Below are 115,343 nucleotides of genomic sequence, written 5' to 3'. Positions count from 1 at the left end.
ACGTCGACGAGCCGCCGTACGGCACCTTCGGCGAGCCGCGCGAGCCGCACTCCCAGGTCTGGTTCCGCACCAACGGCAAACTCGGCGGTGCTATTGACGAACCGCTGCTGCATGTCGTCCTCGCCACGTACGTCTCCGACATGACGCTCCTCGACTCGGTGCTCCTCGCGCACGGCCGCGGCGGCTGGGCGGTCGGTGACGTCGTCGGCGCCTCCCTGGACCACGCGATGTGGTTCCACCGCCCGTTCCGCGCCGACGAATGGCTCCTCTACGACCAGGAGTCACCCTCGGCCCACGGCGGCCGAGGCCTCGGCCAAGCCCGCATCTACACCCAGGACGGGCAGCTCGCCATCTCGGTCATCCAGGAAGGCGTGGTCCGCGCCCCCAGACGCTGAGGGCTCAGACCAGCCCCGCCTCCGCCAACAGATACGCCGTCATCGGGTCGTAGTAGCGCGGGCTGACCACATGGTCGTCGAGCGGGACCGACACCTGGACCGTGCCCTCCGCCTCCGCGAGGAACAGCGCCGGGTCGTTGCAGTCGGCGTATCCGACGGAGTCGACGCCGTGCTGGCCGGCGTAGCCCGCCCAGCCGTGGTCGGCGACGACCAGGTCGGGCAGCGGGCGGCCCGCGCGCTCCAGGGCGGTGAGGATGGCCTTCATCGGCTCGCCGGAGTGCGTGTGCCACAGGGTCGCGCCGTGCTCCAGGACCGCCACGTCCGCGAACTGCATGACGTACCCCTCGTCCGTCTGCAGCCCGTCCGGGATGACCACGATCTCGCAGCCGGCCGTGCGCAGGGCGTCGGCCGTGGCCCGGTGCACGTCGAGCAGGCCGCCCGGGTGGCCGGTGGCGAACAGGACCCGCTGCTGTCCGTCGGCCGCCTTGCGCAGCCGGCCCGCCATGCGCTCCAGGCCGGCCACCGTCAGCTGGGGGTCGATGGTGTCCTGTCCGTAGCGGTACTCCGGGTCGTCGTTCACACCCACCCGCTCCGCCATCACCGCGAGCACGTCCTGCTCGTCGGTCCAGCGGTCGCCGAGTTCCAGGCCGAGCCAGAAGTTGCGGACGCCGTTGGCGAGCTGGCGGTAGTGGGAGAGGTTGTTCTCACGCGGGGTGGCGACGTCGCCCGCGATACGGGTCTTCACAAGGTGCTCGACGAGCTCGTCGCGGCTGGGGGTCCCGGATATCGGCATGTCCCCCATTGTGAGGCAGACCTCCGTGCGAACACCCGTCGTCCCGCACGCTGGGACGTGGGTCACGTGGTGGTCCATGCGGTGATCCATGCGGTGGTCCATGTGGGGGCCCGCGTAGTGATCCGCTTGGTGGTCAGAGCCGCCGCAGCGCGAACCACAGCTCCATCCGTACGTCCGGCTCGTCCAGGTCCGCCGCCAGCAGCGCCGCGCACCGGGCGATGCGCTGCCGCACGGTGTTGCGGTGCACGCCCAGCGCCACCGCCGTACGGTCCCAACTGCCGTGCAGCGACAGCCAGGTGCGCAGCGTCTCGGCGAGCACGGGTGTGAGGGGCGCCAGCAGCGCCCGGGCGTGCGCCTCGGCCTCCTCCTCGGGGACCAGGTCGGCCAGGGCCGGGCGTGCGCCGTGCCGGACCAGCGGCGTGCGGGTGGCCCGGGCCCGGGCCAGGGCACGGCCCGCCTGGGCGTCGGCGGAGGCCCATTCGCCCGGACCGACGGCGGCGCTGACGCCCAGCGTCCAGCCGGGCTGCGGCGCCGGTTCGCGCTCGGCCGGCACCAGCACGCGTACGACGTCCCGCGCCAGGTCGACCAGCGGCGAGCCGAGCGACGCGCCCAGCGCGGAGGACGCCACGGCGTCGGGAGCGTGGCCGTCCGGCCGCGCGTGCACGACGACCCACCGCTCCCCGCCGAGGAGCGGCGCGACCGCCTCCGGCGCGGCGCCCAGCAGCACCCGTACCAGCGCGGAGGATCTGGCCGCCCCCGTACCGCTCTGGTGCTCGCCGGTGAGCAGGGCCAGCAGCACGGCGGCGACGGACGCGATGGCGTGATCCCCGGGTTGTCGCCGCGGGGCGGTGACGCCGAGCACGAAGCCCTGACCGGCACCGAGGGCGTAGGCGGCGAGGTGGGTGCCGGCGATGGTGTCAGTGGCGGAGGTGGGGGCGGAGGCGGGGAGGCTGGTGGCGGGACGGGCGCCGGTGGCACCAGAGGCTGACGAGCCGCCGGCGGCCGGAGTGATGCGGACGCGGGCGGCACCAGGGCCCGCGGAGCCGTGAGTGGCATCAGGGCCGGCGGAGCTGTGGGTGGCACCAGGGCCCGCGGAGCTGTGAGTGGCACCCGGGCCCGCGGCCCCGCCGGTGGCATCAGGGACCGCGGCTCCGCCGGTGGCACCAGAGCCCGCCGAGCCGCCGACGGCCGGGGCCGTGCGGTCCGCGGCGAGAGGCTCGCCCTGCCGCGGTGGCGTCCCGCCGGGCCGCCGGGAGGCGGTATCGGGTCGCAGGGCCTCTGCCAACCCGGCCGGGGTTTCTCGCCCCTCGCCTGCTGGCGGTGGCGTCCCGCCGGGCCGCCGGGAGGTGGTGTCGGGTCGCAGGGCCTCTGCCAACCCGGCCGGCGTTTCTCGCACCCCGCCGACCGGCGGCGGCGCGCCGCCGGGCCGCCCGGAAGCGGTACTCGGCCGCACGACCTCCGCCAACCCGGCCAGCGCCTCCGGCACCCCGCGCCCCGGCTCCGTCCGCCCCGCCGCCGCGATCTCGGTTCCCTCCGGCCCGTACAGCACCGCCCGGCCGCCCACGCGCTGGGCGAGCCGGTGCAGGACGGAGGGGATCGGGTCGGGGCGGGAGGCTGCGGCGGCCAGGCTCTGCTGGGCCTCGGTGACGCGGCGGAGTTCGGCGAGGCGGGCCTGGGCCATCAGCTGCCAGACCGCGCGGGCCACGCCAGAGAAGGTGGTCTGCGGCGGGACCTCCACCAGCGGCAGTTCGTACGCCTCGCAGGCCGCGACCAGCGCCCGCGGCACCGTGTCGTGCACCGGCGCCACCCCGAAGCCGAGGGCCGCGCCGCCCGCCGCGACGATCCGGGAGACGTAGTCGTCGAAGTACGTCCCCGAGCCCGCCGCCTCCGGGATGTGCACCCCGGCCGTCAGCAGCAGCTCGCCGCCCAGCAGGTACGGGTACGGGTCCGCCATCTCCGAGGTGTGCGCCCAGTGGATGACGATGTCCGGGTCGGACGGCCCCGCGATCTGCCGCAGGGCGAGGTCCTCGCGGGCCAGGAGGGCCGCCAGCGGGACCGGTGGGGTGGGAGGGACAGCGGGGTCCGGCATGGTGGACGTTCCCTCCACTCGGAGCGGCTCGAATGGATGAAACGTACACTTCGCAGTCGCTTTCCGGCCACCTAGTGTCGGTGTTCGTCACCCGCAGGCGACACCGAGTGAAGGAGGGCCCCGTGGCCGTCGACTACGCAGTGATCGTCGTCTATCTGGCAGGCATGCTGGCCATGGGCTGGTGGGGCATGCGCCGCGCCAGGTCGAAGAGCGACTTCCTGGTCGCCGGACGGCGGCTGGGCCCCGCCATGTACTCCGGCACCATGGCCGCCATCGTCCTCGGCGGCGCCTCCACCATCGGCGGCGTGGGCCTCGGCTACCAGTACGGCCTCTCCGGCGCCTGGATGGTCTTCACCATCGGCCTCGGGTTGCTGGCCCTGTCCGTCTTCTTCTCCGCCCGCATCGCCCGCCTCAGGGTCTACACCGTCTCCGAGATGCTGGACCTTCGCTACGGCGGCCGGGCCGGCGTCATCTCCGGCGTGGTCATGTGGGCGTACACCCTCATGCTCGCCGTCACCTCGACCATCGCGTACGCCACGATCTTCGACGTCCTCTTCGACATGAACCGGACCGTCGCGATCATCCTCGGCGGCTCGATCGTCGTCGCGTACTCCACCCTGGGCGGCATGTGGTCGATCACGCTGACGGACATGGTGCAGTTCGTGGTGAAGACCGTCGGCGTCCTGCTCCTGCTGCTCCCCATCGCCGTCGTGAAGGCGGGCGGCTTCAGCGAGATGAAGGCGCAGCTGCCCACCGAGTACTTCGACCCGCTGGGCATCGGCGGCGAGACGATCTTCACCTACGTGCTGATCTACACGTTCGGCATGCTCATCGGGCAGGACATCTGGCAGCGCGTGTTCACCGCGCGCAGCGACACGACGGCGAAGTGGGGCGGCACGGTCGCGGGTACCTACTGTCTCGTGTACGCCCTCGCCGGCGCCGTCATCGGTACGGCGGCCAAGGTGCTCTACCCGAACCTGGCCAACGCGGACGACGCCTTCGCGACCATCGTGAAGGACGAACTCCCGATGGGCGTGAGGGGGTTGGTGCTGGCCGCGGCGCTCGCGGCCGTCATGTCGACGTCCTCCGGCGCGCTCATCGCCTGCGCGACCGTCGCCAACAACGACATCTGGTCGCGGCTGCGGGGGATGGTCCGGGGGCCCGGTGAGGAGCACGACGAGGTCAGGGGCAACCGCGCCTTCATCCTCGTCATGGGCGTGGCGGTGATCTGTACCGCCATCGCGCTGAACAACGTCGTCGAGGCGCTGACCGTCGCCTACAACCTCCTCGTCGGCGGCCTCCTGGTCCCGATCCTCGGCGGGCTGCTGTGGAAGCGCGGCACCGTGCAGGGCGCCCTCGCCTCCGTGATCGTCGGCGGCCTCGCGGTCATCGGCCTGATGGCGTCCTACGGCATTCTCGCCAACGAGCCCGTCTACTACGGCCTGTTGTCCTCCCTGGCCGTGTACCTCGTCGTCTCCCTGGCGACGAAGCCCACCGACGCGGCCGTCCTCGCGGCCTGGCGCGAGCGCCTCGCCGGGCGGGCGCCCGACGTCGCGGCCACGCCGGTCCCGGCTTCCCAGTAGCCAGGCCCCGTAGAGTCGTACGAGAAGCAGTACATAACACTCCATACGCGACGAAGCGTAGAAAAGAAGGCAGTACCTCATGAGCAGCAACGAGACACCCCGCGGCCCCGTCGACTCGTCCCGCATCCCGCGGTACGCCGGTCCCGCGACCTTCGCCCGGCTGCCCCGCCTAGACGAGGTCGGCCGTGCCGACGTCGCCGTGGTCGGGGTGCCGTTCGACTCGGGCGTCTCGTACCGGCCGGGTGCCCGCTTCGGCGGCAACGCGATCCGCGAGGCGTCCCGGCTGCTGCGGCCGTACAACCCGGCGCAGGACGCGTCCCCCTTCGCGCTGGCCCAGGTGGCCGACGGCGGCGACATCGCGGTGAACCCGTTCAACATTCACGAGGCCGTGGAGACGGTCGAGGCGGCGGCCGACGAGCTGCTGGGCACGGGCGCGCGGCTCATGACCCTGGGCGGCGACCACACCATCGCGCTGCCGCTGCTGCGGTCGGTGGCGAAGCGGCACGGCCCGGTGGCGCTGCTGCACTTCGACGCACATCTCGACACCTGGGACACGTACTTCGGCGCCGAGTACACGCACGGGACGCCGTTCCGGCGGGCGGTGGAGGAGGGGATCCTGGACACGTCGGCGCTGTCGCACGTCGGCATCCGCGGCCCCCTCTACGGCAAGCAGGACCTCACCGACGACGAGAAGCTGGGCTTCGGCATCGTCACGTCCTCCGACGTCTACCGGCGGGGCGCCGACGAGGTGGCCGACCAGCTCCGCCAACGCATCGGCGACCGTCCCCTCTACATCTCCATCGACATCGACTGCCTCGACCCGGCGCACGCACCCGGCACCGGCACCCCCGAGGCGGGCGGCATGACCTCCCGCGAGCTGCTGGAGATCCTGCGGGGCCTGGCCGGCTGCAACCTGGTCTCGGCGGATGTCGTCGAGGTGGCCCCCGCGTACGATCACGCGGAGATCACGTCGGTGGCGGCATCCCACACGGCGTACGAACTGACCACGATCATGTCCCGGCAGATCGCAGCGGCCCGGAAGGACTCGGAAGCGAAGTGACTCACGACCACGACCTGGTGCTCCGCCCGACGGAGCAGCAGATCTCCGCCGCGCTGAACCCTCCTCCCGGCCGCAACGGCGGAGACCTGGTCGTGGAGACCCTGGCCGCGCTCGGTACGACGACCGTCTTCGGCCTGCCCGGCCAGCACGCGCTGGGGATGTTCGACGCGCTGCGCCGCTCCGACCTGCGGTACATCGGCCTGCGGGTGGAGAACAACGCGGGCTTCGCGGCGGACGCGTACGGCCGGATCACGGGCGAGGCGGCCCCGCTGCTGCTGTCGACGGGGCCGGGGGCGCTGACGTCCCTGGCGGCGCTCCAGGAGGCCGCCGCCGCGTCCGCCCCCGTCCTGGCGATCAGCAGCCAGATCCCGACGGCGGGGCTGGGCGGCGGCCGCCACGGTTATCTGCATGAACTGCCGGACCAGTCGGCCTCGTTCCGGGGGGTCGTGAAGTCGGTTCACACGGTCCGCTCCCAGTCCCAGATCCCGTCCGCGATCGATGCGGCCTGGAAGTCGGCGCTCTCCGCCCCGCACGGTCCGGTGTGGGTGGAGATCCCGCAGGACGTGCTGCTGGCCGAGACGACCATCCCCGTGGTGACGGGCGGCGACGCCTTCCCCGAGGAACTGCCGCCGCGCCCCGAACTGACGGCGGTGGCAGCCGACCTGCTGTCGCGTGCGGAGCGGCCCGCGATCATCGCGGGCGGGGGAGTCGTACGGGCGGACGCGTCGGGCAAGCTGAAGCAGCTGGCGGAGATGCTCCAGGCCCCGGTGGTCACCACGCCCGGCGGCAAGGGCGCGTTCCCCTGGAAGCACCCGCTGTCGTTGCAGTCCTGGCTGGAGGACCGCCACACCACGGACTTCCTGGAGGACGCGGACGTACTCCTCGTCATCGGCTCGGGCCTGGGCGAACTCTCCTCCAACTACCACACGTTCAGGCCCCGCGGCCGGGTCATCCAGATCGAGGCGGACCTCGGCAAACTGGAGGCCAACCACCCCGCCCTGGGCATCCACGCGGACGCGCGACTGGCGTTGCAGGCGCTGCTGGAGACGGTGGCCGAGCGCTCGGACACCTCCGCACCGGAGCGTGTCCGTGAGCTCCTCGCGAAGGTCGCCGCACGCATCGCCTCCCAGGAACTCACCCTGGAACAGGACCTGTTGACGTCCGTCCGTAAGGCGCTGCCCGCCGACTCCCCGTCCTTCTGGGACATGACGATCCTCGCCTACTGGGCCTGGTCGGCCTTCGACGCCAAGGGCCCGAACCACATGCACTCCGCCCAGGGCGCCGGCGGCCTCGGCTACGCGTACCCGGCCGCCCTGGGCGCGGCGGCAGCCGACCCCACCCGCCCGGTGCTCGCGGTCTCGGGCGACGGCGGCGCCCTCTACTCGATCGCCGAACTGGCCACCGCCCGCCAGTACGACCTGAACGTCACCTGGCTGATCGTCGACGACGGCGGCTACGGCATCCTCCGCGAGTACATGACGGACGCCTTCGGCGAGGCGACGGCGACGGAACTGACCCGCCCGGACTACGTGGCCCTGGCCGAGTCCTTCGGCGTTCCCGGGGTCCGTACGAGCCCGGAGACCCTGTCGGACGACCTGTCGAAGGCACTGGCGTCACCCGGGCCTGCGGTGGTCGTCCTCCCGGTGGTGCTGCGGATGTTCGCGGCGACGCATCTGGGCTGAGGTGGCCGTCAGATGGCGGTCGAGGGACGCGGTTCCGCGGTGCCGACGAAGACACGCCAGTCTTGAGAGCCCAACCACGCAGCCGGAGAGGCACCTTCATGCAGAGCGCAGCGGACTTCATCGCGGACACCTACGCGCTCGGCACCGGACCATGGACGATGACACCGGTCACCCGTGGCGCGCTGGGGCAGTGACAATGCCGGGGTCATATCGGCGGAGCGGGAACTTGCCCGTGCCGTGTACGTATGGGCGGGCGGGAACGACTTCCACGCCGATTCCGCACGGCGGCTGATGCGGGCGTATCGGGATGCCGGAGGCCCCGGGGTCCTCAAGGGCCTGGGATCGTTCTCGATGCTGTTCGCAACGGACCTGAACTTCATCTACGTACAGGCCGAGTGCGCGGTCGATTCGACCGTGACCGCCGCGCAGCGCGAGTTCGCGAGCGATCGGGTCGTCGCCTCGCTGCGGAGCCTCCCGGGCCTGGCCGCCGTAGCGCGTTTGGCGGAAGCGATCGAGGGCCCGGCCTGATCTCGGTCTCTTCGGCCGGGCCCCTTCCGCCGTGCTGCTACCAGATCGCCTCGACCCACTCAGGGTGGTCGATGAACGGGTTGCGGTTCTTCTGGTACGTGTCGTAGATGACCTGGTTGCGGCGCTCCTCGAAGGCGCTCGGCGGGTCCGCCTCGTTCCACGCCTTGAGGACGGCGAGCTTGCCCATGTAGGGGTTGGAGCCGTTGCCGACCTTCTCGTTGGGTTCCAGGTCGGCGAAGCCGTCGTCGCCCTCGTAGCGCACGGCCATGTAGAGGATCATGCGGGCCACGTCGCCCCGGTCCGCGGTGCGCGGCGCGAAGGAGTCGGAGTCGACGGTGCTGCCGCCGCCGTTGGTGACGGTGCTGCCGCCGTTGTCGAAGTCCAGGTTGCCGCGGGTGCTGTTGACCTGGACGTCACAGGGGCGCAGGTGGTGCAGGTCCGTGCCGGGACCGGTCACCTCGCCGAAGTCGCCGTGGGACTTGGCCCAGGTGTGCTCGCGGTTCCAGTCGCCGACGTCACCGCCGTTGAGGGACTTGGCGCGCGAGACACCGCTGTACAGCAGGATCACGTTGTTGCTGTTGTTCGGGTCCTGGTCGGTGGCCATGAGCGCGTTCCAGACCGCGGAGTACGAGATCTTCGTCTGGCTGCTGATGATCGTGTGCAGGGAGGACTTGAGGCTCGTCCCCGTCTTGCCGACCGCGTTCTTGTAGTACGTCGTGTCGTACGCGGTCGTCGTGGCCGCGGCCGGGGTCGCGGTCAGCGCGGGGGTGGCGAGGGTGACCAGGACGGCGGAGACGGCGAGCGCCAGGGGCTTCCAGCGGCGCGTGCGTATGGGGCTGACGGGCATCGGGGGTGTCCGTTCTACGCGGGTTGAATGAGCAGGCAATCGGGAGCGTGACATGGACATGCATTCCTGTCCATGAACCGGACGTGTCCATCAGATGACCGAGACCGACAATTTGCCCTTTGTCTACGCGAGTTGACATACCAAAACGCCCCCCGACCCGAAGGTCAGGGGCGTTGGACTGTGAGCTGAACTGTCAGCTGACGTCCGATGCGTCCAGGCGGTAGATCGTGGACTGGTTCTGCGTGGAACTCGAGTCCGTCGTGGAGCTGTACTCGCTCTCCTTCACCGCCGTCCCGTTCTCCTGCACCCACGCCGTGACCGCCGAACTGACGCCGGAATCACCCACACCGCCGCCCATTCCGCCGCCACCGAGCTGGACGTAGTGCAACTCGCCCTTCTTCACCAGCTCCTTGAGCTTGGCGAGGGTCATCGCCTTGTCGCTGCCGGACCAGCCCCACATGGAGATGACGGGCTCGCCGCTGCTGACGATGAGCTGCGCGGCACTCTGCGAACTCGACACGGCCAACAGCCACTTGGCGCCGTCCTGGTGCTTCTCCAGGTATGCGACGAGCTCGCTGCTCGCGCCGCCGCCCATGACACCGCCGCCCATGCCACCGCCGCCGGTGGCAACGCCGGTGCCCCCGGGCGGCGTACCGCCCCTTTCACCGGCACCGCCCGGAGCCTGGCCGCCGCTCTGGCCGCCGGGCAGTTCGCCGCCCCCGCCCCCGGGCGTCATTTGACCGCCGCTGTCGCCCTGTTGCTGTCCCCCGGCCTGCCCGCCCGGCAGCTCACCGGCACCGAAGCCACCCCGGCCGCCGGCACCGCCCCCACCGGGGCCACCCCCGAAGCCGCTCCCCGTCGACGGCCCGGCCGTCGGGTTCGTACCCCCGCCCATACCGCCTCCGCCGCCCGAACCGGACGGCACCGACCAGGCGTACGCGGCCGGGCCCGCCACCGCGGCGACGATCGCCGCGACCATCGAGGCCGCCAGCAGCCGTACCCGGTTGCCGGAGCGGAAGACGAGCAGACCCGCGATCGCCAGCGCCATGACCACCGCGATCGCCGGCCACAGCCAGGTGTTCCAGCCGGAGGCCCGGCGCAGCAGTACGACGGACCAGAGCGCCGTGACGGCCAGCGCCGCCGGCAGCACCCACACCCAGCGCCGGTCGGCGCGGAACGCGCGCAGCAGCAGGACGCCGCCGCCCCCGCACAGCGCCGCGATGCCCGGGGCGAGCGCGGTCGTGTAGTACGGGTGCATGGTGCCCTCGGCCATGGCGAACGTCAGGTAGTGCAGCGCGGTCCAGCCGCCCCACAGCACCAGCGCGGCTCGTGTCACATCCGTACGTGGCGCTCGGCCGCACAGCACCAGGCCGCCGACGCAGGCGATCGCCGCGAAGGGGATCAGCCAGGAGATCTGGCCGCCGAGAGTGTCGTTGAAGAGGCGCACGAGGCCCGCCGTACCGGAGAAGCCGCCGCCTCCGCCGCCCCCGCCCCCGCCGTTGCCCTCGCCGCCGAAGATCCGGCCCAGGCCGTTGTAGCCCATGATCAGGTTCCAGGCGGTGCCGTCCGTCGAGCCGCCGATGTACGGCCGCGAGGAGGCGGGCACCAGGGACACGGCCGCCGCCCACCAGAAGCTGGAGACGGCGAGTGCCACGGCCGCCAGGCACAGGTTCACGACTTTCTTCTTCCAGCCGAGCCTCGACGCGTACACGTACACGGCGAAGACGGCCGGCAGGGCGATGTAGCCCTGCAGCATCTTGGTGTTGAAGGCGAGCCCGAAGCACACCGCGGAGCCGATCAGCGGCAGCAACCGGTCCGTACGGACCGCCCGCAGGGCCAGCGCCGCACCGCCCACCATCAGCAGCACCAGCAGCGTGTCGGGGTTGTTGTCGCGGTTGATGGCGACGGTGATCGGGGTCAGGGCGAGGACCAGCGCGGCGACGGCCGCCGCCGCGTGCCCGAACACCCGCTTCACGGACGAGTGCAGGATCCAGATCGTGCCGAGCGCGGCCGCGATCACCGGCGCCATCATCTGCCAGGTGCCGTACCCGAGGATCCGGCACGACAGGCCCATGACCATCAGCGCGAAGGGCGGCTTGTCGACGGTGATGAAGTTGCCGGCGTCCAACGAGCCGAAGAACCAGGCCTTCCAGCTCTGCGTGCCGCTCAGCACGGCCGCGCTGTAGAAGCTGTTCAGGCCCGCGCCGGACAGGTTCCAGGCGTAGAGCACCGCCGCCAGGATCATGATCGCGATCAGCGCGGGGAGCGACCAGCGGGGTGCCTTGTCCGGCGCCGCCGCGGGCGGGGCCGGCGGCGGCAGGTCGGGGGTCACGGTCGGGTGGGGATGGGGATCGGTGGCTGATGTCACCCGGGCACGATGCCCGCGCCGGATGGGCGCGGACTGTGCCTTGCCTGGGGGGAGGCTGTGGATGGATGAGATACCGGTAAGAGTGTGCGGCTCGGTGCACCGGCGTCACGCGAAAGTCACCGCAAGCCGGGGGTGAGGCCCCGCAAGCCGGAGATGGGACCCCGCAACGGACAGCTCCCCCGGAGGGATCTCCGGGGGAGCTGTCGTCTCACATGTCCCGCGAGGGCCGGCAGAGCCCCGCGTCACACCCTGTCACCAGGGCGGACAGGGCAGGCCACTCGCTTTCCTCGGCTCCAGGAACTCCTCCCGGAACACGTCCAGGGAAGCCCTGAGCAGAGGAATGTCGATCTCCGGACGGATGTAGCTCAGCCGGGCCGAACTGTCGTTGAAGCGGAACTCCAGCAGGAGCTCTTCCCGCTTGTCGTCGATCATCTCGACGACTTCCATCGACTCGTAGTCGTTGTAGTCGCTCAGGATGATCAGGGCCTTGAACTGACGCCCTTGGACGGAGAACGATCTCATAGCCATCCCTCGAACTGGACTCGACCGCCGCGCAGCGGCTGTTTCCTGCTAGTCGATCTGCCCCATCACGCCATCGGGGTAGCGGTTGACCTCACCTGCCCTGGAGAACAGGGACGGTGCGTCGATGGGACAGTCGGCCATGGCCCAGGACGGGTTCCCCGACATGATGAGGCCCGGTCCGTCGGCGGACTCCAGCAGGAACATGTAGTCCAGGTCCTCGGTGATGCCGTACCGCTCGGCCACCGCCTCCACCTCGTCGGTGGAGGAGACCCTACGGATGGTCAGTCCCCTCATCGTCGAGCGGAGGAACATGACGTCGACATGGCCGGCGACCACCTCGATACGCGGCCCGGCCTCAAGGTCGAGATACGCGTCGCTGCGCAGGCGCAGGGTCCGATGCGTGACCGAGTAGTCCCACACCTTGAAAAGCCGGTCCGGCTGGCTGAATTCCATGCCCTGTCTCCTGTCCTGTCGTGCCCTGCTCTGCCGCCGATGTCACGAGAACGGGTTCACCACCCCCTCGATCCGTCTGCCTCCCGAATACCACTGGATCGAGCTCCATGAGCGGTTGCCCATTCTGACCTGCCGTTCCACCACGCTCATCTCCCACGCGGTGCCGTTGGTCGGGCCGGGAAGTTCCTGCCCGGGACCGATTCCGAACTTCCGGCCGCGGAGCACGGCCGTGTGGAACGCGTTGGCGATGTGGCGGGGGTCGTTGTTCGCCCCTGGCATCCCGTCGAGCGTGATGGAGAGGGTCACATTGGAGTCCCTCGCGCTGTTCATCACGCCGTTCATCCAGGCCGGGACCCCGGCGGAGTCCCTGCCGCCGTAGGCCGGCCCGTTGAAGGTGTGGGCCGCGGAGTCGCCGCCCGCGCGGAGTTTCGCCGCGAGCGGGTCGGAGTGCTCCTGGATTCCCAGTACGACGCTGTCGCAGTTGTGAGCGAGGACGGGTGCGGCACCGGCCAGCACGTAGTACGTGTGGACGTCGGTGACGGTCAGGTTGTGGACCGTCGCCTTCCGCGCCGTCCACGCCTCGACCGCGCCGATCTGGATCCAGGTGCCCGAGGACGTCTGGAGCCACTGGCCGGACTTCAGTTCACCGGCGTCGATCCACTCACCCAGAGACGGCACCCAGAAGGGGTGGCCGGCTGTGGCGGTGACCGTCGTGGTGGCCTGGGCTCGGCGGTCGGAGCCGTCGTGGACCGTCAGCGTGATCCGTACCAGGTCCTTACTGCCCTTGCCGATGATCGTCGCCGTGGCCGTCTGGACGGAGGTCTTCCCCGTCCTCGGGTCGGTGGCAAGGATCTTGTCGCCGACCTTGACCTTCTCGATCGGCTTCGTCGAGCCGTCGGCCATCAGGACCCTGGTGCCCGGTACGAAGCTGTTGGCCTCGCAGGCCTGGCTCTGGGCCTCGTCCTTGGCCGACTCCTTCGCCTCGTTCCGTACCTCCTTCGCGACCTTCTTGACCGCCCGTCTCACCTGCGACGGCTTGGGTCGCGCCTTCGGCTGGGAACGCGGCTTGGCGCGCGGCTTGGGACGGGCCGCCGCCTTGCGGGCCGCCGCACGCTTGGCCGCCGCCTTCCTGGCCGCCGCACGCGCCGCACGGGCACGGGCCTGGGCTGCCGCCCTACGCGCCGCCGCGCGCTTGGCCGCCGCACGGGCCGCTGCCCGCTTGGCCGCCGCACGCTTGGCCGCAGCGGCCTTGCGGGCCGCCTCCCGGCGGGCCTTCGCCGCCGCGCGCTTCGCGGCCTCGATGGCCCGCTTGCGGGCCAGGGCCGCCGCCCGACGGGCCGCCGCCTGGGCCGCCTTGCGGGCCGCGATGATCGCCGCACGGCGGGCCGCCGCGCGGATCGCCGCCTGGATGGCGATGCGGGCCGCGATCCCGATCAGGATGGGGAAGAACGCCCCGGACTGGTCGGAGAAGGTGGCCGGCGCGTTGTTGCTGTAGGCGTACGGGTTCATCGTGGCCGGACTGCCGTAGTCGACCATCGGGTCGACCGTGATGAACCGTCCCGTCACCGGGTCGTAGTCACGAACGCCCAACCGGGTCAGACCCGTGTCCTGGTCGACGGTTCCGCCGACGAAGCCGCTCTGTCCGGGCCACGTCGTGGGCTGCTGCCCCCGTGCCTCGCCGAACGGCATCGCCTTGCGGCGGGTGACGCCCATGGCCGGGTCCACCAGGTCCACGACCGTGTGGGAGGTGCCGTGGTGGTCGGCCAGCATGAGCTGCCGGACGCCTCCGGTCGCCCGGACGGTCGTGGAGCCGTCGGGGTGCGGGTAGAAGCGTTCCGCCTTCGCGCTGGTGTTGGCCGCGTTGACGGTCAGCTCCGCCTCGGCGAGGTAGAGCGTGCGGCTGCCGTCCGCGCCGGTGCGGATCAGGCGTCCGCCGTTCGCGCTGTAGAGGTACGACGTGGTTTTCGTGCCGCCGCCCTCGACCGGCTGGGTCACCTTGCGCAGCTGGCCCTCGACGTCGTATTCGAGCGTCTGGTTGGTGCCGCCGTGCTGGCGCCCGGTGGTGTTGCCGGCCTTGTCGTAGGCGAAGGTGTTCAGGCGTTCGCCCTGCGGGCCGACCGACTTGACCTCGGCCAGCGCGTTCGGGCCGCCGACGCCCGCCTTGCCGTACACGTACGAACGCGTGACGTTCTTCGAGGCGTCGCCCGTCGGGTCGTGCTCGACGAGGGTCTTGCGGTTGCCCGCCGCGTCGTACTCGAACGACTGCCAGTAGGCGTCCGGACCGCCGACGGTGTCCTTGGACGGGGCCGCCGTGCAGTCGTCCGTCTTCGCCGTCCAGGCCGAGGACATCTGCCGCAGCTGGTCGTAGACGAAGCACTGCGTGTCCGTCCCGCCCGCTCCGGGCGCCGCGCTGCCGGGCACGTCGGTGATCTTGGTGACGTTGCCGGCCTCGTCGTACCCGTACCGCGTTTCGCTGATGCGGCCCGGGGCGACCGAGCGGTCGAAGGTGGCCGTCTGGAGCCGACGCGTGAACTCGTCGTAGACGTAGCTGCCGTACACCTTCTTGCTTGCCGGACCCGCGTCCGTGCGCAGGATCTCGCCGAACGCCGAGTACTCGACGTCCGCGAGGTACGTGGACGCGCCGCCGATGGCGATCGGCAGGTCGTCCGAGTTGTAGCGGAAGACGACCCGCTCGGTCACCAGGCCGCCCACACCCGGCACCTGCACCCAGGCGAGGTGGCCGGTCGGGGTGTAGGAGTACTCGTACTCGTACGTGCCCGCCAGGCCCGTCTCCTCGGTGGGGATCACCGTCTTCGTCGACTTCACCCGGTAGGCACTGTCGTAGGCGGTGACCTCCTCCCGGTACTCACGGCCGTTCTCGTAGCGGATCTCCGCCGTGGGCAGGCCCTTGCCGAGGGTGTCGTACGTCCACTCCACGCGCTTGGGGCCGGTTTCGCTGCCCTCGCGCACGGAGGTCGGACGGCCGCCCGCGTCGTACGTGGTGTGCAGGGCCCGCTGGAACGGGTCGACGGTCGCGATCACGTTGTCCGAGTTGTCGTACCGGATCTCGGTACGGCCGCCGTCGGGATCCGTGACCGCCGTCTGGCGGCCCCGCTTGTCGAACTCGAAGGAGGTGACGGCGCCGCCGGGGGCGGTCACCTTCTTCAGGTTGTCGAGGTCGTCGTACTCGTAGACGGTGTCCCGCCACTTCGTACGCGCGCTGTCGGTGTACTCGCGCAGCCGCTCCGTGCGGCCCTCGGCGTCCTCGAAGACGGCCGTGACGGTGTCGCCCTTGGGCGGGATCGTCGTGGAGACGTCACCGTCGCGTTCGGTCGTCGTGCGGAGCTTCTCCGTGCCGCGGTAGTACGTGATCTCCGCGGTGGGCTGGCCCATCCCGTCGAAAGTGATGCGGTTCTGGGACGGGACGTCGTTGTCCCCGACCTGGAGCAGCTTCGCCTCGGGCTCGGCGACGTTGTAGTAGCCGTCGTTCTCCTTCCACTGGCGCCCGGCGCTGTCGTAGAAGGTGTCGTTGACGATCCGGCCCGCGCCGATCGCCTCGTCCTGCGTCTGCCGCTCGCGCAGCAGGCCGTCGAGGATCTCGTAGGACACGGCGTACTCGCCGTTGTCCTTCAGGGCGCGCGAGGTGACGATCGTCGGGCCGTCGCGGCGGACGGTGTAGTCGTACGTGGCCGTGGGGGTCTGGGTCGCCGGGTCGCGGTCGATCTCCCAGACCTTCAGGAGACGGCCCAGCGGGTCGTACTCCATCGTGGCCTTCTTGCCGTTGGCGTCCTCCTCGGTCAGCGGCATGCCGCGGACGTCGTCGAACACCGTGGTCTCGGTGTGCTCGAGCGGGTCGTGGGAGACCTGTTTGAGCGGACGCGCCACGGTCTTGGGCGTGTACTCGATCCACGTCTTGCGGTTGTCCGTGTCCCAGGTCGCGGTCTCCCGGCCGTGGATGTCGTACTCGGTCTTGTCGATGGTGACGTAGCCGTCACCGGTGGCGTTCATCTCCTGGATCTCGGTGGGCAGCCCCTTGGCGGGGGCGGCGCCGAAGGCCAGGTTGTCGTACAGCGTGCGGGTGTCCTCGACGACCTCGCCGCCGGTGGTGCCGCAGGCGCCGAGCGTCGTCCTCTCGCGGGACTCCAGCTCGATCAGGTACGCCGTGGTGTTGCGGGCGTAGCCGACCGTGGAGCAGCGGACCTTGCCGCCGGGTGTCTTCTCCTCCACCTCGTACGGCAGGCCGTAGCTGTCGTACTTGGTGGTCTCGGTGGAGGTGCGCCAGGTGTCGCCCTTGACGCGCTCGCGGGTGCGAACGGTCTCCGGGCGGGCCATCCACGCCTCCAGCGGCGTGTTTCCGGGACGGGCTCGGGTTGCCGTCTTCACCGCCCAGGGGGTGGTGACGGTCGCCGAGTCGATGGGGCCGCCGTCGGACTCGTAGGCGATCTGCTCCAGCAACTGGCCCTGGTACTGCGGCAGGTCGTCATGGTTCGCGCCGTCGCTGGTGGTGACGGTGGACGACCGGGTGCCGGAGGGCAGCTTGTCGCCGTGCAGGCCGCGGAAGTAGCGGTGCTCGGTGAGCTGCTTGACGTCGTCTCCGCCGCCCTGGCGGGTGCGGACCCGCTCGTAGCCGCGGTACTGCGACCAGGTGCGGTGCTTGTTCTCGGTGAACTCGCTGTCGTCGTACGCCCATCCGGCGCCGCCGAGGAACTCGTAGGAGGTCACCTTGGCGGGGCTGTCGGTGACCAGGTCCTCCTCGCGGACCTCGGTGGCGACGTACTTGTGGAACCAGTCCTTCACCGGGTTGAGAGCGCCCTTGGGCGTCCAGTACTGCGGGAAGCAGCGCATGGTGTTGGACTCGGGCGACGCCGGCATCCGCTTCGGCTCCAGGGCCCGGCAGTCGCGCGGCGAGTAGGTCACGCCGATACGGCCGCCGGTCTCGGTGTCGATGGCGTGGATCCGGTAGCGGGAGAAGGGCGGCAGGCCCTCCACCTTGTCGACGCGGTTGTCCATCTGCAGGCCGGAGAAGGTGACCTTCGGCATCGCCGCGGTGGCACCGGCGCCGTGCCCGGTGCGGGCGATGGACTCCAGCCACAGGGCCGGGGAGGTGCCGTCACCGGTGGCCGGGAAGGACTGGTCCAGCGCCCAGGAGTCGACCGGCTTCAGCGCGGTGCCGGAGAGCACACTGGTGCTGATCTTCGTCAGGCGCTTGGTCGACCAGAACGTCGGTGAGTACTTGTCGGTGCACTTGGCGCCCGACGCGCACTCCTGGTCCAGCGGGGTGTCCGGCCAGCGCTTGGCGTTGGCGGTGGTCCGCTTGGACTCCGCGCAGTCGAACGCGGCGTCGGCGATGCACCGTTCGGCCAGCGTGAACGCGACCCGGCCGGCCGGCAGGACGCCGAACAGCTTGTCGGAACGCAGGCCGTAGTCGATGCGCGAGAGCTGCGCGTTGCGGTCGTAGGACGCCTGCTGGTCGGCCTTCATGTTCTGGCCGTAGAAGTTGGCCCACTTGGTCCACCACAGGGTCATGGCGTCGCCGAGCGGGTCGACGACGTAGTCCAGGTTCCAGCGGTAGACCTGCTTGCAGTCGGAGTCCAGGAACGCGGTGGCGTGGCACGGCTCGGTCGGGTGGTTGCCGAACACGGGCACGGTGAGGGCCGAGTTGGTGACCGTGCCGTCCGGGGCGCCCGGCAGCTTGTTCAGGCCGAAGTGGTACTGGGTGCCGTCGGTGGTGGTCAGGACCCAGTACTCGCCGTCCTTCGAGCCGTTGGCGGCGCCGCTCCTGCGCTGGAGGCGGGAGCCGTCGTCGTCGGCGGGACGCCACTCGTCGGTGCCGTCCTTCTTGACGAGTTCGGTGGTGTTGCCGCCCAGCGACATCACCACGTGGTCCGAGCCCCAGCACAGGTCTCCGCTGTCGCCGGTGTTGTTCGGCTTCAGCTCCTTGCCGGCGTCGTCCTTGATGGCCGCCTTGTCGTCCGAGCAGGAGCGGTAGCGCCGCTCGATGAAGCCGGGTTCGTAGTCCCAGCCCTCGGCGATCCAGGAGGACTGCGCGCTGGTGGAGGCGGTACGGCCGTCCACGGCCTGCGAGGAGTACGAGAGTTCGACCTCGGGCTGCGGGCCGCCGGGCACCTCGGGAGCCTCGATCGGATACGCCCAGGAGAAGCCGCCGGAGGACGAACCGGCCATCCAGGAACCGGACGGCGACAGCGAGGTGGCCTCATGGCTGCCACCCGGCCCGGAGGCGGCGGCAGTCGCGGCGAGGACAGTGGGCGCGGCGTTCGCGGCGGCGAGGTCGACGGTGCCGGTGACGGTCTTCGCGACCGGGTCGTTGGCGCCGGTCAACGGTGTGCGGGTACGGCACTTCTCCAGCTCGGGCGTGGTCAGCGCGCAGGCGGGAAGCCGGTAGAGGTGGAGCCGGGAGCCCCAGTCACCGCCGTAGGTGTCCTTGAAGGTCTTGTAATCCAACTCCAGTTCGACAGAGCCGGATGCGGCGGGAGTCGTGCTCTCGGTCGCGGGTGCCGCGGTGAACAGCACTCCCTGTACGCCCGCCCTGCGGGCGGCGGCCGTGTCCTGGACCTCGACCTGAACGGCGGTGCCGACGTCTGCGGCCGCCTGTTTCGGGGTCAGGCCGCGGGCCCGGACGCCCTTCCTGGCGGTGGATGCCGCGGTGGATGTCTGACGGGCTTTCACCATGCTGGTCCGCAGGGCGGTCGAGCCCGGCGCTGCGTCGGTGGTCAGCGACGCGCGCTGCGGCAACTTGTCACGGCTGTCGGTCACCAGCGTCGTGAACGTGCCGGTCGCGACCTTGCCGGCCGCCGGTCTGAAGTCGCCCGCCACGTCGTCGCGAACCTTCGGGCGCTTCTTGCTGAACTCCCGCCCGGGAACGGACGGATCGCGCTTCACATCGGAGATCCGGGTACTCCCGGAGGCGGCGCTCGCGTCGTCGGGTATCAGTCCGACGAACAGCACGAGCCCCACGAATACGGAAACGGATCTGTGCCAGTGGCCGAGATAGCGTAACTGTCTTATGAAATGGTCCACTAAAGGACCTCCCCCTCACTCTGTGTGACCGTTGAACGGTCAGACAGTAAGCGCTTTCGAACATCCTGACAAGTAAAGCCAAGGCAATGGGACAATCCCCACTTCTCCTATGGGTCCGTAAAGAATTCCCCCGGTGACGTGTACTGTTCGGCGTCGCGGCCCGCGTGAAAGGGCGCGCAGCGACCCCCGGAAGGGGCTCGCACGGCAACGACTCCGGGGGGATTCGCCCATGCCACAACCATCCCGAAGACAGCGCCCGACCAGGCGCTTAGCGCGCGCCGCACTCGTCGCGGCGCTCGCCGGCGGGACGCTGGGACTGACACCGCTGACACCGATGACATCGCTCACGGCCGCGGCGGCCGACACCGACTCGACCACGGTGGCCGAGACCGCCACGAACGCCGAGGAGCACGCGCTCCAGGAGGCCGCCCGGACCGGGGAGCCCGTGGAGGTGGCGTCCGCCCGTACCGAGACCAGCGAGACACACGCCTTACCCAACGGGAACCTGCGCCAGACCCAGCACACCCTGCCCGTCCGCGTGAAGCGCGAGGGCGCCTGGACCCCGGTGGACACGACGCTCACCGAGGTGACCGGCCGGATCTCGCCCAAGGCGGCACCCGGTCACGTCACGTTCTCCGCCGGCGGCGACACCCGTCTGGTGACCCTCGCCGACCAGGGCGGCGAACTGGCCCTGACCTGGCCGAAAGTCCTGCCGGAGCCGGTTCTCGACGGCTCTGCCGCGACCTACCGCGAGGTGTTCCCCGGCGTCGACCTGGCGGTCCGGGCGAGCCTGGACGGTTTCAGCCAGGCGCTGATCGTGAAGACGCCCGAGGCGGCCGACCGTCCGGAGCTGGCGGAGATCGGCTTCGGTCTGCGCACCGAGGGCCTGGACGTCCAGAAGGACACCGAGACGGGCACGCTCCGGGCCGTCAACGCGGCCGGACAGACGGTGTTCGCGTCGTCCACGGCCCGGATGTGGGACTCCTCGGGCACGGCGGAGGAGGAGACGGCGCCGCAGACGGCCTCGTCCGGCACAAAGGCCCGGACCGCCTCCTCGTCCGGCAGCGCCAAGTCGCTGCGTACGGCGGGTGCCGCCACGGTTCAGGCCGCGGCCGCCGACGCCGAGCCCTCCCCGCTCACCCCCGGCACCAAGAGCAGCGAGGTCGGCGTCGAAGTCACCGACGACCGGATCTCGCTGACGCCGGACCAGAAGCTGTTGGACGCCGCGGACACCGAGTTCCCGGTCTACATCGACCCGCGGATGACCGGCACCCGCGAGGCCTGGACGATCGCCTACAAGCCGCATCCGACCAGCAGTTACTGGAACGGCACCGGCTGGGACGGCGGTACGACGAGCGAGGCGCGCGTCGGCTACGAGTCGTCCACGGGCGGCACCGCCCGCTCCTTCTTCCGCGTCGGCTCGAAGTTCCTGGCGGGCGTGAAGGTGATCGACGCCCAGTTCCAGATCACCGAGACGCACTCGTGGTCCTGCACGCCCAAGCCGGTCGAGCTGTACCTGACCGGTTCCATCAGCTCGGCGACCACGTGGAACAAGCAGCCGTCCTGGTCCACCCGCCAGGACAGCCGCAGCGTCGCCCACGGCAACGAGACGTACGGCTGCGCGAACGCGGCGGTCGACTTCGCGGCCAAGGACGCGGCGGTCAAGGCGGCGGCCGCCAAGTGGCCCAACATCACCTTCGGACTGCGGGCCCCGCAGAGCGCGGAGGACAACAAGGACGAGTACAGCTGGAAGAAGTTCAAGCCGGACGCCAAGCTGATCGTCGAGTTCAACCGTCTGCCGAAGGCGCCCTGGTCGCTCGACACCATCCCCAGCACCAAGGTCAGCAGCACCGACTGCGGGAACGGTTCGTCGTACGCCACCCTCGGCAACACGGACGTGAAGCTCACCGCGCAGGTCTGGGACCAGGACGGCGGTGACGTCAACGTCCAGTTCAACCTGTGGGCCACCGGCAAGCGCGACGTCTCACCGGGCCTCATCTTCGACAAACGGGTGAAGGTCACCGTCAAGGCGAGTGACTCCAAGGGCGCGAGAGCCCAGGTCACCGTGGGCAAGGACCTGCTCGCCAAGTACATCACCGCCAGCAACGGGCAGTTCTCCTGGAAAGCGCAGGCGGAGGACACCGCCGACGCCGCCTTCGCCTCCGACTGGACGCCGACGCTGGGCGCGGCCGGCTGCCGCTTCGGCTTCGACCCGAACGCGCCGACCGTGATGCCGGTCGTCGACTCCAAGGACGACCTGTACCCGGAGACGACGCCCGACATCGAGCCGGTCGAGGGCGCGCTGGCCCGCACGGAGGGCGTCTTCGAGTTCGGCGCCAACGGCGTGTCGGACACCACCGAGTACCTGTACGGCCTGGACCGCACGCCGCCGAGCACCTCGGCGAAGCCCGCGGCCAAGGGCGGCGCGGCCCAGGCGAAGATCACTCCGCTCACACCGGGACCGCACACGCTGTACGTGCGCATGGTGGACGCGGGCGGCAACGTCGGCCCGGTCTATCCGTACCGCTTCTATGTGAAGAGTCCGGGCGTCATGGACAAGCCCGGTGACGTCAACGGCGACGGCATGCCCGACTTCTTCGCCGTCGACGGCACCGACAACCTCCGTCTGTACGGCGGCATCGGTGGCGGCAAGATGGCGACGATGCTCCCGCTCTCCTCGGGCGGCGGCTGGAACGGCGCCCTGATGACCCACCGCGGAGACTGGACCGAGGACTTCTACGAGGACCTGGTGGCCCGCCGCTCCGACGGCAAGCTGTGGCTCTATCCCAACGACGGCCAGGGCGAGTTCACCGAGGACACCAAACAGGAGGTGTACGTCTTCCCGGACGCGGAGACGGACGTGGCGCTCAACCCCTCGACGATCAAGCAGATCGTGTCGATCGGCGACGTCACGCCGGACAGCGAGGCGTACAACCCCGACTTCGTCGCGGTCATCGGCGACCAGTTGTGGTTCCTGCCGGGCTACACGTACGGCACGCTCGACTCCGGATACCTCATCGGCGCCGTCGGCTGGGCCAAGATGCAGCTCGCCTCGCCCGGGGACGTCGACGGTGACGGTTTCACCGATCTGATCGCCCGCAACACCGAGAACGGCGAGCTGTGGCTGTACCACGGCCGCAGCCGGGGGGACGCGGACGGCGACGGGGTCCCCGACGGCGGCACCGACCCGGCGGCGCTGGGCCTCGGCTCCAGCCGCACGCCGTACGCCACCGGTTGGACCATGGCGGCCCGCCCGCTGTTCACCGCCTCCGGCGACACCGACGGTGACGGCGTCCCGGACCTGTGGACCACGACGGCGAACACCACGGCGGGCCTGGCGTTCGTGCCCGGCCGCAAGAGCGGCCTGGTGGGCCCCTCGGCGGTGGTCGGCGGCGGCGGCTGGCAGGCGATCAAGTCGATCTCCTGACCCGGACTGCCGGACTGCCGGACTGCCGGACTGCCGGACTGCCGGACTGCGGAACGAGGCGGCCGGTCGCACCACGCGACCGGCCGCTTTTCCCTTTGTCCAGCGGACGAATGACCCGCCTCCGGGCGGGGGTTGCACCCGCAGACGCGAGGTACGCCCTGGTCGGCGCGTGAGGTCGAGAACAGGCACCCCGCGTCCCTCGTAGGCTTTCGGGGTGACCGTGGCGACCAGTGCGTCCGCACCCCATTCGGGTAGATGACGCACGGCGTGGACGGCGGCCGCGATCCCGGGCGGAGCGCCGTCTCTGCGCAACTGGGCGACGGTGAGCATCGCCGGATGGTCGAGGTCAACGGTGTGGATGACATCGAGCTGCCCGATGTGCTCGGCGATCCCGAGATGTTCCGCGTCGGCATCGAGGATCGACAGGACCGGTGCCCACAGCCGGGTTTGCGGCCCATCGCTGCGCTCTCCTCGTCCGTGACCTCGGCTCCGAATTGCTCGGCCAGATAGGCGCGGGTCCGCTCCGCCCGCTCGCGCCGCTCCTCGTCGGTGAGCGTGCACCCTGACACCGCGTACAGCCTTTGTTCAAACGTTCCCGGATGCGTACAACCTTTCAGTCGAACTTGTGAGTCAACATGGGCATGACTCACGGGATATCAAGGCGCGCGAGAGTGCTCGCGGCAGGCGTGGGCGCGGGCGTGCTCCTCCCTGTCGTGGCCGCCGCCGCGCCCGCCGCCGCGGCCACGCCGACCGTCAGCTGTACGTCGGCCAAGGCGGGCCTCGCCGCCAAGCTGAAGAAGGACATCACCACGGCCCTCGCCACCCGCAAGGGCACGGTCGCCGTCGGCGTCTACGACCGCACCACCAAGACGACCTGCACCCTGCGCCCCGCGACGGCCTTCGACTCGGCCAGCGTCGTCAAGGTCACCGTCCTCGCCGCGCTGTTGTGGGACGCGAAGAAGCACAACCGCTACCTCACCGACCGCGAGGCCACCCTCGCCAAGGCCATGATCACCAAGTCGGACAACGCAGCGACCAGCACGCTCTGGAAGCAGCTGGGCCTGACGAAGATCAGGGGCTTCCTCACCGCGGCCGGCATGACCCAGACCAAGCCCGGCGCGAACGGCTACTGGGGCCTGACCCAGATCACCGTCACCGACGAACAGAAGCTGCTCAAGCTGGTCACCGCGAGCAACACGGTCCTGAGCGACAACTCCCGTGCCTACATCCGCAAGTTGATGGGCCAGGTCATCTCCTCGCAGCGCTGGGGAACGCCGTACGGAGTGCCGTCCGGAGTCTCGGTCGCCGTCAAGAACGGCTGGCTGCAGCGGGCCACCCACGGCTGGCGGGTGCACAGCGTCGGAGCCTTCAAGGGTAACGGCCACGACTACGTGATCACGGTGCTCACCCACGGCAACAGCACCATGAACTACGGGATCACGACCATCCAGGGTGTCGCCAAGGTCGTCCACAGGGACCTGGCCGCGAGCTGACGCTTCACCGCCCCGTCGCCCGTCCGTCACCGGCTCGTCCTACGGTGACCTGTATGCGCCTGAGAACCGTACTCGCCACCACCACCGCGGCCCTGGCGGCGGCCACCTGCCTGACCGCCGCCTCGCCCGCCGCCGCCGGGGAGAGCCACGCCTGTTCGCCGTCCGTCTCGATCGACCGCTTCTCGGACGCGCTCGACAAGACGACGTACGACGGCACCTTCGTCGGCAACTTCTCCGCCCTCGCGGTGGACCGGGACGGCTCTCTCGCCGCCCTCTCCGACCGGTCCTCCCTCTTCGCCCTGAACCCGAAGACACTCGCGCCGGAGTCCGTCGTCCCGCTCGCCGACGAGAACGGCACCGCCCTGGACTCCGAGGGCCTGGTGATCGACCGGGACGGCACCCGGCTGATCACCTCCGAGACCGAGCCGTCGGTACGTCGATACAGCCCCCAGGGCAAGATCCTCGACCGCCTCCCGGTCCCGCCCTCCCTCCAGGTCGCCCCGGCCGGCCGTGCGGTGTCGAACGGCACCTTCGAGGGGCTGACGATGCTCCCCGGCGGCCGCACGCTGCTCGCGTCGATGGAGTACGCCCTGTCCGGCGACAGCGCGGGCCTCGTCCGCCTCCAGACCTGGGAGCGGCACGGGACGACCTTCGAGCTCGGCGCCCAGTACGCCTACCGCACCGACACCGGCCTCGGCGTCCCCGAGATCCAGGCCCTGCCCGACGGCCGCCTCCTCGTCCTGGAGCGCGGCTTCACCTCCGGGGTCGGCAACACCGTCCGCCTCTACCTGGCCGACCCGCGCCGCGCGACGGACACGAGCGGTGTCGACACGCTCACCGGCCAGGACGGCGTACGGCTGATCAAGAAGACGCTGCTCACAGACATCGCCGCCTGCCCGACCCTGGGCGCCACGGCCAAGCAGCCCCAGCCGAACCCGCTCCTCGACAACATCGAGGGCATGGTGGTCACGGGCCGGGGCAAGGGCGGCCTGAAGGTGCTGCTGGTGAGCGACGACAACCAGAACGCGGTACAGACGACCCGGTTCTACTACCTGCGGGTACGCGTCTGACCTCGCGCCTCCCTTTCCCTTTGCCTTCTCCCTTTCCACCTCCCGTTTGTTGCGGAGGGATGAAATCCGCTTCCTTTCGCGTTGGTGCCTTGCGGACGATCAGGTTGGACGATCAGAACGAACGGAAGGCACCGGCGTGGCAGCGCACCAGGGGGAGACACAGGGCTGGGCCCGCAGGCTGGCCGGCTACGCATGGCGCCACCGCACGGACGTCGTCCTCGCCCTCGGCTCCTCCCTCGGCGGCATGGCCGTCATGGCGCTGGTCCCCCTGGTCACCAAGGTGATCATCGACGACGTGATCGGCGACCACAGCCGGGACATGGCCCCCTGGGCCGGTGCCCTGATCGTCGCGGCCGTCGCCGTCTACGTCTTCACCTACATCCGCCGCTACTACGGCGGCCGCCTCGCCCTGGACGTCCAGCACGACCTGCGGACCGAGATGTACGGGACGATCACCCGCCTGGACGGCCGCCGCCAGGACGAGCTGTCCACCGGCCAGGTCGTCGGCCGTGCCACCAGCGACCTCCAGCTGATCCAGGGCCTGCTCTTCATGCTCCCGATGACCATCGGGAACATCCTGCTCTTCCTGATCTCCCTGGTGATCATGGCGTGGCTGTCGCTGCCGCTCACCCTGGTCGCCCTGGCCGTCGCCCCCGCCCTGTGGTGGATCGCCAGGCGCAGCCGCAGCAAGCTCCACCCCGCCACCTGGTACGCCCAGGCCCAGGCCGCCGCCGTCGCGGGCGTCGTCGACGGCGCCGTCAGCGGCGTCCGCGTGGTGAAGGGCTTCGGGCAGGAGGACCAGGAGACCGGGAAGCTCCGGGAGGTCGGCCGCCGGCTCTTCGCCGGGCGCCTGCGCACGATCCGCTTCAACTCCCGGTACACCCCGGCGCTCCAGGCCGTCCCCGCCCTCGGCCAGGTCGCGATGCTCGCGGTCGGCGGCTGGCTCGCGGTCCGCGGCCACATCACGCTCGGCACGTTCGTCGCCTTCTCCACCTACCTCGCCCAGCTCGTCGGCCCGGTCCGCATGCTCGCCATGGTCCTCACGGTGGGCCAGCAGGCCCGGGCGGGCACGGAACGCGTCCTGGAGCTGATCGACACCGAGCCCTCCATGAAGGACGGCACGAAGGAGCTTCCCGCCGACGCCCCGGCGACCGTCGAGTTCGACGACGTGTCCTTCGGCTACGACGACGAGCGTCCCGTCCTGGACGGGCTGAGCTTCGAGATCCGCCCCGGCGAGACCCTCGCCGTCGTCGGCTCCTCGGGCTCCGGCAAGTCGACCGTGTCGCTGCTGATGCCGCGCTTCTACGACGTGACGCGCGGCGCCGTCCTCATCGGCGGCCACGACGTCCGCGAGCTCACCCTCGAGTCGCTGCGGGCCGCGATCGGCCTGGTCCCCGAGGACTCCTTCCTCTTCTCGGACACGATTCGCAACAACATCGCGTACGGCCGTCCCGAGGCGACCCAGGAGGAGATCGAGGCCGCCGCCCGCGCCGCCCAGGCGGACCGTTTCATCAGGGAGCTCCCCGAGGGCTACGACACCACGGTCGGCGAGCACGGCCTCACCCTGTCCGGCGGCCAGCGCCAGCGCGTCGCGCTCGCCCGCGCGATCCTCACCGACCCGCGCCTGCTGGTCCTCGACGACGCCACCTCCGCCGTGGACGCCCGCGTCGAGCACGAGATCCACGAGGCCCTCCGGCAGGTCATGCAGGGCCGGACGACCCTGCTCATCGCCCACCGCCGCTCCACGCTCAACCTCGCCGACCGCATCGCCGTCCTCGACGGCGGCCGGCTCGCCGACCTCGGCACCCACGAGGAACTCCAGCAGCGGTCCGCCCTCTACCGCCGCCTCCTCACCGACCCGGACGAACTCGGCGGCGTCTCACCCGGCCACGCCCGCCCCGCCGAGCCGACCGAGGACACCTCCGTACGGGACGAGCTGGACGCCGAGTTCGACGCCGAGAGCGGCATCACGCCCAGGCTCTGGGCGGGCGAGCGAGAGCGCCGGGACATCGCCATGGACGGCACCCCGGCCACCCCCGAACTCCTCGCCGAGGTCGACGCGCTGCCCCCGGCGACCGACACCCCGGGCATCGACGAGGCACGGGCGGTCGCCGCCGAGGAGTCGTACGGCCTGCGCAGGCTGCTGCGGGGCTTCGGCCTGCCCCTGCTGGTGAGCCTCGGCCTCGTCGCCGTGGACGCCGGCATGGGCCTGCTGCTCCCGGTGATGATCCGGAACGGCATCGACGACGGCGTCACACAGATGGCGTTGGGCGCGGTCTGGGCCGCTTCCCTGCTCGCCCTGCTCAGCGTGTTCGTCCAGTGGGCCGCGCAGGTCGGCGAGATCCGGATGACCGGGCGGACCGGCGAACGGGTCCTGTACTCCCTGCGCCTGAAGATCTTCTCCCAGCTCCAGCGGCTCGGACTCGACTACTACGAGCGGGAGTTGACGGGCCGGATCATGACGAGGATGACGACGGACGTCGACGCCCTCTCGACCTTCCTGCAGACCGGCCTGGTCACCGCGTTCGTCTCGGTCGTCACCTTCTTCGGCATCATGGTCGCCCTGCTGGTGATCGACGTGGAGCTCGCACTCGTCGTGTTCGCGACCCTGCCCCCGCTGATCGTCGCCACGTTCTTCTTCCGCCGGGCGAGCGTGAAGGCGTACGAACTGGCCCGTGAGCGGGTGTCGTTGGTCAACGCCGACCTTCAGGAGTCGGTGTCCGGGCTCCGGATCGTGCAGGCCTTCCGGCGTGAGCGGGACGGCGCGGCACGGTTCGCGGAGCGCAGCGACAGCTACCGGCGCGCCCGCATCCGGGGCCAGTGGCTGATCTCGATCTACTTCCCGTTCGTGCAGTTCCTGTCGTCGGTGGCCGCGGCGGCCGTACTGATCGCGGGCGCGGGACGGGTCGACGCGGCGACGCTCACGACCGGCGCCCTGGTCGCGTACCTCCTCTACATCGACCTGTTCTTCGCACCCGTCCAGCAGCTCTCCCAGGTCTTCGACGGCTACCAGCAGGCGACGGTGTCGCTGGGCCGCATCCAGGAGCTGCTCCAGGAGCCGACGTCGACCGAGAACGCCGACGAGCCGCTCCAGGTCCTCTCCCTGCGGGGCGAGATCGCCTTCGAGGACGTGCACTTCAAGTACGGCGATGAGGAAGAGGCCCTCACGGGCATCGACCTGCGCATCCCGGCCGGCCAGACGGTCGCCTTCGTCGGTGAGACGGGCGCGGGCAAGTCGACCCTGGTCAAGCTGGTCGCCCGCTTCTACGACCCGACGGGCGGCCGGGTGACCGTCGACGGCACCGACCTGAAGACCCTGGACCTCACCTCCTACCGGCACCGCCTCGGAGTCGTCCCGCAGGAGGCGTACCTCTTCCAGGGCACCGTCCGCGACGCCATTGCCTACGGCCGCCCCGACGCCACCGACGCCGAGGTGGAGGCGGCGGCCCGCGCGGTCGGCGCCCACGAGATGATCGCCACGCTGGACGGCGGCTACCTCCACGAGGTCGCCGAACGCGGCCGCAACCTCTCCGCGGGCCAACGCCAGCTGATCGCGCTGGCCCGCGCGGAGCTGGTCGACCCGGACGTCCTCCTCCTCGACGAGGCGACCGCGGCCCTGGACCTGGCCACGGAAGCCCAGGTCAACCAGGCCACCGACCGCATCGCGGGCCGCCGTACGACCCTCGTGGTCGCGCACCGGCTCACCACGGCGGCGCGCGCGGACCGCGTGGTCGTCATGGACCGCGGCCAGGTCGCCGAGGACGGCACGCACGAGGAACTGCTCGCGCGGGACGGCCGCTATGCCGAGCTGTGGCGCACGTTCGTGGGCGAGGACGCACCCGCGGCCGCCTGACCGAACCGGGTCACGCGCTTCGGTGACGACCGCGCAACCATCCGACATACGTCCCGCGTCCGTACACCAGTACGCTCATCGCGCGATACGGGAGGGACGACTGTGGGCAGAGGTGCGATGCGTCGGCGGTTGGTGCTCGGCCTGGCTGTGGTGACCGCGTCCGGGGTGCTGGCTCTCGCCGCGCCGGGCAGCGCGCAGGCCGCCGAGACATCCTGCGCGGGACGCAAGGTCAAGACGTTGTCGTTCTCCACCGGTTCCGTGCGGATCTACAAGCGGAATGGCTGGATCTGCGCGATCACCCTGGCCAAGAGGCCCGGTGTCGAGCGGTACATGATGGTCAGCGTGCAGGCGCGTGGACTCCGCCCCGTGGTGGACGAGGGCCTGTACTCGCGCCTCGCCGGGCCGAGGAAGACGCACGCCGGTCAGCGGAAGGTGCGGGTGAAGGGCGCGGTGGGCGGGGGGTCGGTCAGTTCCGGCTGGATTCGGTTCTGAATCACAGCCTTCGTACAGGGTTTTCCCCATCAAAGGCCCATCTCCCCTGGTGCTGAGGCGACTTGCTCCGCTAGCTTCCGGCGCACATCTGTCAATACTGGGGAGGGTGCATGCGCAAGGCGCTCAGATGGCTGCTGGCGCTCACGGTGCTCATAGGCACGTTGAGCACGGCGAGCGCGGCCACCGCCGCCGAGCCGGAGGCCACCGGCACCACCGCGGCCGCGGACATCAAGGAACAACTCCTCTCCATACCGGGGATGAGCCTGATCGAGGAGAAGCCCTACACCGGCTACCGCTTCTTCGTCCTCAACTACACCCAGCCGGTCGACCACCGGAACCCGTCCAAGGGCACGTTCCAGCAGCGGATCACCGTGCTGCACAAGGACGTCTCCCGCCCGACGGTCTTCTACACCGGCGGCTACAACGTCTCCACGAACCCGGGCCGCCGCGAGCCCACCCAGATCGTGGACGGCAACCAGGTCTCCATGGAGTACCGCTTCTTCACCCCGTCCCGTCCCGACCCGGCCGACTGGACCAAGCTGGACATCTGGCAGGCGGCCAGCGACCAGCACCGCATCTTCAAGGCCCTGAAGCCCCTCTACACCAAGAAGTGGGTCTCGACCGGCGGCTCCAAGGGCGGCATGACCGCCACCTACTACGAGCGCTTCTACCCGAAGGACATGGACGGCGTCGTCGCGTACGTCGCCCCCAACGACGTGGTCAACAAGGAGGACTCGGCATACGACCGCTTCTTCGCCACCGTCGGCACCAAGGAGTGCCGCGACCGGCTGAACGGGGTGCAGCGCGAGGCGCTGGTGCGCCGGGAGCCGCTGGAGAAGAGGTACGCGGCGTACGCGGCCGAGAACGGCTTCACCTTCGACACCGTGGGCAGTCTGGACAAGGCGTACGAGGCGACGGTGCTGGACTACGTCTGGGGCTTCTGGCAGTACAGCCTGCTCTCCGACTGCGACTCGATCCCGGCGGACGCGAAGAACGCGACCGACGACGACATCTGGACCTCGATCGACACCATCGCCGGGTTCTCCTTCTACACCGACCAGGGCCTGGAGCCGTACACGCCGTACTACTACCAGGCGGGCACCCAGCTCGGTGCGCCGACGATCGTGTTCCCGCACATCGAGAAGAAGTACATCCGCTACGGCTACCTGCCGCCCCGGTACTTCGTCCCGCGCGACATCTCGATGAAGTTCCAGCCGTACGCGATGCGTGACGTGGACACCTGGGTGAAGCACAACGCCCGCCACATGCTCTACGTCTACGGCGAGAACGACCCGTGGGGCGCGGAGCCGTTCCGCCTCGGCAAGGGCGCGAAGGACTCGTACGTCTTCACCGCCCCCGGCCTCAACCACGGCGCGAACGTGGCCGGTCTGGTCCCCGACCAGAAGGCCTTCGCCACCGCCCGGATCCTTGAGTGGGCCGGCGTCGCGTCCGCCACCGTCCAGGCGGACCCGTCGGCGGCGAAGCCGCTGGCGAAGTTCGACGCCAAGCTGGACAAGCGGGACGTGGAGCGCGAGCCCACCCTGCGTCCGTAACCACCGTGCTGCGCCCGGCCGTCGGTCCCCTCGTGGGTCACACCGGCCGGGCGCAGCCCACCGGGTGCTCGCCGCCCAGCTGGACGTACAGGGCCGTCGACAGCGGGCACTGGCTGCGTTTGTCGACCGCCTTGGTCACCTTGTGCTCCGGCTTCTTGCCGCCCTTGCCGTCGCACGCGGTCTCGCGGACCTGGCCGTCGCCCAGGCCGTAGACGCAGTCGCCGACGATGGTGCGCGGCCCGCCCCCGCCGCCCGGGTCGCCGGGATGCGGCGGGCCCAGGTTGCGCATACAGGCGTAGCCCTGCGGGATCGCCCCGTCGCCGTCCTCGTCGGACGCCTGGCTCTGTTCGCTGATGTGCAGCACGAAGTCCGTGGTCCCCGGGCACTGGGGCCCGTCGGCGACCGTGCCGTCGTGCCGGGCCACGACCCGGGCCGCGGCCCGCTCGCCGTGGCACGCCACCTCGGTGAAGCTGGTCGTGCCGAAGGAGCTGCACTCGTCGACGGCGAGGAACACCGCGCCGTACCCCGAAGTCCGGGACGGCGAGGGCGTCACCGCCGTACCCAGCCGCCCGTCCTCCTCGCCCGCACCGGACGCCGGCCCCGAACATCCCGACAACAGGACGGCCAGCACCGCCAGCAGTGCGCACACCGCCCCCACGGAACATCTCTCGCGCATCGCCATCCCCCCGGGTCCCCCGCCCAGCGTGACCCGCCACGGCGGGCGCACGCCAGACATGCAGGGTGCTTTGAGCCTTTTGGGGGGCGTGCGCCGGTTGTGTGACGTACGGGCGCTACGTCCGGCGGCTACCTCCGGCGCCCAGGCGGCTCCCTCTGGTCTACGTCCGGTACGACAACCCGTGCCCGACCGGATACAGCACCCGCGCCGGATCGTCCGCCCGCTGCACCGGCACCGGCAGCTTCCCGCGCGGCGCCACCCGCCCCGCGATCACCCGGGCGGCGGCCCGCAGTTCGACGTCGGTCCAGGAGTACGCCGCCAGGCAGGCGGGCACGGAGGGCAGGTGGGCCACGTCGTACGGATTCCGGATCGCGACCGCCACCACCGGCTTCCCTGTGGCCACCAGTTGCTCGACGAGCGTCTTCTGCGCACTGGTCGCGCCGACGTTGTACGTCCCCACCACGACCGCGTCCGCGTCCCGGGCCGCCGCGACGGCCCGGGCGATCGTGGCGGACGAGGGGGCCGTGCCCGTCGACAACGCGGTGGCCGTGAAGCCGAGTTCGGTGAGCGCGCCGGCCAGCACCCCGGTGGGCGGTCCGGTCGTCCCGGACGGCGAGGCGGGATCGGCGCCGACGACGAGCACCTTGGGATGCGTACGCCGGGACAGCGGCAACAGCCGCCCCTCGTTCACCAGCAGTGTCGTCGTCCGCTCGGCGATCAGGTCGGCCGCCGCCAGATGCCCCTTGGCCCCGACGGTGTCGGTGACCCCGGCCTGACTGACGTAGGGCTCCTCGAACAGGTCCAGCTTCGCCTTCAGCCGCAGCACCCGCAGGACCGACTCGTCGAGCCGCGCCTCGGTGAGTTCCCCGTCCTGTACGGCCTTCAGGACGGCGTTCCACGCGACGGCCAGGGAGGGCGGGTCGAGGAGCTGGTCCGCCCCCGCCTTCAGCGCGAGCACCGGCACGCGGTCGTCGCCGTACTTCTCCCGTACGCCCTGCATGCCGAGGTCGTCCGTCACCACCACCCCGTCGTAGCCGAGTTTCTCGCGCAGGATGCCGGTGAGGATCGGGCGGGAGAGGGTGGCCGGGTCGCCGGAGCTGTCGAGGGCCGGGACCATGATGTGCGCGGTCATGATGGAGTCGATGCCGGCGCGGACGGCGGCCCGGAAGGGCGGCGCGTCGAGCTCGTCCCACTGTGCGCGCGTGTGGTTGATGACCGGGAAGCCGTAGTGGCTGTCGACGGCGGTGTCGCCGTGCCCCGGGAAGTGCTTGGCGGTCGCGGCGACCCTGGAGCGCTGGTAGCCGGCGACCTCGGCCGCGACCAGCCCGGCCACCGCGCCCGGCTCGGCACCGAAGGACCGTACGCCGATCACCGGGTTCGCCGGGTTGACGTTCACGTCGGCGACGGGGGAGTAGTTCTGCCGGATGCCCATCGCCCGCAGCTCCCGGCCCGCGACGAGGCCGAGGGTCCGGGCGTCGGTGCGGGAGCGCCCGGCGCCCATGGCCATCGCGCCCGGGAAGAGGGTGGCGGGCTTCCCGACCCGGCAGACGATGCCGTGCTCCTGGTCGGTGGAGATCAGCACGGGCAGCCCGCGCGGCTGCTCCAGGGAGGCCCGCTGGATCCCGTTCGACAGGTCCGCGATCTGATGGGGCTCGCGGGTGTTGTGCGCCCAGGCGAAGTAGATGATCCCGCCGACCCGGTACTTGGCGACCACCTCGGCGGCCGTACGCACGCCGAGCTCCGCGAGGTTGGCGTCGATGTCGGCCTGGTCGGGGGCGGTGGCGGAGTGGCCGTAGACCCGCGTCACGAAGAGCTGGCCGACCTTCTCCTCCAGCGTCATGCGGGAGACGAGGGTGCTCAGATGCCGGTCGTCGGGGGCGGCGTACGAGGTCCCGCCGACCGTCAGTGCGGCGGTGGCGCCGGCGGAGGCGGCGAGGACGGTACGTCTGGAGGGGCGTGCGGTGTTTCCCGTGCCTGCGGTGCTGGAGTCGCGCACGTGCGCTCCTTCCCTCGTGAAGGAAACTTCCGAGCTGTCAGCAATATCCGGGAAGTTTCTGCCAGTCAAGGGAGCGCACAGTAACGCGGGAAGGGGCCCGGACCGGGCAGGCGGCACTGTCGGGAGAGGGGCCGCCATCGGCGCAGTTGGAGGGGGGCGCGCCGATGGCGGCATGCTGCCGGCCGAGGTTCGGCGGAGAGGGTAAGTCAGCGTTCGCAGCCAGCAGCGAGGCCGACACCGGACCACGGTGACTCTCCGGCAGCTTGCGAGTTGGACGAGCGGGGTCGGGGCGGGGTTCCCGGTTTCCGGAAGTTGGTGCGGGCGTGCGCGGGGGGACGGGAGGGGCAGGGGGGACCGCCGACCCGCACGGCACGCCGAATTTCCCCAACCCCTCTACAATTCAAGCTGGTTGGCATCATGATCTGCCCCAGGGAGCCGAAACCGGCGACATCAGGAGGCAGCACGTGAGCACGAAGACCGGCCCTCAGAGATACCCCGGCGCCAGCCGCGCGAACTGGTACCAGGACGACTATCCCGGTACGGCGATGGAGGTCAACGTCGTCGTCCTGCACACCACCGAGGGCCGCAGCCTGCCCGGCTACGGCGGTGGTTCCTCGGCGCCGAACCTGACGGCGGTGCCGGACCTCGCCGCCAAGAAGCTGAAGTGGTACCAGCACTTCGACATCGAGAGCTCGTCCAGGGCCCTCGTCAACAAGGCCCAAGGCGTCGAGACGAACACCCTGAACGTCTGCCAGGTGGAGCTGGTCGGCACCTGCGACCCCAAGACCCACGCCAAGTGGAAGGCCGCCGGCCAGGCCCACATCTACTGGCCGGACGCCCCCGACTGGGCCCTGCGGGAGGTCGCGCGGTTCCTGTCGTGGATGCACGAGGAGCACGGCGTGGCGCTGTCCGGCCCGAAGTCGTGGCCGGCGTACCCCACGTCGTACGCGAACGGCGGCGACCAGCGGATGTCGTTCGCCGAGTGGAAGGGGTTCAAGGGCGTCTGCGGCCACATGCACGTGCCGGAGAACAGCCACGGCGACCCCGGCGCGATCGACTTCGCCCGGGTGGTCAAGTACGCCAAGGACGATCTGGACCTCGGCGACGACACCCCGCCCCAGACCACGCCGTCGAAGCCGTCCAAGCCGTCCAAGCCCACGGTGCCGGCGTTCCCCGGCCGCAAGTACTTCACGGACGGGGCCTCGAACGCGTACGTCCTCCAGCTCGGCAAGCAGCTGGTGAAGCGCGGCTTCGGCGACCACTACAAGGTGGGCCCGAGCCGGACCTGGGGCGAGGCGGACCGGCTCAACGTGCGTGACTTCCAGAAGTCCCGCAAGGAGCTGCGCGGCGACGCGGACGGCCGTCCGGGCCCGCTGACCTGGCGGCTGCTCTTCTCCTGACCGGGACGGCACCCGCACGGCCGCTCAAGGTCCACTCCGCGGACGTTCCGGCACGTGGGCCGGGGGTCGGGTCAGCATGGCCCCATGGCCGTCGTACAGATCCCCGGTTCCAAGTCCGTCACCGCCCGCGCCCTCTTCCTGGCGGCCGCGGCCGACGGCGTCACCACCCTGCTGCGCCCGCTCCGCTCGGACGACACGGAGGGCTTCGCCGAGGGCCTGGTACGGCTCGGCTATCGGGTCGGCCGGACCCCGGACGCCTGGCAGGTCGACGGCCGCCCGCAGGGCCCGGCGGTGACCGAGGCGGACGTGTACTGCCGCGACGGCGCCACCACCAGCCGCTTCCTGCCGACCCTGGCGGCGGCCGGCCACGGCACGTACCGCTTCGACGCCTCGCCCCAGATGCGCCGGCGCCCGCTGCTCCCGCTGACCCGGGCCCTGCGCGACCTGGGCGTGGACCTGCGGCACGAGGAGGCCGAGGGCCACCACCCGCTGACGGTGGTGGCGGCGGGCGTCGAGGGCGGCGAGGTCACGCTGGACGCGGGCCAGTCCTCGCAGTACCTGACGGCGTTGCTGCTGCTGGGCCCGCTGACGCGGACCGGTCTGCGGATCGCGGTGACGGACCTCGTCTCGGCGCCGTACGTGGAGATCACGCTCGCGATGATGCGGGAGTTCGGGGTCGAGGTGCGGCGGGACGGGAACGTCTTCGCCGTCCCGCCGGGCGGCTACCGGGCCACGACGTACGCGATCGAGCCCGACGCCTCCACCGCCAGCTACTTCTTCGCGGCGGCGGCCCTGACGGGCGGCGAGGTCACGGTCCCCGGCCTCGGCGCGGGGGCGCTCCAGGGCGACCTCGGCTTCGTCGACGTACTGCGGCGGATGGGCGCCGAGGTGACGATCGGTGCGGACGCCACGACGGTCAGGGGAACCGGCCGCCTGAACGGCCTCACGGTCGCCATGCGGGACATCTCCGACACCATGCCGACCCTGGCCGCGATCGCCCCCTTCGCCTCCGGCCCGGTACGGATCGAGGACGTGGCGAACACCCGGGTCAAGGAGTGCGACCGCCTGGAGGCCTGCGCGGAGAACCTGCGACGGCTGGGGGCGACGGTGGAGACGGGCCCGGACTGGATCGAGATCCGGCCGGGTGGAGCGGCCGACGGCCTGGTGGGTGCCGAGATCACCTCGTACGGCGACCACCGCATCGTGATGTCCTTCGCCGTGACGGGACTGCGCGCGCCGGGAATCTCGTTCGACGACCCGGGCTGCGTACGCAAGACTTTCCCCGGTTTCCATGAGGAGTTCGGGGCGCTGCGCGCACGGTTGTGAGGGACGGCGAGGGTGAGTTTCAAGCTGGAGGGGCCTGTCCTGGAGGGCGCGTTGGTCCGCCTGGAACCGCTGGAGCACCGGCACGCGGCCGGGCTGGCGCAGGCGGCGGAGGAGAACCGGGACACCTACGAGTTCACCTGGGTCCCCCGGGCCGACGAGGTCCCCGCGTACATCGACGCACAGCTCGCCCGCGCGGCCACGGGACGACTCGCGCCGTACGTCCAGATCTCCGCACGCACGAACCGGGTCGTCGGCGCCACGTCCTTCTGGGAGCCCCGCTCCTGGCTGACCGACGACCAACTGGACGCCGTCGAGGTCGGCTTCACCTGGCTCGCCGCCTCCGCCCAGGGCACGGGCATCAACACCGAGGCCAAACTCCTGCTCTTCCGGCACGCCTTCGAGAAGTGGGGCGTCGCCCGGGTCGACCTCAAGACGGACGCCCGCAACGACCGCTCCCGCGCGGCCATCCAGAAGGCCGGCGCCCGCTTCGAGGGCGTCCTGCGCAACTGGTCCCGCTCCTGGGCGCCGGGCGAGGACGGCCGCTTGCGCGACTCCGCGATCTTCTCGATCACGGCGGCGGAGTGGCCCCAGTGCCGGGGCCGGCTGGAGGAGCGGGTGGCGGGATTGGCGGCGCGTGGATAGCGGAGGGCCGTCCGGGGCCGGGGAGGCGCCGATACGACCCGCGCGGGGTGCGACGGGTTTCCGGGACGGGGGCGGCGAGCCCCTGCCGACGACGGACGTGAGGCTGTTCCGCGCCGCGTGCTTCGAGGCCGCCGGGAAAGGCGGCGGGCGTCGCGTCGACGTGCTGACGATCCCCGGCCTGTCGAGCTTCGAGGCCGTGACGATCGCCGGACGCGGGGAGTCGCGCACCGTCCTGTGCCACGCCCACCTGCCACTCGTCGCCTTCACGGACACCCCGCCGGAGCCGGGACGCCCGCTGTCGGGGTTCGTGGACCCGCCGGCCTGGGCCGAGGCCTTCGGGGCGGCCGGCCTCCGGGCCCTGCGGGCCGACGAGCTGAGCACACCGATGAGCAGGGTGGACCTGGCCGGGCTCGCGGAGGCCGAGTTGGCGCAGCTGCGTTACTGGCAGCCGGATACGCTGAGCGACCTGCTGTTCAACTGGTGGGACTGAGAGAGGCGTTGGCCATGACCCCGAGGAACTCCCCATGATGCCGGGCCGAGCCACCATCCGCAGGCCGGTGCTGTCCACCGAGCTGGACACCGTCGTCACGGGCGGCAGCGCACTCCTGTGGTACGCCGTCGCCGCGCTCCTGTGGATGGAGAACGAGGCCCACGAGCCCTGGGACCCGGACTACCCCAGCGCCCGCCCCTTCTTCCTGCTCGCCTATGCGACCGGGGCATCGCTGCTGCTCACGTGGGCCCTGAGCCGCCTCCCGACCGTCCGGGTCGGAGAGGCCGGACGGCTGGGCAGGATCCTCGACGGGGTGCCCCTGTTCCGAGTGGGCGCGCTGGCCGCGGTATGGGCGGCCCTGGTCGTCGTCGCGGTCGTCACCTGACGTCCCCCTGCGGCCTGCCGATGACCGGCGCTCACGCGCCTACGACGGCCGCCGCCGTACGCAGTTCCTCCCGCACCGCCGCCAGCACCGGATCCCCCTCCGCCCCCGCCCGAACGGCCACGAAGACGTTCCGCGAGGGCGGCTCGCCCTCGGCCGGGCGCACGGCCAGGTCCCGGTGGGCGTACAACGGCCGCACCAGACGCGGCACCAGCGCCACCCCCTGACCCGCCTCCACCAGCGCCGCCAGCGCCCCCCAGTCGTTCACCGCGTGCCGGACGTCCGGCGTGAAGCCGGCCGCCGCGCACACCGACCGGGCCACCGCACCACAGCAGCTCCGGGCGTCCCCGACGATCCACGCCTCGGTGGCCAGCTCCCGCAACGCCACTCGCTCGCGGCCGGCGAGGCGATGCCCGGTCGGCAGCGCCACGTCCAGGACGTCGGTGAACAGGTCCACCCGGCTGTAGCGACGGTCCGTGTGCGGCGGCGCCGCCGCGAAGTCCACCGCCACGGCCACGTCCACCTGGCCCCCGTCGAGCGCGGTGAACAGGTCCGGCGGTTCGGCCTCCACGACGTCGACACGGACGTGGGGGAGGCGTGCGCCGAGGGCGCGCAGCGCGGCCGGCAGCAGGCCCAGGATGCCGCTGGAGAAGCAGCCGACCGTCACCGCACCCCGGCCGCCCTCCCCGTACGCCGCCAAGTCGGCCCGCACCCGCTCCAGTTGGGCGGCGATCAGATCGGCGTGGGCGAGCAGGACCCGGGCCTGCCCGGTCAGCCGTACGCCCCGCCCGTCCCGTTCCGTCAGCGGTACGCCCGCCTCGCGGGCCAGCGTCGCGAGCTGCTGGGAGACCGCCGAAGGCGTCAGGTGCAGGGCCGCCGCCGTACTCGCCAGACTGCCCCGGCGCTGCAGCTCGCGCAGGATGTTCAGACGACGCAGGTCGACTGTGAAGGTCTCGCTTACCTGTTCCACCGCAGAAGATTAACTGGACCTGGGCGACGGGGATCGGAAAGCATCGCGTCCATGACCGCCGATGCCGCTATGACCGCCGACGCCTCCTACCTCATCCTCCACGGCTGGCAGAACCACCGCCCCAAGGACCACTGGCAGCACTGGCTGGCCGACCGGCTCACCGCCCTCGGCCACCACGTCACCTACCCGCAGCTGCCCGACGCCGACGACCCCGACCTGGACGTCTGGCTGGGCGAGCTGGCCCGGCACCTCGGCGCGCTCCGCGGGGCCGGCGAGCGGGTCGTCGTCGCGCACAGCGCCTCCGCCCTGCTGTGGCTGCACGCCGTCGCCCGTGCCGTGCCGGGTGTCGGGGACGTCGACCGGGTGCTCCTCGTCGGCCCGCCCTCGGCCTCCGTACTCGTACGGCACCCGGAGGTCGTCGCGTTCGCCGCGCCGCCCCTCGACTTCGCTCTCCCCACGCCCACCCTCCTCGTCGCCGGCGACGACGACCCGTACTGCCCGGAGGGCGCGCGCACGCTCTTCGGCGACCCGCTCGGCATCCCGACCGAGATCCTCCCCGGCGCCGCCCACCTCGACCTGGACGCCGGTTACGGCTCCTGGCCCGCCGTACTGGACTGGTGCCTCGCCCCGGACGCGAAGATCGCGGCGCGTCCGGCGGCCGGGTCCGGGGGGTGATTCACGCGCTGTCGTTGAGCAGCCGGGCCAGGTGGTCGTGGCCCGCGCGCAGCAGGTCGGGGAGCGGGGCGGCCGCCTCGTACCACCGCTTCTCGTACTCCCAGCACAGCCAGCCGTCCCAGCCGTGGCGGGAGAGGACGTCCACGCACTCGGTGAGGGGCAGGACGCCGGCGCCGAGGCGGAGCGGGGTGGTGTCGTCGGGGGAGGCGATGTCCTTGACCTGGACGTATCCGAGGTAGGGGGAGAGCGCCGCGTAGGTCTCCGAGGGCTGTTCGCCGCCCAGCCAGGTGTGCATGACGTCCCAGAGGGCGCCGACCTGGCGGTGGCCGACCCGGCCGAGGACGCGGATCGCGTCGGCGCCGGTGCGGTGCGAGTCGTGGGTCTCGAGGAGGATGCGGACGCCGAGGTCGGCGGCGTACTCGGCGGCCGTGCCGAGGCGACCGGCCGCTGTGGCGTCGGCCTCCTCCCGGCTCTGCTCGGCGCCGCCGCCGGGGAACACCCGGATGAAGGGGGCGCCCAGGTCGCGGGCGAGGTCGAGCAGTCGGCGCATCTCCTCGATCACGGGAGCGTCGTCGCCCGGCGCGGCCACCCGCGCGTACCCCGCGATCCCCAGGACCTCCACGCCCGCCGCCTTGAACTCGGCCGCCACGTCAGCGCGTTGGGCCAGGTCGAGGCCGGGATGGACCGGCTCCTCCGGATCCGCGCGCAGTTCGACACCGTGGTAGCCGTACGTCGTCGCGAGCCGCAGCACTTCGGGGAGGGGCAGGCCGGGGACACCGAGGGTGGAGAACGCCAGTTTCATGGTCCCTACTGTCACTCGCCGGTGCCGCTGAGGTCCAGGCGCCAGTCCTGGCCGTTCAGGTCCTTTCCGAACGAGCGGTGGGGTTTCTCGGCGACGAGGACGAAACCGTGCCGCTGGTAGATGCGGCGGGCGGAGGCGAGGACGTCGTTGGTCCACAGGACCAGGTCGCGGTAGCCGACCCCGCGCGCGAAGTCGACGACCGCCCGGACCAGCCGGTCACCGATGCCCAGCCCCCGCGTGTCCGGCTCGACCAGCAGCAGCCGCAGCCGGGCGGTGGCGGGCGCCTCGTCCCGTACGCACATCACACAGCCCACCGGCCGGCCGTCCAGCTCGGCGATCCACACCCGCTCCAGGTGCGGATCGTGGTCCTCCGCGAAGTCGGCGACGATCCTCGCGACCAGCCCCTCGTAGTCGGCGTTCCAGCCGTACTCGGCCGCGTACAGCGCGGCGTTGCGCTGCACGATCCAGCCGAGGTCGCCGGGGCCGGGCTCGCGCAGGACGACGTCCTCGGGCCGGGGCCGGTGCCCGTCGGCGAGGATCGTACGGACCGTGCGCATCGCCTCGGCGAGACGGGGCCGGTCGGCGGCGGGGACGGTGGACAGCAGGGCGCCCACGCTCTCGTTGGCGCGCTCGGCGAGCAGAGCGGCGGTCTCGCGGCCGCGTGCGGTGAGCGTGACACGGCGTCGGCGCGGGTCCTGCCGGGAGGGCGCCCGCTCGATCAGGCCGTCCTGCTCGAACTTGTTCAGGATCCGGCTCAAGTACCCGGCGTCCAGGGAGAGTTCGCCACGCAGGTCGGCCGCGTCCGTACGCGGGGAGTGCGCGAGCTCGTACAGGACACGGGACTCGGTGAGCGTGTAGGGCGCGTAGAGCTGGCGGCTGTAGTCGAGGGCACCGATGACGTTCGTGTAGAAGCGGTTGAAGGCGCGGATGTCCTGGACGGTCATGTCGACCCACCCCCGAAGCTCCGATGGTTGACTCAGTCAGAGATATCGCTGGGTCGAGCGTAGGACGCGGGGGCGCCGTCCGTCCATGGCCGTGCGGCGCCCGCTCCGTCGGTTCGTCACGCCTCCTTGGCGGCCCGGTACACGCACACCTGCGTCCCCGTCGGTGCGGCCGTCGTCGACACCAGCTCGAAGGCGGCCTTGGTCCCGTCCTCCGGGAAGATCGACTTGCCGCCGCCGAGCATCACCGGCATGACGATGAGCCGCAGCTCGTCGACGAGGCCCTCGCTCAGCAGTGTGCGGGCGAGCGAGGGGCTGCCCATGACCAGGAGGGTGCCGCCGTCGCCCTCGCGCAGCTTGCGCAGGTGCGCGACGGCCTCGTCGCCGGCGATACGGGTGGTGTTGTTCCAGGTCAGCTGCTCATCGGCGAGCGTCCGGGACACCACGTACTTCGGCATGGAGTTCATCCGGTCGGCGAAAGGATCCCCGGCCCGCTCCGGCCACGCCTGCGCCATCGACTGCCACGTACGCCGCCCGAACAGCAGCGCGTCCGCCTCCTGCAGCGCCGCGTCGAAGGCCCCGCCCACGACGTCCGGGTCGAAGAACGGGTGCGTCCAGCCACCGTGCGCGAACCCGCCCTCGGTGTCCTCCTCGGGCCCGCCGGGCGCCTGGACGACGCCGTCGAGACTGATGAAAGCGGTGATGACGATGCGCATGGGACTCACTCCAGTTTCCTCACGGACGCCGAACCGACGTGCTCGGCGATCACGGCTGTACAGACCGGGGCGCGCCGCGAAACTCATCGGTCACGGTCTTCAGCGGGGTCTGGGGGGCCAGCCCCCAGGGTCAAGGCCCACCTCTCGACCGACCGAGGCGGGCGGCAGGGTGGGCAAAGGCCCGGGGGTCCGGGGGCGGAGCCCTCGGAGAACCAACGCCGGGTCACCGAACAAGCACCGGCGCGCTCACCGCCGCGGCACCCCGGAGGACCCCCGCACCATCAACTCCCCGCGCACCGTCGCGATCCCTCCCGGCGGCGGCTCCTCCCGCCCCATCGCGATCCGCCCCGCCCGTGCCCCCGCCTCGGCCAAGGGCAGCCGAACCGTCGTCAGAGCGGGCACCGCGTCGATGCTGAAGGGAAGATCGTCGAACCCGGCCACCGACACGTCGTCCGGAATCCGCAGCCCGGAGTCCCGCAGCGCCGCGCACGCCCCCAGCGCGACGGAGTCGTTCGCCGCCACCACCGCCGTGAGCGAGGGGTCCCGACGGAGCAGCTCCAGCGTGGCCTCGTAGCCCGAGCGCCGGTCGTACCGCCCGTGGACGGTCCAGCGCGGGTCCTCGTCGATGCCGTGGGCCTTCAGGGCCTCCCGGTGGCCCTCCAGCCGGTGCCGGGTCGTCGTCCGTTCCTCGGGGCCCGCGATGTAGCCCAGCCGCCGGTGCCCGAGCCCGATGAGGTGCTCGGTGAGTTCCCGCCCGCCCCCGCGGTTGTCGAAGGTCAGCGCGATCGCCCGGGTGTCCGGCGCCGGCGGTCTCCCGCACAGCACCACCCGCGTCCCCGCGTCCGCCATCTTCCGCAGCTTCGACGTCATGGCCGCCGCGTGCGGCACGTTCTCCATCGCACCGCCGGTCAGCACGACGGCCGCCGCCCGCTGCCGCTGCAGCAGCGTGAGGTAGGTCAGCTCGCGCTCCGGTGAGCCCCCGGTGTTGCACACGACCGCCAGCCGCTCGCCGCCGGCCCGCCCGCCGGGTCCGCCCATCTCGGACTGGATCGCGCCCGCCATGATCCCGAAGAACGGGTCGGCGATGTCGTTCACCAGGATCCCGACCAGGTCGGACGTCGCCGCCGCCAGCGAGCTGGCCGGGCCGTTCAGTACGTAGTCCAGCTCGTCCACCGCCCGCAGCACCCGCTCACGGGTGGAGGCGGCGACGGGATAGTTCCCGTTGAGCACGCGCGACACCGTCGCGGGGGAGACCTGGGCGCGGGCCGCCACGTCCGCCAGGGTCACCGTCATCTCGTCGTCCTCCGGTCGCGCTTCTCGTCGTACCTCGTCGTACACGGGCCAACGGCCCCCACCGGTTCCCGCAGCCGTGGGTGAGCCGTGGGTAAGCCATGGCCGAGCCATGGGTAAGCCAATGGTGTCGACCAGACCTTAAAGCCCCCACCCCCAGTTGTTCGCCCCCTCGAACAACTCAACCCCGTCACGGTCTTGTCTGGACCGCTGCTCAGAGGCTAGCTTCTCATCAGATAGAAAGCGCTTGCTGTAACGCTCATCAGTAGAGGCGTACGCGGCGCGCACAACCGCGTACGAAACGCGTACGACGCCTACGAAGGGAATGACGTGACACGCAAGACGGTGCGTATCGCCATGAACGGCGTGACCGGGCGCATGGGCTACCGCCAGCACCTGGTCCGCTCCATCCTGGCCCTCCGCGAGCAGGGCGGCCTCGACCTCGGCGACGGCACTGTGCTGTGGCCGGAGCCGATCCTGGTCGGCCGCCGCGAGCACGCCCTGCGGACGCTGGCAGAGCGGCACGGCCTGGAGCACATCTCTACGGACGTGGACGCGGTCCTCGCCGACCCGACCGTCGACATCTACTTCGACGCCCAGGTCACCTCCGCCCGCGAGGAGGCGATCAAGAAGGCGATCGCCGCGGGCAAGCACATCTACACGGAGAAGCCGACGGCCACCGGCCTCGACGGCGCCCTGGAGCTCGCCCGCCTGGCCAACGCGAAGGGCATCAAGCACGGCGTCGTCCAGGACAAGCTCTTCCTCCCCGGCCTGCTCAAGCTCAAGCGCCTCATCGACGGCGGCTTCTTCGGCCGGATCCTCTCCGTCCGCGGCGAGTTCGGCTACTGGGTCTTCGAGGGCGACTGGCAGGCGGCCCAGCGCCCGTCGTGGAACTACCGTGCCGAGGACGGCGGTGGCATCGTTGTCGACATGTTCCCGCACTGGGAGTACGTGCTCCACGAGCTGTTCGGCCGCGTGAAGTCCGTCCAGGCCATCGCCACCACCCACATCCCGCAGCGCTGGGACGAGAACGACAAGCCCTACGACGCGACGGCCGACGACGCCGCCTACGGCATCTTCGAGCTCGACGGCGGCGCGATCGCCCAGATCAACTCCTCGTGGGCGGTCCGCGTCAACCGCGACGAGCTCGTGGAGTTCCAGGTCGACGGCACCGAGGGCTCCGCCGTCGCCGGTCTGCGCAACTGCCGTGTCCAGCACCGCAGCGCCACCCCCAAGCCGGTCTGGAACCCGGACATCCCCGCCACCGAGGCCTTCCGCGACCAGTGGCAGGAGGTCCCCGACAACGCCGAGTTCGACAACGGCTTCAAGGCCCAGTGGGAGCTCTTCCTCAAGCACGTCTACGCCGACGCCCCCTACCACTGGGACCTCCTCGCCGGCGCCCGCGGCGTCCAGCTCGCCGAGCTGGGCCTGAAGTCCTCGGCCGAGGGCCGTCGCCTCGACGTGCCGGAGGTCTCGCTGTGACCATCCGACTCCCCGACTTCAAGGGCGGGCTGCGGACCTACGAACCCCGCCCCGAACCCCTCGCCGTCACCTCCGGCGCCGCCTTCACCTCCCGTACGGTCTTCTCGGCGGCCCACGTGGTGGCCGACCCGTACGCGGACGGGTCGCCGGACTCGCCCGCCGCCGTCGACTGGGACGCCACCCTCGCCTTCCGCCACCACCTGTGGTCCCACGGGCTCGGCGTCGCCGAGGCCATGGACACCGCCCAGCGCGGCATGGGCCTGGACTGGGCGGGCGCGGCCGAGCTGATCCGCCGCAGCGCCGCCGAGGCCAAAGCGGTGGGCGGTCTGATCGCGTGCGGCGTCGGCACCGACCAGATCGCCGCCGGGACACTGGAAGAGGTCCGCGCGGCCTACGAGGAGCAGCTGGCCCTCGTCGAGGAGTCCGGCGCCCAGGCGATCCTCATGGCCTCCCGCGCCCTCGCGGCGGCCGCCAAGGGCCCCGAGGACTACCTCGACGTCTACGGCCACCTGCTCCGCCAGTCCGCCGAGCCGGTGATCCTGCACTGGCTGGGCCCGATGTTCGACCCGGCGCTGGAGGGCTACTGGGGCTCGACGGACCTCGACGCCGCCACCGACACCTTCCTCGAGGTCATCGCCGCGCACCCGGACAAGGTGGACGGCATCAAGGTCTCCCTCCTGGACGCCCAGCGCGAGGTCGACCTGCGCCGCCGGCTCCCGAAGGGCGTGCGCTGCTACACGGGCGACGACTTCAACTACCCCGAGCTCATCGCGGGCGACGAGAAGGGCTTCAGCCACGCGCTGCTCGGCATCTTCGACCCGCTGGGCCCGCTGGCGGCGGAGGCGGTCCGCATCCTCGACACCGGGAACGTGGCCGCCTTCCGCGAACTCCTCGACCCCACCGTCGAGCTGTCCCGCCACCTCTTCCAGAAGCCGACCCGCTTCTACAAGACGGGCGTGGTGTTCCTGGCGTGGCTCGCGGGCCATCAGAGCCACTTCACCATGGTCGGCGGCCTCCAGTCGGCCCGCTCCCTCCCGCACTTCGCCCGCGCCTACGAACTCGCCGACGGTCTGGGCCTGTTCCCGGACCCGAAGCTGGCCCAGGAGCGTATGAAGAACCTGCTGAGCCTGTACGGAGTGACCCAGTGAGCACCACGGACCTCTCCCGCTTCTCCATCAACCAGATGACGGTCAAGCAGCTGTCGATGCCCGAACTGGTCGACACCTGCCTCGAGTTGGGTGTCCCGGGACTCGGCCTCTGGCGCGAACCGGTCCAGTCGTACGGTGTGGAGGCGACGGCGAAGCTGGTCCGCGACGCGGGTCTGGCCGTCACCACCCTCTGCCGCGGCGGCTTCCTCACGGCGACCGACCCGGACGAGCGCGCGGCGGGCCTGGCCGACAACCGCCGGGCGGTCGACGAGGCCGCCACCCTCGGCACCGAGGTCCTGGTTCTGGTCTCCGGCGGCCTGCCGGCCGGCTCCAAGGACCTGCACGGCGCCCGGGAGCGGATCGCCGACGCGCTGGCCGAGCTGGGCCCGTACGCGGAGCAGCACGGCGTGAAGCTGGCCATCGAGCCGCTGCACCCCATGTACGCCGCCGACCGCTGCGTGGTCTCGACCCTCACCCAGGCCCTCGACCTCGCGGAACGCTTCCCGGCCCACCAGGTCGGCGTCACGGTGGACACGTACCACATCTGGTGGGACGACACGGCCCCCGCGCAGATCGCCCGCGCGGGTGCGGGCGGCCGTATCCACACCTTCCAGCTCGCCGACTGGACCACCCCGCTGCCGGAGGGCGTCCTCAACGGCCGCGGCCAGATCGGGGACGGCTCGATCGACATGCGGGAGTGGAAGGGCTACGTGGAGGCGGCCGGCTACACCGGGCCGATCGAAGTCGAGCTGTTCAACGACGCGTTGTGGGCACGGGACGGCCGAGAGGTGCTCGCGGAGACCGCGGCACGGTTCGTGGAGCACGTGATCCGATGAGTGCGTGAGCGAGCGGAGGCGAACGCGTCACCGGTCTCGCCGGAAGCGATCGACGGCCGCCGGGTGGGGGAGACTCCCGGCGGCCGGATCGCGCAAGATCCCCTGTGTATAGGCTGTTCGCGTCGTGAACAGAACAGCGGAGAGCAAACACGGGGTGCGGATGCGTACGCGCAGGGCGATGGCGGGAATTGCGGGGGCCGGTGTGCTCGCGCTGGTGGTGACGGCCTGTGGGGCGGACGGCTCCGACTCGGGCGGTTCCGGTGACCGGGCGGGCGCCGATTCCGGCAAGGGAACCAGCAAACCCGTGGCGCTGACGGTCGAGTCGACCGTACGCGAAGGGACGTGGACCAGTTCCAGTGCGACGCAGCAGGTGAAGATCGCCCCCAAGCGGCTCACGCGTGGCACGGCCGCCGACCTCGAAGACGTCACCATGGACGAGGACCTCCAGGGCATGGTCCCGTACTACCTGACCGTCGGATACACCAACACCGGCTCGGACGCGGTGACCGGCCCGGGACCCGAGGCGAACTTCACGGTCACCGTCGCCGACGGCACGCCGGGCACGCCGGTGAACCTGTGGAACGCCAACTCGCTTGCCACCGCCCCGAGTACGAGCCTGCCGGACGACTGCGACAAGGCCGGCCCCGCCTCCGTCCCCCCGGGCGGCACCGCCACGGTCTGCCAACTGGTCATGATGCCCAAGGGACCTGAGCCCGCGACCGTCGCCTACTCCGACGAGACCGGCGGCACCCTGCTGTGGAAGGTCGGCGACGGCAAGGGCGACGACGGACTGCTGGCCGCGGGCACGACCGCCGACTCGTCCTGGGAGGACGTCACGACGAAGGGCGCTGCCGTCCCGATCCGCGTCACGCCGAAGAGCGTGCGCGCCGGAAGCCTCGCCGACCTGCGCGACTACGACCTGAGCGACACGTCCAAGAACACCGTGCCCTGGTACGTGTCGGTCGAGTACCGCAACGTCGGCAAGCAGAAGCTCCTCCCGGTCATGGACGACGGCGTGGCCCTGCGCAGCGCCGGGGGCCGTGACGTGCAGCCCCTGCTCGACCTGTCCATCTCCGCCTCCAAGGAGGGCGAGGGCATCGACCAGTGCCGTGGCAGCGTCTCGAACACCCGCCTGCAGCCGAACGCCACGCTCACCCTGTGCACGATCTACCTGCTCCCGAAGGGCGACCGCCCGGCGATGGTGTCGTTCAAGGGCGAGGGCACGGGCGTGAAGCCGCTCAGGTGGCGGGCGAGCTAGCGCCGGAAAAAATCTCAGGACGCCGTACAACCCTCTCCCCACCACGCGAGTCGTACTTGGCATCAGGACTTCTCGGAGGGGGATCTGGGGGGATCGCGGGGGTTCTGATGTGGAGGGGAAAACCCGAGGGGGCGCGGTCTGCGGACCGAGCCCCCTCGAAGGTTTTCGCGGCCATGATCACCGGTGGCTCAGAAGAAGACTCCGCACCGCAGCAGCACGTTCGCGTACGGCCGTGCCTCCCCGGTCCGTACGACCAGACGCGCGCCCCCCGACAGCTCCTTGAGCTTCTCGTGCGGGACCAGGGTCAGGCCGGGGAAGTGGCCGTCCAGCAGCCCCGAAGCCGCCGCGTTCGCCTCCCGTACCTCCGTCGCAGCCGTCGCGCCCTCCACCACCAGCTCGGCCAGCAGCCCCTCCAGCACCTCGGCGAAGGACGGCACCCCGGCGCGGAAGGCGAGGTCGACGACCCGCGGCCCGTCGGGGATCGGCATGCCGGCGTCGCACACCAGCACGCCGTCCCCGTGGCCCAGTTCGGCGAGGGCGCCGGCGAGATGGCGGTTGAGGATTCCGGCCTTCTTCACAGCGAGGCCACTTCCGCCGCCGTGGGGAACGACTCCTGGGCGCCACGCTTCGTCACCGCGGCCGCCCCCACCCGGGACGCGTAGGCCGCCGCCTCCGGGAGCGAGGAGCCCGCGCCCAGCCGCCACGCCAGTGCCGCGGTGAACGCGTCGCCCGCGCCGGTCGTGTCCACGGCGGCCACCTTCACGGACGGGACCCGCACGAGACCCTCCGAGGACGCCACCAGGGAACCCTCCGCGCCCAGTGTCACCACCACCGACCGCGGGCCCTTCGAGAGCAGGATCCGCGCCCAGTCCTCCGGTACGTCGCTCACGCAGGCCTCGCCCAGGATCACCTTCGCCTCGTGCTCGTTGACGATCAGCGGGTCGCAGGCCGCCAGCAGCTCCGGGGGAAGCGGCCGCGGCGGTGACGGGTTCAGTACGAAGCGGCCGTCCGGCGCCAGGTTCCGTACGACCTCCACGACCGTCTCCAGCGGGATCTCCAGCTGCGTCGACACCACGCGGGAGGCGTGGAAGAGGCTTCCCGCCGCCCGTACGTCCCCCGGCGTCAGCCGGCCGTTCGCGCCCGGCGAGACCACGATGCTGTTGTCGCCGGACGGATCCACCGTGATCAGTGCGACGCCGGTCGGCGCGCCGCCCACCAGCACGCCCACCGTGTCGACGCCGGCCGCCCGCTGGGAGTCGAGCAGCAGCCGGCCGTGCGCGTCGTCGCCGACCCGGGCCAGCAGGGCCGTACGGGCGCCCAGGCGGGCGGCGGCGACCGCCTGGTTCGCGCCCTTGCCACCGGGATGGACGGCCAGGTCGGAGCCGAGGACCGTCTCTCCGGCCGCGGGGCGTCGTTCGACGCCGATCACCAGGTCGGCGTTGGCCGACCCTACGACCAGTAGGTCGTAGTCGTACATGGATGGCTCCCCTAGTGAGTGATTCGGGGCGGGCGGCCGTCACCCCAGGGGTACGGCCGCCCGCCCGCTCGTCGATGTCAGCCGCTGAACCCGGCCACATTCTCCTTCGTGACCACCTTCACCGGCACCTTCACCGTCTCCTCGATCTTCTTGCCCTGGAGCGCCCTGAGCGCGTTGTCCACGGCGATCCTGCCGAGCTGGGTCGGCTGTTGCGCCACGGACGCGTACAGCGTGCCCGCCTCGACCGCCTTGAGGCCGTCCGGCGTGCCGTCGAAGCCGACGACCTGGACGGACTTGCCGGCCTTGGAGCCCAGCGCCTTGATCGCGCCGAGGGCCATCTCGTCGTTGGCGGCGATGACGCCCTGGACGTCCGGGTGGGCCTGGAGCAGGTTCGACATCACGTCGAGGCCCTTGGTGCGGTCGAAGTCGGCCGGCTGCTGGGCCAGGACCTGGATGCCCGGGTAGGCCTTGAGGCCGTTGGCGAAGCCCTCGGCGCGTTCCCGGGCGGCGGAGGTGCCCGCCTGGCCCTGGAGGATGACGATCTTGCCCTCGCCGCCCAGTTTGTCGGCGATCGTCCTGGCGGCGAGCTCACCGCCGGCGACGTTGTCGGAGGCGACCAGCGCGTCCACCGTGGCCTTGTTGACGCCGCGGTCGACGGCGATGACCGGGATCTTCGCCTTGTCGGCGGACTTCACCGAGTTGCCCGCCGCGTCCGAGTCCACCGGGTTGACGATGATCGCGCCGAAGCTCGAACTCGTGAAGTTCTGCAGCTGGTTGGCCTGCTGGGAGGCGTCGTTCTGCGCGTCCGTGACGGTCAGGTCCACGCCCCGCTTCTTCGCCTCGGCCTGGGCACCCGCCCGGATCTGGACGAAGAACGGGTTGTTGAGGGTGGACAGCGACAGACCGACCTTCGGGTTCGAGGACGACGAGGAGCCGTTGTGCAGGAACGAGGTCGCGCCGACGATCGCCACGGTGACCACCGCGGCCAGCGCGTACGTCGTCGCCTGCTTGCCCTTGCCCCCGCCGGCCGCGCCCGTGGCCAGTGGCGTCGCCCCGGCCTTGCGGCGCAGCGTGTCGAGCAGCACCGCCAGCGCGATCACGACACCGATGACGACCTGCTGCCAGAAGGCGGAGACGGACAGGAGGTTGAGCCCGTTCCGCAGCACCGCCAGGATCAGCGCGCCGATCAGTGTGCCGGACGCCTTGCCGGTGCCGCCCGCGAGGGAGGCGCCGCCGATGACGACCGCGGCGATCGCGTCGAGCTCGTAGCCGTCGGCGGCCTGCGGCTGCGCGGAGGAGAGCCGGGAGGCGAGCACGATGCCCGCGGCGGCGGCGAAGACGCCGGACAGGGCGTAGATGGCGAGCTTCTGCTTCTTCACGCGCAGGCCGGACAGCCGGGCGGCCTCCTCGTTGCCGCCGATCGCGTACATGGAGCGGCCGATGTAGGTCCGGCCGAGCACGAAGGCGGCGATCAGCCCCATCACGATCATCACGAGCACCGGCACCGGCAGCCAGCCGCCGAGCGTGTCCCCGAGGTGCGAGACCGAGTCGGGGAAGGCGATCGGCGAGCCCTCGGAGATCACCAGCGACAGACCGCGGGACACCGACAGCATGGCGAGCGTCGCGATGAAGGGCGGCAGCTTGCCGTAGGCGATGAGGAAGCCGTTGACCAGGCCGGCCGCGATACCCGTGGCGATCGCGAGCACGACCGCTATGACGACCGGCACGCCGTGCGAAGTGGCGCTCCAGGCAAGGACGGTGGCCGACAGGGCCGCCACCGAGCCCACCGACAGGTCGATGCCCGCCGAGACGATCACGAAGGTCACACCGAAGGCGAGAATGGCGGTCACGGCCGCCTGGACGCCCACGTTGAGAAGGTTGTCGGTGGTCAGGAAGTCCCCGGACAGCGCCGACATGGCGACGACGAGGACGATCAGCGCGGTGAGCGCGCCGTTGTCGAGGAGCAGACGGCGGACGGCCGCGGCGCCACCGGCGCCCGCCCCGCTCTTGAGCGTGTCAGCGGCCACGGCCGGCCTCCGGTTCAGTGGTGGTGCGGTTGCTTACGGCTTCAGTGCGGTTGCTTACCGGTTCAGTGCGGTTGCTCACCGCTTCAGTGGGGTTGCTTACGGCGAGTGCCATGACGGCGTCCTGGGTGGCCTGGCCGGCGGACAGCTCGCCCGCGATCCGGCCCTGGGCCATCACCAGCACCCGGTCGCTCATGCCGAGCACCTCGGGCAGATCGCTGGAGATCATCAGGACGGCGGCACCGGCGGCCGTCAGTTCGTTGATCAGCTGGTAGATCTCCACCTTGGCGCCGACGTCGATCCCGCGGGTCGGCTCGTCGAGGATCAGCACCTTGGTGTCGGCGAGCAGCCACTTGCCGATGACGACCTTCTGCTGGTTGCCGCCGGACAGCGTCCTCACGTGCTGTCCGAGCCCCGCCATCCGCACGCCGAGCTGCCCGGCGATCCGCGCGGCCGACGCGCGCTGCCCCTTGAGGTCGACGAGCCCGGCACGGGTCGCCGACCGCATGGTCACCAGCCCGAGGTTCTCCTCGACGGACGCGTCCAGCACCAGCCCCTGGCCCTTGCGGTCCTCGGGGATCAGCCCGATCCCCGCGGTCATCGCCGCGTTGACGTCGTACTTGGGAACCGCGGCACCGGAGACCTTCACGGCCCCCTTGTCGTACGGGTCCGCCCCGAACACGGCCCGTACGACCTCGGTACGACCGGCCCCGACCAGCCCGGCGATGCCGACGACCTCGCCGGCGTGCACCTCGAAGGTGACGTCGCGGAAGGCACCGTCCCGGGTCAGCCCCTCGACCGTGAGCAACGCGCTCCCGGTGTCGGCCCGTTCGCGCGGGTACTGCTGCTCGATCGACCGCCCCACCATGAGGCGTACGAGCTCGTCCTCGGGCGTGTCGGCGGGGACCTGCCCGACACTCCTGCCGTCACGGATGACCGTCACCCGGTCTCCCAGGGCGGCGATCTCCTCCAGGTGGTGCGTGATGAAGACGATCCCGACCCCGTCCTCGCGCAGCGCGCGCACGATGGAGAAGAGCTTCTCCACCTCCTCGGAGGTGAGGACGGCGGTCGGCTCGTCCATGATCAGCACCCGGGCGTTCAGGCTCAGCGCCTTCGCGATCTCGACCATCTGAAGACGCGCGATACCGAGTTCACGCACCCGCGCGCGGGGGGACACGTTCACACCGACGCGCTCCAGGAGGACGGCGGCATCCGCCTCCATCCTCTTCCGGTCGATCATCCCCAGGCGGCGCGGCTGCCGCCCCAGGAAGATGTTCTCGGCGACCGTCAGATCGGGTACGAGGTTGAACTCCTGGTAGATGGTGGCGATCCCGAGGCGCTCGGAGTCCTGCGCACCATGGATGCGCACCTCCTCGCCGCCGGCCAGGATCCGCCCGCCATCGGGCGTGTAGGCGCCGGAGAGCATCTTGATGAGGGTGCTCTTGCCCGCGCCGTTCTCACCGAGGAGCACGTGCACCTCGCCCCGGCGCAGGTCGAAGTCGACGCCGTCGAGCGCGACCACGCCGGGGAAGGTCTTCCGTATGCCCTCGATGCGTAGCAACTCGTCCTGGTTGCTCACGGCTGGCTCCTTCTTACGGGGGACCGCACAGCGGGGGACTGCGCGGGGGGCGGCTCCGGGGAAGCCGGTGGCTCTGCCGGTTCGCCGCAGGAGCGGCGTACGACGAGACGGGCGGGGAGGGTGACGGACTCGGGGGTTCGCCCCTCGATGCGGTCGACCAGTGCGCGCACGGCGGCCCGCCCCAGCTCGCCCGTGGGCTGGGCGATCGCGGTGATCGGCGGATCGGTGTGCACGAACCAGGGGATGTCGTCGAACGCGGCCAGCGCGATGTCCTCGGGAACCCGCAGCCCGCGCGCGCGGATCGCGTCCAGCGCGCCCAGGGCCATCAGGTTGTCCGTGGCGAAGACGACCTCGGGCGGCTCCGGCAGGTCGAGGAAGCCCTCGGTGACCCGCCGCCCGCTGGCGGCCTGGAAGTCGCCCTGGCCGATGTAGACCTCGGGGAGATCGAGACCGTACGCGTGCAGCGCTTCCCTGAAGGCCGTCACACGCTCCTGACCGGTCGTGGTCGCCGCCGGTCCCGCGATGATCGCGAGGCGTCGGTGGCCGAGGCCGTGCAGATGGGCGACGAGGTCGCGCACGGCCGCCAGCCCGTCCGCCCGGACGACCGGCACCTCCACGCCCGGAATCCACCGGTCCACGAAGACCATCGGCGTCCCCGCCCGCACGGCGTCGAGCATCAGCGGCGAGCCGCCGTCGGTGGGGGAGACGAGGAGGCCGTCGATACGGCGGTCCAGCAGGTTCCGTACGTGGTGGTCCTGGAGGTCCGGCCGCTCGTCGGCGTTGCCGATGATGACGCTGTAGCCCAGCGCGCGGGCCTCCTCCTCCACGGAGCGGGCCAGCTCGGTGAAGTACGGGTTCATCACGTCGCTGATGACCAGGCCGAGGGTGTGGGTCTGGTCGGTGCGCAGCGACCGGGCGACGGCGTTGCGGCGGTAGCCCAGCGACTCGACGGCGGCCAGCACGCGTGCGCGTGCGTCCGCGCTGACCGACGGATGGTCGTTCAGGACACGCGAGACCGTGGCGACGGACACGCCGGCCTGGCCGGCGACGTCCTTGATGCTCGCCATCGCGGCTCCACCTCCTTGTGGACCTCATGAGCGCATGGAATCGATTACATCCTTGCGTGGAAAGGATTGGAATCGATTACACGAGAGGAAGCAAGACCCCGAGACCGGATCGTGATGTCGCGGGGTGCTTCGGGGCGGTTCAGGCTGGAGGTGCGGAGTCGTTTCCTCAAGGGCCCGGTGGGCCGGAACGGAGGACCCATGACATCGGCGACTCGGAACGACGTCCCCCTCGCGCTCGAAGGCGACGGAGTGGAGCTGCGCATCAAGCCGATCGGCGGCGGCATGTCGGTCGGCTACGTCAGCCTGCCGCAGGGCACGGACATGGGCCCGGCCTTCAAGGGCATGCCCGGCGACGCGTGCCAGTGCCCCCACTGGGGCTATCTGTTGAAGGGGCGGCTGAAGATGCTCACGGCCGACGGCGAAGAGGAGTACGAGGCGGGTCAGGCGTACTACTGGGGACCCGGTCATGTCCCGGTGGCCCTGGAGGACTGCGAGTTCGTGGAGTTCTCCCCGACCGAGGACTTCCAGAAGGTCATCGACCACGTGGTCGCGCAGGCCGGGTGACTTGTCGGTGCCGGACGGTCTTGTCGGTGCCGGGCGGTACCGTCGGATCATGGCTCAGGAAACGGGGAGCGGCGAGCGGCGACTCGCCGTGCTCGAAGGCGTACTGGAGCGGATCACGTACGCCAATGAGGAGAACGGCTACACGGTCGCCCGGGTGGACACCGGCAAAGGCGCCGGCGACCTCCTGACGGTCGTCGGCGCGCTGCTCGGCGCCCAGGTCGGCGAGTCCCTGCGGATGGAGGGGCGTTGGGGCGCGCATCCGCAGTACGGCAAGCAGTTCACCGTCGAGAACTACACGACCGTCCTCCCGGCCACCGTCCAGGGCATCCGCCGCTACCTCGGCTCAGGGCTGGTCAAGGGCATCGGCCCGGTCTTCGCCGACCGCATCACCCAGCACTTCGGCCTGGACACCCTCCAGGTCATCGAGGAGGAGCCGAAGCGGCTCATCGAGGTCCCGGGCCTGGGTCCCAAGCGCACCAAGAAGATCGCCGACGCCTGGGAGGAGCAGAAGGCGATCAAGGAGGTCATGCTCTTCCTCCAGACCGTCGAGGTGTCCACGTCCATCGCGGTCCGCATCTACAAGAAGTACGGCGACGCCTCCATCTCCGTGGTGAAGAACCAGCCCTACCGGCTGGCCTCCGACGTCTGGGGCATCGGTTTCCTCACCGCCGACAAGATCGCCCAGTCCGTCGGCATTCCGCACGACAGCCCGGAGCGCGTCAAGGCGGGCCTGCAGTACGCCCTTTCGCAGTCGACCGACCAGGGCCACTGCTACCTCCCCGAGGAACAGCTGATCGCCGACGCGGTCAAGCTCCTCCAGGTCGACACCGGCCTGGTCATCGAGTGCCTCGCCGAGCTCGCGGCGCCTCCGGAGGAGGGCGAGGATCCAGGGGTCGTACGGGAGAAGGTGCCCGGTCCGGACGGCGCCCCCGTCACCGCGGTCTATCTCGTCCCCTTCCACCGCGCCGAACTCTCCCTCTCCGCCCAGCTGTTGCGCCTCCTGCGTACCGACCAGGACCGCATGCCCGGCTTCCAGGACGTGGCCTGGGACAAGGCGATGGGCTGGCTCGCCTCGCGCACCGGGACCGAGCTCGCCCCCGAGCAGGAGGCCGCCGTCAGGCTGGCGCTCAGCAAGAAGGTCGCCGTCCTCACCGGCGGCCCCGGCTGCGGCAAGTCCTTCACGGTCCGCTCGATCGTGGAGCTGGCCCGCGCCAAGAAGGCCAAGGTCGTGCTCGCCGCCCCCACCGGCCGCGCCGCCAAGCGCCTCGCCGAGCTCACCGGCGCCGACGCCTCCACCGTCCACCGCCTGCTGGAGCTGAAGCCCGGCGGCGACGCTGCCTACGACAAGGACCGCCCGCTGGACGCGGACCTGGTGGTGGTCGACGAGGCCTCCATGCTCGACCTGCTGCTCGCGAACAAGCTGGTGAAGGCGGTGCCCCCGGGCGCCCATCTGCTCTTCGTCGGGGACGTCGACCAGCTGCCCAGCGTCGGCGCCGGCGAGGTGCTGCGCGACCTGCTCGCCGAGGGCGGCCCCATCCCGGCCGTGCGCCTCACGCGCGTCTTCCGGCAGGCCCAGCAGTCCGGCGTGGTGACCAACGCGCACCGGATCAACTCCGGGCAGCACCCCGTCACCGACGGCATGAAGGACTTCTTCCTCTTCGTCGAGGACGACACGGAGGAGGTCGGCCGCCTCACCGTGGACGTGGCGGCACGGCGGATTCCGGCCAAGTTCGGCCTCGACCCCCGCCGGGACGTCCAGGTGCTCGCGCCCATGCACCGGGGACCCGCCGGCGCGGGCAACCTCAACGGCCTGCTCCAGCAGGCCATCACCCCGGGCCGCCCCGAACTGCCGGAGAAGAGGTTCGGCGGCAGGGTCTTCCGGGTCGGCGACAAGGTCACCCAGATTCGCAACAATTACGAGAAGGGCACCAACGGTGTCTTCAACGGCACCGTGGGCGTGGTCACCTCGCTCGACCCGGTCGACCAGCGCCTCACCGTGCTGACCGACGAGGACGAGGAGGTGCCGTACGAATTCGACGAACTGGACGAACTGGCCCACGCGTACGCGGTGACCATCCACCGTTCCCAGGGGAGCGAGTATCCGGCCGTGGTGATCCCGGTGACCACCAGCGCCTGGATGATGCTCCAGCGGAACCTGCTGTACACGGCGGTCACCCGGGCCAAGAAGCTGGTCGTCCTCGTCGGTTCACGCAAAGCGATCGGCCAGGCGGTGCGCACGGTGTCCGCGGGACGCCGCTGCACGGCACTCGACTTCCGGCTCTCGGGACTGTGACCGCAAAAAATGATCGATCAAATGAGTCATGTGGGTCACAGAGCTCTTCCGGAAGCGGGTTGAGGAGGGGCAGGATGGGCGAGTTGGCGGCACTCAGTGCCGCCGATACGCCCAATGGTCGACCCCGAGTGCACTCTCCTGCGCCAAATGGGGGATGGTAGAGACAGTCAGGGCAACCTCGAAGAAGAGGCACAACGTCGGTGAGGGATGACGTGAGCGAGCACACCAACAACGCTGTAGTACTGCGGTACGGCGACGGCGAGTACACCTACCCGGTGATCGACAGCACCGTCGGCGACAAGGGCTTCGACATCGGGAAGCTCCGCGCCCAGACCGGTCTGGTGACTCTGGACAGCGGTTACGGCAACACCGCCGCCTATAAATCCGCCATCACCTACCTCGACGGTGAACAGGGCATCCTCCGGTACCGCGGCTACCCGATCGAGCAGCTGGCCGAGCGCTCCTCCTTCCTGGAGGTCGCCTACCTGCTGATCAACGGCGAGCTGCCCACCGTCGACGAGCTCACCGGCTTCCGGAACGACATCACGCAGCACACCCTGCTGCACGAGGACGTCAAGAACTTCTACCGCGGCTTCCCGCGCGACGCCCACCCGATGGCCATGCTGTCGTCGGTCGTCTCCGCGCTGTCGACGTTCTACCAGGACAGCCACAACCCGTTCGACGAGAAGCAGCGCAACCTCTCGACGATCCGGCTGCTCGCCAAGCTTCCGACGATCGCGGCGTACGCGTACAAGAAGTCGATCGGCCACCCGTTCGTCTACCCGCGCAACGACCTCGGCTACGTCGAGAACTTCCTGCGCATGACCTTCTCGGTCCCGGCCCAGGAGTACGAGCCCGACCCGACCGTGGTCTCCGCCCTGGACAAGCTGCTGATCCTGCACGCGGACCACGAGCAGAACTGTTCGACCTCCACGGTCCGTCTGGTCGGCTCCTCGCAGGCGAACATGTTCGCCTCGATCTCGGCCGGCATCAACGCCCTGTGGGGCCCGCTGCACGGCGGCGCCAACCAGTCCGTCCTGGAGATGCTGGAGGGCATCCAGGCCAACGGCGGCGATGTCGACTCCTTCATCCGCAAGGTGAAGAACAAGGAGGACGGCGTCCGCCTGATGGGCTTCGGCCACCGGGTGTACAAGTCCTTCGACCCGCGCGCGAAGATCATCAAGGCCGCCGCGCACGACGTGCTGTCCGCCCTCGGCAAGTCCGACGAGCTGCTGGACATCGCGCTCAAGCTGGAGGAGCACGCGCTCTCCGACGACTACTTCGTCTCGCGCAACCTCTACCCCAACGTCGACTTCTACACCGGCCTGATCTACCGCGCCATGGGCTTCCCGACCGAGATGTTCACGGTCCTGTTCGCCCTCGGCCGCCTCCCGGGCTGGATCGCCCAGTGGCACGAGATGATCAAGGAGCCGGGATCCCGCATCGGCCGCCCCCGCCAGATCTACACGGGCGTCGTCGAGCGCGACTTCATTCCCGTCGAGGGGCGCTGATCGCCGTAGGCGCCCAGCGCGGAGACTCCGCCTAGCGAAATGACGGAAGGCGCCCTGCCGCCGGTCCCCCCACGGGCCGGCGTACAGGGCGCCTTCCCATGTCCCGGTGCGGATTCCCCCCACGGGATCCGGCCGGGCGTCTGTGAGAAAACAGCGCCTGAATCGCTGTGAGCCGAAGCTCGGTTGAGCAAAACGAGCAGAACTCGTCGTACTACTGCTGTGTGCGATCTGCCGGGACAGCGCACGGACGGGAGGGCCGCTCAAAGCTCCCCGGTGTGCGTGCCCCGGCAACGCATCTCTGAGGAAGTCCCCCAAGACATCCCCAGATGCCAGGCAGCGCCCCCCAAGACGCTTTCTGACATCGTCAACTTAGACCTTCGAACCCCTTCGATGGTTACGTTCGCATCACTGTGATCTGCGTCTCTTGCATATGTCCGTTAGGTACGCAAGAGCCAGGCACTGCGAACGGGACCCAAGCGTAAGGATGATGCGCGAGCCTTGTGAAGAGCTTATGTGAGGCAGGCGTCGGACTCCAGAGGGGTCCGACATCCGAATGTCCGCGCTCGAAGGCTGTTCGTCACAGCGAACGCGGACGAGATGGCGTTCGTCGGCTCTCATGGTCGGCCTCGTCCCCGGGGCGGGCCGATTCGTACGGCAGGTCCGGAGGGTGTCCTACGGGCACCGGGCACCTCATGGCCCTCCGCATGGCTGTGCAGGCTCGCCCCTGGTGCCCCCTCGAACCGCTCGGCCTCCGGCGGGGCGCGGTGCCACGTCGCCCAGGGGGCCGGCGAGGAGCTTGTGTGCCGACGTGTCCGGATCTGCCGGAGCGCCCCGGGCCGTACGCAACCGGTATCGGACGGTCGGTCGGTGCGGTCCGGGGCGGGAGGTCGGTCTCAGGCCTTGCCGGTGAGCTCGAAGCCGGCCTCGTCGACGGCGGCGCGCACCGACTCCTCGTCGAGCGGCGTCGCGGACACGACGGTGACCTCACCGGTCGAGGCGACGGCCTTCACCGAGCTGACGCCGGGGAGCTCGGAGATCTCGCTCGAGACGGAGCCCTCGCAGTGCCCGCAGCTCATGCCGGTCACCTTGTAGACGGCGGTGACGGAACCCGGGGTGTCGGTCTGGGCGCTCATGTCGTTCTCCTCGTCGGGGCGAGTGGAATTCTGCTTTCCGCAGTCACACTATACCCCTAGGGGGTATAGTGTGCAAAGATGCGTGCCCCGTGTCTTCGCCGCGGTCAGGCGGTCAGGCGGTCGTGGTGGCGTCGGGTCGGCCGAGTCTCTCCCCGACCAGCGGGTCGAGATAGCGGACCAGGGCGTTCTTCAGTTCCTGGACGTAGGCCTCACGCTCGGCGCCCTCGTGGGCGAGGGCCAGTTCGAGGCCGGCCTTGTACATGCCCAGGCACATGTGCGCGGTACGCGTGAGGTCGGCCGGGGACGCATCCGGCAGGAACGAGGAGAGCAGGCCCTCGATGCGGGAGTGCAGGGTGGAGTGCAGCGCGTCGTGCGCCTCGGTGATCCGGCCGGGGACGTCGGGGCCGTGCATCAGCGCGAAGAACACCGGGTGCTGGCAGTTGAAGTCGATGAACCGCTCGACGGCCGCGCCGACGGCCTCCTCCAGCGGGGTCACGGGGTCGATCGGCGCGAGCGCCTCGCCGTAGGTGTCCCGCATCTCGTGCATGAGCCGGTCGCCCAGCTCGATCGCGATCGCTTCCTTGTTCGGGAAGAACTGGTACAGCGTGCCCGGCGAGACGCCCGCCTCGCGGGCGATGGCGTTGGTGCTGGCGGCCGTGTAGCCGGTGGTGCTGAAGACGGTGGCGGCGGCTTCGAGGAGTTGGATGATGCGGCGCTCGCCGCGGGCCTGGCGGCGGCGGGGCGGCTGCTCCTGCTGTTCATCCTGCCCCTGGCTTTCGGGCGCCTGCTTCTCCGGGCTGTCGGGCACGGGTTTTCCCCAACTCTCCGCACGTGGTTGACAAACACGAGCGGTCGCTCGCATTCTGGTGGAACGCGAGCGATCTCTCGTGTTTGCCAGTTTATGCGTTCCACGGTGAAGGGGACACCGCACGATGACCGAAGTCAACGGCCCGCCGCGCGTCGGAGGCTGGACCCGATTCGTGACCGCCCGCCCCCGGTTGTCGCTGCTCGCGGCCCTGGTGCTCACCGTGCTCGCCGTGCTGGCGGGCAGCGGGGTCGCCGACCGCCTGGGCGCCGGCGGCTGGGAGGACCCGGACGCCGAGTCGACGTATGCGACCAAGGCCCTGGAGCGCGAGTTCCCCGCCTCGCAGCCCAACTTCCTGCTCCTGGTGGACTCGGGCGCCTCCTCGGTCGACGACCCGGCGGTCGCCGCCGAGGCCGAGCGGCTCGCCGAGCGACTGGCCGGGGAGCAGGGCGTCATAGGCGTCAGTTCCTACTGGCAGGCCGACGCCGCACCCGCCCTGCGCGCGAAGGACGGCCGCGAGGCGCTGATCGCCGCCCGGATCACGGGCGATGAGAAGGAGATGGGCGAGACCCTGGACCGCATCGCCCCCTCGTACCGGGGAGTGCACGGCCCGGTGGAGGTGAAGGTCGGCGGCCCGGTCGCCGTGCGGCACGAGATGCAGACGATCATCCAGGAGGACCTGACCCGCGCCGAGATGATCGCCCTGCCGGTCACGCTGGTGCTGCTGGTGATGGTCTTCGGCAGCGCGGTCGCCGCCCTGCTGCCCCTCGGTATCGGCATCGTCGCGATCCTCGGCACGAACGCGGTGCTGCGCGGCCTCACCGAGGTCACCGACGTCTCCGTCTTCGCACTGAACCTCACCACGGCTCTGGGCCTCGGCCTCGCCATCGACTACGCCCTCTTCATCGTCCGCCGCTTCCGCGAGGAACTGTCCGCCGGCGCCGAGCCGTTGACAGCGGTCGGCACCACCCTGCGCACGGCCGGCCGCACCGTGCTCTTCTCCGCGCTCACGGTCGCGGTCTCACTGGCGGCGATGATGCTCTTCCCGCAGTACTTCCTGCGGTCCTTCGCGTACGCCGGTATCGCGGTCGTCCTGCTGGCCGCGGCGGCCGCGCTGATCCTGCTGCCGGCGGCCCTGGTCCTGCTGGGCCACCGGGTCAACTCGCTGGACCTGCGGCGCGTGTTCCGGCGCGGCGGGCAGCCGCGAGCGGCCGCGGAGGGGAGCGGCGCCTGGGCGCGCACCGCGAACCTCGTCATGCGCCGGGCTCCCTTCTTCGCCCTGGGCACCACGGCTGTGCTCGTCCTGCTCGGACTGCCCTTCCTGGGCGTGAAGTTCGGCACCGCCGACGACCGCCAACTGCCCTCCAGTGCCGAGTCCCACGTCGTGCAGCAGCACATCAGGGACGGCTTCCCCGGCAGCCCCGGCGGCGGCCTCGAAGTCCTCGCCGAAGGGCGGGCGACCGAGGCGCAGTACGCCGCGTACAAGGAGCGGATCGCCGACCTGTCCGAGGTGCAGCGGGTCGACGGCCCGCTCGTCAAGGGCGACTCGGCGTACTTCACGGTGCTGCCGAAGGGCGAGGCGGTCGACGACCCGGCCCAGCGCCTGGTGGACGAACTGCGGGCCACGGACGCCCCCTTCGACACCAAGGTGACCGGCACGGCCGCCGTCCTGGTCGACTCCAAGGACGCGATAGCCGAGCAACTGCCCCTCGCGGGCGCCTTCATCGTGATCGTCACCCTGCTCCTGGTGTTCCTGCTGACAGGCAGCGTGCTGATACCGATCCAGGCGGTCGTGCTCAACGCGCTCAGCCTGACGGCGATGTTCGGCGCCGTGGTCTGGGTCTTCCAGGACGGCCATCTGTCCGGCCTGCTCGGCTTCACCAGCCCCGGCTCCATAGAGACGACCCTGCCGGTCCTGATGTTCTGCGTGGCCTTCGGACTGTCGATGGACTACGGCGTCTTCCTGCTCTCCCGCATCAAGGAGGAGTACGACAAGACGGGCGACCACGACCAGGCGGTCCGGCACGGGCTGCAGCGCACGGGCGGGCTGATCACGGCGGCCGCGGTCATCCTCGCCGTGGTGATGGTCGCGATCGGCACGTCCAGGGTGACCAACACCAAGATGCTCGGCCTGGGCATCGCCCTCGCGGTCCTGATGGACGCGATGATCGTCCGCAGCCTTCTGGTCCCGGCGGTCATGCGCCTCACGGGCCGGGCGACCTGGTGGGCCCCGGGGCCGCTCAGGCGGTTCCACGAGCGGTTCGGACTGAGCGAAGGCGGCGCGGGATCCACGTCGGCCGTGGAACAGGACCGGGACAAGGTGGCGGCGCGCGGCTAGCGTTCTGCCGGCAAGGGGTGATCGGCGCAGGAGCGAGGCGGGCGTATGCGGGCTGTGGTGTTCGAGCGGTACGGGGAGCCGGCCGAGGTACGGGAGATGGTGGACCCGGAGCCCGCGGAGCACGGGGTCGTGGTGCGGGTCGAGGCGACGGGACTGTGCCGCAGCGACTGGCACGGCTGGCAGGGGCACGACCCGGACATCACGCTGCCGCATGTGCCGGGGCACGAGCTCGCCGGTGTCGTCGAGGCGGCGGGCCCCCGGGTGACCGGCTGGCGCCCCGGCGATCGCGTGACCGTGCCCTTCGTGTGCGCCTGCGGGAGCTGCCCGTCCTGTGCGGCGGGTGACCAGCAGGTGTGCGAGCGGCAGACCCAGCCGGGCTTCACCCACTGGGGCTCCTTCGCCCAGTACGTGGCGCTGGACCACGCCGACGTGAACCTCGTCGCCGTACCGGAGGAGATGTCCTTCGCGACGGCCGCCTCCCTCGGCTGCCGGTTCGCCACGGCGTTCCGGGCGGTGGTGCAGCAGGGCCGGGTGGCGGCGGGGGAGTGGGTCGCGGTGTACGGTTGCGGGGGCGTAGGCCTGTCCGCGGTGATGATCGCGGCGGCGTCGGGGGCGCGGGTCCTGGCGGTCGACGTGTCGCCCCGGGCCCTGGACCTGGCGCGGAAGTTCGGCGCCACCGAGTGCGTGGACGCGTCCCGTACCGAGGACACGGCGGCGGCGGTCCGCGAGCTGACCGGCGGCGGCGCGCATCTCTCCCTCGACGCCCTCGGCTCGCCCGCCACCTGCGCGGCCTCCGTGAACGGCCTGCGCCGCCGCGGCCGTCACGTCCAGGTCGGCCTGCTGCCATCACCGACCGGCACGACACCGGTGCCGATGGCCCGCGCGATCGCCCTGGAACTGGAACTCCTCGGCAGCCACGGCATGGCCGCGCACACCTACCCTCCGATGCTGGAACTGGTCCTGGCCGGAGTGCTGCGGCCCGACCTGCTGGTCACGTCCACGATCACGCTGGCCGAGGTACCGGCGGCGCTGGCCGCGATGGGGACGGCGCCGGGGGCGGGGGTGACGGTCATCGAGCCGTGGAGCTGAGAGCGGCCCACTCATGGTCGAGGATCCCCATGAGCGTGCAGACCGAGCCGCCCGAACCCGTACCCGACGATGAGCCGGATCACTTCGGTGCCGAGCCCGCGGTCGCGGCCGCGCGGGCCCATGAGCGTGCGGAAGTTGCAGCTTCGGGCGTCGGGATCCCATTCGTTGAGGATGACCTCGCCGACGAGTTCGCCGGTGGCCCGGTCGGTGACGGCGAGGTCGAGCCGCTCGGGGTGATCGGCGCGGGAGGCGTAGATGGGTAGATGGAACGCACCTTGTCCACGGTGAACTCGGTGGCGGGTCCGAAGGTGCACGTGGAGCACAGGATGTTTTCCGCGGCGAAGCCCTCCGTGCTCAGGCCTCTCGTCGGCCCCGGTTCCCCGGGCGGGACGCCACCCAGGCCTGGACCGTGTCCGCGTACCAGTAGGGCTTGCCGCCCTCGACGTGGTCGGGGGGCGGCAGCAGCCCGTGCTTGCGGTACGAGCGCACGGTGTCGGGCTGCACCCGGATGTGCGCCGCGATGTCCTTGTAGGACCAGAGCCTTCGGTCGGTCATGGGTTGCACCTCCCTGCGAGTACCGCGGCGACGACCGGGGGCGGCCGTCCGGGGGAGCCGGGCACTGCGCTGGCGATCACAAAGCCTGTGCCCGGTGAACGACGGCGAGTCCGGGCTGGGCAGGGCCTGTGGACCGGGTGTGACGCAAGACCCGCGTACACGCGACATGTGTGACAGGAAGGGGGTATTTGTGACAGAGGTGACGCAAAGGCGTACGCGGGCTCATGGGCGGGGCGCGTTGACATCCGGCGCAAAGAGGCCCCGAAGCTCAGAGCAGCCGCCCAGCCCTCCAGCCCCCATGCCCAGGGCGGCCGCGCAACAAGAGCCGGGCCGGACCCGCTGCGTCGGGTCCGGCCCGCCGTTTCCCCGCATCCCCCCGGCGCGGCTCCCGGTCGATCGTCCGGGACGCACAGCGTGCCGTCAGCGAGCCCCGACGGTCTTGGAAAAATCCGCAGTTCGTCCGGATGCGAGGACAAGACTCGTCGCCTCGCCCGTCATCCGGTCGATCACCGGCGCCCCGGAGGCGGCAGGCACCTGGACCGGTACCTGCCGGGCCGCGGTGAACTCCCGCTCATCACGCCGGGCCACAGCCGAGGATGGGGCGGGGCGAGGGCGAACTCCCAGGAGCCGCCGGGTCCGTGCCCGGACCGGACCAGCATCACGCCCGCCATGCGCGACCGCCCCTTCCCGTACGCCGAGGGCACCCATGGTGCTGCGGCTCGGGAAGGGGCGGAAGGCGCCGACCTCGACGTACGGCTACGCCCCGCACGACCTCAAGAACGCCCGCGTCCGCTGCGCGATCGGCAGCGGCCGGTCCGGCTCGCACGGGTACATGTCCTGCTCGACGATCGCGAACAGATCGACGTCCAGCTTCTGCGCGGCTTCCAGGACGGGCCCCAGCGCGGGCACCCCGGCGGGCGGCTCGCACATCACACCGCGTGCGACCGCCGGCCCGAACGGCACCTCGCCCGCCCGCACGTCCGCCAGGATCTCCGGGTCGACCTGCTTGAGGTGCAGGTACCCGATCCGCTCGCCGTAGGTCTCGATGAGCTTGACGCTGTCGCCGCCGCAGTACGCGTAGTGCCCGGTGTCCAGGCACAGGGACACCAGCGAGGAGTCGGTGCCGTCCAGGAAGCGGACGACGTTCTCCTCGCTGTCGATGTGGGTGTCGGCGTGCGGGTGGACGACGATCTGCAGGCCGTACTCCTCGCGCACCCGACGCCCCAGCCGCTCGGTCAGTGAGCTGAGATTGCGCCACTGCTCGGGCGTGAGCGTGTCCGGCTCCAGCACCTCGCCGGTCTTGTCGTCCCGCCAGAAGGACGGGATGACCACCAGGTGGGACGCCCCCATCGCCTGGGCCAGGACCGCGTTGTCCGCGACATGCGCCCAGGTCTTCTCCCACACGGCCTCGCCGTGGTGCAGGCCGGTGAAGACCGTGCCGGCCGACACCTTCAGGCCACGCCGCGAGGTCTCCTCGGTGAGGACGGCGGGATCGGTCGGCAGATAGCCGTAGGGGCCCAGCTCGATCCACTCGTAGCCGGACTGCGCGACCTCGTCGAGGAAGCGCTGCCAGGGCACCTGCTGGGGATCGTCCGGGAACCAGACGCCCCAGGAGTCGGGGGCCGATCCGATCCGGATGCGGGACAGTGAGGTCTGAGGGGACAACGACGTCATGGCCGCCAGCGTGCGGATCGCGAGCGGCGGTGTCAAGCCCTGGTCCGAATGTCTGGACAAAGCATTGACAGGACTCCCTGTGCGGGGCTAGAAAGCCGTGGAGAGCCGTGACACGAAGGGAACTCGATGGCGTACGACCTGATCACCATGGGGCGGATAGGAGTGGACCTCTATCCGCTGCAGACGGGCGTCCCGCTGCCGCAGGTGACGTCCTTCGGCAAGTTCCTCGGCGGCTCCGCCGCGAACGTCGCGGTCGCCGCGGCCCGCCTGGGACGGGACACGGCGGTGATCACGCGTACCGGCGACGACCCGTTCGGCACCTACCTGCACGAGGAACTGCGGGGCTTCGGCGTCGACGACCGCTGGGTCACCCCGGTCTCCGGACTGCAGACCCCGATCACCTTCTGCGAGGTCTTCCCGCCGGACGACTTCCCGCTGTACTTCTACCGCCGGCCCAAGGCGCCCGACCTCGAGATCGACGCCCACGAGCTGGACCTGGACGCCATCCGCGAGGCCCGCATCTTCTGGGTCACCGGCACAGGCCTGAGCGAGGAGCCCAGCCGTACGGCGACCCTGGCGGCCCTCGCCCACCGGGCCAAGGCCGGCACGACGGTCTTCGACCTGGACTGGCGTCCCATGTTCTGGACGGATCCCGAGTCCGCCCGCCCCTTCTACGAAGAGGCCCTGCGCCACACCACCGTCGCGGTCGGCAACCTCGACGAGGTGGAGGTGGCGACCGGAGCGCGCGAGCCGCACGCCGCCGCCCGCGCACTGCTCGACGCCGGTGTCGAACTCGCCGTCGTCAAGCAGGGCCCGAAGGGCGTCCTCGCCGTCAACAGCAAGGGCGAGTCCGCCGAGGTCCCGCCGCTCCCGGTGACCGTCCTCAACGGCCTCGGCGCCGGCGACGCCTTCGGCGGCTCCCTCTGCCACGGCCTGCTGGAAGGCTGGGACCTGGAGAAGATCATGCGGCACGCCAACGCGGCCGGTGCCATCGTCGCCTCCCGCCTGGAGTGCTCTTCCGCGATGCCCACACCGGACGAAGTGACAGCGGCCCTCGCGGCAGGAGCCGTCACGTGAGCGTCGACATCGCGGAGCTCGTCCGCCTTCGCACCCTCCACCCCGAGGCCGTGGCCGAGGCCGCCGCCCGCCGCCCCCGCCGGTCGCTCCTCAACGACCAGGGCCGGCTGATGATCGTCGCCGCCGACCACCCGGCCCGCGGCGCCCTCGGGGTCGGCGACCGCAAGTTCGCCATGGCCAACCGCGTCGACCTGCTCGAACGCCTCTGCCTGGCGCTGAGCCGCCCCGGCGTGGACGGCGTCCTCGCCACCGCCGACATCCTGGACGACCTGCTGCTGCTCGGCGCCCTCGACGGCAAGGTCGTCATGGGCTCGATGAACCGAGGCGGCCTCCAGGGCGCCAGCTTCGAACTCGACGACCGCTTCACCGGCCACCGCCCGGAGGACATCGAGCGCTTCGGCTTCGACGCGGGCAAGCTGCTGCTGCGGATCGACTACGACGACCCGGGCTCCCTCACCACCCTGGAGTCCACCGCCCGCGCCATCGACGACATGGCCGCGCGTCGGCTCCCCGTGTTCGTCGAGCCGTTCATCAGCCGCCGCTCCCCGGAGGGCAGGCTGAGCAACGACCTCTCCGCCGAGGCCGTCACCAAGTCGATCGCCATCGCCTCCGGTCTCGGCGGCAGTTCGGCCTATACCTGGCTGAAGGTGCCGGTCACCGACAACCCCGACGACATGGCCGAGGTCATGGCGACCTCCACGCTGCCCGCCGTGCTGCTGGGCGGCGAGGTCGGCGACGATCAGGACGGGGCGTACGAGAAGTGGCGGGGCGCCTTGCAACTGCCCACCGTGCGCGGCCTGGTGGTCGGCCGTTCGCTGCTGTACCCGGGGGACGGCGACGTGGCCGCCGCCGTGGACACCGCCGTAGGACTGCTGTGAGGGCCGCATGACGAGCAACGACCTCTACCTCGCGAAGGGCGCCACGACCGGCGCCGAGTACGCCGTCGACATCGACCCCAAGCGGGCCGGCTGGACCCACAGCAGTCTGCGGATCGTCGAACTGGAGGCGGGCGGTACGCACGCCTTCGACGCCGGGGACAGCGAGTGGATCGTCCTCCCGCTGGAAGGCGGATGTACCGTACAAACAGAGGGTAGCGAGTTCCAACTCCTGGGCCGGGAAAGCGTGTTCGCCGGAGTCAGCGACTTCGCGTACGTGCCCCGTGACGCCCGGGCACAGATCGCCTCCGGCGCGGGCGGCCGCTTTGCTTTGGCAGGAGCGAAGTGCGAGCGACGACTCCCCGCCCGCTACGGCCCCGCGCCGGAGGTCCCGCAGGAAGAGCGCGGCAGCGGCAACTGCCTGCGCCACGTCCGCAACTTCGCCTCGGCGGACGCCTTCGACTGCGACAAGCTGATCGCCGTCGAGGTGATCACGCCCGGCGGCAACTGGTCCTCGTACCCGCCGCACAAGCACGACGAGCACCGGCCGGGCGAGGAGGCGGAGCTGGAGGAGATCTACTACTTCGAGATCGACGGCCCGAACGGATTCGGCTATCAGCGCGTATCCCCTTCCCGTGAGGGCGGTTCGGACGTCCTCGCGGAGGTCCGCTCCGGCGACACCGTGCTCGTCCCCGACGGATGGCACGGCCCGTCGATCGCCCAGCCCGGCCACGACATGTACTACCTGAACGTCATGGCGGGCCCGGGCGAGACCCGGGAGTGGCGGATCTGCTTCCACCCGGACCACGTAGAAAGCACAGGGGGTTACCGATGACCTCAACGACGAGGCTCACGGTCGCGCAGGCGCTCGTCCGCTTCCTGTCCGCCCAGTACACCGAACGCGACGGCGAACGGCAGCGGCTGATCGGCGCGACCTGGGGCATCTTCGGCCACGGGAACGTCGCCGGGCTCGGCCAGGCGCTCGTGGAGTACGCGGGCGACATGCCGTTCCATCAGGGCCGCAACGAGCAGTCCATGGTGCACGCGGCGGTCGGTTACGCGCGGCAGTCGGGCCGCCTGTCCACCCACGCGGTGACGACCTCCATCGGCCCCGGCGCGACCAACCTGGTCACCGGTGCCGCCCTCGCCACGATCAACCACATCCCGGTCCTGCTGCTCCCCGGCGACACCTTCGCCACCCGGGCCGCCGACCCGGTCCTCCAGCAGCTGGAACTGCCGTACGCGGGCGATGTGTCGGTCAACGACTGCCTGCGCCCGGTGTCGAGGTACTTCGACCGCGTCACCCGTCCGGAGGCCCTGATCCCGGCCGCCCTGCAGGCCATGCGGGTGCTCACCGACCCCGTGGAGACGGGCGCGGTCACCCTCGCGCTCCCGCAGGACGTCCAGGCCGAGGCCTACGACTGGCCCGACGAGTTCTTCGCCGAGCGCACCTGGGTCGTACGCCGTCCGGGCGCCGACCCGACCGAACTCGCCGAGGCGGTCGAGGCGATCAGGACGGCCGAGCGCCCCCTGCTGATCGCGGGCGGCGGCGTGCACCACAGCCGCGCCGAGGAGGCCCTCGCCGAGTTCGCCGCGGCCACCGGTATCCCGGTCGCCTCCACCCAGGCCGGCAAGGGCTCCCTGCGCTACGACCACCCCCAGGACGTCGGCGGCGTCGGCCACACCGGCACCGCGACCGCCGACGAACTCGCCCGCCTGGCCGACCTGGTGATCGGCGTCGGCACCCGCTACACCGACTTCACCACCGCCTCCGGCACCCTCTTCGAACACCCCGGTGTCCGCTTCCTCAACCTCAACATCGCCCCGTACGACGGCCACAAGCTCGCCGGGATGCCGCTCGTCGCGGACGCCCGCAGCGGCCTCCAGGAGCTCACCCAGTCCCTGGGCATGCACGGGCACCGGGTCCCGGACACGTACGTCCGCGAGTACACCGTGGACAAGGAGCGCTGGGAGCAGCGCGTCGACGCCTGCTACGAGGCGGAGGAGCCGGACATACGCCCGACGCAGTCCCAGGTCCTCGGCGCGCTCGACGCCCTGGTCGACGACACGGACGTGATCATCAACGCGGCCGGTTCGCTCCCCGGCGACCTGCACAAGATGTGGCGGGCGCGCTCCCGGGACCAGTACCACCTGGAGTACGGCTACTCCTGCATGGGCTACGAGATCCCGGCCGCCATCGGCGTGAAGATGGCGGCACCCGACCGGCCCGTGTGGGCGCTGGTCGGTGACGGAACCTATCTGATGATGCCGACGGAGATCGTGACGGCCGTACAGGAGGGGATCGCGATCAAGATGCTCCTCGTCCAGAACCACGGCTACGCGTCCATCGGCGGCCTGTCCGAGTCGGTGGGCGGCGAGCGGTTCGGTACCGCGTACCGCTACCAGTCCGAGGACGGTACGTACACGGGGGCGCCGCTCCCCGTCGACCTCGCCGCCAACGCGGCGAGCCTGGGCATGCGCGTGCTGCGCGCGAAGACCGTACGGGATCTGCGGGCGGCGCTCGCGGAGGCCCGGGCGGCCGACACTCCCACATGTGTCTACGTCGAGACGGAAACGGCAGACACAGTGTCGGGCCCGCCGCCGGCGCAGGCCTGGTGGGATGTACCTGTGGCCGAAACCGCGACCCGACCCTCCGCGGTGAAGGCACGTGAGCTGTACGAACGGCACGTCTCCACCCGACGCCGCCATCTGTGAAGGAGCACTCGGTCATGACGAAGATCGTCAACCACTGGATCGGCGGCAAGCCCGTCGAAGGCGCGTCGGGTACGTACGGGCCGGTCACCGACCCCGCTACCGGCGCGGTCACCACGAAGGTCGCGTTCGCCTCCGTCGAGGAGGTGGACGCGGCGGTCGCCGCCGCCAAGGACGCCTACGCGACCTGGGGCCAGTCCTCGCTCGCCAAGCGGACGGAGATCCTCTTCCGCTTCCGCGCCCTGCTGGACGCGAACCGCGACGCCATCGCCGAGCTGATCACCGCCGAGCACGGCAAGGTGCACAGCGACGCGCTCGGCGAGGTCGCGCGCGGCCTGGAGATCGTGGACCTCGCCTGCGGCATCAACGTGCAGCTGAAGGGCGAGCTGTCGACGCAGGTCGCGAGCCGCGTGGACGTCTCGTCCATCCGCCAGCCCCTGGGAGTCGTGGCCGGCATCACGCCGTTCAACTTCCCGGCGATGGTGCCGATGTGGATGTTCCCGATGGCCATCGCGTGCGGCAACACGTTCGTGCTGAAGCCGTCCGAGAAGGACCCGTCGGCGTCGCTGAAGATCGCTGAGCTGCTCGCGGAAGCCGGACTGCCGGACGGTGTCTTCAACGTCGTCCACGGCGACAAGGTGGCCGTCGACCGCCTCCTGGAGCACCCGGACGTCAAGGCCGTCTCCTTCGTCGGCTCGACCCCGATCGCCCGCCACATCCACACCACCGCCTCGGCGAACCACAAGCGCGTCCAGGCCCTGGGCGGCGCCAAGAACCACATGCTGGTCCTCCCGGACGCCGACCTGGACGCGGCGGCGGACGCTGCGGTGAGCGCGGCCTACGGCTCGGCCGGCGAGCGCTGCATGGCCATCTCGGCCGTGGTCGCGGTCGGCGCGATCGGCGACGAGCTGGTCGACAAGATCCGCGAGCGCGCCGAGAAGATCAAGATCGGCCCCGGCAACGACCCGACGTCCGAGATGGGCCCGCTGATCACCGCCGTCCACCGCGACAAGGTGGCCTCCTACGTGGAGGGCGCGGCGGCCGAGGGTGCCGAGGTCGTCCTGGACGGCACCGGTTACACGGTCGACGGCTTCGAGGACGGCCACTGGATCGGCATCTCGCTCCTCGACAAGGTGCCCACCACCGCCAAGGCCTACCAGGACGAGATCTTCGGCCCGGTGCTGTGCGTGCTGCGCGTCGACACGTACGACGAGGGCGTGGCCCTCATCAACAGCTCGCCGTTCGGCAACGGCACCGCGATCTTCACCCGGGACGGCGGCGCCGCCCGCCGCTTCCAGATGGAGATCGAGGCCGGCATGGTCGGCGTGAACGTCCCGATCCCGGTCCCCGTCGGCTACCACAGCTTCGGTGGCTGGAAGGACTCCCTCTTCGGCGACCACCACATCTACGGCAACGACGGCACCCACTTCTACACCCGAGGCAAGGTCGTCACCACCCGCTGGCCCGACCCGGCAGACGCCCCGTCGGGCGTCGACCTGGGCTTCCCGCGTAACCACTGAGAGTGACGCAGGTCCTCGTACGGTGAGGTCCCCGCCTACGGGGCGGGCCTGTCGGCGGGGCGGCCTCCACCCCGGCTGCGGGCCCGCGCGGCGGCCGCCCGGCACGTCGGGCACGGCCGCCGCACGCCGGCCTGTATCGAGAGGGTGCCAAGCGCCTGCTGAAGTGCCAGTTCCACGGCGGCCGGGACGAACAGCGTGCCGGTGCCGTCGGGCGGGACCAGCCAGCGCAGGCGCCCGGCCGCCCGATGCGGCGCGGGCACCGTGATCCACGCGTCCTTGCCCAGATAGCGAATGTCCGAGCCGATCCAGCGGCTCTTGGGATCCGGTGGCAGGAAGAAGCCCACCCGGCGGGCGGCGGTGTCGGCGAGTACGGGACCGGGCATCTGCGGAATGCACAGCAGGGTGTCGAGGGCCAGCACACCCAGCTCCTCCGGCATGCTCAGCACGTCCCAGAACCGTCCGCAGGCCAGCACCGCGATCCCGGACTCCCCTCGCCACTGCCTCTTGCAGGCTCGCGGGTTGGTCGCCGCGGCGGCCAGCCATTCCATTGCCCGTTTCGGGGTTCTCTGCATCGATTTCCTCCGGGATCCGGTCGCCGGCTCGGGCGACGCACTTCTCCCTCGCCCGCCAGGGGTGGTGGCCCTGACAGCTCATGATCGTGGGCGTCCCGCTTCGGTGGAAGGGGTGGCGAACCATGGCGAATACCTCCAGAATGTTCGCTTCTGGAAAGGATGTTCCCTTGGTGTCGGAGAGTTCCTCAAGGTCCTGCCCGCGGCCCGGGCGGCCCGGCGGGGCACCCGGCGGATCCTGGTCAATTCCGTGGTGCGCGATTCACCTACCCGCCCGTCCGGCTGATGCGCTGCCTCCCTGAGGAGTTCCGCCCTTTGCCTCCGCGATGGGCGAGCGCGACAGGAGGGTGCCCGGCTCGGCAGGCAGGAACCAGGGCGGCCGACGCTTCCGGCGGGCAGGCAAAGCCGAAAACGGCGTCCCACAAACGAGATGACGTCATGATCGAGCCGGTTTTCCAGGCCTCGAATCGGAACTCTCTACCCGCCGCCCGAGCCCTGCCGGCACACTCGACCCGATCAAGGCCCGCACCCTCCCGAAAGCTCCCGCTCGTGCGGTGTGTCGAGCACCACGAGATCGCAGAACGCCTCCACTGAATTCACTGACAAGTCTGTTGATAGGAAATCGCGAACCGACGGCACGTCTTCACAGATTGCGCTGGCTTACTTGGACGACGACGAGGCGTCGCGATGCCGCCGGGCGGCCTTGCGGGGGGGACGGGTCAGCGTGATCTGGCGCACCAGTTGGTGGAAGCAGGTCAGTGCGGCGACCGCAGGGAGTGCCGCAGCTGCGATGTCGGGAAGGGTCCTCGGCGCCTGGATGACGCACAGAGCCATGGCCACGGCCGAGAAGAACATCACGATGCACCACGAGTGTGCGGCGCGGCGCCGGTGCAGAGCGGCCCGCAGAACCGAGAGGGAGGAGACCATCCAGGGCCCGTACACCAGCAGCGGCCACCAGCGGTCCGCAACGGAGTGGGCGGGGACCTCGGTCGCCACCTCGCGCAACGGGTCGTAGGCGACGATTCCGCTGAACACACTGACCATGGCGACGACGACGCTGGCCAACGAGGCGACCAGGAAGCTGACCGTCTGCATCCTCGACAGCAGCATCTTGGGCGTGCGAACCCGCCGGTGCCCCGGGCGACGCGGGCGCATGGCCGACCCCTCGGGGCTGAACACCGGCTCCTGCTCCGGCAGGAAGCCGTCCTCGTACAGGGGACCCTCGGCCAACTGCTGCTCGGCGGTCTGGGCCTGCAGGAGGTAGGCCAACTCCTCGGCGGGGTCCCAGTTCGCCGTGAGGTGAAGTTTGTCCGGGGCCCATGCCTCTCTGACGGGCACCGTACGGGCGGCGTGACGGCTCGAGTTCGTCCACGCGTCGTACAGGTTCTCGCCGACGTGGCCGTTGCGGGAGGCAGAGGAAGGCTGTCTTTCATGCATGGTTGTTCCGCCGGGGCCGCGTATCGGGTACGGCAGAGAACTCGGTGGTGTCCGAGAGGCGGGTGAAGTCGCCCTGGATCCGGCTCATCGCCAGCAGGAAGTCGTCCAGCAGCTCCGAGGTGTACCTGAGCTCCACACGCTCCCTGCCGCGCTGGAGGACCGCGCCCGCCTCCGGAGCGGAGGACACCGGGGCCGGCATGAATGTCCACTCCCCGAGCTGTGAGGCGGGGGTCCTGGCGCCGTATGAATACCCGTCCGCGGGTGCCGTGGGGAGTTGCGCTTTCGTCATACACCCCACAACGAATTCATTTGTGACCCAGGTGCGAGGCATTCGAGTGAAATACGGCACGCGCTCGGGCGAATTCGTGCCTCGGCGCTGTAATTCTGTTTCGATCGTGCGATTTTCGGCGGTTCCGGTGTGACCATGCGGTGATGAGTTGGGATTCGACCAGAAAATAGGCTTGCAGGCGCCCGGGGCGGGCGCGGACCGCGTCGGCAGAGGGAGGGGGCGTGCGTCGTCGTACCACGCACGCGGTACGGGTTAGCAGTCCCGTACGCCCGTGGGAGGGGGAGCGGTTCCGCCTGGGGACTGCATCGGCTGTCCGTGGCGACCCGTACCGTTGACGCATGGATCTTCGACTTCCCGGACCGCGGACGCTGCGGCGGAGGCCACGACGGTTGGCCGCCGCCGCAGCCGCCGTGGTCGTGCTCGGCGGTGCCGGCACGTGGCGGGCCGTCGCCTCCGACGGCGCGCCCCCGCCCGTGCACCGCACCGACCGGGTCATGGCAGTGGGCGACGGGGTGCGCCTCGACACGTCGTACATCACAGCCGGTGAGGGCGGTCGCCGCCCCGCCGTCCTGCTGGCACACGGCTTCGGCGGCAGCAAGGCCGACGTCCAGCAGCAGGCCGAGGACCTGGCCAGGGACGGATACGCGGTGCTGACATGGTCGGCGCGGAGCTTCGGGAAGTCCACCGGGAAGATAGGGCTGAACGACCCCGACGGCGAGGTCGCCGACGTGTCGAAGCTGATCGACTGGCTGGCGAAACAGCCCGAGGTGCAGCTCGACAAGGCCGACGACCCGCGTGTGGGCATGGCCGGCAACTCGTACGGCGGCGCGATCTCCCTGCTGGCCGCCGGGTACGACCACCGGGTGGACGCCATCGCCCCGGCCATCACCTACTGGAACCTCGCGGACGCGCTGTTTCCGAACGGCGTCTTCAAGAAGCTGTGGAGCGGCATCTTTGTCAACTCCGGTGGCGGCTGCGACCGGTTCGAGGCGCAGCTGTGCCGGATGTACGACCGGGTCGCCGAGTCCGGCACGCCGGACGCCGAGGCGCGCAACCTTCTTCAGGAGCGCTCGCCGTCCGCCGTCGGGGACCGCATCAAGGTGCCCACGCTCATCACGCAGGGCCAGACGGACTCCCTCTTCCCGCTCGGCCAGGCCGACGCGGCAGCGAAGGCGATCCGGGCCAACGGCGCGCCGGTCGACGTCGACTGGATCGCGGGCGGGCACGACGGCGGCGACATGGAGACCAGCCGTGTCCAGGCACGCGTGCGCTCGTGGTTCGATCGCTACCTCAAGGACGACAAGGGTGTCGACACCGGGCCGGCCTTCCGGATCACTCGCACCGGAGGCGTCGACTCCACCGACGGCGCCGCGCAGTTGAGGGGAGCGAGCGGAGACAGGTATCCGGGACTGGGGAACGGACAGCAGCCGGTCGCCCTGACCGGACGCGAGCAGAGCTTCGTCAACCCTGCGGGCGCGACCCCGCCCGCCGTCTCCGCCCTGCCCGGCCTCGGCGGCGCAGGTGGCCTCGCCCAGCTGTCCTCGCTGGGGGTCGGAGTGTCACTGGACTTCCCCGGCCAGTACGCCCGCTTCGAGTCGGCGCCCATGACCCGTGACCTCCGGATCACCGGCTCCCCGACGGTCACCGTCCATGTGCGCTCGACCAGCGACGTCGCCGTGCTCTTCGGGAAGGTGTACGACGTCGGCCCGGGAGCGGCCCAGCCGGTGCTGCCCTCGCAGCTGGTCGCACCCGTCCGGGTCGAGGGCGCCAAGGCCGGCAAGGACGTGACGTTCACGCTGCCCGCCGTCGATCACGAGGTGGAGAAGGGCCACCGTCTGCACCTGGTCCTGGCCTCCACGGACCTCGGCTACGCCTCACCGGTCGCCCCGGCGACGTACACCGTGGCCCTGAAGGGCGACCTGAAGGTGCCGACCGCACCCGGTGTGACGACCACGGCCGCACCGCTGCCCGGGTGGGTGTGGTGGCTGCCGCTCGTGGGCGCCGTGCTCGCGCTGACGCTGCTGCTGACCGGCCGCCGCGGCACGGCGACGCCGGCCCCCGACCCGCGGCTGGCCGAGGTCCCCCTCCAGATCACGGACCTGAGCAAGCGGTACGCGGGGTCGGCGGACCGTTACGCGGTGCAGAACCTGTCCTTCCGAGTGGAGAAGGGCCAGGTCCTGGGCCTGCTGGGGCCGAACGGCGCCGGCAAGACCACGACCCTGCGCATGCTGATGGGTCTGATCACACCGGACGGCGGCGAGACCCGGATCTTCGGCCACGCGATCCGCCCAGGCGCCCCGGTGCTGTCGAGGGTCGGCTCCTTCGTCGAGGGCGCCGGTTTCCTCCCGCACCTGACCGGACGCGAGAACCTGGAGCTGTACTGGCGGGCGACCGGCCGTCCCACGGAGGACGCGCACCTGGACGAGGCGCTGGAGATCGCAGGTCTGGGGGACGCGCTGGAGCGTCCCGTGCGCACCTACTCCCAAGGCATGCGCCAACGGCTCGCCATCGCCCAGGCCATGCTGGGCCTGCCGGACCTGCTCATCCTCGACGAACCCACCAACGGCCTCGACCCGCCCCAGATCCGCGAGATGCGCGAGGTTATGATCGGGTACGCGGCCGCCGGCCGCACGGTGATCGTCTCCAGCCATCTGCTGGCCGAGGTCGAGCAGACCTGCACCCATCTCTTGGTGATGGACCGGGGCCGGCTCGTGCAGGCAGGCCCGGTTGGGGAGATCGTCGGCTCCGGCGACACCCTGCTCGTCGGCACCTCCGAGCCGGTGGAGGAGCCGGTCGTCGAGAAGATCGCCGCCCTGCCGGGCGTAAGCTCCGCAGTCCGCACTGACGACGGCCTCCTGGTCCGGCTCGAGGCCGAGGGCAGTGCCCAGGGCCTGGTCGCCGAACTCGTCCGGCTCGAGGTGCCCGTCCAGTCGGTCGGACCGCACCGCGGTCTCGAGGACGCCTTCCTCACCTTGATCGGAGGTTCGGCATGAGCACGCTCACCGAGGTCGCCTCCGGTTACCAGGCAGGCCGTACGCTGCCGCTCCGCGTCGAACTGGTCCGCCAGCTCAAGCGCCGCCGCACGCTGGTCATGGGGGCCATCCTCGCCGTGCTGCCGTTCGTCCTGCTGATCGCCTTCGCGGTCGGCGGAGACCCGGACGAGCGGGGCAACCGGGTGACCCTGATGGACACGGCCACCGCGTCCGGCGCGAACTTCGCCGCGGTGAACCTGTTCGTGTCGGCGGGCTTCCTGCTCGTCATCCCGGTGGCCCTGTTCTGCGGGGACACGGTCGCCTCCGAGGCGAGCTGGTCCTCCCTGCGGTATCTGCTGGCGGCCCCCGTGCCGCGCGCCCGGCTGCTGTGGTCGAAGCTCGTCGTCGGGCTCGGCCTCAGCCTCGCCGCGATGATCCTGCTGCCGGTGATGGCGCTGGCCGTCGGCACCGCAGCCTACGGCTGGGGCTCGTTGGAGATCCCCACCGGCGGTTCCCTCGCCCCGGGCACGGCCGCCCAGCGGCTGGTGGTGGTCGTGGCGTTCATCTTCGTGTCCCAACTGGTCACCGCCGGGCTCGCGTTCTGGCTGTCGACCAAGACGGACGCCCCGCTCGGCGCGGTCGGCGGCGCGGTCGGTCTGACCATCGTCGGCAACGTCCTCGACGCCGTGACGGCCCTCGGCGACTGGCGTCACTTCCTGCCCGCGCACTGGCAGTTCGCCTGGGCGGACGCCATCCAGCCGAATGCCGAGTGGTCCGGCATGATCCAGGGCACGGCCGTTTCCATAACGTACGCCGTGGTGCTGTTCGCCCTGGCCTTCAGGGGCTTCGCCCGCAAGGACGTGGTGTCTTAGAGGTCGTTTTCATCTGCGGTGCGGTGATAGCTCCAGGTTTGATTAGCGCGGTCGTCGGGTGCTGATGAGGGTGCTGAACCGGTCGTGTTTGTCGGGGCGGATGGTGTGACGTGCGGGGTCGGAATCGGCTCGCGCCCGTCTCAACCCTGGACGCCCCTGTCTGGGCCGTGCTTCCGCAAGGCAGGATGCACGCCTGGGCGCACGCCCCCGACCGGCGGTACGTCCAGGTCATGGCGGAACGTCGCGCGTACCCGAGTGATCTGTCCGATGCCCGCTGGGAGTTGATCGAGCCGGTGCTGTCCGCCTGGCGCCTCGAACGCCGGCGTCGGGCCCTGGACTTCGGCCGGCCGCCCCGGCACGACCTGCGCGAGATCATGAACGCGATCCTGTATGTCGACCGCACCGGCTGCCAGTGGGCCTACCTCCCGCACGACTTTCCGCCCCACCAGACGGTCTACGGCTACGTCGCCAAATGACAGACCGACGGGATCTTCGCCCAGCTCAACGGCCTATTACGGGAGCTGGTGCGCCAGCAGGAGGGCAAACACCGGCACCCCTCCGCCTGCGTGATCGACGCCCAGAGCGTCAAGACCTCCACCTCCGTCCCCGCCAGGACGCAGGGCATCGACGCGGGCAAAAAGATCGTGGGCCGCAAGCGCAACATCATCACCGACACCCTCGGCCTGCTGCTCGCGGTGCTGGTCACCGCGGCCGGCGTCCAGGACTCCACCGCCGGCCGCCCCCTCCTGGAGCAGGCCGCCACCGACCACCCCACCCTGCGCAAGGTCTGGGCCGACGGCGGCTACCGCACGCACTTCGTCGAGCACGCCGCAGCCCTCGGCATCGACCTCGAAATCGCCCAACGCACCCCTGGGGCCAGGGGATTCACCCCCATCCCGAAACGCTGGACGGTCGAGCGGACCTACGGGTGGCTCATGCTGCACCGACGTCTGGCGCGCGACTACGAAACCCACCCACACCGCTCCGAAGCCATGATCCATCTCGCCATGACTGACCTGATGGCACGCCGCCTCACCGGTGAGAACACCGTCTCCTGGCGCGACCCGATATCACCGGACCAACTCCGCATCCCGGGATGAAACAACGGGAGAAAACGACCTCTCAGGTCAACGGAGGGTCACCCACCGGTCTCGACCGGCCATCAGTGGGGCCGTGTCGAATATTCATCCGCAACACCCCATGCCGCACGTTCCGGTACCCGGCTCCGTCACAGAGTCGGCGTCGACGCACCGGTCAACGGACCAAGGTGGCACGGACGGACCATGGACCGGTACCGGATTCGGGGGCTGCGCGTCGACGGCTGCGAAGACGGCCCCGGCTACACGGCCACCGCCCTCTGAGCCGTCCGCACCAGGCCGGAGCCGACGGCCACCTCGGCAATACGACCGTCCGCTGGCTCGCCCCCGGCACCCGCCGGCCGCACGAGGAGTCCGGTCAGGTGGAGACTGGCTCCCTCGAGGACTCCCTCTGGCACACGAACCCCCGCCTCCAGGTCACGGCTGTCGCCGCCAACTTCGCCGACGCCCTCCGCTCGTCGGACGACCACGGCGCCGTTCCTTGCCCGGCGCCCTCTGGCCTCGGCGAACTTCCGGTCCATCCGGATCCCCTTCGTCCTCGGCCAGAGGGCACTTCAGCTTTCCCGCTCAAGAGTTGGTCGCCGCCCCAGGTGAAACGCGGAGGCTAGGGTACGAGCCTGAGGAGCCTGTTGGGCGAACCGGTTCCGACGTTTCCCAGGACCCCGGTCGTGGCCCCGTTGACGAGACCACTGCGTACGGTCGCCGGACTGGCGGCGGGGTGCGAGGTGAGGTAGACGGCCGCAGCTCCCGCGACATGGGGGGCCGCCATCGAGGTGCCGGAGAGCGTGGCAGTCGCCGTGTCGCTGGTGTGCCAGCCTGCGGTGATCGATGAGCCGGGGGCGAACATGTCGAGCACGGAACCGTAGTTGGAGAAACTGGATCTGTAGTCGATCCAGTTGCTGGCTCCCACGGTGAGGGCACTACCCACCCGTGCGGGTGAGTAGTAGGCGGCATTCGCATTCGAGTTGCCGGCGGCCACCGCATAGGTGACACCGGAGGCGATGGAGTTCGTCACCGCGGTGTCCAGCGCCCTGCTGGCGGCGGCGCCCAGCGACATGTTGGCGACCGCGGGCCCGACGCGGCGCGTGGTGACCCAGTCGACGCCCGCGATGACGTTGGAGAGGGTGCCGGCCCCGCTGTTGTTCAGCACCCGTACCGACACGATCTTGGTGCGTTTGGCCACGCCGTACGTCCTGCCGGCGACCGTGGTGGCGACGTGGGTGCCGTGACCGTTGCCGTCGGAGGCGACGGCATCACGGCCGACGAAGTCGTAGCCGTACCTGGCACGCCCGGTGATCTCCGTGTGCGTGATGCGCACTCCCGTGTCGATCACGTACACGGTCGCGGAACTGCCCGCCGTATCCGGATAGGTGTACGTCCCGCTGAGCGGAAGGCGGGTCTGGTCGATCCGGTCCAGGCCCCATGGCGGGGCGATCTGGGTCGCGTCGAGGTGAACCTTCTGGTCCTGCTCGACGAACGCGACGGCCGGGTCCTCCGCCAAACTCCTCGCTCCGGAGGAGCCGACACGGATGGCGTAGCCATTGAGAGCGGCGTCGTAGGTGTGCTCCACCTTGGCGCCGTACTTGGCCGCCAGTAGTTGTCCTTCCGTCGATTTCGCCGCGAACCCGGCGGAATCCTTCAGTACGACGATGTAGCTGTTTCCGACGGAGTTGGAGGAACGCTCGTGCAGAATCCTTCCGGCGGCCGGGTTGGCTTTGGCGGGCAGGGCGGTACCGCACCCGATGGCGGCGGCCGCGGTCGCCGTGGCGATCGCCGCGACGATCCGCCGCCGGGTGGTGAACATCTCTCGCATCCTGAAGAGCCTTCCTCGGGGGAGTGACGTGTTCGCTAAAACTGCTGATCATAGGATGACCAGACGGTTCGTCACCGAAATGTCCCATCAGTGCTTTTCACCCTGGGGGACCACCAGCGACCCCGTACGAGTGGACTCTGTGCCGGAGCAGCATCCCGAGGGCTGGTCCGTGGCTGACCGACTGAGTGCGCGATGCCCATCAGCCAGGTGCGTGCTCCAGTCCTCGGCGGGAGGACGAGGTGTCATCGCAGGCGCACGAAGCCGGCCTGACGCCACTCGCACGCAGAACTTGCAACTGTCCGGACCTGCGAGCATCGCACCATCGGCGTCGCTGCCGCGCCGGTAGAGCACCAGCGCTTCCGGGATCACCGCCTCACTGTTCCCGATCGGGTGATGGACCTCGGGAATCCAGTCCAGCGGTCGGCACACCTCGCCGCGACGGCGGACGTCCGCACAGAGGCAAGGGTGGTCTCGGTCGCCGTCAGCGCGTGGCCAACCCGCAGCCGCACGGCCGTGCGATCGGACGCTCCCGGGGGCGCGAACGTCGGTCACCCGAGTGGCGGATCCGGTCAACAACAGGGCAGGGCGCCGTGTTGCGGGGCTCGTGCGAACTGTGGTCACATCTTCTCCGAATGGCGCTTAAGGGAAATTTTGGGCGCCGTGATTGAGAGGCCGACCGCCCAGGGCGGTCGGCCCGATTGACACCACTGGAGAACCAATGCCTCATCGCATGCTCCGTTCGGCGGCCACCATGCTGCTGGCTTCCGCGCCGCTCGTCGCCGCCGCGCCCGCGCAGGCCGCTCCCCAGCAGGCCTTCCCCTGCGGCGTCAGCTACAACAAGGTCAGCAACAACTTGACCACTGACGTCAGCGTCGGCGTTGCCTGTGAGCAGGAGCAGACCGTCGCTGTGCAGATCACCGAGGGCGACACCGTGCTCTTGAGCGTCGAGAAGACCGTTAAGGCCGGTACCGAACGGACCTTCACCGTCACCCTGCCCGGAAACCCGAAGGTCTGCGCCACGCTGAAGACCGACGATGCGAGCACCCAGATCGGCAACTGCTGACGGTACTTCCTCGTCGGCACCCGCCTGATGGACACTGTTGCCGCCGCCCATTCCGCGATCCGCAAGGTCTAGGTGGGACGGCGGCAACCGCCGTCTGGAGTGCCCCGGCATCGGTATCGACTTGGAAGCGGAGTCGAACTCCGTACGATCCACAAGGCCATCAGCGGCGAAGCCGCCCGTGCCCAGGTAAGTTGCCCGTGCCGAAGGTGGGAAAAAGGGCATACCGCCGGCTCCGGCACCTGCTGACAGTCACTGACAGTGTCAGACCAGCATCCCGGCCCGCACTCGCCCGCCCCGCAACAGCGCAGCGTCTCCGGCTCCCCGGACCAGCAGCCCGCAGTTGAGGCCGAAGACCTCGCACGTAGCCTCGCCTCTGGCGGTCACGTGAAGGTGCTCACCCGCCCCGAGCGAAGGCGTCCTGCTTCCGGGACTGTCGCACCGCGAGCAGGCGAGCAGGTCGATGTCCGGCGTCATCTCGGCCAGGGTCTCGCGCAGCACCCCGCGGACATGGTTCCGTGTTGTGTGTGATCTGCCGAGGCAAAGCGACCCGCTGGCGAGCAGCAGTTCCTCGGTCTTGTGCTGGTCCGGGTCACCGATGATCACAGCTTTGCCGCCGCCGTGATCGAGACCGGCCATGGCGTTCTTGTACGACATCCCGCGGGCGAGTTTCAGCGCGTCGGCGACGGCCTCCGCCTCGTTCGACCAGAGCCGCCACATTGCGGTAGCCGTCGCTGGTTTCGCCGAGCGGGAAGCGGCGACCCTGATGAACCATCCGCAAGCCCTCGGAGTCGACGTTCTCGACCCGATATCCGCGGGCAGGGCCTGTCAAACGAACGCCCTGGACGCCGCCTTGGCTCAGATCCCCGACGCTCACCGCCACGGCACCGGCTGCCGGCGTACGACCTCGTTCACATGTGCGCCGACATCGGCATCCCCATCAGTGCCCACAGCTCCCGGCCAAGGCGTTCCCCAACCACGTGCGCAACCTGCGCGGCCGGGGCGTCCGCACCTCCTTCTCCGTCGGATACGCCGTCACCGATCCGGTCCGCCGCGCGATCAGGGCCCTGCCCGAGCAGGTCTGGCACCCAGCACTGGAGCAGGACGGCACCCTTCGCGAAGGCGCCGAGGACGCCGAACTGACCGGCATGGTGGACCCTCACGACCACCCGGACGGCACCCGGATCATCGTGCGGTGCGAGCGCCCGCACCCCGGCGCCCAGCGGTCCCTGCGCGAGCTGGACGAGGGTCTGCGCTACCAGGTCTTCCTCACTGACACCCCTACGGGGCTCCCCGCAGCGCCTGGAGGTCCGCCACCGCGCACATGCCCGCGTCGGGGAACGCATCCGCTGCGGCACGAGCACCGGCTTCGGCCGATTCCCTCCCGCCACTTCCGGATCGACACGGCCTGGCTCGAGCTCGCGCTGACCGCCCTCGACCTGCTCGCCTGGACGGTCTGCTGCTACTGGAGGGCGAGTTGGGCACCGCCGAACCCAAGAGCTCCGCTACCGGCTGCTGCACGCAGCCGTCGGCCTCACAGCCCTGCCCCGGCCGGCCACCTGACGCGCGGCACCGTCACCTGTCCGTAGCTGACCCAAGGAACCCTGGAGCACCCGATCCACAGCCTCGGAGGCTGCCAACTTCCTCTGTTGGCACAGTGTTTGGCCTTGCCGGAGCACCAGCACCACGGATCTTTGCGTTGCCGGCGGCGATTGGGTCGCAGCTCGAGGCACCTCGGCCGATGAGGCGACCACCGAACGCGCCCCATCGAGTGGGCATTCGGTCGGTGGTTCGAAATGAAACGCTGATTCAACTCTGTTGCGCAGCCGGTGTTGCATTACTTCACAGGGGACGGATGCGGCGTGACTTGGAGATTCCGCACTTCGTATTACCTGCCCCAGGGGGCCATGTGGATGAAGTTCCGGAGCCACAGGCATTCCAAGTGGTGCCTGCTTCGGCGTTGAGGCAATATCGGTTTCGTTCTTCCAACCGGGAAGAGACAGAACGGAGATATCCGAATGCGCAAGACCATGAAGCTGGGTGCTGCGTCGACTCTCGCAGCGGTGGCCATCATCGCGGGTTCCGCCTCGGGCGCCAGCGCCGTCGAGGACGTGCACGGGGGCGACGAGCCCGGCATCGTCATCGTGAACGAGAACGAGAACACGAACAGCAACACCAACACCAACACGGCCACGGCCACCGCCTCGGTCACCCTTCCGGCCCCGGCCCCGGCCCCGGCCCCGGCCCCGGCCCCGGCGCCGGCGGCGGCCGCCGGTCAGCAGGCCGGCAGTGCCACCATCCTGGGCCTCCTCGGCCTCGGCCTGTAATCGTTCGAGCCCAGTTCGGCGGTCACCCGATTCTCTTGGGATCGTGACCCGACCTGTAAGCGTCTTTTCCTGACGGGCGGATGAGGTAGCATCCTCATCCGCCCGGGGGAGAGGCACTCCGCTCGAGCGGCCGCAAGTATACGGCGAATGCGCGGCATCGAGCCGCGCATTTCGCTGCTCGGCGCGCCGGAGTAGTGACGGGGTGGGCTGAGCCCGCTGAAGCCAGGTTGCGCCGTGCCGTAACGCCGGTGCTTCACCTGGGTAGCGTACGCGTGTTGCGGGTTCTGCACGCCGCGATCACATCTTCCCGAAGGATGCCTAAAGAATATTTCGGTGCCAAGAGTCAAGGGGTCGACCGCTTATGGCGGTCGGCCCCTATTGATATCCAGGAGGGCGGATTGGAGTACTGACTGTTGACCGACGTATTCGGGCTGGAGTTCGAAAATGAATGGTGATTCACCCCCGCTTCCCGGCCCGTCATTCACTGCTCTATTGGGTGGCCGGCCGGGTGTGGTCTGCATGCCCGGTAATTAATATCACCTGTTTGCAGGGCCGTATGGATGAAGCTTTGGGCCGTTGGAGTGTTCCAAGTTGCGTGGCATTCGGTGTCGAGGCAATATCGATTTCGTTCTTCCAGCAGGGAAGATCCAGAACGGAGATATCACATGCGCAAGTCCATGAAGCTGGGTGCGTCGACCCTCGCGGCGGTGGCCCTCCTGGCGGGTTCCGCCGCGGCTGCCAGCGCCTGCGAGGATGGGGACAACGGCGACGACGGCGGCGTTGTCATCGTCAACGAGAACACCAACACCAACACCAACACCAACACCAATGGCAACACGGCCACGGCCACGGCCACGGTCACGCTCCCCGCAGGGTTCCTCGGCTGAAGAACCTGAGCCCTCTGGGTCCGGTTTCGGGCCTATCTCGTCGATTCCCTCGGGGGATCGCGGTCCGAGTAGGAAAGCGTCTTTCTCTGACGCGGGGCTGAGGTGACATCCCCTCGTCCGCCGAGGGAGAGGCGCTTTCTGTTTCTCCAGGAATTGATCACCATGACGTCACGTCACTGGCGATCATGGCGGTCGCTGATCGAGAGTCGGCGTCATGCCAGGAGCGGCCATCCATTCCGATGGCCGCTCTTTCTTTTCCGTGTTCGGTGAACTTGGTCAAGGTGTTCGAGCGGGTGTGGGTGCGGCAGGGCGGCGCAGTCGGCAAGTCATCCCGAATATCGTCCGATCAGCGCAATGCATTTCAGTCGCCATACAGGGCTGTTCGGCTCAAATTCAATGACTGCTCACCCGGAAGAGTGTCACCTGCTTGATGGATGGTTTCCTGTCGATGCAATATCGGTTTCACCCAGGGGGATGTGAGTCGCATCGCGCCTCGGAGGGAATATGATTGATACGATCATCCTGCCGCGTTGTCCGGAAACCGGGAAAGCCTCTTTCCGTACCGAATCAGAGGCGAGGATCTGGCTGATCAAGCAGCCGCTGTTGGAAAAAATTCCCGACCGTATCTACCGATGCTCGGACTGTCGTTACTGGCACTTCACCGGGTCCCATCACTGGACCAGCCAGAAGATCCAGCAGAGGCGGAACCACGGGAGGCGGGAAGCCGTCTCGGGTCGCAGCCGTAAGGAGAGGAGAAAGCGCTGACGTGAGAGAGACTGGCGTCGATGCTGCGGTGCGACCTGTTGCGGAAATCCCACTGGATTCCGGCCTGTGGCACCGGTCGGCCTGAGACCTGTTCCCTGGATCCAGGACCGGCTTTTCCCCTTTCTTCGAAGAGGAAGACGACTAGATTGCGAAAGAACCTGAGTAGGGGAATGGTCGTGGCTGCCGCCGCGACGAGCATCCTGCCCTTGTACGGCATCACGGCGTTCGCGGACACGCAAGCCGAGGTGTCCGTCAGCGCCCCTGACAAGTCCAACGACGTGAGTGCCGCGACTGACCCGTCCTTCGGGAACTCCTTCACCAGCGGCCCGAACTCGCGTGGATTGTCGGGCGTCCCGCACGACGCCGCCCACAGCGATGACCGCCGGCCCGGCGGTCTTGACGGCGACACCGGCCACGTCGATGTCGCTGTGCTCGGTTCCGGCCCTGAGGGTGGGTACGGCGAGGACCCCGGTGATGGTGGGGCCTCGGAGGTGCCGGGAGGCTACGGCGAGGACGCCGGTGACGGCGAGGACCGTGGTGATGGGGACGCCTCGGAGGCGCCGGGAGGCTACGGCGAGGACGCCGGTGACGGCGAGGACCCCGGTGACGGAGACGCCTCGGAGGCGCCGGGTGGGTACGGCGAGAAGCCCGGTGGCTCGGAGGCGCCGGGTGGGTACGGCGAGGACCCCGGTGGCTCGGAGACGCCGGGTGGGTACGGCGAGGACCCCGGTGGCTCGCAGACGCCGGGTGGGTACGGCGAGGACCCCGGTGGCTCGGAGACGCCGGGAGGCTACGGCGACACACCGTCCACGGAGCCTCCCACCACCACGCCGCCCACGTCCCCGCCTCCCACCACTCCGCCGACCAAGCAGCCGCCCACGTGGTCACCACCGACCGACGGGCACCCCAAGCCCCCGGCCTCGCCACCGGCGGAACCGCCCCACCTCCCCGAGACCGGCCTCGACAAGCAGGCCATCGCGGCCTCGGGGGCCGCGGCGCGCTGCTGTTGACGAGCGGCGTGATCCTGTACCGACGAGGCCGGGCCGCGTCCCGTCGGTAGTGCTCTGCACCGGGTGCCGGACGTGCCGCGTCCGGCACCCGAGTGCTTTCCCGGTCCCGAGGGCCCTCCATGCTCCGGTCGCGCGTCGCGATTCCGGCCCGGCCGCAGGGACCACACGGCCGCGGGCCCTTCCGTGGCGAAAGGGATCGAGGGCCGGCGGATTCACTTTGTTTTCCTCGGTCACGACTCACTCGTGCGGGTGGTCAGGGCCTGCCAAGGCAGAGGACTCAGTCGGTAGTACGGGCACACATATGACTGATCAATGGAGTGGATTCGGATAAAGGGTGGCGGTCCGGGCGGTTCGGCTGCTGTCGATGTGCGGAGAAAGGAGCTGCCATGGCCGCTCAGCAACGGAGTCGCAGAAGATGGCCTCTGTACGTCGCGGCCGGGTTTCTCGCGTTGGCCGCCCTGGTACCGGGACACGCCGTGGACGCCTCGGCCCAGAAGGCCGCCCAGACGCCTGTGCCGACAGCCACCGTCCTCCCGCCCGCACCGCCCGTGCCGGCTGTACCGCTCGCCCCGCAACCCGCCTTCGGCGCCTACCTCCACTACGGCTCGCTCGGCGTGGCCCGTATGGCAGGGCTCAGCCGGTGGCTGAACGGGGCCCAACTGCGGGTGGGACACACCTACCTGCCAGGTGACCTCTGGAGCAACATCGAGGGCGAGCCCCGCTTCCTGGATGTCTGGGCGGCCTGGCGTCGGGAGAGGGCGGACCGGATGTTCGTCCTCAACGTGCCCATGATGGAACGCAATGAGGAGGGCGTGTCCGATGCCGAGGCGCGTGCGCTGCTGCGGCGGGGCGCGGCCGGGGAGTTCGATGGGCACTACCGCCGTCTGGCCGAGCGGCTGGTCGCCCTGGGGGTACCGGACACGGTGCTCGTGCTCGGGTGGGAGATGAACGGCATCACGTACACCCATCGGTGCGGGCCGGACCCGGAGGCCTGGAAGACATACTGGAACAGAATCGTCACCGTCATGCGTTCGGTGGCGGGGCAGCAGTTCCGGTTCGACTTCACACCGAGTCGCGGGCGCGACGACATTCCCTGGACGCAGTGCTATCCCGGGGACACCACGGTTGACATCATCGGGATGGATACGTACGACCAGCCGCGGGGAATGTCCTTCGACGGACAGGTGACCGAGCCGTACGGACTGCAGGAACACGTGGACTTCGCGAAAGAACGCGGCAAGCCCATCTCGTATCCGGAATGGGGCCTGTTCCGCAACGGCGACAACGCGGAGTACATGCGGCGCATGCTCGCCTGGATCGACGAGCACAAGCCGCTGTACAACACGATCACCGACTACTGCCCGCACGGCGTGTGGCAGTGCCGGCGGAATTCACAGGCGGCCGAGGTGTACCGGTCCGCGCTCTCCGGCCCCACTGGGCCCCTGCCGCTGCCGACGCCACAGCTCGCACCGGTGTCTCCGCCGCACCCGAACTGCTCGCCACTGGACCTGGATGACTGGCTCGGGTCCTGGCTCGGAGGGAAGGTCTGCATCCGCTCCGACTGGTGGTCACGCATCTGGTGACCCCGCCGGCCCGAAAGGGCAGCGGGAGGCTCAGCTCCTGGCGCCGCCCTGCTCCTTGTACCGGTGCACGAGTTCCCTGCCATGGTTGCGTGCGGCTACCGAGCAGGCGACCACCGACAGCAGCGGGCCGGTGCGTCGCCGGGCCAGCAGCAACCGCTGGTTGACCACGGGCTCGGGGCGCCAGCGGTGCTTGTACGGCTCGTCGCCGCGCAGCAGGCTCAGCGCGCCGCACCCACCGGTGACGGTGCCCTGGGCACAGGCGTCCAGCAGCATCACGGCGATGTCCGCCTTCCGTTCGCGCAGCAGCGGATGGACGCCGTACAGATAGCAGCCCGCCAGGCGCGGAGCCAGCAGGGTGAGGTCCACGGCCACCACCTCGCCGTCCAGCAGGAACTCGGTGACCACGGCGTCACCCGAGCGCACCAATGGGCCGACCGCGCGCACGAGGTGCGTGGCGAACCGCTCCCGAAGATGCTCCGGAGTCACACGGCGGTTCTGCCACTGCAGCCGATGCAGGGCGAGGAGCCGCCGCAGCGCCGCGCCCACCTCGCCGGGGGGCGCGGTCCGGCGGGTCACGCCCATTGCGGTCAGTTTGCGCAACTGGGCCCGCGCCCGCCGGGCTTTCACCCCGGGCAGTCGGGCCATCAACTCCTCCATCGGTACGGCGGGCAGTTCCAGGCAGAGTGAATCGCGCAAGCGGAGGCGAGGCCCGCGCCAATGCTCGTAGACGCGTTCGACCGCGCTGCCGGGCCTCACCTCGCGGAAGTCGATCAGCGCGGTGCAGGCGGCCGTCCACAGCGCATCGGCGAGCGAGGCCGCCGCAGGGCCGGCATGTTCGTCGTCGAGCAGCACGTCCCCGAAGTCGGAGATGGCCCCGCCCAGCGGGACGAGCCGGGGCAAGGACCGCCCGACCCGCATCAGCGGTGCGGCCGCACGGAGTTCTCCCCGCTCTCCGGGGGCCCCGCTGTCGCGCACCAGCACCAGCCGCAGCCGGCCGGGTCTGCCGTACGAGGTCCACCAGGAGTGCAGCCAGGCGTGGCTCTGGAACGGGGTCGCCGCAGCGCACCTTCGGTACAGCCGTCCCCAGGCCGGGCCGAGCGCCGCGAACTCCCGCTCGTCTGTGCACAGCTCCACCCTCAGCGTGTCACCGCGGGCCTGCAGCACCCCACTCACGGCTGTCCCTGGGTGTCGGCTGCGGTGGCCGGGCCGGGCACGACGGCCGGGGGTGCGCTGTCGACGGGGGTCCGGCGCGGGCGGACCAGCAGCGCGAGGCCGCCGAGCAGGCCGCCCGCGCTCGCGCCCACCAGGACGGTCAGAACCGGTGACGCCGAGGACGGTTCGGTGGGTCTGACGGCTCGGGAGAACTGCTGGAGTTCGACGTGCGTGGCGTCCTTGGCGCGGTCGGCGTGCCGCGTCAGCGCGCGGGTGACCGCGTTGGCCATGTCGACGGCGAGGTCGGGGCGTGCGGCGGTGGCCGTCACGGCGACCATGGGGGCGTCCGGGGAGGTCGCCGTCCGCACGTTCTCGAGCAGCGTCCGCATCGGTACGCCCGCCCCCGCCCGGGCCTCCCCGAGCACCGCGAGCTGCGTGGCGACGCGGCCGTACGCCTGGGCGAAGCCGAGCGCAGCCTGGGGATCCGATTTCTCGGTCGGAACGGCCACGACGTACGCCGTGGCCGAGTAGGCGGACGGTGCGAGGGCGCCGTACGTGCCACCGGCCAGGGCACCGGCGAGGGTGCCGGCCGCGAGCAGGGACCACGGTGGCAGCGCTCGCAGGCGCCTGCGAGCGGGGTGCCGACGGACCGGCTTCGCCGAGGTCGCCGGGGTCGTCAGGGGCTCGGTGTCGGAGGTCATCAGGGAGTCACTTCCAGGGGCGACGGAGACGAGCAGGAGACGGCGGCCGCGTACACGTCCATGAGCAGTGCGGCGGTGCGCGTGATGCAGTAGTGGCGGGCGGCGGCGGAGATCGGGCGGCTCGGCGGGGGATACCGCCCGGCCTCGCCCAGGGCGCGGGCGAACGCGTCCGCACCGCCCCGCACCCGGCGGGCCCCGGCGGCCAGGCGCGGCGGAAGATCCTCGACGGCCGGACAGGAGCTGTACAGCACCGGCAGCCCCGCCGCCAGACCCTCCACGACGGCGAGCCCGAAGGACTCCTCCGGGCTCGGCGAGGCGAGCACATCCATGGCCGAGGTCAACGACGGCAGATCGAGGCCGCCGGTACCGTCGAGGTCGTAGGGCCGTTCGCCGGTGAACAGCACCCGGTCGGTCACACCGGCCTGCTGGGCGGTCCGCCGCAGCATGTTCTCCTCCGGGCCACCGCCGACCAGCAGGAGCCTGTGATCGCGGGGCAGGTGAGCCAGTGCGCCGATCAGGACGTCGAACCGCTTGCCCGTGGTCAGCCGGCCGATGCCGCCGATGACGTGCGCGCCCTCCGGCAGCCCGAGTCGGTGGCGAGTGCGTTCGCGGCTGACCGGGTCGAAGCGGAAGCGGGCCACGTCGACGCCGTTGGGCACGATCTCGATGCGCTGCTCGGGTACACCCCACAGCCGGAGCCGGTCGGCCACCGTGGGCGAGACCGCGACCGTGGCGCGGCCCAGCCGCTCGCTGGCCAGGTACAGCGCGCGCACGCCGGCAGTCAGGGCGCGGCCCTCCAGTTGGGTGCCGCCGAGGGAGTGTTCGGTGGCCACCAGGGCTCGGACGCCCGCCAGGCGCGCGGCGATCCTCCCGTACACGCCGGCCCGGTAGAGGTGGGTGTGGACGAGGTCGTAGCCGCCGGACCGGATCAGGCGGACCAGACGGGGCAGGGCGGACAGATCGCGGTTGTTGGTCATACCCAGGTGGATGACACGGACGCCGTCCGCCCTCAGCCCCTCGGCGACTGCCCCGGGGTTGGTGAGCGTCACGACGTCGCAGTCGACGGGCAGGTGTCGCAGCAGCAGCCGGAGTTGCTGTTCGGCACCGCCTACGCCGAGTCCGGTGATGATGTGCAGGGCCTTCAACCCGGGCATCGCGCAGACTCACACTCCTTCGACGGGGCGGCGGCGCAGCAGGTGCTTCAGGCGCAGCCGCCAGGGGGTGTCCCGTTCGCCGACGTGGACGCGGGGGATGGCGAGCGGACAGGACAGGTCGCCGGGGTCGGTGGCGCAGGCGTATCTGTAGCCCGCCTCCCGTACGGCGTCGACGGCGCGGCGGTCGACCAGTCCGTACGGGTAGCAGAAGCCGTGGATGTCAGCACCGACCAGTTCGCAGAGCGCTGTTCTGCTGTCCTTCACCTCGGCGCGGAGCAGGGCGTCGTCGGCCCGGGTCAGGTCCACATGCGTGAGGCCGTGCGAGCCGATCTCGACGCCCTGGGCGGCGGCATGCCGGATGCCTTCCGCCGACAGCAGCGGCTTGCGCGGGCCGCACGGGTCCCAGGCGTTCTCGCCGCCCAGCCTGCCCGGCAGTACGAAGAGGGTGGCGCCGCAGTCGTGGCGCCGCAGCAGCGGCAGGGCGTGCGTGAGGAAGTCGGCGTACCCGTCGTCGAAGGTCAGCCCCACCAGATCCTGTCCCTCTCCCCGGGCGCGCGCGGCGAGCAGCTCGTGGACGCCGGCGCCGCGCAGGCCCCGGCGGCGGAGCCAGCCGAGCTGCCGGTCCAGACGGCCGGGTGAGACGGTGACGCGGTACGGGTCGTGGGAACAGTCGCCCACGGAGTGGTACATCGCCACCCAGGGGGGCGGGCCCGGTCTGCGCCGGGGGGTGATGGGTCCGGGGGCGGCCAAAGGACTGCGGTCAGCGGGATCGAGCACGCGAAAGCCTCCGGGCAGCGGTGTGGAGTGCGGGTGCGAGGCGCTGCTCGCCCGGCATCCGGGCGAGCAGGAAGAAGACGACGGTCACGGCTGTGCCGCCGGCTGCGAGCCCGAGGACGGGGGAGTCGACGAGGCTCGCGCAGAACCCGCCCGCGCCACAGGCGACCATCGCCGCCCGCAGCGGCCTGCCCATCGCGGCCAGCAGCGGCCGGACGCGGATCGGCACGCCGTGCGACTCCATGCCGTACAGCAGGATCAGGGCGGTGAGAGTGATGCCGGCCGCGTTGGCCGCGGCGATCCCCAGCACGCCCCACGAATCGACCGTTCCCGCACCGATCCACGCGGTGACGACGATCCCGGCGGTCATCGCGGCCACGGGGTACCAGGTGGGCCGCCCCGCCGAGAAGTAGGAGCGGACGAGCGCTCCCACCAGTGCGTGGCCCAGCAGCCCGAGCGCGTACACGCGCATGACGGCGGCGGTGGCCGCGGTGTCCTGTGCGGTGAACGCCCCCCGCTCGAACAGGGTGTGGACGAGCTGAGGAGCACACGCGACGACGGCCGCGGTGCCGAACAGCACGACACACGACACCGCCCGGAGGTCGCGCTCGACCCGGTCGCGGGCCCGCTCGGTGTCTCCCTGCGCCAGCGCCTGGGACACGACCGGGAAGGTGACCGTGCACAGCATCAGGGCGAGCACCATCGGCATCTGGGCCACCTTCTGGGCGTAGTTCAGATGCGAGATGGCGCCGGCGGGGAGCGTGGAGGCCAGGCAGCGCTCGATGAGGACCTGGGACTGGCGGCACAGGGCGAAGAGCAGGACGGTGAGGATGAGGGCGAGGTTCATGGCGCGCCGGTCCACCGCCGGCGCCGCGCGGTCCGCCGCCCCCGTTTCGAGGGACGCCGCCCGCTTGCGGCGCAACTGCCGTAACAGCGATGGCAGTTGGATGGCGATCATGAGCACGCCGCCCACCGCGACACCGGTCGCCGCCGCCCGTACGCCCCAGCGGTCGCCGAGGACGAACATCGCTGTGATGACAGCGGTGTTGTAGGCGACGTAGATGGCCGCGGGCGCCGCGAAACGGCGATGCGCGCGCAAGGCCGCGCTGCAGTAGCCGGCGAGTCCGAAGGTCAGAACGCAGGTGCCGGTCAGGCGGGTGCAGTCCTCAGCGAGTCCGGGATCCGGAAGTCCCGGTGCCAGCACATCGACCAGGTACGGCGCCCCCCAGACGAGCAAGGCCGACGCCACGGCGAACGCCAGTGCCAGGCGGGGCAGCGTGCCACGGACCAGGGCGCGCACCGGATCGCCCGTGTCGCCCTGGGCGCGGCGGGCCACGACCGCGGTGAACGCCGGTACGAGTACGAAGGCAAGGCCGTCCTCGATCAGCAGCGTCGACGCGAACTCCGGCACCGTCCAGGCGACCAGGAAGGCGTCCGTCTCGGGCCCGGCCCCGAAAAGGTGTGCCAGCGCCTGGTCCCTCCCGAGGCCCAGCAGAGTACCGGCCAGCGAGAGGACGACGGTGACGAGCGCGGCCCTGGCCAGGAAGCCGCGCGAGTCGTATGTGGTGCAGCCCTTCTCGTCCGGGGCGTCCGTGCCGGGGTGTGCCGAGGCGACCGTGGCGTCCCCTGCCTGAGGGGGTGTGATCGTCATCGTGACGCAGCCTTCCGGGACACATCGGATAGGGCCGGCTCCCGACCGGCCAGCGCCCACCACGCCGTCAACCCGAGGCAGACGGCGGTGAGGACGGTCGAGGGCCCGCCGATGTCGGCGTACGCGAAGTCGGTCAGCTGCCAGACCAGCAGCCCGCAGGCGACGAGCCCGCAGTCGAGATCGGCGTCTTGCGCTCTGCGAGCGCGGATCAGCCTCCGCACCCCCAGCACGAGCAGCGCCAGCCAGCTCCCCGCCAGCGCCAGCAGCCCGATCAGTCCCTGCTCACCGAGCAGCAGCAGGTACATGTTGTGCGGCGACAGCAACGGCTGCTTCCGGTACTCCATACCCGCGCCCTCGACATCGCTGCCCGAGGACAGCGCCAGCGAGGCGTGGCTGTCGCGGTGGTAGGAGAAGCCCTTGAGGCCGACGCCCGTGAGCGGCCGCTCACGCCACATGCCGGCCGCCGCCGCCCACATCGTGTACCGGTCGGTCACCGACTGGTCCGGCGCGTCGGCGACCTGCCCGATGCTGCTCAACCGCTCCTGCAGCAGTCCGGATCCGATGCCGAAGCCGCCGACGACGATCACGGCGGCGGCAGCCACCACCGCACCCGCCGCCACTGCCCGCCGCAGGCCCGCCAGCGCCAACTGCGCCGCGCACGCGAGGGCCGTGGCGATCCACGCGCCCCGGCTGAAGGACACGGCCAGCGGAACAAGGAGCAGCAGTGCGCACGCCACGGCCCACGCCCGCTGTCGCACGGACCCCGGTACGAGGGCCAGGCCCACCGCGCACACCAGCCCGAAGCCGACCACGGTCGCCATCCCCATGACGTCCCCGGGTCGGAAGGTGCCGACCGCCCGGATCTCCTGGCCCATGTACGAGGCGCCCGTCCCGGTCGCGTACTGGTGCACCCCGACGGCCCCCTGCCAGACCGCGAGCGCGACCACCGACCAGGCCAGCAGCCGGAGGTCGCGCCGGTCGCGGACGAGAAGCAGGACGGCAGCCGGGACGAGAACGAAGATCTGCAGATAGCGCGAGAAGCCCGTGACCGCGGTGCCCGGGTCCCCGGCCCCCGCCGCCGCGACCGCGATCCCGACCACGGGCAGGCCCAGCACCACGGCGGCCGTGGGAGACAGGGGTCGTCGGCGGTGGTGCAGCAGTCGCACGGCGCAGCACAGTACGACGGCACCGGAGGCGGCGTCGGCGGGGGTCAAGCCACCCTCGTCGCCCGGCGGGACGGGCAGCGCCAGCAGGGCGATCACCGCTACCACCGGCAGGACGGGGTTCAGCCCGTGCGTCACGGGCAGGGCACATGCGTGTCTCACCGGCGTTCACCTCCCAGTCGGGCGCATGAGTGCGGCGGCCGTGCGCAGCAGGATGCAGATGTCCTGCCACAGCGACCAGTCATCGATGTAGGCGTTGTCGAAGCGGACGCGGTCCTCGATGGATGTGTCGCCGCGCAGCCCGAGGATCTGTGCGAGCCCGGTGATGCCGGTCCGCATGCGGTGGCGGGCGGTGTAACCAGGATGGGTCTGGCTGAAGCCGGCGACGAAGTACGGGCGTTCGGGGCGCGGTCCGACGAGGCTCATGTCGCCCCTGAGGACGTTCCACAGTTGGGGCAGCTCGTCGAGTGAGGACCGGCGCAGGAAGCGGCAGATCGGGCTCATGCTCCGCTCGCCCGCCACACTCCAGCGGGTCGCGGCCTCGTGTACGTCGGCCGGGCGATATGTGCGGAACTTCAGCAGCGTGAAGGGGCGGCCGTCCTTGCCGACGCGTTCTTGACGAAAGACGACGCCCGGCCCCTCGCTGACCCGCAAAACGACCGCACAGGCCAGTAGCACCGGGGCGGCGAGCACGAGCAGCACGCCGGAGACCAGCACGTCGAAAACGCGCTTGGCGGGACTGTCGTAGCAACGGCCGGTATCCAGGCGGCGGCAGGAGAAGCCGGCGATCCGCTCGCGCGCGGGACAGGGCCAGGGTGCGCGACCCTTTCCGTGGAAAGGGACTTCTGACAGGTCGAAGGCCGTGCCGCCGACATCCTGGTACCCGGTGCTCCCGGCCCGGTCGTACGCCGGTACGTCCGCGTCGACCTCCCACAGCGCGCAGCCCGCCTCGGCCAACTCGCCCAGCTGCGGGCCGAGTTCGCTCGCGGGTCGCACGACGAGCACGGCCCGCACGCCGTTCTGGATGACGGCCCGCTGTACCTCCTCCTGCGTGCTGAGCACCGGCAGCCCCTCACCGTCGGTCGCGTCGTCGGCGACGATGCCCACCGGTCTGAGGCCGCACCCCGTGCGGCGCAGGAGGGCGGCGGCCACCCGCTGGGCAGTGCCGGCCGGGCCCACGACGAGGGCTGCGGCGGGATGGCAGGCCAGCGTCCGGCGGCGGCGGCAGTGCACCGCGCCACGACCGGTGCAACTCGCCGCAGCCTGCAGGGCACAGCCGGTCAACAGTGTGCGTACGGACAGTGCGTGCGTCGGGGAGAGTGCCGCCACCAGGGCAGCGAGCGCACACCAGCTCACTGTGATCCGGGCGCAGACGGCTGGGATTTCCTCCATGACGGCGGGTACAGCCACGGGGCGGTACAGCGACGCGTGTGCGTTCAGCAAGAGGACGGCGAGCAACAGCGGCGCGGTCAGCAGTGGATGGGGAAGGGCCGGCGTGGCGGTGAGCACGGCGGTCGCATCCGCGATGAGCAGGGGCAGCGCGGGGAGGTCCCGCGCCGCGGTCCGGTAGCCGCCGGGGGCACCGCGCGGGGGGAGGACCGAGACGGGCCGAAATCCGTGCTCCGATGGCTGGGCTGCGGGGGGAGAGGCGGTACGTTCGACGGTCACGAGCGGATGGACTCCCTGCAATCGGTGTGTTCCGCGCCATGGATGACCGTGCGCCCGATTCCGAGGAGTTCGCGGTAGAGGGCCGCGACCGCCTCGGCCGAGTGCCGCACGTCGTGGGCGGTCAGTACGTGGCGACGCCCCTGGCGGCCGAGCGACTCGCGCAGCGGCGGATCGAGCAGCAACCCGGTGAGCGTCTCGGCCAGCGGGCCCGGTCGGCCTGCGGGAACCAGACAGTGCGCCCAGTGACTGGGCGGTAGGCTCTCGCGAGCCCCGGCCACGTCAGTGACCACCACGGGCCGCCCGCACGCCATCGCCTCCAGCGGTGCCAGCGCCATGCCCTCCCAGCGGGACGGCAGCACCACCAGGTCGGCGGCCTGGTACCAGGGCACGGGATCGGCGACGGCACCGGTGAACAGCACGCCCTCTGGCGCGCGGTGCCGCAGTCGCCCCTCGTCCGGTCCGTCCCCGACGAGCACCAGCCGAGCCCCGGGCACCCGTCGCAGCACCGAGGGCCACGCCTCGAGCAGCACGTCCTGACCCTTCTGCCGGCACAACCGCCCCATGCAGACCACCAGCTGAGCGGCTGGATCGAGGGCGGCGAACGGCGCGAGAACAGCCCGGTGGACGGGGACGGCGGCGGGGTGGAAACGCCCCGGGTCGACCCCGTTGGGAATCACCCGGCAGTGCGCACGGACTCCGGCGCGTACGCCTCGCGCGCGCTCTGCCTCGCTGACGCAGACCACGTGGGCGGCCCACCGCACTGCCCACCGCTCCCACGCCAGGGCCGCCGCCGCAGTGACCCCGTCGACCGACTCGAACGACCAGGCGTGCGGCTGGAACACCGTCGGGATCCGCCCCCGTACGGCCAGCCGGGCGGCGAGCCCGGCTTTGGCGCTGTGCGCGTGCAGCACGTCGGGCCGGACCTCACCGATGATGCGCCCGAGCCGACGTACCTCACCGGGAAGCGACCGTCCCGGCGCGCGCGCGGCGGGCCAGTGCCGTACACCCGTGCCCAGTTGGCCCAGCGACTGTGCCAGGTCACTGTCGGGGCACGCGACTGTGACGTCCAGACCGGCCGCACGCTGGGCACGCACCAGCTCGGTGACCATGCGCGCGACGCCGCCGTCCACCGGCTGGGAGACGTGGAGGACGTGGGGCGCAGTCTCCCGCCGCGTCGCGCTGCGCAGCGTTGCGGAGGGCTGGCTCTTCATCACCGCGCGGGTCGATCTGATGGGCTGACCCTCCGCCCTGACGGGCTGTCGGACAGGCGGATCCCCGTGCGTGCCTCAGTGGAGAGACCCTGGGCGTTACGCATGACCGGCGTTGCCCTTTCGCGAAGAAACCTACGGTTTCTGACGACTCATCAGGCGTCACTCTATCCCGGAATCCCCCATATATCGGGCAAGTGGGAGGAAATGGTCAAAACTTCCCGCTTCGTGGCGGGTGACCCCGCCCGGTCGCTCGCCGGCGTGCGCGTCACGCAGTGGATGCTGCGCCGAACGGGGTGGCGCGACCGGAAGGAGTGACAGGGCCTCTCGTCAGCGGAAACACCCTCCCTCGCCGGGCGGTTCGCCATAAAGGGTGCTCGCTCTGTTGCGGAGCGTCGTCATCCATTCAAGGCTGGCCTCAAGACCTACGCATCCCTGCGAAGGAACTCCTCATGCGTGCTTTCTCGGCACGGCGCATAGCGACCTCCGCACTCTGCGCCACGTTTCTGCTCGGCGTCACGGCTCTCGGCGCCCTGGCGGCCGACACGGCGCGCGACCGCACTCGCGAGGTGGCCCCCGTCTCCGACGCGGCCACCCTGCAGAGCCAGGTCCAGCAACAGCCAAGGTCGCCATCGCCAGAGTCGCGGCGAACCCCGTGACCTCTGGTGCGACGACTCCCGCCGCGCCTCTGCCTGCGGTGCCGGCCGGTCCTGCGACGTCGACGGACTCCGCCTCCATGCCGCAGCTGACGGGGAACGCGGTGCGTCACGACGCGAGCGTGCGCGCCGATGCCCTGACCGATGCGCTCGCCGAACTGCAGGAGGCCGTGGATGCCCTGGTCGCCGCCGCCGGGTCCGGCGACCTGGCCGGTGCCATCGCCGCGGCCACGGACGTGGCGAACAAACTCGTGGGCGTCATCGCCGCCATCCTCGGCGGTACCGGTCCTACCGACCCTCTCGCGGGTCGGTACGACGTCCGTTCCTGCGACCGGATTCATGTCGTCTCCCGTTCATAGGAGTATGCGAAACGCGGATAAGACATGCCTTCATTCGGGTGAGTGGGCCGGGGTTCTCCGTGTTCGTGGTTTCCATGGCGCCCGGGGCTCGTTGGGGGAGGTGAAGCAATTACCGCTGGCGACTTTCCGGTTGCCGAAGAAAGGAACACGATGAAGTCTCTGAAGGCTGCCGTCATCGCTGCCGGGTCTCTGGTCATGGCCGGTTTCGCTACTCCCGCTCTCGCCCTGGATGGCGCAGGGGTCAAGCCGGCCGACCTCGGCGGAGCGGTGAACAACGTCAAGGGGGTCAAGGTGGGAGGCGGACGCGACGGACCTGCTCGATTCGGACAAGGCCCTGTCGCCCAATGCGTCCAGAAGGCGACGGGCGGCCTCGGTAAGCAGGGCAACATCCAGCTGGTGGGCTGAGTATCCGCTCGGACTGAGCGGTTTGGGCGCCCCTTTCTCCGAGGCTTTCGCCCGGACCTCGACCGCGCTTTCCATGCACCGTGCGTCGGGCGCCTGTGACCGTCCATGGGCCGATTCCGCCGTAGACGGGATCGGCCCTTCGACCGTGCTGTGCGCAAGGGCGGGATCGCCCCCGTGAGGAGGAGGAGACAGAACGTTGCTGAGCAACAGACCACCCCGGTGCCTACCGGTACACAGTGAGCCCGTGCCCGCCGACGACCGCTCGTCGGCCGGCGTTCACCGCCGGCGGACCACGGACCGGCGGCGAGTCCTGCGGGGGGTGTTCGCAGCGGCCCTCGGACTGGTGTCCGCGCCGATCCTGGTGGCGTCGAGGTCGGCCGGTGCGGAGGAAGCACGGTTCGACGAGACCTACCGCGGGCGCAGCATCGTCGGCGTCAGGTCCGGCGGCAGGCGGTTCGGGAACGGCGGCTCGGGCGCGTGGCACGTCACCGTGGACGGGCGGCAGCTGCATCTGATGCGTCGGGTGGACGGCGGCTGGATGAGCATGGTCGACCACTACCAGTCGTACGCGACCCCGCTCGCCGCAGCGCGCGCGGCCGTCGACGAACTCGGACTCGTGGCACGGCCGGGCGCACCGGGCGACAGGAGCGGTCGCAGGGAGGACGGTCGTATGCCGAGTGGGGCGAGGGAAGCCGAGAGGGAGCATCGACATGGTGTACATCCGTAAGGACGTCAGCACGCTCACGACGTCCGAACGGCGCCGCTTCGTCAACGCGCTGCTGGAGGTCAAACGCCGGGGTGAGTACGACGAGTTCGTGCGCACGCACATCGAGTACTACACCGCCGACGGCGAGCGGGGGCTGCGCGTCGCCCACATGGCGCCCTCCTTCCTGCCCTGGCACCGCAGGTTCCTGCTGGACCTGGAGAACACGCTGCGCCGCGTGGACGAGTCGGTGACGCTGCCGTACTGGGACTGGACGCGCAACCGTACTTTGACGGCCGTACCGTGGACCGTTGACCTGCTCGGTGGCACCGGGCGGCGTTCAGACCGGCAGGTGATGTCGGGCCCCTTCGCCTACCGCCATGGCCGGTGGACGATCAAGGTGGGGGTCACCGATACCGAGTACCTGATGCGTGACCTGGGCCGTTCCCGGGACCCGCTCGCGCTGCCCACGGCCAGGGATCTGGAGAAGGCTCTCAAGGACCCCGTCTACGACACGGCTCCCTGGGGCTCCACGTCGGCCAAGGGATTCCGCAACAAGCTGGAGGGGTGGGGGCGAGGGTCGGGCCCCGCCTCCTGGCTCACCCACAACCGGGTTCACCGTTGGGTCGGCGGCCACATGGTGAGCGGCGCATCCGTCAACGACCCCGCCTTCTGGATGCACCACGCCTTCGTCGACCTCCTGTGGTCCCGCTGGCAGCGGCGGCACCCGAACGCCCGCTATCTCCCCGCGAGACCGCTCCCCGCGGGCGACGCCCAGCACGGCCGGGTCGTCGCACGGCGGCAGAAGATGCCGCCGTGGGACGTGACACCGGAGGAACTGCAGGACCACAGCCGGATCTACCGGTACGCGTAACGGCCGCCGTGTGACCCGCCGGTCGGTCGTCAGGGCAGCCGTCGTACCGGATGGCCCGAAAGGTAGGCCCGGATGTTCTCCACCGCCTGGCCGTAGTACGTCGTGTAGTTGGCCCGGGAGACGTAGCCGAGGTGGGGAGTGGCCAGCAGGCGAGGTGCGGTGCGCAGGGGGTGGTCGGCCGGGAGGGGCTCGGTGTCGAAGACGTCGACGGCGGCGCCCGCGATACGGCCCTCCCGGAGCGCGGACAGCAGGGCGTCCTGGTCGACGATGGCCGCGCGGGAGGTGTTGACCAGGTACGCGGTCGGTTTCATCAGGGCGAGTTCGGCGGGGCCGAGAAGGGCGCGGGTGCGGTCACCGAGGGCCAGGTGGACGGAGACGAAGTCGCTGGACTCCAGCAGCGACTCCTTCGAGGGGGCGAGGCCGACACCCACCTCGTCGGCGCGCTCCTTGGTGAGGTTCTGGCTCCAGGCGCTGACGTGCATGCCGAAGGCGAGGCCGACCCGCGCCACCCGGCTGCCGATCTTGCCGAGGCCGAGCAGTCCGAGGCGGCGGCCGTGCAGGTCGGCGCCGACCGTCTGCTGCCAAGGGCCGCCGGAGCGCAGGGCGTTGTTCTCCTCGACGATCCCGCGGGCGAGGCCGAGCAGCAGGGCCCAGGTCAGCTCGACGGGCGGGGTGGAGGAGCTGGCCGTACCGCAGACGGTGACGCCGTGGGCCTCGGCGGCGGCGTAGTCGATGACCGAGTTGCGCATGCCGGAGGCGACGAGCAGTTTCAGCCGGGGCAGACGGGCGAACAACGAGGCCGGGAACTGCGCGCGTTCGCGCAGGGTGACCACGATGTCGACGTCGACGAGGGCCGCGGCGAGGGCGTCCTCGTCGGCGAGGTGCTCGCGCAGCGCCACGACCTCCACGTCCTCCTCGATCGCCGACCAGTCGGCCGACCGGGCCGCCGCCCCCTGGAAGTCGTCCAGCACCGCACAGCGAAGTCGCACGTCGTCTTTTCCCTCTCGCCGCTCGCCTCTCGTCGTGACGCGACGGTACACGCCGGGCCCGAGGGGACGTGAGGGGGAAGAGGCCAGGTTCAGGAGTCGTCGGTGGCGGCGTCGTCGTCAGGCAGGTCGTCGCGGTCGCCCTCGGCCTGGGACGGCGTCGGGTGGTCCGGAGTGGCCTCGTCGGCCGTGTTCCGAGTGTCGGGGGCGTCGGGCTCGCCCTCGGCCTGGGAGGGGGTGTGGTCGCTCATGAGCGTGACTCCTGGGGTGCGGTGGTCCGGTCGTCGGTCTGCAGGAAGGTCTCCGCGATCTGTCGCACGCGCAGCTGTTCCAGCGTGTCCAGCTGCCGGTGGGCGCGTTCGAGCAGCTTGTCGAGCTGTGCGGGATCGAGGCGGGTGTCGGCGTCGTACAGCCGGCGCAGGGTCCGCCAGCCGGCGGCCTTCCCTTCCACGCCCAGGCGCAGCAGCTCCAGTTCCAGCATGGGGGTGAGCGGGGAGCGGCGGACGAGCCGGCCGTTGGCCTTGAGCCGGCCCGCCCGCTCGGCCAGCCGGCCCGCGACGATCTTGTAGCGGCGTACGGGGACGTCGAGCGACTGCATGATCTGCAGCAGGCTCGCCCGGTCCTCGGCTATCTCTTCGGCGACCGGCCGCACCGCGTGGGCGAGCTCGGGGTCCCGCTCGGACTCGGCGTCGGCCAGCATTCGGGCCCGGTCCACGCCGAGGGTCGATCCGGCGAGGTGATCGTTGAGATAGATGCCGAGCAGGTTTGTGTCGGTTCGGTTCGGGCGGTCGTCCATGGCACCTCTCCCTCTGCACTCGGTCTCTGCACTCGGTGGCGCGTCGATGACGTCCGACGTTGGCCGAGTACCCCGAAGGCCCCGGTCACACTGCGTGGCACGGTGACGGCACCGTCTCGAGGCGCGCCTCGAGACGGGCGCGGGCTGCGTAGTTCGCGACTCCGCAGGCAGCGGGGCTCCACCGTCGTGTGCGTGTTCCGCGCGCGGCGGGAGAACTGGTTTTCCGAGTTGGCGTCGCGGTTACTCAGGTCAACACGCGCAGGATGGCGAGAGCGAGGAGAGCCGGATGAGTGGACGCGTCTTCCGCCGGGCCCTGGTGACCGGCGGAGCCGGATTCGTGGGATCGCACCTGTGCAGGCGGCTGCTTGCCACAGGTGCCGATGTCGTATGCCTCGACAACCTGGCCACCGGCTCCCGCGCCAACGTGGCGGACCTGCAGCAACACGACGGTTTCCGCTTCGTGCGGGCCGACGCCACCGATCCCGCGGCCTGGCGCACGCTGCCCGGCCGTTTCGACCTGGTCCTGCACTTCGCCTGCCCGGCCTCGCCCGCCGACTATCTGCGGCTGCCGCTGGAGACCCTCGCCGTCGGCAGTGACGGCACCCGGCACACGCTGGAGCGCGCCCGCCGCGACGACGCCCGCCTCGTCCTCGCCTCCACCTCCGAGGTGTACGGCGATCCGCTGGAGCATCCGCAGACGGAGTGGTACTGGGGCAACGTCAATCCGGTCGGCCCGCGCAGCGTCTACGACGAGTCCAAGCGCTTCGGCGAGGCCCTGGTCACCGCCCACCGGGGGGTGCACGGCACCGACGCGGCCATCGTCCGCATCTTCAACACCTACGGCCCGCGCATGCGCGGCGGCGACGGCCGCGCCGTGCCCACGTTCATCGCCCAGGCCCTGGACGGGGCACCGCTGACCGTCGCCGGCGACGGCAGTCAGACGCGCTCGCTGTGCTACGTCGACGACACGGTCGACGGCATCCTCGCCCTGGCGGCCTCCGACGAGCCGGGGCCCGTGAACATCGGCGGCGCCGAGGAGATCACGATGCTCGAACTCGCCCGCCGCATCGTCGATCTCGCCGGTTCGGCCTCCCGTATCCGGTTCGTCGAACGCCCGGTCGACGATCCCGCCCGGCGCCGGCCCGACACCCGCCTCGCGCGGGAACGGCTCGGCTGGCAGCAGCGGGTCGACTGGAACGCGGGCCTGGCCCGCACGATCGACTGGTTCACCCGGTCCGTGGCCGCCTGACCCGAGCATTCTTCGACCTTGGCAGTCAGCAGGCGTACCCGCTCCAGGGTTTGTGACTCTGCGCGCCTGAATGACTTCTTACGGTCAAAATCTGCGGCTATTTGTACCGAGTTGTCTCCAAGTGTTTGAGACAGCCGCGGCGGCGGCACTCGCGAAGCCGGAAGCGTGAACCCAGAAGCCTCCGGGATGGAGCGACCCCTCATGCGCATCCTTGGTATCAACGCCCTGTTCCATGACCCGGCCGCCGCGCTGCTGGTGGACGGCCGGACGGTCGCCGCGGCGGAGGAGGAGCGTTTCAGCCGTCGCAAGCACGGCAAGCGGCCGGTGCCGTTCTCGGCGTGGGAGCTGCCGGAGCTGTCGGCCCGCTGGTGTCTGGAGCGGGCCGGCGTGCGGGCGGAGGAGCTGGACGCGGTCGCCTACTCCTTCGATCCGAAGCTGGCCCGGCCCGCGGGGGAGATGGGGCTGGACGATCCGTGGGATCCGCTGCGGCTGGAGTACGCGCGGCGGGCTCCGGAGTTTCTGGCGGAGGCGCTGCCGGGGCTGGATGCGGAGCGGGTGGTGTTCGTGCCGCATCACGTGGCGCACGCCGCCTCCGCCGCGCCTGCTTCGCCGCATCCGGACAGTGCGGTGCTGGTGCTGGACGGGCGGGGTGAGGCGGCCTCGCATCTGGCGGGCCGGTACCGGGAGGGCAAGCTGGATGTGCTGGCGGCGCAGGCGCTGCCCGATTCGCTGGGGCTGCTGTATGAGGAGCTCACCGAGCATCTCGGCTTCCTGCGCAGCAGCGACGAGTACAAGGTGATGGCGCTCGCCTCCTACGGCACGCCGCGTTTCCTGCCGCAGCTGCGGCAGGACGTGCATGCCACCGGCGGCGGCGGTTTCCGCGCGCACGGCGTGGACTGGGCGGCCCCCTGGCCCCGCCCCGCGCCCCGGGCGAGGACTGGACCCAGGTCCATGCCGATCTGGCGGCCAGTGCCCAGGCGGTGCTGGAGGAGGTGCTGCTGGAGCTGGTGCACTGGCTGCACCGGGAGGCCGGGGGTGAGGCGCTGGCGATGGCGGGCGGGGTGGCCCTGAACTGTGTCGCCAACTCGAAGATCGCCGCGCGGGGCCCGTACCGGCACGTGTGGGTGCAGCCCGCCGCCGGGGACGCCGGGACCGCGCTGGGCGGCGCCCTGCACGTGGCCGGGCAGGACGAGCGGCCGCTGCCCATGCCGGGCGCGGACCTCGGGCGGAGCTGGAGCGACGAGGAGCTGCGGGTCTGGCTGGAGGAGGCCGCGGTGCCGTTCGAGCGGCCCGACGACGTGGCCGAGGCGGTGGCCGAGGAGCTGGCGCGGGACGGGGTGGTGGCGTGGTTCCAGGGGCGGAGTGAGTTCGGGCCGCGGGCTCTTGGGCACCGGTCGTTGCTGGCGCATCCGGGGCGGGCGGAGAACCTGGAGCGGCTGAATCGGGTCAAGGGCCGAGAGGAGTTCCGGCCGGTGGCGCCGATAGTGTTGGCGGAGCGGGCCGGTGAGCTGTTCGCGGGGCCGTTGCCGAGCCCGTACATGCTGTTCGTGCACGAGGTGGCGGGGGAGTGGCGTGAGCGGATTCCGGCCGTGGTGCACGTGGACGGGACAGCGCGGATCCAGACGGTGGAGGAGCGGCGGGAGCCGCTGGTGGCGCGGATGCTGCGGGCCTTCGAGCGGCAAACCGGGCTGCCCGTGGTGGTCAACACCAGCCTGAACACCGCGGGTCGGCCGATGGTCGACGATCCGCGGGACGCGCTGGAGTGCTTCGGTTCCGCGCCGGTGGACCTGCTGGCGATCGGGCCGTACGTGGTGCGTCGGGGGCGCCGGGGGGAGGCGTTCGGATGACCGGCCCGAACGGTGCGACCGGCCCGAACGGTGCGACCCGCACCCACACCGCCTACGCCGTGGTGGTTCCGACGCTGGTGCGGGACACGCTGGCCGACTGCCTGGCCGCGCTGGTCGCCGCGACCGGCCCGAAGCCGGACGAGATCGTCCTGGTCGACGACCGGCCCGACCCCGACCCCGATCCCGGGCGGTGGGAGCACCCGCTGAGCGTCCTGGGCGACCTGCGCGAGCGCACGATCGTGGTGACGAGCGGCGGACGCGGACCCGCCGCCGCCCGCAACACCGGTCTGCGCGCCGTCACTTCGCCCTGGGTGGCCTTCCTCGACGACGACGTCCAGGTCGGCCCGCACTGGTGCGATCAGCTGGTCGAGGACCTTGCCGACACGAGCCCCGACACCGCCGGCGTGCAGGGCGTGATCGCCGTGCCGCTGCCCGGCGAGCGGCGCCCCACCGACTGGGAACGGGGCACCGCCGGTCTCGCGCAGGCCCGCTGGATCACCGCCGACATGGCCTACCGCACCGACGCGCTGAAGCAGGTCGGCGGCTTCGACGAGCGCTTCCGGCGGGCCTTCCGCGAGGACGCCGACCTCGCCCTGCGGGTCCTCGACGCGGGCTGGCGCATCCGGCAGGGCCGCCGCACCACCCGCCACCCCGTGCGCCCCGCCGACCGCTGGGTGTCCCTGCGTGCCCAGCGCGGCAACGCCGACGACGCCCTGATGCGGCATCTGCACGGGCCCGACTGGTGGCAGAAGGCCATCGCCCCCCGCGGCCGGCTGCGCAGGCACCTCGCGCTCACCGCGGCCGGTGCCGCCGCGTGCGGGCTCGCGGTCGCCGGACACCGCCGGGCCGCCGCGACGGCCGCACTGGGCTGGGCCGTCGGCACCGGTGAGTTCGCCCGGGCGCGCATCGTGGCCGGGCCGCGCACCCGCTACGAGGTGACCACCATGCTCGTGACCAGTGCGCTGATCCCGCCCGCGGCGACCTGGCACTGGCTGAACGGCCTGTGGCGGCACCGGCACGCCCCCGCCTGGCGGGAGGTGGCGCCATGACCCGCGTCAACGCCGTGCTGTTCGACCGCGACGGCACCCTCGTCCACGACGTGCCCTACAACGGCGACCCCGACCGCGTCCGCCCCGTCGAGGGCGCCCGCGAGGCACTCGGCCTGCTGCGCTCGCGCGGCATCCGCACCGGTGTCGTCACCAACCAGTCCGGCATCGCGCGCGGACTGATCACCAACGCCGACGTCCGCCGCGTCAACCATCGCGTCGACGAACTCCTCGGCCCCTTCGACGTGTGGGGCGTGTGCCCGCACGGCCCCGACGACGGCTGCCACTGCCGCAAACCCGAACCGGGCCTCATCCTGTGGGCGGCCGGACGCCTGTGCACGGCCCCCTCGGACTGCGTGGTGATCGGCGACATCGGCGGCGACGTCGAGGCCGCACGCCGGGCCGGCGCCCACGGCATCCTCGTCCCCACCCCGCAGACCCGCCCGGAGGAGACGGCAGCCGCGGACCATGTGGCCCCCGACGTCCTGACCGCCGTCCGGGCCGTGCTGAACGGACCGCCGACGGGCCGGGTCCTGGCCGACGAACGGCCCATCGAGGCCGCCTACGACATGGGTGGGTGGGGGCGGTGAAGGCTCTGGTGGCGCGGTTGGACAGTTTCGGTGATGTGCTGCTTGCTGGGCCGGCGGTTCGTGCGGTGGCGGCCCGGGCGGACTCGGTGACCATGTTGTGCGGGCCGCGGGGTGCTGCGGCGGCCCGGTTGCTGCCGGGGGTGGACGACATCCTGGTGTGGGATGCGCCGTGGGTGGGGCTGGAGCCTGCGCCGGTGGGGCGTGGGGAGGTCGAGCAGCTCATCGACATGATCGACGCGGATGCGGCGTTGATCCTGACGTCGTTTCATTAGTGTCCGCTGCCGACGGCGTTGTTGTTGCGTCTGGTGGAGGCGGTGCGGGGTTTTCTGGCTGATCCGTTGGCTGCCCGTTCGGTGGGTGAGGGGGCGCGGGCGGCGGTGCTGGCCCGGTACGGGTTGTCGCGTTTCCTGGATGACTGGGAGCGGTTGCTGAAGGAGGTGGTGGCCTGATGAGGATTGCCATGGTGTCCGAGCATGCCAGTCCGCTGGCCGCGCTGGGTGGTGTCGATGCCGGTGGCCAGAACGTGTATGTGGCCCGCCTCTCGGAGGAGTTGGCCCGGCGTGGGCATGACGTGACGGTCTACACCCGCCGCGATGGCACGCGTCTGCCGGACCGGGTGGGGCTGCCCGGGGGTGCGGTGGTCGAGCATGTGCCGGCCGGGCCGCCCGAGGCCGTGCCCAAGGACGACCTGTTCCCGCACATGCCGGCGTTCGGCGCCTACCTCGCACATGCCTTCCCCCGTGAGCGGCCCGACGTGGTGCATGCCCATTTCTGGATGTCCGGCATGGCCGCCCGGATCGGTGCCCGGCCCCGCGGTATTCCGGTGGTGCAGACGTTTCATGCGCTGGGCACGGTCAAGCGGCGTCATCAGGGCCACGAGGACACCAGTCCGGCCGAGCGGGTGGGTATCGAGCGGCAGATCGGCCGGGGCTGCGACCGGGTCCTGGCGACCTGCACCGACGAGGTGCTCGAACTGGCCGACCTGGGCGTACCGAGGCGACAGGTGTCCGTGGTGCCGTGCGGGGTGGACGTGGGTCAGTTCTGGCCCGGGGTGCCGACCGTCGGTACCCCGGCACGGCGGCAGCGGCACCGGCTGCTGTCCTGTGGCCGGCTGGTCCGCCGTAAGGGCTACGACCAGGCGGTCCGGGCCCTCACCCGGCTCCCCGACACCGAACTCCTGATCGCGGGCGGGCCTCCGCCCGGCCTGCTGGACGCCGAACCGGAGGCGCGGCGACTGCTGCGTCTGGCCGAGCGGTCCGGCGTGGCCGACCGGGTGCGGCTGCTCGGTGCCGTGGACCCGGCCCGGATGCCCGCGCTGATCGGCAGCGCGGACCTCGTGCTGTGCACGCCGACGTACGAGCCGTTCGGCATCGTGCCGTTGGAGGCGATGGCGTGTGCCGTCCCCGTCGTGGCCACCGACGTCGGCGGCCACCGGGACACCGTCTCCGACGGGGTGACGGGGCGACTGGTACCGGTGGGCGATCTCGGGGCGACAGCCGAGGCGGTCCGTGACGTGCTCGCCGGTGAACGGCTGCGCCGCGCCATGGGCACGGCCGGTCGCCAAGCCGCTCTCGCCCGCTACACCTGGCAGCGCGTCGCGGACGGCGTCGAAGAGGTCTACCAACGCGTCACGGCACGTGACGAGATCCGGTCGGAGGTGGCGTGATGAGTACGGAGGTCTCCCCGGTCGCCGCGCACTGCGAGCCGGTGAACCCGCTGGCCGACCGCGTCCGCGTGCTCAGCGCCCTCGCCTGCGTCGACGCCGTCGCCGTGTTCGACGAGGACACCCCCGAGCGGCTGCTGGCCGACCTCCGCCCGCAGGTCTGGGTGAAGGGCGGCGACTACGCCGGCGCCGACCTGCCCGAGGCCGCGCTGCTGGAGGAGTGGGGCGGCCAGGCGGTGCTGCTGCCGTACCTGGTCGGCCGTTCCTCGACCGCGCTGGTGGCACGGGTGCGGGAAGGGGCCCGCTGAGCGGTGTGCGAGCGCCTGCGTCGGACGGCGTGCCGACCGCTGCCCAGGGGCGTAGCGTCCTCCTAGGGGCGAGTCCGGGTACGTCCGGCGTGCGGGTGCCGCACCCCGAGGGGAGCGGAGGGCCGCCCCCCGGCCGGCCGCGAATCTCCCCGCGATGCTGGAGGTGCCTCGTGACCAGCGCGGGTGATCCGGCCGCCGACAACGGCGAGTTGGATGCCGTGTTCGCGGAGACGGTGCGCCGGACCGGCGCGTCCATCGGCGCGCTGTACCTGCTCGCGCTGGACGAGCAACTGTTGTGGCTGGACGTGCTGTGCGGGGCCCCGGCCGAGTTCGCCGAGCCGTGGGCGAGGGTACCGGTGGCCGCTCCGGCACCGGTGGCCGTCGCGGTCCGCGAGGACCGGATGGTGTGGGTGGGCAGCCAGGACGAGATGGCCCGCTCCTATCCGCGCACCGCGATGGTGCTGCCCTACCCGTTGGCGTTGGTCGCCGCGCCGGTCACCGGCATCCGCCGGAGGGGCGTGCTGCTGCTGATGTGGCCGGCCACCCGGCCGCCCTACATGACCGGCCGGGAGCGGGGACACATCGCCTCCCGCTGCCGCCGCCTGGCCCGGCTGCTGGAGGAGGCCGTCGGGCGCGACAGGCCCCCGGCCGACGGCGAGGGGCCCCGCGTCGTCCCCACCGGGACCGGCCGCCGGTCCGCGAGCCCGGCGATGGCCGCCGCCGACTTCGTGGAGCGTCTGCCCGGCGGAAGCTGCGCCCTGGATCTCGAGGGGCACTTCACCTACCTCAGCTCCGGCGCCTGCGACCTGCTGGGATGCGAGGCCGGTGGACTGCTGGGCACCCTGCCGTGGCAGTCCCTGCGCTGGCTCGACGACCCCACCTACGAGGACCGCTACCGTGCCGCGGTGCTCAGCCGCGAGCCCGTCTCGTTCACCGCGTGCTGCCCACCGGACCAGTGGCTCGACTTCCATCTCTACCCGGACGCCAGCGGCATCAGCGTCCGTATCGTGCCCAGCGGTGCACAGCCCCCGCCCTCGCCGGCGTCCGCCCGGTCCCCGCACACCGTCACACCGTCCCGCGCGGGCCGGCTCTACCAGCTCACCCACCTGGCGGCCGCGCTGACCGAGGTCGTCGGCGTCCAGGACGTCATCGATCTGGTCGCCGACCAGATCATGCCCGCCTTCGGAGCCCAGGGCCTGGTCCTGTCCACCGCCGACGCCGGCCGGCTGCGGATCACCGGATACCGCGGCTACGCCGCCCACACCATCGAGCGTCTCGACGGCCTGCCCCTCGACACCGACCTCACACCGGCCGGGCATGCCCTCAGCAGCGGCATCCCCTCATTCTTCGCCGACCCGGAGGAGATGCGGCGCATCTACCCCGAGGCACCGCTGATCAGCGGCAAGCAGGCCTGGGCCTTCCTGCCGCTGATCATCTCCAGCCGGCCCGTCGGCTGCTGCGTCCTGTCCTACGACCGTCCCCACACGTTCCCGGCCGAGGAACGCGCCGTCCTGACGTCGCTCGCCGGGCTCGTCGCGCAGGCCCTCGACCGGGCCCGCCTCTACGACACCAAGCACGAGCTCGCCCACGGCCTCCAGCAGGCACTGCTCCCGCGCACCCTTCCCCACGTCTCCGGCCTGCGGGTCGCCGCCCGCTACCTGCCCGCGACCCGGGGCATGGACATCGGCGGAGACTTCTACGACCTGATCCGGCTCGGCGACACCGCTGCCGCGGCCGTCATCGGCGACGTCCAGGGGCACAACGTCGCCGCCGCCGCCCTGATGGGCCAGGTCCGCACCGGCGTCTACGCCCATGCCTCCCTCGGCACACCCCCGGACCAGGTCCTCACCAGAACCAACCGGCTCCTCACCGACCTCGCCCCCGACCTCTTCACGAGCTGCCTCTACGCCCACCTCGACTTCGCCCGCCGACGCGTGACCCTGGCCAGTGCCGGCCACCCGCCACCCCTTCTGCGCCTCCCCGACGGCGACACCCGCCCCGTCGACGTCCCGCCCTGACCGCTCCTGGGGATCGACCCCGACGCTGCCTTCCCCCTCACCGAGATCCCGCTCACCCCGGGTCTGATGCTCGCCTTCTACACCGACGGCCTCATCGAGACCCCGGGCGTCGACCTCGACGACTCCATCGCCCACCTCGCCCACCATCTCGCCCACGCCGACGACCGGGACCTGGACCTGCTCATCGACGACCTGCTGAGGAAGGCTCGGGCGACCGGGCAGCGCACCGACGACGTCGCACTCCTCGTGCTGCAGTACGAATCGGACCGCTGACGCGGAGGCGACTCGGCGGTCCCGGGTACCCGTCCAGAGCTACAGAGCTACAGAGCTGGAGAGCCGAGGAGGTACGGGATGGGACTGCGAAACCACGTGGTGGTGGTGACCGGAGCGTCCAGCGGGATCGGACGGGCCACGGCCGAGGCGTTCGCGCGCAAGGGCTGCGCCGTGGTGCTGGCCGCGCGCCGCGAGGAGGCACTGGAGGCGACCGCCAAAGAGTGCGGGAAGCATCGGGGAGCACGGACGCTGGTCGTGCCGACCGACACCACGGACGCGGGGGCGGTCGAGAACCTGGCACGGCGAGCGGTGGAGGAGTTCGGCCGGATCGACGTCTGGGTCAACAACGCGGCCGTCAACGCCTTCGGCCGTTTCGAGGACGTGCCGCTGGAGGACTTCCGCAAGGTCCTGGACGTCAATGTGATGGGCTACGTGCACGGGGCGCGAGCGGCCCTGCGGGTGATGCGGGAGCAGGGCACGGGCACGCTGATCAACATCTCGTCCATCGCGGGCGCCATCGCCCAGCCCTACTGCCACCCGTACAGCATGTCCAAGTACGCCGTCCAAGGACTCGGATCGAGCCTGAGGCAGCAGCTGCGGGTGGAGGGGGTGAAGGGCATCCATGTGTGCACGGTGATGCCCGCGACCATCGACACCCCGCACTTCGAGCAGGCGGCCAACTACACCGGGCGCAAGGTGATCGCCGTGCCGCCGGTCTACAGCCCCGAGCGGGTCGCCCGGGCGGTCGTGGACCTCGTACGCCACCCGCACCGCGAAGTGGTGGTCGGCCCGGCGGGCCGCGCGCTGGTGCGCCAGGCCCGCATGGCACCGGGGCTCGCGGAGCGGGCGATGGCCCGGGAGGCGGACAAGAGCCATCTGTCCCACGACGAGAGTGCCCCGGCCACGCACGGCGTGCTGCACGTCCCTGCCCCCGGAGAGGGCGCCGTGCACGGCGGCTGGCACGGGCGGCGGCGCACCGCGATGCGCAGGACGGCCGTCGCCGCCGCGCTCGCGGGAGCGGCCGTGACCGCAGGGCGCCGGGTGAGCCGTAGCCAGTAGGGGCCAGTAGGGGCCAGTAGGGCGCCGGAACGGCACCTGGCCGGGAGCGGGTTGCCGAGCGGTCCGTTGTACGGTCCGCTCGGCAACCGTCGTCCTCAGCCGCCCTGCTCCCTCACGGTCGCGTCAAGGGCGGCCGCCACCACGTCGGGGTCGTCGGGTGCCGACCGGTCGGCACCCAGGCGTTCCCTGAGATCCCGGCCGGAGACCACCGGCAGCGCGCCGCGACAGCGGTCCGAGTCCAGCTCCGGCGCCGGGACCACCTCGGCCCGGCCGCGGAGCAGCACCAGCACGGCGTCGTCCTCACGGTTGAGCAGTTCGCGGACATGATCGCCGGCGATCATCGGATCCCGTCCCTTCTCCCGGTCTCTTCTCCGTGGCGTCCGTACTGTCAGCTCGCCGCCCGCTCGGAGCGACGAGCCGAGGCCGGTACCCGGACCCCCTCGATCACGAATCCGCTGCGTACGCGGGCCGGTATGCGGTTCAGCGGAATCCTCGGATCCTGTTCGGGCACGTCGTACACCAGCCGGGCCAGCCGCGGCACGAGGGTGCTCAGCAGCGCGATCGTGACGTCCTCACCGGGGCAGCGGTGACCGGTGGCACGCTTGCCACCGCCCTGCGGAACGAGTTCGTCGCGCTGGGGCGGCCGGTCCAGGAAGCGCCGCGGTTCGAAGGTGTACGGATCGTTCCAGAGGTCGGACGTCCGGAGGCGGCGACGCCGTACTGCTTGACGCGAACCATGGCGTGGCGGGTACCCCGCGCCTCGAGCCGCGGAGCGTCGTGCTCCGGTCGAGCCGGGAACGCGGCAGGGAACCCGGCCGGAGGGTTCGGTCGGAGGGTTCGGTCGGCGGGCGACAGGGGTACTCGGGGTTCTCCACAAACCGGCCGGAACTTCCCGGAGGTGATGGGAGTGACAACCTCGCCCAGGTCGTCGATGGAAACCCATCCCGACATCGTCGCCATGCGCAACCGTCATGAGATGGCGGAGCGCGCCACCAGCACACCCGCGGCACAGGCCATCGAATCACTGGCCTTCCTCACCGGCGTGTACCTGGCGGCCTCCCCGTGGATCGCGGGGTTCAGCAACCTGAGCGCGCTCGCGGTCAACAACCTCGTTGTCGGCATCGCCTACGCGCTGTTGATGAGCGGAGGCTTCGGCCGCGCCTATGAGCGGACTCACGGCATGGCCTGGGCCGCCTGCGCACTGGGTGCGTGGACCGTGGTCGCACCCTGGGTCGTATCAGGTGACGTCAGCACCACCAGGACCGTCGTGAACAACGTCATCATCGGAGCCATCGGCTTCCTGCTGGGTCTGGCCGCCAGCGCCATGGCCAACGAGAGGCGGTCCTCGCGGGCCGGACGCGGTACGTCCGCTCCATAGACCGCGGCTGAGGCGTACCGTCTCGTCTGCCGCCTTCCTCCGTCTCCCTCCCTCTGACCCTTCCTCTGCCCCTGCCCGGACCGGCTGCCCCGGTCCGGGCAGGGGCGCGTTCGGCACGAAACGAATAAAGAAACGCTTGCGTTTCTATCGGCATGGCCGTAATTTACGGGTACGAAACCGTTTCGTATCGACGAGGGGCCGGACCATGCCAAGCAGCAGCAGCGCGCAGGCCTCGTGATGACGGCCTCCCCGATGTTCCTGGCCCTCGCCCTCTCCCTGGTCTCCGCGATCTGCTACGCCGCGGCCGCCGTGGTCCAGGAGCGGACCGCCGCGGGTACGGCGGATCTGCGCGGCGCGCTCGCCCGCGGCTCCTGGTGGTGGTCCGTCGTTCTCAACGGCACCGGCGCGCTGT

At 70.8% G+C, this 115,343-nt stretch carries 91 protein-coding genes and 9 pseudogenes (2 of these 100 cut by a window edge); 58 read left to right on the top strand and 42 right to left on the bottom strand.

Going from position 1 to position 115,343, the window contains the following annotated elements; all coding sequences use genetic code 11:
- Positions 1-395: the final stretch of an acyl-CoA thioesterase II gene (locus QFZ76_RS19980; protein WP_307675022.1), read on the top strand. Its footprint begins 484 nt before the window's first position; only the last 395 of its 879 coding nucleotides appear in the window; its start codon lies beyond the left edge, outside the window; the stop codon is at positions 393-395.
- A gap of 4 nt (positions 396-399) precedes the next feature.
- Here the strand turns inward: QFZ76_RS19980 and QFZ76_RS19975 are convergent, their stop codons facing one another.
- Positions 400-1,188 carry a phosphatase gene (locus QFZ76_RS19975; RefSeq protein WP_307675021.1) on the bottom strand — a complete coding sequence of 263 codons (789 nt, stop codon included), beginning with the start codon at positions 1,186-1,188 and terminating at the stop codon, positions 400-402.
- A 133-nt stretch (positions 1,189-1,321) separates the two neighbouring features.
- Positions 1,322-3,277, bottom strand: a complete 1,956-nt coding sequence (locus QFZ76_RS19970) for a PucR family transcriptional regulator (RefSeq protein WP_307675020.1) — start codon at positions 3,275-3,277, stop codon at positions 1,322-1,324.
- Between the two features lie 122 nt (positions 3,278-3,399).
- Here QFZ76_RS19970 and QFZ76_RS19965 point away from each other — a divergent pair, with 122 nt between their 5' ends.
- The 4 genes and pseudogenes from QFZ76_RS19965 to QFZ76_RS19950 form a co-directional block, all read left to right on the top strand.
- Positions 3,400-4,860 (top strand): sodium:solute symporter, encoded by a 1,461-nt coding sequence (locus QFZ76_RS19965; protein ID WP_307675019.1) that lies wholly within the window; start codon positions 3,400-3,402, stop codon positions 4,858-4,860.
- Between the two features lie 79 nt (positions 4,861-4,939).
- Positions 4,940-5,920: an agmatinase gene (gene speB, locus QFZ76_RS19960; RefSeq protein ID WP_307675018.1), complete on the top strand. Its 981-nt coding sequence runs from the start codon at positions 4,940-4,942 to the stop codon at positions 5,918-5,920.
- Entirely contained in the window at positions 5,917-7,602 is a 1,686-nt protein-coding gene (locus QFZ76_RS19955) for a thiamine pyrophosphate-binding protein (protein WP_307675017.1), read from the top strand. Before speB ends, QFZ76_RS19955 begins: the two co-directional genes overlap by 4 nt.
- A 192-nt stretch (positions 7,603-7,794) precedes the next feature.
- Positions 7,795-8,130: pseudogene (locus QFZ76_RS19950) on the top strand (aminoglycoside phosphotransferase family protein); the annotation flags it as partial.
- Positions 8,131-8,167: 37 nt separating this feature from the next.
- On the opposite strand, the gene QFZ76_RS19945 reads toward QFZ76_RS19950, so the two are convergent.
- The 5 genes from QFZ76_RS19945 to QFZ76_RS19925 form a co-directional block, all read right to left on the bottom strand.
- On the bottom strand, positions 8,168-8,977 hold the full coding sequence (locus QFZ76_RS19945; protein ID WP_307675016.1) for an endonuclease I family protein: 810 nt from the start codon (positions 8,975-8,977) through the stop codon (positions 8,168-8,170).
- A 193-nt stretch (positions 8,978-9,170) separates the two neighbouring features.
- The gene (locus QFZ76_RS19940; RefSeq protein WP_307675015.1) at positions 9,171-11,345 is read right to left on the bottom strand and encodes a glycosyltransferase family 39 protein; all 2,175 of its coding nucleotides are present in this window, start codon (positions 11,343-11,345) and stop codon (positions 9,171-9,173) included.
- A 252-nt stretch (positions 11,346-11,597) separates the two neighbouring features.
- Complete coding sequence (locus QFZ76_RS19935) at positions 11,598-11,873, bottom strand: hypothetical protein (RefSeq protein ID WP_307675014.1); 276 nt, start codon at positions 11,871-11,873, stop codon at positions 11,598-11,600.
- A gap of 42 nt (positions 11,874-11,915) precedes the next feature.
- A complete protein-coding gene (locus QFZ76_RS19930) occupies positions 11,916-12,320 on the bottom strand; it encodes a hypothetical protein (RefSeq protein WP_307675013.1) in 405 nt (134 codons plus the stop codon).
- Positions 12,321-12,362: 42 nt separating this feature from the next.
- The gene (locus tag QFZ76_RS19925; RefSeq protein WP_307675012.1) at positions 12,363-19,286 is read right to left on the bottom strand and encodes a polymorphic toxin-type HINT domain-containing protein; all 6,924 of its coding nucleotides are present in this window, start codon (positions 19,284-19,286) and stop codon (positions 12,363-12,365) included.
- A 406-nt stretch (positions 19,287-19,692) separates the two neighbouring features.
- Here QFZ76_RS19925 and QFZ76_RS19920 point away from each other — a divergent pair, with 406 nt between their 5' ends.
- From QFZ76_RS19920 to QFZ76_RS19890, 7 genes are all read left to right on the top strand, one after another.
- A complete protein-coding gene (locus tag QFZ76_RS19920) occupies positions 19,693-22,785 on the top strand; it encodes a VCBS repeat-containing protein (RefSeq protein WP_307675011.1) in 3,093 nt (1,030 codons plus the stop codon).
- A gap of 255 nt (positions 22,786-23,040) precedes the next feature.
- A complete protein-coding gene (locus QFZ76_RS19915) occupies positions 23,041-23,295 on the top strand; it encodes a hypothetical protein (protein ID WP_307675010.1) in 255 nt (84 codons plus the stop codon).
- A gap of 131 nt (positions 23,296-23,426) precedes the next feature.
- Entirely contained in the window at positions 23,427-24,278 is an 852-nt protein-coding gene (locus QFZ76_RS19910; protein WP_307680073.1) for a serine hydrolase, read from the top strand.
- 53 nt (positions 24,279-24,331) lie between these two features.
- On the top strand, positions 24,332-25,348 hold the full coding sequence (locus QFZ76_RS19905) for an esterase-like activity of phytase family protein (protein WP_307675009.1): 1,017 nt from the start codon (positions 24,332-24,334) through the stop codon (positions 25,346-25,348).
- Between the two features lie 136 nt (positions 25,349-25,484).
- On the top strand, positions 25,485-29,201 hold the full coding sequence (locus QFZ76_RS19900) for an ABC transporter ATP-binding protein (protein WP_307675008.1): 3,717 nt from the start codon (positions 25,485-25,487) through the stop codon (positions 29,199-29,201).
- Positions 29,202-29,318: 117 nt separating this feature from the next.
- Positions 29,319-29,693, top strand: coding sequence for a hypothetical protein (locus tag QFZ76_RS19895; RefSeq protein WP_307675007.1), 375 nt, complete (start codon positions 29,319-29,321; stop codon positions 29,691-29,693).
- A gap of 110 nt (positions 29,694-29,803) precedes the next feature.
- Complete coding sequence (locus tag QFZ76_RS19890; RefSeq protein WP_307675006.1) at positions 29,804-31,246, top strand: S28 family serine protease; 1,443 nt, start codon at positions 29,804-29,806, stop codon at positions 31,244-31,246.
- 37 nt (positions 31,247-31,283) lie between these two features.
- On the opposite strand, the gene QFZ76_RS19885 is transcribed toward QFZ76_RS19890, so the two are convergent.
- Positions 31,284-31,922, bottom strand: a complete 639-nt coding sequence (locus QFZ76_RS19885; RefSeq protein ID WP_307675005.1) for a hypothetical protein — start codon at positions 31,920-31,922, stop codon at positions 31,284-31,286.
- A gap of 160 nt (positions 31,923-32,082) precedes the next feature.
- Complete coding sequence (locus tag QFZ76_RS19880; protein WP_307675004.1) at positions 32,083-33,918, bottom strand: glycoside hydrolase family 3 protein; 1,836 nt, start codon at positions 33,916-33,918, stop codon at positions 32,083-32,085.
- Between the two features lie 464 nt (positions 33,919-34,382).
- Between QFZ76_RS19880 and QFZ76_RS19875 the strand changes: the two genes are divergently transcribed.
- From QFZ76_RS19875 to QFZ76_RS19855, 5 genes are all read left to right on the top strand, one after another.
- Positions 34,383-35,318, top strand: a complete 936-nt coding sequence (locus tag QFZ76_RS19875) for a peptidoglycan-binding protein (RefSeq protein ID WP_307675003.1) — start codon at positions 34,383-34,385, stop codon at positions 35,316-35,318.
- An 84-nt stretch (positions 35,319-35,402) separates the two neighbouring features.
- Positions 35,403-36,644: a 3-phosphoshikimate 1-carboxyvinyltransferase gene (aroA, locus tag QFZ76_RS19870; RefSeq protein WP_307675002.1), complete on the top strand. Its 1,242-nt coding sequence runs from the start codon at positions 35,403-35,405 to the stop codon at positions 36,642-36,644.
- A gap of 12 nt (positions 36,645-36,656) precedes the next feature.
- Positions 36,657-37,286 (top strand): GNAT family N-acetyltransferase, encoded by a 630-nt coding sequence (locus QFZ76_RS19865; protein WP_307675001.1) that lies wholly within the window; start codon positions 36,657-36,659, stop codon positions 37,284-37,286.
- Positions 37,279-37,776 (top strand): hypothetical protein, encoded by a 498-nt coding sequence (locus tag QFZ76_RS19860; RefSeq protein WP_307675000.1) that lies wholly within the window; start codon positions 37,279-37,281, stop codon positions 37,774-37,776. The genes QFZ76_RS19865 and QFZ76_RS19860 overlap by 8 nt, the downstream gene beginning before the upstream one ends.
- A 34-nt stretch (positions 37,777-37,810) precedes the next feature.
- A complete protein-coding gene (locus tag QFZ76_RS19855; RefSeq protein ID WP_307674999.1) occupies positions 37,811-38,161 on the top strand; it encodes a hypothetical protein in 351 nt (116 codons plus the stop codon).
- Positions 38,162-38,192: 31 nt separating this feature from the next.
- Here the strand turns inward: QFZ76_RS19855 and QFZ76_RS19850 are convergent, their stop codons facing one another.
- On the bottom strand, positions 38,193-39,128 hold the full coding sequence (locus QFZ76_RS19850) for a LysR family transcriptional regulator (RefSeq protein WP_307674998.1): 936 nt from the start codon (positions 39,126-39,128) through the stop codon (positions 38,193-38,195).
- A gap of 51 nt (positions 39,129-39,179) precedes the next feature.
- Between QFZ76_RS19850 and QFZ76_RS19845 the strand changes: the two genes are divergently transcribed.
- Entirely contained in the window at positions 39,180-39,803 is a 624-nt protein-coding gene (locus tag QFZ76_RS19845; RefSeq protein WP_373464326.1) for an RBBP9/YdeN family alpha/beta hydrolase, read from the top strand.
- Between the two features lies 1 nt (position 39,804).
- On the opposite strand, the gene QFZ76_RS19840 is transcribed toward QFZ76_RS19845, so the two are convergent.
- From QFZ76_RS19840 to QFZ76_RS19825, 4 genes are all read right to left on the bottom strand, one after another.
- Complete coding sequence (locus QFZ76_RS19840) at positions 39,805-40,605, bottom strand: sugar phosphate isomerase/epimerase (protein WP_307674997.1); 801 nt, start codon at positions 40,603-40,605, stop codon at positions 39,805-39,807.
- An 11-nt stretch (positions 40,606-40,616) separates the two neighbouring features.
- Complete coding sequence (locus QFZ76_RS19835) at positions 40,617-41,549, bottom strand: bifunctional helix-turn-helix transcriptional regulator/GNAT family N-acetyltransferase (RefSeq protein WP_307674996.1); 933 nt, start codon at positions 41,547-41,549, stop codon at positions 40,617-40,619.
- 116 nt (positions 41,550-41,665) lie between these two features.
- On the bottom strand, positions 41,666-42,262 hold the full coding sequence (locus QFZ76_RS19830) for a dihydrofolate reductase family protein (RefSeq protein WP_307674995.1): 597 nt from the start codon (positions 42,260-42,262) through the stop codon (positions 41,666-41,668).
- Positions 42,263-42,508: 246 nt separating this feature from the next.
- The gene (locus tag QFZ76_RS19825) at positions 42,509-43,555 is read right to left on the bottom strand and encodes a LacI family DNA-binding transcriptional regulator (RefSeq protein WP_307674994.1); all 1,047 of its coding nucleotides are present in this window, start codon (positions 43,553-43,555) and stop codon (positions 42,509-42,511) included.
- A gap of 327 nt (positions 43,556-43,882) precedes the next feature.
- Between QFZ76_RS19825 and QFZ76_RS19820 the strand changes: the two genes are divergently transcribed.
- From QFZ76_RS19820 to QFZ76_RS19805, 4 genes are all read left to right on the top strand, one after another.
- Positions 43,883-45,034: a Gfo/Idh/MocA family protein gene (locus QFZ76_RS19820; RefSeq protein WP_307674993.1), complete on the top strand. Its 1,152-nt coding sequence runs from the start codon at positions 43,883-43,885 to the stop codon at positions 45,032-45,034.
- On the top strand, positions 45,031-46,182 hold the full coding sequence (locus tag QFZ76_RS19815; RefSeq protein ID WP_307674992.1) for a dihydrodipicolinate synthase family protein: 1,152 nt from the start codon (positions 45,031-45,033) through the stop codon (positions 46,180-46,182). The genes QFZ76_RS19820 and QFZ76_RS19815 overlap by 4 nt, the downstream gene beginning before the upstream one ends.
- Positions 46,179-47,018 (top strand): sugar phosphate isomerase/epimerase, encoded by an 840-nt coding sequence (locus QFZ76_RS19810; protein WP_307674991.1) that lies wholly within the window; start codon positions 46,179-46,181, stop codon positions 47,016-47,018. Before QFZ76_RS19815 ends, QFZ76_RS19810 begins: the two co-directional genes overlap by 4 nt.
- 124 nt (positions 47,019-47,142) lie before the next feature.
- Complete coding sequence (locus QFZ76_RS19805; RefSeq protein ID WP_307674990.1) at positions 47,143-48,276, top strand: hypothetical protein; 1,134 nt, start codon at positions 47,143-47,145, stop codon at positions 48,274-48,276.
- A gap of 188 nt (positions 48,277-48,464) precedes the next feature.
- On the opposite strand, the gene rbsD is transcribed toward QFZ76_RS19805, so the two are convergent.
- From rbsD to QFZ76_RS19780, 5 genes are all read right to left on the bottom strand, one after another.
- Positions 48,465-48,854: a D-ribose pyranase gene (gene rbsD, locus QFZ76_RS19800; RefSeq protein WP_307674989.1), complete on the bottom strand. Its 390-nt coding sequence runs from the start codon at positions 48,852-48,854 to the stop codon at positions 48,465-48,467.
- A complete protein-coding gene (locus tag QFZ76_RS19795; RefSeq protein ID WP_307674988.1) occupies positions 48,851-49,753 on the bottom strand; it encodes a ribokinase in 903 nt (300 codons plus the stop codon). The genes rbsD and QFZ76_RS19795 overlap by 4 nt, the downstream gene beginning before the upstream one ends.
- A gap of 77 nt (positions 49,754-49,830) precedes the next feature.
- Positions 49,831-51,780 carry a substrate-binding domain-containing protein gene (locus QFZ76_RS19790; protein ID WP_307674987.1) on the bottom strand — a complete coding sequence of 650 codons (1,950 nt, stop codon included), beginning with the start codon at positions 51,778-51,780 and terminating at the stop codon, positions 49,831-49,833.
- Positions 51,770-53,356, bottom strand: a complete 1,587-nt coding sequence (locus QFZ76_RS19785; RefSeq protein WP_307674986.1) for a sugar ABC transporter ATP-binding protein — start codon at positions 53,354-53,356, stop codon at positions 51,770-51,772. The genes QFZ76_RS19790 and QFZ76_RS19785 overlap by 11 nt, the downstream gene beginning before the upstream one ends.
- Positions 53,353-54,423, bottom strand: a complete 1,071-nt coding sequence (locus QFZ76_RS19780; protein WP_307674985.1) for a LacI family DNA-binding transcriptional regulator — start codon at positions 54,421-54,423, stop codon at positions 53,353-53,355. The genes QFZ76_RS19785 and QFZ76_RS19780 overlap by 4 nt, the downstream gene beginning before the upstream one ends.
- Before the next feature lie 198 nt (positions 54,424-54,621).
- Here QFZ76_RS19780 and QFZ76_RS19775 point away from each other — a divergent pair, with 198 nt between their 5' ends.
- From QFZ76_RS19775 to QFZ76_RS19765, 3 genes are all read left to right on the top strand, one after another.
- Positions 54,622-54,987 (top strand): hypothetical protein, encoded by a 366-nt coding sequence (locus QFZ76_RS19775; RefSeq protein ID WP_307674984.1) that lies wholly within the window; start codon positions 54,622-54,624, stop codon positions 54,985-54,987.
- A gap of 49 nt (positions 54,988-55,036) precedes the next feature.
- The gene (locus QFZ76_RS19770; protein ID WP_307674983.1) at positions 55,037-57,280 is read left to right on the top strand and encodes an ATP-dependent RecD-like DNA helicase; all 2,244 of its coding nucleotides are present in this window, start codon (positions 55,037-55,039) and stop codon (positions 57,278-57,280) included.
- 212 nt (positions 57,281-57,492) lie between these two features.
- Positions 57,493-58,791, top strand: coding sequence for a citrate synthase (locus tag QFZ76_RS19765; protein ID WP_307674982.1), 1,299 nt, complete (start codon positions 57,493-57,495; stop codon positions 58,789-58,791).
- 893 nt (positions 58,792-59,684) lie between these two features.
- On the opposite strand, the gene QFZ76_RS19760 is transcribed toward QFZ76_RS19765, so the two are convergent.
- The gene (locus QFZ76_RS19760) at positions 59,685-59,924 is read right to left on the bottom strand and encodes a heavy-metal-associated domain-containing protein (RefSeq protein ID WP_266439334.1); all 240 of its coding nucleotides are present in this window, start codon (positions 59,922-59,924) and stop codon (positions 59,685-59,687) included.
- Between the two features lie 112 nt (positions 59,925-60,036).
- Complete coding sequence (locus QFZ76_RS19755) at positions 60,037-60,732, bottom strand: TetR/AcrR family transcriptional regulator (RefSeq protein WP_307674981.1); 696 nt, start codon at positions 60,730-60,732, stop codon at positions 60,037-60,039.
- A gap of 124 nt (positions 60,733-60,856) precedes the next feature.
- Between QFZ76_RS19755 and QFZ76_RS19750 the strand changes: the two genes are divergently transcribed.
- Together QFZ76_RS19750 and QFZ76_RS19745 are read left to right on the top strand one after the other, a co-directional pair.
- Positions 60,857-63,067, top strand: a complete 2,211-nt coding sequence (locus tag QFZ76_RS19750; protein ID WP_307674980.1) for an MMPL family transporter — start codon at positions 60,857-60,859, stop codon at positions 63,065-63,067.
- A 45-nt stretch (positions 63,068-63,112) separates the two neighbouring features.
- Positions 63,113-64,156, top strand: coding sequence for a zinc-dependent alcohol dehydrogenase family protein (locus QFZ76_RS19745; protein WP_307674979.1), 1,044 nt, complete (start codon positions 63,113-63,115; stop codon positions 64,154-64,156).
- Positions 64,157-64,191: 35 nt separating this feature from the next.
- Here QFZ76_RS19745 and QFZ76_RS51780 read toward each other — a convergent pair.
- From QFZ76_RS51780 to QFZ76_RS19730, 3 genes and pseudogenes are all read right to left on the bottom strand, one after another.
- A pseudogene (locus tag QFZ76_RS51780) lies at positions 64,192-64,466 on the bottom strand (GNAT family N-acetyltransferase); the annotation flags it as partial.
- A gap of 44 nt (positions 64,467-64,510) precedes the next feature.
- The gene (locus tag QFZ76_RS19735; protein ID WP_307674977.1) at positions 64,511-64,711 is read right to left on the bottom strand and encodes an AlpA family transcriptional regulator; all 201 of its coding nucleotides are present in this window, start codon (positions 64,709-64,711) and stop codon (positions 64,511-64,513) included.
- Between the two features lie 756 nt (positions 64,712-65,467).
- Positions 65,468-66,385, bottom strand: coding sequence for a sugar phosphate isomerase/epimerase (locus QFZ76_RS19730; protein ID WP_307674976.1), 918 nt, complete (start codon positions 66,383-66,385; stop codon positions 65,468-65,470).
- Positions 66,386-66,511: 126 nt separating this feature from the next.
- On the opposite strand from QFZ76_RS19730, the gene iolC reads away from it, so the two are divergent.
- Genes iolC through mmsA form a run of 5 tightly spaced genes read left to right on the top strand, consistent with a single transcriptional unit; the run spans position 66,512 to position 72,569 of the window.
- A complete protein-coding gene (iolC, locus tag QFZ76_RS19725; RefSeq protein ID WP_307674975.1) occupies positions 66,512-67,462 on the top strand; it encodes a 5-dehydro-2-deoxygluconokinase in 951 nt (316 codons plus the stop codon).
- Entirely contained in the window at positions 67,459-68,340 is an 882-nt protein-coding gene (locus QFZ76_RS19720) for a deoxyribose-phosphate aldolase (RefSeq protein ID WP_307674974.1), read from the top strand. Before iolC ends, QFZ76_RS19720 begins: the two co-directional genes overlap by 4 nt.
- 7 nt (positions 68,341-68,347) lie before the next feature.
- Entirely contained in the window at positions 68,348-69,172 is an 825-nt protein-coding gene (gene iolB / locus QFZ76_RS19715; protein WP_307674973.1) for a 5-deoxy-glucuronate isomerase, read from the top strand.
- Positions 69,169-71,052, top strand: a complete 1,884-nt coding sequence (gene iolD / locus QFZ76_RS19710) for a 3D-(3,5/4)-trihydroxycyclohexane-1,2-dione acylhydrolase (decyclizing) (RefSeq protein WP_307674972.1) — start codon at positions 69,169-69,171, stop codon at positions 71,050-71,052. The genes iolB and iolD overlap by 4 nt, the downstream gene beginning before the upstream one ends.
- A 14-nt stretch (positions 71,053-71,066) precedes the next feature.
- Positions 71,067-72,569: a CoA-acylating methylmalonate-semialdehyde dehydrogenase gene (gene mmsA / locus QFZ76_RS19705; protein ID WP_307674971.1), complete on the top strand. Its 1,503-nt coding sequence runs from the start codon at positions 71,067-71,069 to the stop codon at positions 72,567-72,569.
- Positions 72,570-72,604: 35 nt separating this feature from the next.
- Here the strand turns inward: mmsA and QFZ76_RS19700 are convergent, their stop codons facing one another.
- From QFZ76_RS19700 to QFZ76_RS19690, 3 genes are all read right to left on the bottom strand, one after another.
- Entirely contained in the window at positions 72,605-73,141 is a 537-nt protein-coding gene (locus tag QFZ76_RS19700; protein ID WP_307674970.1) for a hypothetical protein, read from the bottom strand.
- A gap of 657 nt (positions 73,142-73,798) precedes the next feature.
- Positions 73,799-74,575: a DUF2637 domain-containing protein gene (locus tag QFZ76_RS19695; protein WP_307674969.1), complete on the bottom strand. Its 777-nt coding sequence runs from the start codon at positions 74,573-74,575 to the stop codon at positions 73,799-73,801.
- Complete coding sequence (locus tag QFZ76_RS19690) at positions 74,568-74,774, bottom strand: hypothetical protein (RefSeq protein WP_307674968.1); 207 nt, start codon at positions 74,772-74,774, stop codon at positions 74,568-74,570. Before QFZ76_RS19690 ends, QFZ76_RS19695 begins: the two co-directional genes overlap by 8 nt.
- Before the next feature lie 428 nt (positions 74,775-75,202).
- On the opposite strand from QFZ76_RS19690, the gene QFZ76_RS19685 reads away from it, so the two are divergent.
- From QFZ76_RS19685 to QFZ76_RS19675, 3 genes and pseudogenes are all read left to right on the top strand, one after another.
- Complete coding sequence (locus QFZ76_RS19685; protein WP_307674967.1) at positions 75,203-77,857, top strand: alpha/beta fold hydrolase; 2,655 nt, start codon at positions 75,203-75,205, stop codon at positions 77,855-77,857.
- On the top strand, positions 77,854-78,708 hold the full coding sequence (locus QFZ76_RS19680; RefSeq protein ID WP_307674966.1) for an ABC transporter permease: 855 nt from the start codon (positions 77,854-77,856) through the stop codon (positions 78,706-78,708). The genes QFZ76_RS19685 and QFZ76_RS19680 overlap by 4 nt, the downstream gene beginning before the upstream one ends.
- A gap of 230 nt (positions 78,709-78,938) precedes the next feature.
- Positions 78,939-79,808 (top strand): annotated as a pseudogene (locus QFZ76_RS19675) (IS5 family transposase).
- 601 nt (positions 79,809-80,409) lie between these two features.
- Here the strand turns inward: QFZ76_RS19675 and QFZ76_RS19665 are convergent.
- Complete coding sequence (locus QFZ76_RS19665) at positions 80,410-81,618, bottom strand: S8 family peptidase (RefSeq protein WP_307674965.1); 1,209 nt, start codon at positions 81,616-81,618, stop codon at positions 80,410-80,412.
- 730 nt (positions 81,619-82,348) lie between these two features.
- Here QFZ76_RS19665 and QFZ76_RS19660 point away from each other — a divergent pair.
- Positions 82,349-82,681, top strand: coding sequence for a hypothetical protein (locus QFZ76_RS19660; protein WP_307674964.1), 333 nt, complete (start codon positions 82,349-82,351; stop codon positions 82,679-82,681).
- Positions 82,682-83,226: 545 nt separating this feature from the next.
- Here the strand turns inward: QFZ76_RS19660 and QFZ76_RS51775 are convergent.
- Positions 83,227-83,380 (bottom strand): annotated as a pseudogene (locus QFZ76_RS51775) (Glu/Leu/Phe/Val dehydrogenase dimerization domain-containing protein); the annotation flags it as partial.
- 278 nt (positions 83,381-83,658) lie between these two features.
- On the opposite strand from QFZ76_RS51775, the gene QFZ76_RS19650 reads away from it, so the two are divergent.
- The 5 genes from QFZ76_RS19650 to QFZ76_RS19630 all read left to right on the top strand — a co-directional run bounded on the left by QFZ76_RS19650 (position 83,659) and on the right by QFZ76_RS19630 (position 89,250).
- Complete coding sequence (locus QFZ76_RS19650) at positions 83,659-84,267, top strand: hypothetical protein (RefSeq protein ID WP_373464325.1); 609 nt, start codon at positions 83,659-83,661, stop codon at positions 84,265-84,267.
- A gap of 429 nt (positions 84,268-84,696) precedes the next feature.
- On the top strand, positions 84,697-85,005 hold the full coding sequence (locus tag QFZ76_RS19645) for a hypothetical protein (RefSeq protein ID WP_307674962.1): 309 nt from the start codon (positions 84,697-84,699) through the stop codon (positions 85,003-85,005).
- Positions 85,006-85,670: 665 nt separating this feature from the next.
- A complete protein-coding gene (locus tag QFZ76_RS19640) occupies positions 85,671-85,892 on the top strand; it encodes a hypothetical protein (protein ID WP_307674961.1) in 222 nt (73 codons plus the stop codon).
- A gap of 941 nt (positions 85,893-86,833) precedes the next feature.
- Positions 86,834-87,667, top strand: coding sequence for a hypothetical protein (locus tag QFZ76_RS19635; protein WP_307674960.1), 834 nt, complete (start codon positions 86,834-86,836; stop codon positions 87,665-87,667).
- 386 nt (positions 87,668-88,053) lie between these two features.
- Positions 88,054-89,250, top strand: coding sequence for a glycoside hydrolase family 26 protein (locus tag QFZ76_RS19630; RefSeq protein WP_307674959.1), 1,197 nt, complete (start codon positions 88,054-88,056; stop codon positions 89,248-89,250).
- A gap of 30 nt (positions 89,251-89,280) precedes the next feature.
- Here QFZ76_RS19630 and QFZ76_RS19625 read toward each other — a convergent pair whose 3' ends face one another.
- The 8 genes from QFZ76_RS19625 to QFZ76_RS19590 all read right to left on the bottom strand — a co-directional run bounded on the left by QFZ76_RS19625 (position 89,281) and on the right by QFZ76_RS19590 (position 98,724).
- Entirely contained in the window at positions 89,281-90,423 is a 1,143-nt protein-coding gene (locus QFZ76_RS19625; protein WP_307674958.1) for a GNAT family N-acetyltransferase, read from the bottom strand.
- Entirely contained in the window at positions 90,420-91,103 is a 684-nt protein-coding gene (locus QFZ76_RS19620; RefSeq protein ID WP_307674957.1) for a lipopolysaccharide biosynthesis protein, read from the bottom strand. The genes QFZ76_RS19625 and QFZ76_RS19620 overlap by 4 nt, the downstream gene beginning before the upstream one ends.
- Complete coding sequence (locus QFZ76_RS19615; RefSeq protein ID WP_307674956.1) at positions 91,103-92,257, bottom strand: glycosyltransferase; 1,155 nt, start codon at positions 92,255-92,257, stop codon at positions 91,103-91,105. The genes QFZ76_RS19620 and QFZ76_RS19615 overlap by 1 nt, the downstream gene beginning before the upstream one ends.
- Before the next feature lie 9 nt (positions 92,258-92,266).
- A complete protein-coding gene (locus QFZ76_RS19610; RefSeq protein WP_373464324.1) occupies positions 92,267-92,947 on the bottom strand; it encodes a polysaccharide deacetylase family protein in 681 nt (226 codons plus the stop codon).
- 70 nt (positions 92,948-93,017) lie between these two features.
- Complete coding sequence (murJ, locus tag QFZ76_RS19605) at positions 93,018-94,682, bottom strand: murein biosynthesis integral membrane protein MurJ (RefSeq protein ID WP_307674955.1); 1,665 nt, start codon at positions 94,680-94,682, stop codon at positions 93,018-93,020.
- Positions 94,679-96,007 (bottom strand): O-antigen ligase, encoded by a 1,329-nt coding sequence (locus tag QFZ76_RS19600; protein WP_307674954.1) that lies wholly within the window; start codon positions 96,005-96,007, stop codon positions 94,679-94,681. The genes murJ and QFZ76_RS19600 overlap by 4 nt, the downstream gene beginning before the upstream one ends.
- Positions 96,008-96,013: 6 nt before the next feature.
- Positions 96,014-97,513 carry a sugar transferase gene (locus QFZ76_RS19595; protein ID WP_307674953.1) on the bottom strand — a complete coding sequence of 500 codons (1,500 nt, stop codon included), beginning with the start codon at positions 97,511-97,513 and terminating at the stop codon, positions 96,014-96,016.
- On the bottom strand, positions 97,510-98,724 hold the full coding sequence (locus QFZ76_RS19590; protein ID WP_307674952.1) for a glycosyltransferase family 4 protein: 1,215 nt from the start codon (positions 98,722-98,724) through the stop codon (positions 97,510-97,512). Before QFZ76_RS19590 ends, QFZ76_RS19595 begins: the two co-directional genes overlap by 4 nt.
- 449 nt (positions 98,725-99,173) lie before the next feature.
- Here QFZ76_RS19590 and QFZ76_RS19585 point away from each other — a divergent pair, with 449 nt between their 5' ends.
- The 5 genes from QFZ76_RS19585 (at position 99,174) to QFZ76_RS19565 (ending at position 101,718) form a co-directional block, all read left to right on the top strand.
- Positions 99,174-99,380 carry a hypothetical protein gene (locus tag QFZ76_RS19585; protein ID WP_307674951.1) on the top strand — a complete coding sequence of 69 codons (207 nt, stop codon included), beginning with the start codon at positions 99,174-99,176 and terminating at the stop codon, positions 99,378-99,380.
- Positions 99,381-99,457: 77 nt separating this feature from the next.
- Complete coding sequence (locus QFZ76_RS19580; RefSeq protein WP_307674950.1) at positions 99,458-99,736, top strand: hypothetical protein; 279 nt, start codon at positions 99,458-99,460, stop codon at positions 99,734-99,736.
- A gap of 150 nt (positions 99,737-99,886) precedes the next feature.
- Positions 99,887-100,141 (top strand): hypothetical protein, encoded by a 255-nt coding sequence (locus QFZ76_RS19575; protein WP_307674949.1) that lies wholly within the window; start codon positions 99,887-99,889, stop codon positions 100,139-100,141.
- A 244-nt stretch (positions 100,142-100,385) separates the two neighbouring features.
- Positions 100,386-100,868 carry a tyrosinase family oxidase copper chaperone gene (locus QFZ76_RS19570; protein WP_307674948.1) on the top strand — a complete coding sequence of 161 codons (483 nt, stop codon included), beginning with the start codon at positions 100,386-100,388 and terminating at the stop codon, positions 100,866-100,868.
- The gene (locus tag QFZ76_RS19565; protein WP_307674947.1) at positions 100,852-101,718 is read left to right on the top strand and encodes a tyrosinase family protein; all 867 of its coding nucleotides are present in this window, start codon (positions 100,852-100,854) and stop codon (positions 101,716-101,718) included. The genes QFZ76_RS19570 and QFZ76_RS19565 overlap by 17 nt, the downstream gene beginning before the upstream one ends.
- 29 nt (positions 101,719-101,747) lie before the next feature.
- Here the strand turns inward: QFZ76_RS19565 and QFZ76_RS19560 are convergent, their stop codons facing one another.
- The 3 genes from QFZ76_RS19560 to QFZ76_RS19550 form a co-directional block, all read right to left on the bottom strand.
- Positions 101,748-102,707, bottom strand: a complete 960-nt coding sequence (locus QFZ76_RS19560; RefSeq protein ID WP_307674946.1) for a D-2-hydroxyacid dehydrogenase family protein — start codon at positions 102,705-102,707, stop codon at positions 101,748-101,750.
- 89 nt (positions 102,708-102,796) lie between these two features.
- Entirely contained in the window at positions 102,797-102,955 is a 159-nt protein-coding gene (locus tag QFZ76_RS19555) for a hypothetical protein (RefSeq protein ID WP_307674945.1), read from the bottom strand.
- A complete protein-coding gene (locus QFZ76_RS19550) occupies positions 102,952-103,500 on the bottom strand; it encodes a hypothetical protein (RefSeq protein ID WP_307674944.1) in 549 nt (182 codons plus the stop codon). Before QFZ76_RS19550 ends, QFZ76_RS19555 begins: the two co-directional genes overlap by 4 nt.
- A 286-nt stretch (positions 103,501-103,786) precedes the next feature.
- Between QFZ76_RS19550 and QFZ76_RS19545 the strand changes: the two genes are divergently transcribed.
- From QFZ76_RS19545 to QFZ76_RS19500, 10 genes and pseudogenes are all read left to right on the top strand, one after another.
- Positions 103,787-104,749 carry an NAD-dependent epimerase/dehydratase family protein gene (locus QFZ76_RS19545; protein WP_307674943.1) on the top strand — a complete coding sequence of 321 codons (963 nt, stop codon included), beginning with the start codon at positions 103,787-103,789 and terminating at the stop codon, positions 104,747-104,749.
- 201 nt (positions 104,750-104,950) lie between these two features.
- Positions 104,951-106,596 (top strand): annotated as a pseudogene (locus QFZ76_RS19540) (carbamoyltransferase).
- A complete protein-coding gene (locus QFZ76_RS19535; RefSeq protein WP_307674942.1) occupies positions 106,593-107,645 on the top strand; it encodes a glycosyltransferase family 2 protein in 1,053 nt (350 codons plus the stop codon). Before QFZ76_RS19540 ends, QFZ76_RS19535 begins: the two are co-directional and overlap by 4 nt.
- Positions 107,642-108,232: an HAD-IIIA family hydrolase gene (locus tag QFZ76_RS19530; RefSeq protein ID WP_307674941.1), complete on the top strand. Its 591-nt coding sequence runs from the start codon at positions 107,642-107,644 to the stop codon at positions 108,230-108,232. The genes QFZ76_RS19535 and QFZ76_RS19530 overlap by 4 nt, the downstream gene beginning before the upstream one ends.
- Positions 108,229-108,501: pseudogene (locus QFZ76_RS19525) on the top strand (glycosyltransferase family 9 protein); the annotation flags it as partial. The gene QFZ76_RS19530 and the pseudogene QFZ76_RS19525, both read left to right, overlap by 4 nt.
- A gap of 33 nt (positions 108,502-108,534) precedes the next feature.
- A pseudogene (locus tag QFZ76_RS19520) lies at positions 108,535-108,681 on the top strand (glycosyltransferase family 1 protein); the annotation flags it as partial.
- Positions 108,681-109,898, top strand: a complete 1,218-nt coding sequence (locus tag QFZ76_RS19515) for a glycosyltransferase (protein WP_307674940.1) — start codon at positions 108,681-108,683, stop codon at positions 109,896-109,898. The pseudogene QFZ76_RS19520 and the gene QFZ76_RS19515, both read left to right, overlap by 1 nt.
- The gene (locus QFZ76_RS19510) at positions 109,895-110,203 is read left to right on the top strand and encodes a hypothetical protein (protein WP_373464323.1); all 309 of its coding nucleotides are present in this window, start codon (positions 109,895-109,897) and stop codon (positions 110,201-110,203) included. The genes QFZ76_RS19515 and QFZ76_RS19510 overlap by 4 nt, the downstream gene beginning before the upstream one ends.
- Before the next feature lie 170 nt (positions 110,204-110,373).
- A pseudogene (locus QFZ76_RS19505) lies at positions 110,374-112,494 on the top strand (SpoIIE family protein phosphatase).
- 78 nt (positions 112,495-112,572) lie between these two features.
- The gene (locus QFZ76_RS19500; protein ID WP_307674939.1) at positions 112,573-113,553 is read left to right on the top strand and encodes an SDR family oxidoreductase; all 981 of its coding nucleotides are present in this window, start codon (positions 112,573-112,575) and stop codon (positions 113,551-113,553) included.
- A gap of 95 nt (positions 113,554-113,648) precedes the next feature.
- Here the strand turns inward: QFZ76_RS19500 and QFZ76_RS19495 are convergent, their stop codons facing one another.
- Together QFZ76_RS19495 and QFZ76_RS19490 are read right to left on the bottom strand one after the other, a co-directional pair.
- The gene (locus tag QFZ76_RS19495) at positions 113,649-113,894 is read right to left on the bottom strand and encodes a hypothetical protein (protein ID WP_307674938.1); all 246 of its coding nucleotides are present in this window, start codon (positions 113,892-113,894) and stop codon (positions 113,649-113,651) included.
- 47 nt (positions 113,895-113,941) lie between these two features.
- A pseudogene (locus QFZ76_RS19490) lies at positions 113,942-114,247 on the bottom strand (cytochrome P450); the annotation flags it as partial.
- A 237-nt stretch (positions 114,248-114,484) separates the two neighbouring features.
- On the opposite strand from QFZ76_RS19490, the gene QFZ76_RS19485 reads away from it, so the two are divergent.
- Positions 114,485-114,931 (top strand): SPW repeat protein, encoded by a 447-nt coding sequence (locus QFZ76_RS19485; protein ID WP_307674937.1) that lies wholly within the window; start codon positions 114,485-114,487, stop codon positions 114,929-114,931.
- Between the two features lie 237 nt (positions 114,932-115,168).
- Positions 115,169-115,343, top strand: partial view of a DMT family transporter gene (locus tag QFZ76_RS19480; RefSeq protein WP_307674936.1) — the beginning only. Its footprint extends 848 nt past the window's final position; only the first 175 of its 1,023 coding nucleotides appear in the window; its start codon is at positions 115,169-115,171; its stop codon lies beyond the right edge, outside the window.

The sequence above is a fragment of the Streptomyces sp. V4I2 genome, assembly GCF_030817655.1.
In the GTDB taxonomy this organism is placed as follows: Bacteria; Actinomycetota; Actinomycetes; order Streptomycetales; family Streptomycetaceae; genus Streptomyces; species Streptomyces plumbiresistens.
The sequence above is the reverse complement of the archived record's forward strand: the minus strand, read 5'-3'. Positions and strand labels throughout refer to the sequence as shown.

What these genes read in the sequence shown, in the direction of transcription:
- QFZ76_RS19835 (WP_307674996.1), bottom strand. Translation starts at nt 41,549, where the DNA reads ATGACCGTCCAGGACATCCGCGCCTTCAACCGCTTCTACACGAACGTC.
- QFZ76_RS19935 (WP_307675014.1), bottom strand. Translation starts at nt 11,873, where the DNA reads ATGGCTATGAGATCGTTCTCCGTCCAAGGGCGTCAGTTCAAGGCCCTG.
- QFZ76_RS19840 (WP_307674997.1), bottom strand. Translation starts at nt 40,605, where the DNA reads ATGAAACTGGCGTTCTCCACCCTCGGTGTCCCCGGCCTGCCCCTCCCC.
- QFZ76_RS19910 (WP_307680073.1), top strand. Translation starts at nt 23,427, where the DNA reads ATGACTCACGGGATATCAAGGCGCGCGAGAGTGCTCGCGGCAGGCGTG.
- QFZ76_RS19640 (WP_307674961.1), top strand. Translation starts at nt 85,671, where the DNA reads ATGCGCAAGTCCATGAAGCTGGGTGCGTCGACCCTCGCGGCGGTGGCC.
- QFZ76_RS19780 (WP_307674985.1), bottom strand. Translation starts at nt 54,423, where the DNA reads ATGGCGAGCATCAAGGACGTCGCCGGCCAGGCCGGCGTGTCCGTCGCC.
- QFZ76_RS19630 (WP_307674959.1), top strand. Translation starts at nt 88,054, where the DNA reads ATGGCCGCTCAGCAACGGAGTCGCAGAAGATGGCCTCTGTACGTCGCG.
- QFZ76_RS19930 (WP_307675013.1), bottom strand. Translation starts at nt 12,320, where the DNA reads ATGGAATTCAGCCAGCCGGACCGGCTTTTCAAGGTGTGGGACTACTCG.
- QFZ76_RS19585 (WP_307674951.1), top strand. Translation starts at nt 99,174, where the DNA reads ATGCGTGCTTTCTCGGCACGGCGCATAGCGACCTCCGCACTCTGCGCC.
- QFZ76_RS19665 (WP_307674965.1), bottom strand. Translation starts at nt 81,618, where the DNA reads ATGCGAGAGATGTTCACCACCCGGCGGCGGATCGTCGCGGCGATCGCC.
- QFZ76_RS19690 (WP_307674968.1), bottom strand. Translation starts at nt 74,774, where the DNA reads ATGCCGGCCCCGGTGTCCTCCGCTCCGGAGGCGGGCGCGGTCCTCCAG.
- QFZ76_RS19535 (WP_307674942.1), top strand. Translation starts at nt 106,593, where the DNA reads ATGACCGGCCCGAACGGTGCGACCGGCCCGAACGGTGCGACCCGCACC.
- QFZ76_RS19915 (WP_307675010.1), top strand. Translation starts at nt 23,041, where the DNA reads ATGACGCACGGCGTGGACGGCGGCCGCGATCCCGGGCGGAGCGCCGTC.
- QFZ76_RS19545 (WP_307674943.1), top strand. Translation starts at nt 103,787, where the DNA reads ATGAGTGGACGCGTCTTCCGCCGGGCCCTGGTGACCGGCGGAGCCGGA.
- QFZ76_RS19615 (WP_307674956.1), bottom strand. Translation starts at nt 92,257, where the DNA reads ATGCCCGGGTTGAAGGCCCTGCACATCATCACCGGACTCGGCGTAGGC.
- QFZ76_RS19575 (WP_307674949.1), top strand. Translation starts at nt 99,887, where the DNA reads ATGAAGTCTCTGAAGGCTGCCGTCATCGCTGCCGGGTCTCTGGTCATG.
- QFZ76_RS19920 (WP_307675011.1), top strand. Translation starts at nt 19,693, where the DNA reads ATGACATCGCTCACGGCCGCGGCGGCCGACACCGACTCGACCACGGTG.
- QFZ76_RS19945 (WP_307675016.1), bottom strand. Translation starts at nt 8,977, where the DNA reads ATGCCCGTCAGCCCCATACGCACGCGCCGCTGGAAGCCCCTGGCGCTC.
- QFZ76_RS19685 (WP_307674967.1), top strand. Translation starts at nt 75,203, where the DNA reads ATGGATCTTCGACTTCCCGGACCGCGGACGCTGCGGCGGAGGCCACGA.
- QFZ76_RS19700 (WP_307674970.1), bottom strand. Translation starts at nt 73,141, where the DNA reads ATGCAGAGAACCCCGAAACGGGCAATGGAATGGCTGGCCGCCGCGGCG.
- QFZ76_RS19620 (WP_307674957.1), bottom strand. Translation starts at nt 91,103, where the DNA reads ATGACCTCCGACACCGAGCCCCTGACGACCCCGGCGACCTCGGCGAAG.
- QFZ76_RS19730 (WP_307674976.1), bottom strand. Translation starts at nt 66,385, where the DNA reads ATGACGTCGTTGTCCCCTCAGACCTCACTGTCCCGCATCCGGATCGGA.
- QFZ76_RS19975 (WP_307675021.1), bottom strand. Translation starts at nt 1,188, where the DNA reads ATGCCGATATCCGGGACCCCCAGCCGCGACGAGCTCGTCGAGCACCTT.
- murJ (WP_307674955.1), bottom strand. Translation starts at nt 94,682, where the DNA reads ATGACGATCACACCCCCTCAGGCAGGGGACGCCACGGTCGCCTCGGCA.
- QFZ76_RS19555 (WP_307674945.1), bottom strand. Translation starts at nt 102,955, where the DNA reads ATGAGCGACCACACCCCCTCCCAGGCCGAGGGCGAGCCCGACGCCCCC.
- QFZ76_RS19830 (WP_307674995.1), bottom strand. Translation starts at nt 42,262, where the DNA reads ATGCGCATCGTCATCACCGCTTTCATCAGTCTCGACGGCGTCGTCCAG.
- QFZ76_RS19680 (WP_307674966.1), top strand. Translation starts at nt 77,854, where the DNA reads ATGAGCACGCTCACCGAGGTCGCCTCCGGTTACCAGGCAGGCCGTACG.
- QFZ76_RS19890 (WP_307675006.1), top strand. Translation starts at nt 29,804, where the DNA reads ATGCGCAAGGCGCTCAGATGGCTGCTGGCGCTCACGGTGCTCATAGGC.
- QFZ76_RS19660 (WP_307674964.1), top strand. Translation starts at nt 82,349, where the DNA reads ATGCTCCGTTCGGCGGCCACCATGCTGCTGGCTTCCGCGCCGCTCGTC.
- QFZ76_RS19795 (WP_307674988.1), bottom strand. Translation starts at nt 49,753, where the DNA reads ATGTACGACTACGACCTACTGGTCGTAGGGTCGGCCAACGCCGACCTG.
- iolD (WP_307674972.1), top strand. Translation starts at nt 69,169, where the DNA reads ATGACCTCAACGACGAGGCTCACGGTCGCGCAGGCGCTCGTCCGCTTC.
- QFZ76_RS19895 (WP_307675007.1), top strand. Translation starts at nt 29,319, where the DNA reads ATGCGTCGGCGGTTGGTGCTCGGCCTGGCTGTGGTGACCGCGTCCGGG.
- mmsA (WP_307674971.1), top strand. Translation starts at nt 71,067, where the DNA reads ATGACGAAGATCGTCAACCACTGGATCGGCGGCAAGCCCGTCGAAGGC.
- QFZ76_RS19500 (WP_307674939.1), top strand. Translation starts at nt 112,573, where the DNA reads ATGGGACTGCGAAACCACGTGGTGGTGGTGACCGGAGCGTCCAGCGGG.
- QFZ76_RS19645 (WP_307674962.1), top strand. Translation starts at nt 84,697, where the DNA reads ATGCGCAAGACCATGAAGCTGGGTGCTGCGTCGACTCTCGCAGCGGTG.
- QFZ76_RS19905 (WP_307675009.1), top strand. Translation starts at nt 24,332, where the DNA reads ATGCGCCTGAGAACCGTACTCGCCACCACCACCGCGGCCCTGGCGGCG.
- QFZ76_RS19855 (WP_307674999.1), top strand. Translation starts at nt 37,811, where the DNA reads ATGATGCCGGGCCGAGCCACCATCCGCAGGCCGGTGCTGTCCACCGAG.
- QFZ76_RS19760 (WP_266439334.1), bottom strand. Translation starts at nt 59,924, where the DNA reads ATGAGCGCCCAGACCGACACCCCGGGTTCCGTCACCGCCGTCTACAAG.
- QFZ76_RS19845 (WP_373464326.1), top strand. Translation starts at nt 39,180, where the DNA reads ATGACCGCCGATGCCGCTATGACCGCCGACGCCTCCTACCTCATCCTC.
- QFZ76_RS19695 (WP_307674969.1), bottom strand. Translation starts at nt 74,575, where the DNA reads ATGCATGAAAGACAGCCTTCCTCTGCCTCCCGCAACGGCCACGTCGGC.
- QFZ76_RS19735 (WP_307674977.1), bottom strand. Translation starts at nt 64,711, where the DNA reads ATGACCGACCGAAGGCTCTGGTCCTACAAGGACATCGCGGCGCACATC.
- QFZ76_RS19495 (WP_307674938.1), bottom strand. Translation starts at nt 113,894, where the DNA reads ATGATCGCCGGCGATCATGTCCGCGAACTGCTCAACCGTGAGGACGAC.
- QFZ76_RS19750 (WP_307674980.1), top strand. Translation starts at nt 60,857, where the DNA reads ATGACCGAAGTCAACGGCCCGCCGCGCGTCGGAGGCTGGACCCGATTC.
- QFZ76_RS19970 (WP_307675020.1), bottom strand. Translation starts at nt 3,277, where the DNA reads ATGCCGGACCCCGCTGTCCCTCCCACCCCACCGGTCCCGCTGGCGGCC.
- QFZ76_RS19565 (WP_307674947.1), top strand. Translation starts at nt 100,852, where the DNA reads ATGGTGTACATCCGTAAGGACGTCAGCACGCTCACGACGTCCGAACGG.
- speB (WP_307675018.1), top strand. Translation starts at nt 4,940, where the DNA reads ATGAGCAGCAACGAGACACCCCGCGGCCCCGTCGACTCGTCCCGCATC.
- iolC (WP_307674975.1), top strand. Translation starts at nt 66,512, where the DNA reads ATGGCGTACGACCTGATCACCATGGGGCGGATAGGAGTGGACCTCTAT.
- QFZ76_RS19775 (WP_307674984.1), top strand. Translation starts at nt 54,622, where the DNA reads ATGACATCGGCGACTCGGAACGACGTCCCCCTCGCGCTCGAAGGCGAC.
- QFZ76_RS19590 (WP_307674952.1), bottom strand. Translation starts at nt 98,724, where the DNA reads ATGAAGAGCCAGCCCTCCGCAACGCTGCGCAGCGCGACGCGGCGGGAG.
- QFZ76_RS19515 (WP_307674940.1), top strand. Translation starts at nt 108,681, where the DNA reads ATGAGGATTGCCATGGTGTCCGAGCATGCCAGTCCGCTGGCCGCGCTG.
- QFZ76_RS19770 (WP_307674983.1), top strand. Translation starts at nt 55,037, where the DNA reads ATGGCTCAGGAAACGGGGAGCGGCGAGCGGCGACTCGCCGTGCTCGAA.
- QFZ76_RS19885 (WP_307675005.1), bottom strand. Translation starts at nt 31,922, where the DNA reads ATGCGCGAGAGATGTTCCGTGGGGGCGGTGTGCGCACTGCTGGCGGTG.
- QFZ76_RS19745 (WP_307674979.1), top strand. Translation starts at nt 63,113, where the DNA reads ATGCGGGCTGTGGTGTTCGAGCGGTACGGGGAGCCGGCCGAGGTACGG.
- QFZ76_RS19530 (WP_307674941.1), top strand. Translation starts at nt 107,642, where the DNA reads ATGACCCGCGTCAACGCCGTGCTGTTCGACCGCGACGGCACCCTCGTC.
- QFZ76_RS19580 (WP_307674950.1), top strand. Translation starts at nt 99,458, where the DNA reads ATGCCGCAGCTGACGGGGAACGCGGTGCGTCACGACGCGAGCGTGCGC.
- aroA (WP_307675002.1), top strand. Translation starts at nt 35,403, where the DNA reads ATGGCCGTCGTACAGATCCCCGGTTCCAAGTCCGTCACCGCCCGCGCC.
- QFZ76_RS19825 (WP_307674994.1), bottom strand. Translation starts at nt 43,555, where the DNA reads ATGACGGTGACCCTGGCGGACGTGGCGGCCCGCGCCCAGGTCTCCCCC.
- iolB (WP_307674973.1), top strand. Translation starts at nt 68,348, where the DNA reads ATGACGAGCAACGACCTCTACCTCGCGAAGGGCGCCACGACCGGCGCC.
- QFZ76_RS19485 (WP_307674937.1), top strand. Translation starts at nt 114,485, where the DNA reads ATGGAAACCCATCCCGACATCGTCGCCATGCGCAACCGTCATGAGATG.
- QFZ76_RS19610 (WP_373464324.1), bottom strand. Translation starts at nt 92,947, where the DNA reads ATGTACCACTCCGTGGGCGACTGTTCCCACGACCCGTACCGCGTCACC.
- QFZ76_RS19550 (WP_307674944.1), bottom strand. Translation starts at nt 103,500, where the DNA reads ATGGACGACCGCCCGAACCGAACCGACACAAACCTGCTCGGCATCTAT.